This is a genomic window from Devosia sp. Micro-HW1 (assembly GCF_056341075.1).
This window is the reverse complement of the sequence record NZ_CP094375.1, coordinates 1198719-1312085: the sequence shown is the minus strand read 5'-3', so window position 1 is coordinate 1312085 and position 113367 is coordinate 1198719. Positions and strand designations below refer to the sequence as shown.

The 113367-nt window shown below is 62.7% G+C and carries 108 protein-coding genes and 2 other RNA genes (2 of these 110 running past the window's edge); 84 read left to right on the top strand and 26 right to left on the bottom strand.

The window, feature by feature from the left end; genetic code table 11:
* Positions 1 to 327, top strand: partial view of a methyl-accepting chemotaxis protein gene (locus tag MQW79_RS06090; RefSeq protein ID WP_476587439.1) — the end only. It extends 768 nt beyond the left edge of the window; the window shows 327 of its 1095 coding nt (coding positions 769-1095); the start codon falls outside the window, past its left edge; its stop codon occupies positions 325 to 327.
* Positions 328 to 390: 63 nt separating this feature from the next.
* Here MQW79_RS06090 and MQW79_RS06085 read toward each other — a convergent pair whose 3' ends face one another.
* The 3 genes from MQW79_RS06085 to MQW79_RS06075 all read right to left on the bottom strand — a co-directional run bounded on the left by MQW79_RS06085 (position 391) and on the right by MQW79_RS06075 (position 4089).
* Positions 391 to 1284, bottom strand: coding sequence for a TolB family protein (locus MQW79_RS06085; RefSeq protein WP_476587438.1), 894 nt, complete (start codon positions 1282 to 1284; stop codon positions 391 to 393).
* An 85-nt stretch (positions 1285 to 1369) separates the two neighbouring features.
* Entirely contained in the window at positions 1370 to 2713 is a 1344-nt protein-coding gene (locus tag MQW79_RS06080) for a M16 family metallopeptidase (protein ID WP_476587437.1), read from the bottom strand.
* Positions 2710 to 4089: a M16 family metallopeptidase gene (locus tag MQW79_RS06075; protein WP_476587436.1), complete on the bottom strand. Its 1380-nt coding sequence runs from the start codon at positions 4087 to 4089 to the stop codon at positions 2710 to 2712. Before MQW79_RS06075 ends, MQW79_RS06080 begins: the two co-directional genes overlap by 4 nt.
* 145 nt (positions 4090 to 4234) lie before the next feature.
* Here MQW79_RS06075 and ettA point away from each other — a divergent pair, with 145 nt between their 5' ends.
* From ettA to MQW79_RS06040, 7 genes are all read left to right on the top strand, one after another.
* Entirely contained in the window at positions 4235 to 5890 is a 1656-nt protein-coding gene (gene ettA, locus MQW79_RS06070) for an energy-dependent translational throttle protein EttA (RefSeq protein ID WP_476587435.1), read from the top strand.
* Positions 5891 to 6125: 235 nt separating this feature from the next.
* Positions 6126 to 7031 (top strand): sulfurtransferase, encoded by a 906-nt coding sequence (locus MQW79_RS06065; RefSeq protein ID WP_476587434.1) that lies wholly within the window; start codon positions 6126 to 6128, stop codon positions 7029 to 7031.
* A gap of 178 nt (positions 7032 to 7209) precedes the next feature.
* A complete protein-coding gene (locus MQW79_RS06060) occupies positions 7210 to 8424 on the top strand; it encodes a YeeE/YedE family protein (RefSeq protein ID WP_476587433.1) in 1215 nt (404 codons plus the stop codon).
* Positions 8425 to 8994: 570 nt separating this feature from the next.
* A complete protein-coding gene (locus tag MQW79_RS06055) occupies positions 8995 to 10440 on the top strand; it encodes a sensor histidine kinase (protein ID WP_476587432.1) in 1446 nt (481 codons plus the stop codon).
* Positions 10430 to 10798, top strand: coding sequence for a response regulator (locus MQW79_RS06050; RefSeq protein ID WP_476587431.1), 369 nt, complete (start codon positions 10430 to 10432; stop codon positions 10796 to 10798). The genes MQW79_RS06055 and MQW79_RS06050 overlap by 11 nt, the downstream gene beginning before the upstream one ends.
* Positions 10799 to 10923: 125 nt before the next feature.
* Complete coding sequence (locus MQW79_RS06045; protein WP_476587430.1) at positions 10924 to 11262, top strand: hypothetical protein; 339 nt, start codon at positions 10924 to 10926, stop codon at positions 11260 to 11262.
* Positions 11263 to 11267: 5 nt separating this feature from the next.
* Positions 11268 to 12122, top strand: a complete 855-nt coding sequence (locus MQW79_RS06040) for an alpha/beta fold hydrolase (protein WP_476587429.1) — start codon at positions 11268 to 11270, stop codon at positions 12120 to 12122.
* A 160-nt stretch (positions 12123 to 12282) separates the two neighbouring features.
* Here MQW79_RS06040 and MQW79_RS06035 read toward each other — a convergent pair whose 3' ends face one another.
* On the bottom strand, positions 12283 to 12732 hold the full coding sequence (locus MQW79_RS06035) for a host attachment protein (RefSeq protein ID WP_476587428.1): 450 nt from the start codon (positions 12730 to 12732) through the stop codon (positions 12283 to 12285).
* A 308-nt stretch (positions 12733 to 13040) separates the two neighbouring features.
* Between MQW79_RS06035 and rarD the strand changes: the two genes are divergently transcribed.
* A complete protein-coding gene (gene rarD, locus MQW79_RS06030; RefSeq protein ID WP_476587427.1) occupies positions 13041 to 13901 on the top strand; it encodes an EamA family transporter RarD in 861 nt (286 codons plus the stop codon).
* On the opposite strand, the gene MQW79_RS06025 is transcribed toward rarD, so the two are convergent.
* The gene (locus tag MQW79_RS06025) at positions 13898 to 14839 is read right to left on the bottom strand and encodes a hydrogen peroxide-inducible genes activator (protein ID WP_476587426.1); all 942 of its coding nucleotides are present in this window, start codon (positions 14837 to 14839) and stop codon (positions 13898 to 13900) included. The genes rarD and MQW79_RS06025 overlap by 4 nt on opposite strands.
* Positions 14840 to 14936: 97 nt before the next feature.
* Here MQW79_RS06025 and katG point away from each other — a divergent pair, with 97 nt between their 5' ends.
* Positions 14937 to 17114 (top strand): catalase/peroxidase HPI, encoded by a 2178-nt coding sequence (katG, locus tag MQW79_RS06020; protein ID WP_476587425.1) that lies wholly within the window; start codon positions 14937 to 14939, stop codon positions 17112 to 17114.
* A gap of 215 nt (positions 17115 to 17329) precedes the next feature.
* Positions 17330 to 18454: a DUF2336 domain-containing protein gene (locus MQW79_RS06015; RefSeq protein WP_476587424.1), complete on the top strand. Its 1125-nt coding sequence runs from the start codon at positions 17330 to 17332 to the stop codon at positions 18452 to 18454.
* Here the strand turns inward: MQW79_RS06015 and MQW79_RS06010 are convergent.
* The gene (locus tag MQW79_RS06010) at positions 18451 to 18642 is read right to left on the bottom strand and encodes a hypothetical protein (protein WP_476587422.1); all 192 of its coding nucleotides are present in this window, start codon (positions 18640 to 18642) and stop codon (positions 18451 to 18453) included. The genes MQW79_RS06015 and MQW79_RS06010 overlap by 4 nt on opposite strands.
* Positions 18643 to 18980: 338 nt before the next feature.
* Between MQW79_RS06010 and MQW79_RS06005 the strand changes: the two genes are divergently transcribed.
* From MQW79_RS06005 to MQW79_RS05930, 16 genes are all read left to right on the top strand, one after another.
* Positions 18981 to 20096 (top strand): hypothetical protein, encoded by a 1116-nt coding sequence (locus MQW79_RS06005; protein WP_476587421.1) that lies wholly within the window; start codon positions 18981 to 18983, stop codon positions 20094 to 20096.
* A gap of 9 nt (positions 20097 to 20105) precedes the next feature.
* Entirely contained in the window at positions 20106 to 20885 is a 780-nt protein-coding gene (locus MQW79_RS06000; RefSeq protein WP_476587419.1) for a CPBP family intramembrane glutamic endopeptidase, read from the top strand.
* A gap of 22 nt (positions 20886 to 20907) precedes the next feature.
* Complete coding sequence (locus MQW79_RS05995) at positions 20908 to 21627, top strand: hypothetical protein (RefSeq protein WP_476587417.1); 720 nt, start codon at positions 20908 to 20910, stop codon at positions 21625 to 21627.
* 105 nt (positions 21628 to 21732) lie between these two features.
* A complete protein-coding gene (locus tag MQW79_RS05990; protein ID WP_476587415.1) occupies positions 21733 to 22767 on the top strand; it encodes an ABC transporter ATP-binding protein in 1035 nt (344 codons plus the stop codon).
* A gap of 138 nt (positions 22768 to 22905) precedes the next feature.
* Complete coding sequence (locus MQW79_RS05985) at positions 22906 to 23940, top strand: extracellular solute-binding protein (protein ID WP_476587414.1); 1035 nt, start codon at positions 22906 to 22908, stop codon at positions 23938 to 23940.
* Positions 23941 to 24006: 66 nt separating this feature from the next.
* Positions 24007 to 25647, top strand: coding sequence for an ABC transporter permease (locus tag MQW79_RS05980; RefSeq protein ID WP_476587413.1), 1641 nt, complete (start codon positions 24007 to 24009; stop codon positions 25645 to 25647).
* A 73-nt stretch (positions 25648 to 25720) separates the two neighbouring features.
* Positions 25721 to 26680, top strand: coding sequence for an ArsR/SmtB family transcription factor (locus tag MQW79_RS05975; RefSeq protein ID WP_476587412.1), 960 nt, complete (start codon positions 25721 to 25723; stop codon positions 26678 to 26680).
* A 4-nt stretch (positions 26681 to 26684) separates the two neighbouring features.
* Complete coding sequence (gene metF / locus MQW79_RS05970; protein WP_476587410.1) at positions 26685 to 27578, top strand: methylenetetrahydrofolate reductase [NAD(P)H]; 894 nt, start codon at positions 26685 to 26687, stop codon at positions 27576 to 27578.
* A 129-nt stretch (positions 27579 to 27707) separates the two neighbouring features.
* Positions 27708 to 28511, top strand: coding sequence for a hypothetical protein (locus tag MQW79_RS05965; RefSeq protein ID WP_476587409.1), 804 nt, complete (start codon positions 27708 to 27710; stop codon positions 28509 to 28511).
* 89 nt (positions 28512 to 28600) lie between these two features.
* Positions 28601 to 29347, top strand: a complete 747-nt coding sequence (locus tag MQW79_RS05960) for a TerB family tellurite resistance protein (protein WP_476587408.1) — start codon at positions 28601 to 28603, stop codon at positions 29345 to 29347.
* A gap of 58 nt (positions 29348 to 29405) precedes the next feature.
* An RNA gene (rnpB, locus tag MQW79_RS05955) (RNase P RNA component class A) lies at positions 29406 to 29789 on the top strand.
* A gap of 129 nt (positions 29790 to 29918) precedes the next feature.
* Entirely contained in the window at positions 29919 to 31019 is a 1101-nt protein-coding gene (locus MQW79_RS05950) for a carboxynorspermidine decarboxylase (protein WP_476587407.1), read from the top strand.
* Positions 31020 to 31064: 45 nt separating this feature from the next.
* Complete coding sequence (locus MQW79_RS05945) at positions 31065 to 32354, top strand: saccharopine dehydrogenase family protein (RefSeq protein ID WP_476587405.1); 1290 nt, start codon at positions 31065 to 31067, stop codon at positions 32352 to 32354.
* Between the two features lie 220 nt (positions 32355 to 32574).
* The gene (locus tag MQW79_RS05940) at positions 32575 to 33003 is read left to right on the top strand and encodes a hypothetical protein (RefSeq protein ID WP_476587404.1); all 429 of its coding nucleotides are present in this window, start codon (positions 32575 to 32577) and stop codon (positions 33001 to 33003) included.
* A 5-nt stretch (positions 33004 to 33008) separates the two neighbouring features.
* A complete protein-coding gene (locus MQW79_RS05935; protein WP_476587402.1) occupies positions 33009 to 33245 on the top strand; it encodes a helix-turn-helix transcriptional regulator in 237 nt (78 codons plus the stop codon).
* 84 nt (positions 33246 to 33329) lie between these two features.
* A complete protein-coding gene (locus tag MQW79_RS05930) occupies positions 33330 to 34352 on the top strand; it encodes an NAD(P)-dependent alcohol dehydrogenase (protein WP_476587401.1) in 1023 nt (340 codons plus the stop codon).
* A 2-nt stretch (positions 34353 to 34354) separates the two neighbouring features.
* Here the strand turns inward: MQW79_RS05930 and MQW79_RS05925 are convergent, their stop codons facing one another.
* Genes MQW79_RS05925 through MQW79_RS05915 form a run of 3 tightly spaced genes read right to left on the bottom strand, consistent with a single transcriptional unit; the run spans position 34355 to position 37329 of the window.
* Positions 34355 to 35386, bottom strand: a complete 1032-nt coding sequence (locus MQW79_RS05925; RefSeq protein ID WP_476587399.1) for a sensor histidine kinase — start codon at positions 35384 to 35386, stop codon at positions 34355 to 34357.
* A 6-nt stretch (positions 35387 to 35392) separates the two neighbouring features.
* Complete coding sequence (locus MQW79_RS05920; protein ID WP_476587398.1) at positions 35393 to 35836, bottom strand: response regulator; 444 nt, start codon at positions 35834 to 35836, stop codon at positions 35393 to 35395.
* On the bottom strand, positions 35833 to 37329 hold the full coding sequence (locus tag MQW79_RS05915) for a sensor histidine kinase (RefSeq protein WP_476587397.1): 1497 nt from the start codon (positions 37327 to 37329) through the stop codon (positions 35833 to 35835). The genes MQW79_RS05920 and MQW79_RS05915 overlap by 4 nt, the downstream gene beginning before the upstream one ends.
* Positions 37330 to 37535: 206 nt before the next feature.
* Here MQW79_RS05915 and rsmH point away from each other — a divergent pair, with 206 nt between their 5' ends.
* From rsmH to ftsA, 13 genes are all read left to right on the top strand, one after another.
* The gene (gene rsmH, locus MQW79_RS05910) at positions 37536 to 38537 is read left to right on the top strand and encodes a 16S rRNA (cytosine(1402)-N(4))-methyltransferase RsmH (protein WP_476587395.1); all 1002 of its coding nucleotides are present in this window, start codon (positions 37536 to 37538) and stop codon (positions 38535 to 38537) included.
* Positions 38534 to 38917 carry a cell division protein FtsL gene (gene ftsL / locus MQW79_RS05905; protein ID WP_476587393.1) on the top strand — a complete coding sequence of 128 codons (384 nt, stop codon included), beginning with the start codon at positions 38534 to 38536 and terminating at the stop codon, positions 38915 to 38917. Before rsmH ends, ftsL begins: the two co-directional genes overlap by 4 nt.
* Positions 38917 to 40653 carry a peptidoglycan D,D-transpeptidase FtsI family protein gene (locus tag MQW79_RS05900; protein WP_476587392.1) on the top strand — a complete coding sequence of 579 codons (1737 nt, stop codon included), beginning with the start codon at positions 38917 to 38919 and terminating at the stop codon, positions 40651 to 40653. The genes ftsL and MQW79_RS05900 overlap by 1 nt, the downstream gene beginning before the upstream one ends.
* Entirely contained in the window at positions 40653 to 42098 is a 1446-nt protein-coding gene (locus MQW79_RS05895) for a UDP-N-acetylmuramoyl-L-alanyl-D-glutamate--2,6-diaminopimelate ligase (RefSeq protein ID WP_476587390.1), read from the top strand. The genes MQW79_RS05900 and MQW79_RS05895 overlap by 1 nt, the downstream gene beginning before the upstream one ends.
* 189 nt (positions 42099 to 42287) lie before the next feature.
* The gene (locus MQW79_RS05890; protein WP_476587389.1) at positions 42288 to 43679 is read left to right on the top strand and encodes a UDP-N-acetylmuramoyl-tripeptide--D-alanyl-D-alanine ligase; all 1392 of its coding nucleotides are present in this window, start codon (positions 42288 to 42290) and stop codon (positions 43677 to 43679) included.
* 25 nt (positions 43680 to 43704) lie between these two features.
* Positions 43705 to 44790 carry a phospho-N-acetylmuramoyl-pentapeptide-transferase gene (gene mraY, locus MQW79_RS05885; protein ID WP_476587387.1) on the top strand — a complete coding sequence of 362 codons (1086 nt, stop codon included), beginning with the start codon at positions 43705 to 43707 and terminating at the stop codon, positions 44788 to 44790.
* Between the two features lie 145 nt (positions 44791 to 44935).
* The gene (locus MQW79_RS05880; RefSeq protein ID WP_476587385.1) at positions 44936 to 45724 is read left to right on the top strand and encodes a DUF4394 domain-containing protein; all 789 of its coding nucleotides are present in this window, start codon (positions 44936 to 44938) and stop codon (positions 45722 to 45724) included.
* A gap of 198 nt (positions 45725 to 45922) precedes the next feature.
* Complete coding sequence (locus tag MQW79_RS05875) at positions 45923 to 47083, top strand: FtsW/RodA/SpoVE family cell cycle protein (protein ID WP_476588190.1); 1161 nt, start codon at positions 45923 to 45925, stop codon at positions 47081 to 47083.
* Positions 47080 to 48198 (top strand): undecaprenyldiphospho-muramoylpentapeptide beta-N-acetylglucosaminyltransferase, encoded by a 1119-nt coding sequence (murG, locus tag MQW79_RS05870; protein ID WP_476587383.1) that lies wholly within the window; start codon positions 47080 to 47082, stop codon positions 48196 to 48198. The genes MQW79_RS05875 and murG overlap by 4 nt, the downstream gene beginning before the upstream one ends.
* Positions 48195 to 49613 (top strand): UDP-N-acetylmuramate--L-alanine ligase, encoded by a 1419-nt coding sequence (gene murC, locus MQW79_RS05865; protein ID WP_476587382.1) that lies wholly within the window; start codon positions 48195 to 48197, stop codon positions 49611 to 49613. Before murG ends, murC begins: the two co-directional genes overlap by 4 nt.
* Positions 49610 to 50530 carry a D-alanine--D-alanine ligase gene (locus MQW79_RS05860; protein WP_476587381.1) on the top strand — a complete coding sequence of 307 codons (921 nt, stop codon included), beginning with the start codon at positions 49610 to 49612 and terminating at the stop codon, positions 50528 to 50530. Before murC ends, MQW79_RS05860 begins: the two co-directional genes overlap by 4 nt.
* Positions 50518 to 51393, top strand: a complete 876-nt coding sequence (locus MQW79_RS05855; protein WP_476587380.1) for a cell division protein FtsQ/DivIB — start codon at positions 50518 to 50520, stop codon at positions 51391 to 51393. The genes MQW79_RS05860 and MQW79_RS05855 overlap by 13 nt, the downstream gene beginning before the upstream one ends.
* Before the next feature lie 5 nt (positions 51394 to 51398).
* Positions 51399 to 52712, top strand: a complete 1314-nt coding sequence (gene ftsA, locus MQW79_RS05850; protein ID WP_476587379.1) for a cell division protein FtsA — start codon at positions 51399 to 51401, stop codon at positions 52710 to 52712.
* A 128-nt stretch (positions 52713 to 52840) separates the two neighbouring features.
* On the opposite strand, the gene MQW79_RS05845 is transcribed toward ftsA, so the two are convergent.
* The gene (locus MQW79_RS05845) at positions 52841 to 53302 is read right to left on the bottom strand and encodes a VOC family protein (RefSeq protein ID WP_476587378.1); all 462 of its coding nucleotides are present in this window, start codon (positions 53300 to 53302) and stop codon (positions 52841 to 52843) included.
* Positions 53303 to 53537: 235 nt separating this feature from the next.
* Here MQW79_RS05845 and ftsZ point away from each other — a divergent pair, with 235 nt between their 5' ends.
* The 8 genes from ftsZ to MQW79_RS05805 all read left to right on the top strand — a co-directional run bounded on the left by ftsZ (position 53538) and on the right by MQW79_RS05805 (position 64233).
* On the top strand, positions 53538 to 55205 hold the full coding sequence (gene ftsZ, locus MQW79_RS05840) for a cell division protein FtsZ (RefSeq protein ID WP_476587377.1): 1668 nt from the start codon (positions 53538 to 53540) through the stop codon (positions 55203 to 55205).
* 108 nt (positions 55206 to 55313) lie between these two features.
* The gene (gene lpxC, locus MQW79_RS05835; RefSeq protein ID WP_476587376.1) at positions 55314 to 56270 is read left to right on the top strand and encodes a UDP-3-O-acyl-N-acetylglucosamine deacetylase; all 957 of its coding nucleotides are present in this window, start codon (positions 55314 to 55316) and stop codon (positions 56268 to 56270) included.
* 90 nt (positions 56271 to 56360) lie between these two features.
* Positions 56361 to 57197, top strand: a complete 837-nt coding sequence (locus tag MQW79_RS05830) for an outer membrane protein assembly factor BamD (RefSeq protein ID WP_476587375.1) — start codon at positions 56361 to 56363, stop codon at positions 57195 to 57197.
* Between the two features lie 169 nt (positions 57198 to 57366).
* Positions 57367 to 59037, top strand: coding sequence for a DNA repair protein RecN (gene recN, locus MQW79_RS05825; protein ID WP_476587374.1), 1671 nt, complete (start codon positions 57367 to 57369; stop codon positions 59035 to 59037).
* 185 nt (positions 59038 to 59222) lie between these two features.
* Complete coding sequence (gene ligA / locus MQW79_RS05820; protein ID WP_476587372.1) at positions 59223 to 61436, top strand: NAD-dependent DNA ligase LigA; 2214 nt, start codon at positions 59223 to 59225, stop codon at positions 61434 to 61436.
* 19 nt (positions 61437 to 61455) lie between these two features.
* Complete coding sequence (locus tag MQW79_RS05815) at positions 61456 to 62742, top strand: hypothetical protein (protein ID WP_476587371.1); 1287 nt, start codon at positions 61456 to 61458, stop codon at positions 62740 to 62742.
* Positions 62742 to 63260 (top strand): hypothetical protein, encoded by a 519-nt coding sequence (locus MQW79_RS05810; protein WP_476587370.1) that lies wholly within the window; start codon positions 62742 to 62744, stop codon positions 63258 to 63260. Before MQW79_RS05815 ends, MQW79_RS05810 begins: the two co-directional genes overlap by 1 nt.
* Before the next feature lie 100 nt (positions 63261 to 63360).
* A complete protein-coding gene (locus MQW79_RS05805) occupies positions 63361 to 64233 on the top strand; it encodes a hypothetical protein (RefSeq protein ID WP_476587369.1) in 873 nt (290 codons plus the stop codon).
* Here MQW79_RS05805 and MQW79_RS05800 read toward each other — a convergent pair.
* Positions 64230 to 66047, bottom strand: coding sequence for an aminopeptidase P family protein (locus MQW79_RS05800; RefSeq protein ID WP_476587368.1), 1818 nt, complete (start codon positions 66045 to 66047; stop codon positions 64230 to 64232). The two genes, MQW79_RS05805 and MQW79_RS05800, sit on opposite strands and share 4 nt — an antisense overlap.
* A gap of 121 nt (positions 66048 to 66168) precedes the next feature.
* Here MQW79_RS05800 and MQW79_RS05795 point away from each other — a divergent pair, with 121 nt between their 5' ends.
* The gene (locus MQW79_RS05795; RefSeq protein WP_476587366.1) at positions 66169 to 66300 is read left to right on the top strand and encodes a hypothetical protein; all 132 of its coding nucleotides are present in this window, start codon (positions 66169 to 66171) and stop codon (positions 66298 to 66300) included.
* A gap of 118 nt (positions 66301 to 66418) precedes the next feature.
* On the top strand, positions 66419 to 66550 hold the full coding sequence (locus MQW79_RS05790; RefSeq protein ID WP_268905699.1) for a hypothetical protein: 132 nt from the start codon (positions 66419 to 66421) through the stop codon (positions 66548 to 66550).
* 207 nt (positions 66551 to 66757) lie between these two features.
* Here the strand turns inward: MQW79_RS05790 and MQW79_RS05785 are convergent, their stop codons facing one another.
* Together MQW79_RS05785 and MQW79_RS05780 are read right to left on the bottom strand one after the other, a co-directional pair.
* Positions 66758 to 67627, bottom strand: coding sequence for a 50S ribosomal protein L11 methyltransferase (locus tag MQW79_RS05785; protein ID WP_476587365.1), 870 nt, complete (start codon positions 67625 to 67627; stop codon positions 66758 to 66760).
* A 276-nt stretch (positions 67628 to 67903) separates the two neighbouring features.
* Positions 67904 to 70249: an ATP-dependent helicase gene (locus MQW79_RS05780; protein ID WP_476587364.1), complete on the bottom strand. Its 2346-nt coding sequence runs from the start codon at positions 70247 to 70249 to the stop codon at positions 67904 to 67906.
* 206 nt (positions 70250 to 70455) lie between these two features.
* On the opposite strand from MQW79_RS05780, the gene MQW79_RS05775 reads away from it, so the two are divergent.
* Positions 70456 to 72636, top strand: a complete 2181-nt coding sequence (locus tag MQW79_RS05775) for an esterase-like activity of phytase family protein (RefSeq protein WP_476587363.1) — start codon at positions 70456 to 70458, stop codon at positions 72634 to 72636.
* A 229-nt stretch (positions 72637 to 72865) separates the two neighbouring features.
* Entirely contained in the window at positions 72866 to 76495 is a 3630-nt protein-coding gene (locus MQW79_RS05770; RefSeq protein WP_476587362.1) for an AsmA family protein, read from the top strand.
* Positions 76496 to 76748: 253 nt separating this feature from the next.
* Here MQW79_RS05770 and MQW79_RS05765 read toward each other — a convergent pair whose 3' ends face one another.
* The 3 genes from MQW79_RS05765 to ssrA all read right to left on the bottom strand — a co-directional run bounded on the left by MQW79_RS05765 (position 76749) and on the right by ssrA (position 77928).
* A complete protein-coding gene (locus tag MQW79_RS05765) occupies positions 76749 to 76955 on the bottom strand; it encodes a ribbon-helix-helix domain-containing protein (protein ID WP_476587361.1) in 207 nt (68 codons plus the stop codon).
* A gap of 13 nt (positions 76956 to 76968) precedes the next feature.
* A complete protein-coding gene (locus tag MQW79_RS05760; protein WP_476587360.1) occupies positions 76969 to 77454 on the bottom strand; it encodes an SspB family protein in 486 nt (161 codons plus the stop codon).
* 115 nt (positions 77455 to 77569) lie between these two features.
* Positions 77570 to 77928, bottom strand: a transfer-messenger RNA (tmRNA) gene (gene ssrA / locus MQW79_RS05755).
* A 62-nt stretch (positions 77929 to 77990) separates the two neighbouring features.
* Between ssrA and MQW79_RS05750 the strand changes: the two genes are divergently transcribed.
* Entirely contained in the window at positions 77991 to 78536 is a 546-nt protein-coding gene (locus MQW79_RS05750; protein WP_476587358.1) for a thermonuclease family protein, read from the top strand.
* 95 nt (positions 78537 to 78631) lie between these two features.
* Here the strand turns inward: MQW79_RS05750 and MQW79_RS05745 are convergent, their stop codons facing one another.
* Positions 78632 to 79873, bottom strand: coding sequence for an alpha/beta hydrolase family protein (locus tag MQW79_RS05745; protein WP_476587357.1), 1242 nt, complete (start codon positions 79871 to 79873; stop codon positions 78632 to 78634).
* 158 nt (positions 79874 to 80031) lie between these two features.
* On the opposite strand from MQW79_RS05745, the gene MQW79_RS05740 reads away from it, so the two are divergent.
* Positions 80032 to 80583, top strand: coding sequence for a hypothetical protein (locus MQW79_RS05740; RefSeq protein WP_476587355.1), 552 nt, complete (start codon positions 80032 to 80034; stop codon positions 80581 to 80583).
* Here MQW79_RS05740 and MQW79_RS05735 read toward each other — a convergent pair.
* Together MQW79_RS05735 and MQW79_RS05730 are read right to left on the bottom strand one after the other, a co-directional pair.
* Positions 80580 to 80819 (bottom strand): YdeI/OmpD-associated family protein, encoded by a 240-nt coding sequence (locus MQW79_RS05735; protein WP_476587354.1) that lies wholly within the window; start codon positions 80817 to 80819, stop codon positions 80580 to 80582. The two genes, MQW79_RS05740 and MQW79_RS05735, sit on opposite strands and share 4 nt — an antisense overlap.
* On the bottom strand, positions 80816 to 81214 hold the full coding sequence (locus tag MQW79_RS05730; RefSeq protein WP_476587353.1) for a RidA family protein: 399 nt from the start codon (positions 81212 to 81214) through the stop codon (positions 80816 to 80818). Before MQW79_RS05730 ends, MQW79_RS05735 begins: the two co-directional genes overlap by 4 nt.
* A 168-nt stretch (positions 81215 to 81382) precedes the next feature.
* On the opposite strand from MQW79_RS05730, the gene MQW79_RS05725 reads away from it, so the two are divergent.
* The 8 genes from MQW79_RS05725 to hflC all read left to right on the top strand — a co-directional run bounded on the left by MQW79_RS05725 (position 81383) and on the right by hflC (position 87785).
* A complete protein-coding gene (locus MQW79_RS05725) occupies positions 81383 to 82177 on the top strand; it encodes a thymidylate synthase (RefSeq protein ID WP_476587351.1) in 795 nt (264 codons plus the stop codon).
* Positions 82174 to 82500, top strand: a complete 327-nt coding sequence (locus tag MQW79_RS05720; protein ID WP_476587350.1) for a phosphoribosyl-ATP pyrophosphohydrolase — start codon at positions 82174 to 82176, stop codon at positions 82498 to 82500. Before MQW79_RS05725 ends, MQW79_RS05720 begins: the two co-directional genes overlap by 4 nt.
* A 77-nt stretch (positions 82501 to 82577) precedes the next feature.
* Positions 82578 to 83585, top strand: a complete 1008-nt coding sequence (locus tag MQW79_RS05715; RefSeq protein ID WP_476587349.1) for a DUF4424 domain-containing protein — start codon at positions 82578 to 82580, stop codon at positions 83583 to 83585.
* A gap of 151 nt (positions 83586 to 83736) precedes the next feature.
* Positions 83737 to 84228 (top strand): N-acetyltransferase family protein, encoded by a 492-nt coding sequence (locus MQW79_RS05710; RefSeq protein ID WP_476587347.1) that lies wholly within the window; start codon positions 83737 to 83739, stop codon positions 84226 to 84228.
* 193 nt (positions 84229 to 84421) lie between these two features.
* The gene (gene arr, locus MQW79_RS05705; protein ID WP_476587346.1) at positions 84422 to 84841 is read left to right on the top strand and encodes an NAD(+)--rifampin ADP-ribosyltransferase; all 420 of its coding nucleotides are present in this window, start codon (positions 84422 to 84424) and stop codon (positions 84839 to 84841) included.
* A 145-nt stretch (positions 84842 to 84986) separates the two neighbouring features.
* Entirely contained in the window at positions 84987 to 85508 is a 522-nt protein-coding gene (locus MQW79_RS05700) for a dihydrofolate reductase (protein WP_476587345.1), read from the top strand.
* 63 nt (positions 85509 to 85571) lie between these two features.
* Positions 85572 to 86675 carry an FtsH protease activity modulator HflK gene (hflK, locus tag MQW79_RS05695; protein ID WP_476587344.1) on the top strand — a complete coding sequence of 368 codons (1104 nt, stop codon included), beginning with the start codon at positions 85572 to 85574 and terminating at the stop codon, positions 86673 to 86675.
* 3 nt (positions 86676 to 86678) lie between these two features.
* Positions 86679 to 87785 carry a protease modulator HflC gene (gene hflC / locus MQW79_RS05690; protein ID WP_476587343.1) on the top strand — a complete coding sequence of 369 codons (1107 nt, stop codon included), beginning with the start codon at positions 86679 to 86681 and terminating at the stop codon, positions 87783 to 87785.
* A gap of 122 nt (positions 87786 to 87907) precedes the next feature.
* Here the strand turns inward: hflC and serB are convergent, their stop codons facing one another.
* Positions 87908 to 88780, bottom strand: coding sequence for a phosphoserine phosphatase SerB (gene serB / locus MQW79_RS05685; RefSeq protein WP_476587342.1), 873 nt, complete (start codon positions 88778 to 88780; stop codon positions 87908 to 87910).
* Positions 88781 to 88807: 27 nt separating this feature from the next.
* On the opposite strand from serB, the gene miaA reads away from it, so the two are divergent.
* A complete protein-coding gene (gene miaA, locus MQW79_RS05680; protein WP_476587341.1) occupies positions 88808 to 89701 on the top strand; it encodes a tRNA (adenosine(37)-N6)-dimethylallyltransferase MiaA in 894 nt (297 codons plus the stop codon).
* On the opposite strand, the gene MQW79_RS05675 is transcribed toward miaA, so the two are convergent.
* On the bottom strand, positions 89698 to 91110 hold the full coding sequence (locus MQW79_RS05675; protein ID WP_476587340.1) for an MATE family efflux transporter: 1413 nt from the start codon (positions 91108 to 91110) through the stop codon (positions 89698 to 89700). The genes miaA and MQW79_RS05675 overlap by 4 nt on opposite strands.
* An 83-nt stretch (positions 91111 to 91193) precedes the next feature.
* Here MQW79_RS05675 and MQW79_RS05670 point away from each other — a divergent pair, with 83 nt between their 5' ends.
* From MQW79_RS05670 to MQW79_RS05655, 4 genes are all read left to right on the top strand, one after another.
* Positions 91194 to 91550, top strand: a complete 357-nt coding sequence (locus MQW79_RS05670) for a DUF423 domain-containing protein (protein WP_476587339.1) — start codon at positions 91194 to 91196, stop codon at positions 91548 to 91550.
* Between the two features lie 77 nt (positions 91551 to 91627).
* On the top strand, positions 91628 to 91900 hold the full coding sequence (locus MQW79_RS05665) for a hypothetical protein (protein ID WP_476587338.1): 273 nt from the start codon (positions 91628 to 91630) through the stop codon (positions 91898 to 91900).
* A gap of 308 nt (positions 91901 to 92208) precedes the next feature.
* A complete protein-coding gene (locus MQW79_RS05660) occupies positions 92209 to 92424 on the top strand; it encodes a cold-shock protein (protein WP_035087182.1) in 216 nt (71 codons plus the stop codon).
* A 105-nt stretch (positions 92425 to 92529) separates the two neighbouring features.
* Entirely contained in the window at positions 92530 to 92988 is a 459-nt protein-coding gene (locus MQW79_RS05655; RefSeq protein ID WP_476587336.1) for an NUDIX hydrolase, read from the top strand.
* A 25-nt stretch (positions 92989 to 93013) separates the two neighbouring features.
* Here MQW79_RS05655 and MQW79_RS05650 read toward each other — a convergent pair whose 3' ends face one another.
* On the bottom strand, positions 93014 to 94513 hold the full coding sequence (locus MQW79_RS05650) for an inorganic phosphate transporter (protein WP_476587334.1): 1500 nt from the start codon (positions 94511 to 94513) through the stop codon (positions 93014 to 93016).
* A gap of 386 nt (positions 94514 to 94899) precedes the next feature.
* Between MQW79_RS05650 and MQW79_RS05645 the strand changes: the two genes are divergently transcribed.
* From MQW79_RS05645 to MQW79_RS05625, 5 genes are all read left to right on the top strand, one after another.
* Entirely contained in the window at positions 94900 to 96669 is a 1770-nt protein-coding gene (locus tag MQW79_RS05645) for an acetolactate synthase 3 large subunit (RefSeq protein WP_476587333.1), read from the top strand.
* A gap of 23 nt (positions 96670 to 96692) precedes the next feature.
* On the top strand, positions 96693 to 97247 hold the full coding sequence (ilvN, locus tag MQW79_RS05640) for an acetolactate synthase small subunit (RefSeq protein ID WP_476587332.1): 555 nt from the start codon (positions 96693 to 96695) through the stop codon (positions 97245 to 97247).
* Between the two features lie 102 nt (positions 97248 to 97349).
* Complete coding sequence (locus tag MQW79_RS05635; protein WP_476587331.1) at positions 97350 to 98090, top strand: pyridoxine 5'-phosphate synthase; 741 nt, start codon at positions 97350 to 97352, stop codon at positions 98088 to 98090.
* A gap of 233 nt (positions 98091 to 98323) precedes the next feature.
* Complete coding sequence (locus MQW79_RS05630) at positions 98324 to 98941, top strand: NADPH-dependent FMN reductase (RefSeq protein WP_476587330.1); 618 nt, start codon at positions 98324 to 98326, stop codon at positions 98939 to 98941.
* 159 nt (positions 98942 to 99100) lie between these two features.
* On the top strand, positions 99101 to 101026 hold the full coding sequence (locus MQW79_RS05625; protein WP_476587329.1) for a potassium transporter Kup: 1926 nt from the start codon (positions 99101 to 99103) through the stop codon (positions 101024 to 101026).
* A 35-nt stretch (positions 101027 to 101061) separates the two neighbouring features.
* On the opposite strand, the gene MQW79_RS05620 is transcribed toward MQW79_RS05625, so the two are convergent.
* Both MQW79_RS05620 and MQW79_RS05615 read right to left on the bottom strand, forming a co-directional pair.
* Positions 101062 to 101496 carry a hypothetical protein gene (locus MQW79_RS05620; protein ID WP_476587328.1) on the bottom strand — a complete coding sequence of 145 codons (435 nt, stop codon included), beginning with the start codon at positions 101494 to 101496 and terminating at the stop codon, positions 101062 to 101064.
* Positions 101497 to 101604: 108 nt separating this feature from the next.
* Positions 101605 to 102726 (bottom strand): NADH:flavin oxidoreductase/NADH oxidase, encoded by a 1122-nt coding sequence (locus MQW79_RS05615; RefSeq protein ID WP_476587327.1) that lies wholly within the window; start codon positions 102724 to 102726, stop codon positions 101605 to 101607.
* 174 nt (positions 102727 to 102900) lie between these two features.
* On the opposite strand from MQW79_RS05615, the gene MQW79_RS05610 reads away from it, so the two are divergent.
* The gene (locus tag MQW79_RS05610; RefSeq protein WP_476587326.1) at positions 102901 to 103803 is read left to right on the top strand and encodes a hypothetical protein; all 903 of its coding nucleotides are present in this window, start codon (positions 102901 to 102903) and stop codon (positions 103801 to 103803) included.
* A gap of 1 nt (position 103804) precedes the next feature.
* Positions 103805 to 104689, top strand: coding sequence for an alpha/beta hydrolase family protein (locus tag MQW79_RS05605; protein WP_476587325.1), 885 nt, complete (start codon positions 103805 to 103807; stop codon positions 104687 to 104689).
* 51 nt (positions 104690 to 104740) lie between these two features.
* Here MQW79_RS05605 and MQW79_RS05600 read toward each other — a convergent pair whose 3' ends face one another.
* Positions 104741 to 104929, bottom strand: coding sequence for a hypothetical protein (locus MQW79_RS05600; protein WP_476587324.1), 189 nt, complete (start codon positions 104927 to 104929; stop codon positions 104741 to 104743).
* An 87-nt stretch (positions 104930 to 105016) separates the two neighbouring features.
* Here MQW79_RS05600 and MQW79_RS05595 point away from each other — a divergent pair, with 87 nt between their 5' ends.
* The 3 genes from MQW79_RS05595 to MQW79_RS05585 are packed head-to-tail and all read left to right on the top strand — an operon-like array spanning position 105017 to position 106758.
* The gene (locus MQW79_RS05595; RefSeq protein ID WP_476587323.1) at positions 105017 to 105580 is read left to right on the top strand and encodes a dihydrofolate reductase family protein; all 564 of its coding nucleotides are present in this window, start codon (positions 105017 to 105019) and stop codon (positions 105578 to 105580) included.
* A 32-nt stretch (positions 105581 to 105612) separates the two neighbouring features.
* Positions 105613 to 106404: an exodeoxyribonuclease III gene (gene xth / locus MQW79_RS05590; protein ID WP_476587321.1), complete on the top strand. Its 792-nt coding sequence runs from the start codon at positions 105613 to 105615 to the stop codon at positions 106402 to 106404.
* 48 nt (positions 106405 to 106452) lie between these two features.
* Positions 106453 to 106758: a TM2 domain-containing protein gene (locus tag MQW79_RS05585; protein ID WP_476587320.1), complete on the top strand. Its 306-nt coding sequence runs from the start codon at positions 106453 to 106455 to the stop codon at positions 106756 to 106758.
* Positions 106759 to 106957: 199 nt separating this feature from the next.
* Here the strand turns inward: MQW79_RS05585 and pepT are convergent, their stop codons facing one another.
* A complete protein-coding gene (gene pepT / locus MQW79_RS05580) occupies positions 106958 to 108187 on the bottom strand; it encodes a peptidase T (RefSeq protein ID WP_476587318.1) in 1230 nt (409 codons plus the stop codon).
* Positions 108188 to 108411: 224 nt separating this feature from the next.
* On the opposite strand from pepT, the gene MQW79_RS05575 reads away from it, so the two are divergent.
* The 7 genes from MQW79_RS05575 to MQW79_RS05545 all read left to right on the top strand — a co-directional run.
* Positions 108412 to 109059, top strand: a complete 648-nt coding sequence (locus MQW79_RS05575; protein ID WP_476587317.1) for a TetR/AcrR family transcriptional regulator — start codon at positions 108412 to 108414, stop codon at positions 109057 to 109059.
* 30 nt (positions 109060 to 109089) lie between these two features.
* On the top strand, positions 109090 to 110109 hold the full coding sequence (gene ilvC, locus MQW79_RS05570; protein WP_476587316.1) for a ketol-acid reductoisomerase: 1020 nt from the start codon (positions 109090 to 109092) through the stop codon (positions 110107 to 110109).
* A gap of 177 nt (positions 110110 to 110286) precedes the next feature.
* Positions 110287 to 111006, top strand: a complete 720-nt coding sequence (locus MQW79_RS05565) for a hypothetical protein (RefSeq protein ID WP_476587315.1) — start codon at positions 110287 to 110289, stop codon at positions 111004 to 111006.
* 246 nt (positions 111007 to 111252) lie between these two features.
* Positions 111253 to 111717 (top strand): GFA family protein, encoded by a 465-nt coding sequence (locus MQW79_RS05560; RefSeq protein ID WP_476587314.1) that lies wholly within the window; start codon positions 111253 to 111255, stop codon positions 111715 to 111717.
* Between the two features lie 3 nt (positions 111718 to 111720).
* Positions 111721 to 112218, top strand: coding sequence for a heme-degrading domain-containing protein (locus MQW79_RS05555; RefSeq protein ID WP_476587313.1), 498 nt, complete (start codon positions 111721 to 111723; stop codon positions 112216 to 112218).
* Complete coding sequence (locus tag MQW79_RS05550; protein WP_476587312.1) at positions 112215 to 113096, top strand: PhzF family phenazine biosynthesis protein; 882 nt, start codon at positions 112215 to 112217, stop codon at positions 113094 to 113096. The genes MQW79_RS05555 and MQW79_RS05550 overlap by 4 nt, the downstream gene beginning before the upstream one ends.
* A gap of 234 nt (positions 113097 to 113330) precedes the next feature.
* Positions 113331 to 113367, top strand: the beginning of a protein-coding gene (locus MQW79_RS05545; protein WP_476587311.1) for a hypothetical protein. Its footprint extends 392 nt past the window's final position; the window shows 37 of its 429 coding nt (coding positions 1-37); the start codon lies at positions 113331 to 113333; the stop codon falls past the right edge of the window.

Here is a 113367-nt window from a genome sequence, read left to right as displayed (position 1 = left end):
TATTTCGACTGGCAGGCGCAGGGCCGCTCCATTGTCGAGACCGAGGCGGCCCTGTCGCCGCAGGTGGCTGAGCGCACCGAGGTGATGCTGCTCGATGCCAAGGGGCGGGTCATCGCCACGACCAATCCGGACCGGCGTTTTTCCCAGTTTGTCACTACCCAGGACGGGGCCGATCGCGGGAGCTATCTCGACACTGCCGGCAATATCGTCGCCTTCGCAAGGACGCTGGGCTACCAGGAATATGATGGCCTGGGCTGGTGGGGCGTGGTCGTGCAGCGCGCGGAATCCGAAGAGAGCATCCGCGCGTCGCTGGGCTTGGGCGGCTGATCCGGTTCATTTTTTGTCGCGCTCCCGAACCGCAAAACCGTTGCCACTTTTGCTGGAAGCGCTCTAGTCGCGGGGATAGGCCACATAGGCGAGGCGGCGACTGTCCGGGGCCCATGAATTGACGTTGATGGTGCCCTGACCGCCAAAGAAGCTCGCGAGCACGCGCTGGTTTTCGCCCGTCGGCGTCATGAGGCGCAGCAGCACATCCTTGTCGGCGGGGTGGCCGAGCGTGCCGGGCGGGTAGCTGAGGAAAACAACCTGCTGCCCGTCGGGCGAAAGGTGCGGGAACCAGTTCACATAGTCATCTGACGTCAGTTGCTGGATGCCGGAGCCGTCGGCTGCATTCATGCGGAAGATCTGCGCATGACCCGGCTGCGTGGCAGCCAGTTCGGAGTTGAAATAGATCCACTGCCCGTCTGGGGAATATTCCGGCCCGTCATTGGGCACGGTGAGATCGGTGAGGCGGGTATCGGGGCCACCGGCCGCGGGAATGGAAAAGACGTTCACTTGCCTTGCGCCATTGCGCTGCTCGATGGCGACATAGGTGAGCGTCGCGCCATCGGGTGAAATGCCGTGGAGGTAGTAGTGGAAGGGTGTGTCGTGGGTGTTCGACACACGGCGCGGCCTGCCGCCCGCAAAGGGCACGGCATAAAGGTGGCCATCGTCGGAGCTGACATAGATCGTGCTTCCATCGGGCGAGAGCACGTGGTCGTTGTTGAGGTCAGCGAGGTGGCCGGTGTCGACGGCTTCGACCGTGCCGCCAGCGGCAGGGATGCGAAAAAGCCGGCCGCCGGCATTGAATACCAGCGTGTGGCCATCCGGCGACCAATTGGGCGCCTCGATGACCTCGTCGGCGGTGAAGACCACGTCGCTGTTGCCGTCGAGGTCAATAATGGTCAGTTCGGAACGCTGCCCGGCGGCGAGGGTGCGGCCACGGCGGGGAAAGGTGATGGACACTTCTGGGATACACCGCAAAGGAAAGGATGGTCCGAACCTAGGGTGATTTCAGCCGGGCTGGCAACGGGGCGGGGCCCCGCGCTCTTCATTCAGCGGTGTCGGCCTCGCCTGCGCCGGGGCCGAGAAGCAACAGGCTCGGTTCATCGGCAAAGATGCGTCCGGCGACGGCCCTGACGTCGTCAGGCGTCACGGCTTCGATCCGGCGGGCACGCTCGTCGACATAGTCGATGGGCAGGTCGCGCATCTGCTGGCCGACCATGGCGCCGGCGATGGCGACCGACGAGCGCAGCTGGTTGAGGGGATAGGCGCCGATCAGAAAACGCTTGGTGCGTTCAAGGGCTTCCGGATCGGGACCGTCGGCGGCCATGCGCGCAATGGTGGCCCTGATGACCTCGATGGCCTCGGCGGCCTGGTCCGGACGGGTGGCGGTGCCGATGGTCAGGGCATCGGCATGATCGAGATTGACCAGGCTGCCGGAGACGCCATAGCTGAGGCCGCGCTTTTCGCGGACTTCCACATTCAGCTCGGACAGAAGGCTTCCGCCGGCCAGCATTTCGGTCATCAGATAGGCGGCGAAGAAGTCATCGTCGGTCTCGGCAATGCCGGGCCAGGCGAGATTGATCACGGTCTGGGGCAGGGGATAATCCACTGCCATTGACTGACCGAAAGTCAGTTCGGCATCGGGAATGCCCGTGAGCTCAGCCTCCTGCGGCAGACTTCCGAAGACCTGATCGATCAAGGCGCCGGCCGCTGCTTCGTCGAGTGCGCCGACAATGCCGATTGTGAGGTTGCCGCGGGCGAAAATGGCGCCGTGCAGGGCGCGGAGGTCGTCGGCAGTGATCGCTTCGAGCGTTTCCACGGTGCCTTCTACCGGGCGGCCATAGGGGTGGTCGCCAAAAAGTGCCTCGTTCCACATCCGTCCGGCGGCGTAGCCGGGGTCCTGTGAGCGGGCCACGAGGCTGGCGACGAGCTGGGACCGCATACGGTCGATGGCATTCTGGTCGAAACGCGGTTCGGTGACTGCGAGGGTGAGGAGGTCCGTTGCGCCTTCGCGTTCATCTGCCAGCATGCGCGCAAAGCCACTGAAGGAATCCTGGCTGGCCGAAAAGCCCATTTCCAGCCCGACCACGTCCTGTTGCGTCTGGAAGGCGTCGCTGCCAAGCGTACCTGCGCCTTCGTCGAACAGCGTGGTCATGAGGGTTGCGCGGCCCAGAAGCGCATCGGGGTCCTGGGCGGCGCCGCCATCAAAGGAGAAGGCCATGGTGATGATTGGGACGGTGTAGTCCTCGACCATCCAGGCTGTAATCCCGCCCGGTGAGGTGAATTCGCGGAAAGCTACTTCGGCCCGGGCCGGGGCCGCCGCCACGAGCAGCAGGAGGGGTGTCGCGAGGGCCATCAAGGCGCGGCGCAAGGGAGTGAGACGGATCATGGCTGGCTCTCCTCGGCCTGGTTCCGTTCTGGCGGGAGATCGCTGGTTTTGGGCAGCAGGTATCCGGTCACTGCGTTTTCTGGTCGCAGGTATTTCTGGGCAACGGCCTGGACCTGTTCGATGCTGACCGCGCGAATGCGGTCGGGCCAGGCGGCGACATCGTCGATGGTGCGCCCGGTGGTGAGCCAGACGCCGTAGGTCTGGGCCATGTTGCCTTGGTCGTCGCGCGCGAAAATGGTGCTGCGGATGTAGCGGGTCTTTACCCGGTCGAGTTCCGCTTCGGTGATGCCGTCGGCGATGATGGCGTCGATTTCGGCATAGATGGCCTGTTCGAGCGCATCAAGCGTGGTGCCGGGGCGCGGCGTGCCGTAGAGGGCGAATGTGCCGTAGTCATAGGACGAACCGGCATAGCTGGCACCGGCGCTGGCGGCCATGCCCGTTTGCACCACCAGTTTCTGATAGAGCCGGCTGCGCATGCCGTCGCTGAGCACGGCCGAGAGCACGTCGAGCGCCTCAGCCTCACCATCGGCGGCGAGGCGATAGCTCGGCACAACCCAATTGCGTGAAAAACTTGGCAGGGTGACCCGCGCATCGGCATAGGTCACGGTGCGGCTGGTATCCTGCGGCGGTTCCTGGGGGCGCTGGCGCTGGGGCAGGTCCGGTCCGCGTGGCACCCGCCCATAGGTCTCTTCGGCCAGCGCCAGCACGGCCGCGGGCTCTACATCGCCGGTGACGACGACCAGGGCGTTGTTGGGGGCGTAGTAGCGATCATAGAAGGTGAGCGCGTCCTCGCGGCTCAGATCGGCGATCTCGTGTTCCCAGCCAATGACGGGGATGCGGTAGGGATGGTTCTGGAAGAGGGTGGCGTTGATCTCTTCGGCAAGGATCGACTGTGGCTGCGCTTCGACGCGTTGCCGGCGCTCGTCGAGAACAACCGATCGTTCCGACGCGATCACATCGGGCAGAAGAACCAGATTGCGCATCCGGTCGGCCTCGATGTCCATCATCTCGTCAAGCGCGTCGGGCGGAACGGTCTGGAAATAGGCAGTCACGTCGGCATTGGTAAAGGCGTTGGTGCCGCCGCCCAGTTCAGTGACTATCCGATCCAGGGTGCCAGAAGGGTATTTTTTGGTGCCCTTGAACATCAGATGCTCAAGGAAGTGGGCGACCCCGGACTGGCCGGCGGGATCATCCGCGCCGCCAACGCGATACCAGATCATGTGGGTGACGATCGGCGCACGCCGGTCGGGAATCACTACCAGTTCGAGACCGTTCTCGAGCGTAAAATGCGTTGCAGGGGAGGCGAGCTGATCCTGCCCCGCGGAGGGGGCCGCCAGGATGACAGCGGCGGAAACGGCCAGAAAGAAGCGGTGCATGGTCGCGGACCTCCCTGTTTGGCTCACGAGGGAGCGCGGCTATGGGTATTGGGGACAAATCCTGCGATCAACCCCGGCGGTTGCCTCGCACGGGGCTATCCCCTAAATACGGCACAAATTCCTTTACCTTTGAGGATCGCGCCGAATGGCCCGCCAGTTCATCTATCACATGCACGGAATGTCCAAGGCCTATGCCGGTGGCAAAAAGGTGCTGGATAATATCCACCTCAGCTTCTACCCCGATGCCAAGATCGGTATTCTCGGTCCCAATGGCTCGGGTAAGTCGACCCTCCTGAAGATCATGGCGGGTATCGACACCGAATTTACCGGTGAAGCCTGGGCTGCCGATGGCGCCAAGATCGGTTATCTCGCCCAGGAGCCGCAGCTCGATCCGGCGTTGAACGTGCTCGGCAACGTGATGACCGGCGTCAAGGAAAAGAAGGACATTGTCGACCGGTACAACCAGTTGATGATGGAATATTCCGACGAGACCGCCGACGAGGCTGCCAAGCTTCAGGACATCATCGACAGCCAGAACCTGTGGGATCTCGAATCGCAGGTGGAAGTGGCCATGGAAGCGCTCGGCTGCCCGCCCGGCGATGCCGACGTGACCAATCTCTCGGGTGGTGAAAAGCGCCGCGTGGCCCTCTGCGCGTTGCTGCTCTCCAAGCCCGACCTGCTGCTGCTCGACGAACCGACCAACCATCTCGACGCCGAGACCACGGCCTGGCTCGAACGGCACCTGCGCGAATTCGAAGGCGCGGTGCTGATCATCACCCACGACCGCTACTTCCTCGACAATGTCACGGGCTGGATTCTCGAGCTCGATCGCGGCCGTGGCGTGCCCTATGAAGGCAACTATTCCGCCTATCTCGACGCCAAGGCCAAGCGCTTTGCGCAGGAAAAGAGCGAAGACGCGGCCCGCGCCAAGGTGCTGGAACGCGAAAAGGAATGGATGGGCCAGAGCCCGCAGGCCCGGCAGGCCAAGTCCAAGGCGCGTATCCGCGCCTATGACGAGCTGGTCAAGGTCAACGAGGCGCGCACCCAGTCGCATACCGCGCAGATCATCATTCCGCCCGGCGAACGCCTCGGGCAGAACGTCATCAATGTCGAGAACCTGTCCAAGTCGTTCGGCGACCGTCTCCTGATCGACAACCTCACCTTCAAACTGCCGCCGGGCGGCATTGTAGGGATTATCGGCCCGAATGGCGCGGGCAAGACCACGCTGTTCAAGATGCTGACCGGCCAGGAAAAGCCCGATAGCGGCACTGTCACCGTGGCTGAGAACGTACACCTCGGCTATGTCGACCAGAGCCGCGATGCGCTCAACCCGAACAAGACCGTCTGGGAAGAAATTTCCGATGGCGACGACGTGCTGATGCTGGGCAAGCGCGAGATGAATTCGCGCGCCTATACCTCGGCCTTCAACTTCAAGGGTGGCGACCAGCAGCAGAAGGTCGGCAATCTCTCGGGCGGGCAGCGTAACCGCGTGCACCTGGCCAAGATGCTGAAGAGCGGGGCGAACGTCCTGCTGCTCGACGAACCGACCAACGACCTCGACACCGAAACCCTCGCCGCGCTCGAAGAGGCGCTGGAGGAATTCGCCGGTTGCGCGGTGATCATCAGCCACGACCGCATGTTCCTCGATCGCCTCGCCACCCACATGCTGGCCTTCGAAGGCGACAGCCATGTCGAATGGTTCGAAGGCAATTTCCAGGACTACGAGGCCGACAAGGTCCGCCGCCTGGGGGCCGACGCGGTCAACCCGAAGCGGGCAACGTACAAGCCGCTGACGCGGTAAGGTCTAGAGGGCGCGGCGAGAGCTGCGCCCTTTCTTTGTCAAACAGGCCCCGGACTTTTCGCTGCGGTTGTGATCCGCGGATCGCGCCCTTGCGTGGAGGAGGCAATCATTTTCCGGATTGACCACAGCGCGCGCAATTTTGCTCTCACGACGGGGCATTTTGGACCCCCAGACCACGATTTCCCGACCAGATCGCTATAGATTTCGCGGCAGACTAACATGTTGGAGCTTCGCCATGCGTCTCGCATCGCTCGTCACTGCCGCCGCCTTTTTCGTTGCGGCTCCCGTTATTGCCATTGCCCAGGATGTCACCCCGCTGGTGACGGCCGAGTGGCTCAAGGCCCATGCTGCCGACGAAAACATTGCCATCATCGATATCCGTGACAAGATCGATGAGACCGACCTGGGCGATCTGCCTTATATCGCCAATGCCGTCGTCGCGCCCTATGGCAGCTATGGCTGGCGCACCGAAGTCGAAGGCGTGCCGGGCCAGATTCCTGCGGATGCCGACATTGCCGCGCTGATCGCCGGACTTGGCGTTGATGCCGACGACCATGTGGTCATCGTGCCCTGGGGTACGGACTCCTCCGAATTCGGCGGCGCGACCCGCGTCTACTGGACCTTCAAGTATCTCGGCCACGACAATGTCTCGATCCTCGACGGCGGCTGGCGTCAGTATGATGCCCAGGGTGGCGAGCGCGTTGCTGAGGCCGTGACCCCGGAAGCTGGCGATTTCGTCGCCAATGTGCGCCCCGAACTGCGCGCCACCACCGCCGATGTGGAAGCGGCACTCGCTGCGGGTGTGAAACTGGTCGACGGTCGTCCGGAAGAGCAGTTCCTGGGTCAGTCCAAGAGCCCGGTCGTGCGTATCGAAGGCACCATTCCCGGCGCCGTGAACATTCCACATTCCAACTTCTACAGCGCTGAATATGCCAGCTTCGCTCTGCCCGAAACCATCGCGGCCCTGGCTGCTGGTGTGGGTCTTGCCGAAGACGAAGAGAACATCGTGTTTTGCAACACCGGCCACTGGGCTTCGATTGCCTGGTTCGCGCTCAATGCCGTGGGTGGCAATGAAAACACCGCGATGTATGACGGCTCGATGGCCGAATGGGCTGCCGATCCGGCCCGTCCGATCCAGTAATCACGAAAGTTCGTGAGATCGTCACCACCCGGCTTGTCCGGGTGGTCCATGGTCGCGCAAGATGGATTGCCGGGACAAGCCCGGCAATGACGGTCGCTGTGGCACGAGCCCCTATGGATGTTGCGCCTCGCGGCCGCAGCATCCAAAGCTTTTTCAAGACATGTGATTTTCGAGACTCATGACCGACATTTCAGCATCAGTGCCAAAATTCCTGCCGCCGGCGGTGGCAGATCGTGGCCCACTCCTGGTTGCCGCCGCCATGCTGCTGGCCGGCTTTGCCTTCATCACCTGGCAGGTTGATCTCAGGCAGGGGGCGCTGTTCCTGATCGGGGGCGGACTTGGCGTCGCGCTCTACCACGGCTCCTTCGGGTTTACCGGCGGCTGGAAGCGGATGGTGGTCGAAAAACGCGGCCGTGGCATGCGGGCGCAGATGCTGACCATCGGCGTGGCGGCGCTGGCGATGATGCCGCTGGTGGCCGCCGGCAATATCGGCGGGCAGGCGATAGTCGGGGCGATGGCGCCCGTCGGCGTCTCGGTGTTGCTGGGCGCGGCGATTTTCGGCCTCGGCATGCAGCTGGGCGGCGGATGCGGCTCGGGTACCCTGTTCACCGTTGGCGGCGGCTCGGCGCGCATGCTGGTGACGCTGGTCTTCTTCATCATTGGCGCCGTCGTCGGCACGGCGCATCTCCCCTTCTGGCTCGAACAGCCGGCGCTCCCGGCCATCAGCCTGGGCGCTGAGCTGGGCGTCGGTCTTGCCCTGGCTGTCACCATTGCCGGCCTTGCGCTGGTGGCGCTGGTCACCGCGCTGATCGAGCGCAAGGTGCATGGCAATATCGAGGCCGAGCCCGCACCGGCGCGTCAGGGCTGGAGCTGGATCCTCTATGGCCCCTGGCCGCTGGTCGGCGCGGGTCTGGTGCTGGCACTGCTCAATATCGCGACGCTGCTGCTGGCCGGCCATCCCTGGTCGATCACTTACGGTTTTGGCCTCTGGGGCGCAAAGATAGCTTCGGCAATTGGTATTCCTGTCGCCAGCTGGGAATTCTGGACCTGGCCGGCCCAGGCTCAGGCGCTCAATTCCTCGGTGCTGGCCGATACCGTTTCGGTCATGGACTTTGGCCTCGTGCTGGGCGCGGCCCTGGCCGCCGCCATCGCCGGCAAGTTTGCCCCCAAGGCCAAGCTGCCGCTTGGTTCGCTGCTGGCGGCCATCATCGGTGGCCTGCTCATGGGCTACGGCGCGCGCCTCTCCTTCGGCTGCAATATTGGAGCGCTGTTCTCTGGCATAGCCACCGGAAGCCTGCATGGCTGGTTGTGGTTTGCCGCCGCCTTTGTCGGCTCATTTGTCGGCGTCTGGGCACGCCCCTTCTTCGGTCTTGATGGGTTTGCAAAGAAATGAGCGCGCGCAACACACTGCTCTTTGGTGCTGCCTTGGCAGTCACTACCGCCGCCATCGCCTATGACCACGTGACCAATCCGGTCCCGCCACGCCCGTCTGCGACCACGGCCACGGCCTCGGCGGGAGCGGCTCCCTGTGCCGCCGGCGCCGCGCCTTGCGCCGCGGGCGCCCCGTGCGCGGCAGGAGCCCCGGCCAAGGCAGCGCCCCCACCAGCGCCGGCAGGCGCTCCCTGTGCCGCAGGCGCGCCTGCAAAGGCGGCGCCACCGCCGCCGCCCGCTACGCCCCCCGCAGCCACCCAAAAGCTGGCACCGCCGCCTCCACCTGCGGCCCCTCCGGCGGCCGCGGCAGCACCTGCCACCGAGAAGGCAGCCCCTCCGCCGCCGCCAAAAGCCAAGCCGGAAGGCGAAGAAGCGCCAGATCTCGCCATCGAGGGCGTCTGACACTCCATGCGCACCGGGCGAACATCATTCGCCCGGTCTTCGTACATTTTCCTGGAACCATATTCCCCCATACGCGTTAGGCGCGGGTCAGGGGGCTGTTTGCCTGCTGAGATTATTGGGGGCAGGGCATATGGGCGAGGTTGACTACGGGCGCATTTTTGACGCGCTGCCCAGTCCCTTCATGCTCCTCGATTGCGGTCTTCGCTACGTTGCCGTGAACCGCGCTTATCTCAGGACGACAAACCGAACGCGCGACGAGCTGATTGGCCAGCATGTCATGGACATGTTTCCCAATCCCGGCGAGAGCGGCACGCGACTGCGCGAGTCCTTCGAACGGGTGCTGGCCACCGGTGAAGTGGATACGCTGGCCTACTTGCCCTATCCCATTCCGCGCAGTGACGGCGGATTCGAGAACCGCTACTGGACATGTACCCATGTGCCCATCCTCGATGGGGCCGGGCGGGTTACCCATGTCATGCAGAATACGGTCGACGTAACGGAATTTGCCCGAATACGCGAAATGGCGACCTTGCCTTTCTCCTCCCTCTCGGCGGCGACTCGCCTGATTGAGCGGACACGAGAAGCCGAGGCGGCCAGTGCAGATTTCCGACGGCTCTTCCAGCAGGCCCCTGCCTTTTTCGCAGTGCTGTCGGGGCCGACCCATATTTTCACTTTCACCTCCGACTCCTATGTGCGGCTGATCGGCGGACGCAACGTGATTGGCAGGCCGATCAGCGAGGCGCTCCCGGAAGTGGTGGAGCAGGGTTTTGTCGACCTGCTCGACCAGGTCTATTTCGACGGCGACGTGCACCAGGCCGAGGGCGCGCGGGTGATCCTCGAGAACCGGCCGGGCCGACCGGCGCAGGAATTCTTCCTGGATTTTTCCTACAATCCGATCCGCGACAGCGCCGGCAATATTACCGGCATTTTCGTGCAGGGCATGGACCGTACCGAAAACTTCCGGGCGACGCAGCGGCAGCGACTAATGATCGACGAGCTCAATCATCGGGTGAAGAACACGCTGGCCACGGTACAGTCCATCGCCAACCAGACGCTACGCGCCACCAATGACGTGACGGCGGCACGGCAGGCCTTTGAATCGCGGATTAGCGCCCTGTCGCGCGCGCACACGCTGCTGAGCGATCGCCAGTGGCACAATACCGAAATCGGGCATCTGGTCAGCAAGGAGCTGGACGCCTTCGAAGGCGAACAAGTGCGCTTCGGCGGACCGGTCCTGGTGGTCAACGCCAAGGCGACAGTGGCGCTGGCTCTCGTGATACATGAACTGGCGACCAATGCGGTCAAGCATGGGGCCCTGTCTGTCCCGGAGGGCATTCTTGAGGTCTCCTGGCGTGAAGACGAGGACGAAAATCTCATAATTGACTGGACTGAGGATGGTGGACCTCCGGCGACGGAGCCGACGCGGCGTGGCTTTGGTTCGCGGCTGCTCCGGATGGTGATCACGGGAGAGATGGGCGGATCGATGGATTTGCGCTATGCTGAGACCGGGTTGAAGGCGCATCTGGTCGTTCCCAGGTTGGCCTATCAGGTGCAGGAGGCGCTCTTTGTCTCGTGATGGACGCCGCATTTTCGTAGTCGAAGACGAAACACTCGTACTCATCAATCTCGAAGACATGCTGGACGAGCTGGGCTGGACGGTGTCGGCGCAGGCCATGTGGCTGCCCGATGCCGAGCGGCTGGCGGCCAGCGTCGAAGCGCCCGATGCGGCCATACTCGACGTCAATATCGGGGGCGTGTCCGTGTTTCCGGCGGCCCGTATCCTGGCCGAACGCGGGGTGCCGATCCTGTTTGCGACCGGCTATGGACGCGATGGGCTGCCACCTGAATGGCAGGACCGTCCGGTGATCATGAAGCCCTATACGCAGCGTGACGTGGCACAGGCTCTGGCAAACCTGGTCGGTACCGCCGCCTGAAGGCGATTTCCCCCTTTACCAAACCTCCACTGATCTGTGAAAAGCATTGGGTTTGCAGGCCTTTTTGCAATAGGCTGCACATGACGGGCCAAGTCCCGTTGCTGATCGGTTCTTTGGGGGACTGTATGAAGAAGTTGATGACGGGGGCGGCGCTCGCTTTTGGCCTTGCCCTCGCCGTTCCGGCTGCTGGGGCGCCGGGACAGTGTTCGATGACCGGCCATGGCGATTTCGCCTGCGACGTGGATGTCGATGGCGGTGGCATTGCCTTTGTGCTGCCCAGCGGGGAAACCTTCGTGTTTGCGCACGAAGCGGATGGCGAAGGCCTGGGCTATCTGATCGCTGCCGAGCCGCAGCCGGGACGCCAGCCCGAGGAACTCGGCCGCTTCGCCCCCGTTGAAGGCGAAGAGGGCTGCTGGTACGGCGCCGAGGATGACATCACCTTCTGCGCCGCCCTGGAGCAGTAAGCGACATGAATGCAGAGCCGTTTTCCGTCGATATCGGCGGCGCCACGCTGACTGGCATTGAACAGGGCGACGGACTGCCCGTTGTTTTCCTGCATGCAGGTGTCTGCGACAAGCGCATGTGGCTCGACCAGATGCAAGCCGTCGACGAAGCGGGCTGGCATGCCGTGGCCTATGATCGGCGCGGCTATGGTGAGGCGATCAGCCCCGACGAAGACTTCAACCATCTCGATGATCTCGAAGCCGTGCTCGACGCGCTCGACATCCATGCAGCCGTGCTGGTGGGATGTTCGATGGGCGGCGGGCTGGCGGTGGATTTCGCGCTGGCCCATCCCGGCCGGGTGATCGGACTGGTGCTGGTCGGAACCTCGATTACAGGCGCGCCCTGGAGTGCCACCGCCGAAGAACGGGCTATCGAAATGGCCGAGGAAGATGCCTGGGAGCGGGGTGATCTCGACCTGCTCAACAAGGTGCAGGCCCATGAGTGGCTCGATGGGCCGCGCAGCCAGAGCGGCCGCGTCGGCGGCGGCGCGCGCAACCTGTTCCTGGACATGAATGCCAAGGCCCTCGGCAAGCCGCAGTTGACGAAGGAAGAGGCGAGGCCAGACGCCTGGGGACGGATCGAGGACATCAATACGCCAGCCCTTCTGGTCGTGGGCGATGAGGATTTTACCGCCCTGATCGACCGTCACGACACGCTGTCGGAGACCATGCCGAACGCCTTTGCGGTCGTTCTCGAGGGGGTTGCTCACATTCCGAGCATCGAAAAGCCTGAACTCGTCAATTCGCTGCTGCTGCAGTTCCTCGACGCCCTGTCGGGCGACGATGACGATGACGAATTCGATGAGGATTTAGAGGACTAGCTGCGGAAGGCAAATCTTCGCGCTGATTTCTCGCGTCGCGATTCAGCTTTGTCAGAAGCCGATTCAGGTCGTTGAACGAGTGATTCAACGGCCTGAACCTTTTTATTATCAAACTGGCGCAAACTGCTGATCCAGAATCAGTTTTGGCTTTTCGCTTTCGTCAGATGGCGATGATGCCGTCGAGGTGCCGGTCCAGTTGAGGCGTGGGCACGTTCGTGAGGTCCTTGTCGAGCTCGGCGACGACAGTTTTCTTGACATGGTCGGAGAGAACCTTGCGCAGATTACCCAGGGCCAGCGGCGCGGCCGCAATGACGAGGCGATCATAGGCACCGGCCTTGGCCTTGTCGTCCATGACCCCGGCGACGGAGCGGACGAACTCCGCTTCCCTATGCTGAGCAGGGTCGGTCCGCGGCTCCATGGCGCTGCGGCCCGGACCCACGGATGAGTGGCTACGTCCCGGCCGGTCGGCATTGATGTCCTGGCTCTGGAGCGGGGGGATGGACCAGTCGAGGCCCTTGACCATGATCAGCCCCTTGCCGGGACCGGTATGTTCGAGAACACGGGCCTGAGTGCCATCGGCGATCAGGATCCAGGTCACGGTCTTTTTCATCTGCTGCTCCTCGGAATAGATGGTCCAGAGCGTCCCGATTGCGGCGACGCCCCTCGATTGCAAACGTGCGACCGGCGAAAAGGTTGGCAGCTGCCATCACCTTTGCGGTGGGCGCGCATCACAAACTCTGATTGGCCGCACTTTGCGGCGGCTGCTAGACGGGCGGACATGCCTGAGCGGATGCCGTGTCCAGCGGAAACGCGTCAGACGGCGCGGAGTTCTCCATGAGCCTATCCGAACAGCGGCCTGCTTCCCCGAGTCCCGCATCTTCCCCACCTGTCGCGGATGCCACGCAGACGCGAAACGGGGTGGCCGCAGCCCTTTCGGCCTATCTGCTCTGGGGCTTCCTGCCGCTGCTGTTCCATTGGCTCGAACCGGCCGGGGCGGTTCTGGTGGTGGCAGAGCGGACACTGTGGTCGTTGCTGCTTCTGGCTGCCATCATCGCGTTTACGGGGCGCCTGGGCGAGGTGCGCGCCATTCTTCTCGACCGCCAGCGCATGAGGGTGATCCTGATCTCGGCGGCGCTGCTGGTGGGCAACTGGCTGCTTTATGTGTGGGCGGTGGAAACCGGGCAGGTGCTGGAGTCAAGTTTCGGCTATTTCATCAACCCGCTCGTCAACATCGCCATCGGCATGATTTTCCTGGGCGAGCGGCAGAACCGCGTGCAGACAGGCGCCATTGCGCTGGCTGTCGTGGCTATCGGCATCCAGGCGGTGGCACTGGGCAATATTCCCTTCGTTGCCCTCGGCCTGGCCCTGACATTCGGCTTCTACGGTTTCATTCGCAAGACAGCGCAGACCGGGCCCGCAACGGGACTGTTCGTCGAGACACTGCTGGCCGCCCCCTTGGCGTTGATCGTGGTTGCGGTCTATACGGCGACCAATGGCGCCGGCGTGCATGCCGATCCCGGCCTGATGCTGTTGTTGATCTTTACCGGGCCCGCCACGGCCATCCCGCTCCTGCTGTTCGCCTATGGGGTCAAGCGGTTGCGGATGACCACGATCGGCATGTTCCAGTATGTGGCGCCCTCGATCCAGTTCCTGCTCGCGGTCGGCCCACTGGGCGAGAGTCTCGACGGCGTCCGGCTGCTGAGCTTTGCCCTGATCTGGGTGTCACTCGGCATCTTTACCTGGGACAGCTTCAGGCAGCGCCGCCGCGCTGCAGCCTAGGGCGACCTGTTGCTGGCGGCGGCCCCTGCTGGCGGCATGACCGGGTGCTGGTCTCCTGCCTCCCGGACAATTTCGGCTACGCGCTCGAAGATTTCGTCGTAGGGCGTGGCCTCGCGCCAGACCAGCCGCAATTGCCGGCCCGCGGACGGATCGTCGAGCGGGTGGATGGCGATGCGCGGATCGCTGGCTTCCTTGCGCAGCGCAATGCGGGGCAGGAGGGTCACGCCCTGGCCGTTGGCGACGAATTCGACGATGGTCGCCAGCGAAGTGGCTGCAAAGGCATTCGTGGCGCGGTCGCCGTCGAGGCGGCAGGCGGAAATCGCCTGATCGCGAAAGCAGTGCCCTTCATCAAGAAGCAGTATGCGTTCGGGCGGAAGAGCGGCCAAAGTCAGCGGCTCTGCCGCCGTTTCGTCGCGCGGCGTCGCGAGGACAAAGGGATCGTCAAAAAGTGGGCGGGAGACGAGGCGTGGTCCGCCCGCGGGTGGATCGGTGGCAATCAGCGCGAGATCGAGGCGACCGTCCTGCACGGCGCCGAGCATGGCCTCGGTGCGGCTTTCGCTGATCGAGAACGTGATCTCGGGCAGGCTGCGCGTCAGGGCCGGATAGATGCGCGGCAACAGGTAGGGCGCGACGGTAGGGATGAGGCCAAAACGCAGGGGCCGGTCGAGCCGCCCGGCGCGGCCCAGGGCGAAATCGTCCAGTGCTTCGGCGGCCTTCACCGTCTCCTTGGCCAGCACGATGAAGTCGCGTCCGAACGGGGTCAGTCGCACACCGGATTTGAGCCGGTCGAACAGGGGCGTGCCGCAAAGAGCCTCGAGTGTTAGTATCTGTTGCGACAGGGCGGGCTGCGATACGGCGCAGAGATCTGCGGCGCGGCCGAAGTGCCCTGCGCTGGCAACGGCGATCGCGTAACGCATCTGTCTGAGAGTGATCGCCACGATAACTTTGTCCTATTGTCATAGGAAGAATAATCGATTGGCCTAATCGATGCCAGACTCCTATAACGCGGCCATATGTATCCAGGAGGCCCCCGCCATGACCGATCCAAACCCCACAGCAGAAGCCAAATGCCCGTTCCCGCATGGCGGTAAATCGGCTCCGAAGAATCGCGATTGGTGGCCCGAGCAGCTCGACGTGCAGGTGCTGCACACCAATTCGAACCTCTCTGACCCGCTGGGCGGGTTCGACTATGCCGAGGCGTTCAGCAAGCTCGATCTTGACGCGGTCAAGGCCGATCTCCGCGCCGTCATGACCGACAGCCAGGACTGGTGGCCGGCCGATTTCGGACACTATGGTGGCCTGTTCATCCGCATGGCCTGGCACAGCGCCGGAACCTATCGCATCACCGACGGTCGCGGCGGCGCCGGCATGGGCCAGCAGCGTTTTGCGCCGCTCAATTCGTGGCCTGACAATGCCAATCTGGACAAGGCACGCCGCCTGATCTGGCCGATCAAGCAGAAGTATGGCCAGGCCATTTCGTGGGCCGACCTGATGATCCTGACGGGCAATGTTGCCCTCGAATCCATGGGCTTCAAGACTTTTGGCTTTGCCGGTGGCCGCGCCGATGTGTGGGAACCGGAAGAGCTGTATTGGGGCCCGGAAGGCACCTGGCTCGGGGACTCGCGCTATTCGGGCGAGCGTCAGCTGGAAGAGCCGCTGGCTGCCGTGCAGATGGGCCTCATCTATGTCAATCCGGAAGGCCCGAACGGCAATCCTGACCCGGTGCTGGCGGCGCGCGACATTCGCGACACGTTTGCGCGCATGGCCATGAATGACGAGGAAACCGTGGCGCTGATCGCCGGCGGCCACACCTTCGGCAAGACTCATGGCGCGGGGGATCCGTCCTTTGTCGGCGTCGATCCGGAAGGCGCTGCGCTGGAAGACCAGGGGCTGGGCTGGAAGAGCAAGTTCGAAAGCGGCTTTGGTGCGCATTCGATCACCTCCGGCCTTGAAGTCACCTGGACGCAAACGCCTGTCCAGTGGAGCAATTTCTTCTTCGAGAACCTCTTTGGCTTCGAATGGGAGCTGACGACGAGCCCCGCCGGCGCCAAGCAGTGGGTCGCCAAGACCGATGATGCTGTCATTCCCGATGCCTTCGTGCCGGGCAAGAAACATCGCCCGACCATGCTGACCACCGACCTGTCGCTGCGCTTCGACCCGATCTACGAAAAGATCTCGCGCCGCTTCCTCGAGAACCCGGATCAGTTCGCCGACGCATTTGCCCGCGCCTGGTTCAAGCTGACCCACCGCGACATGGGGCCCAAGGTCCGCTACCTGGGCAAGGAAGTGCCTGCCGAAGACCTGATCTGGCAGGACGTCATCCCGGTCGTGGATCACCCGCTGATCGACGACGCCGACGTGGCCGCGCTCAAGGCCAGGGTGCTGGAATCGGGCCTTTCGGTTTCCGAGCTGGTGTCCACTGCCTGGGCCTCTGCATCGACCTTCCGCAAGTCGGACAAGCGCGGCGGCGCCAATGGCGCGCGCATCCGCTTCGCGCCGCAGAAGGACTGGGAGGTGAATAAGCCGGCCCAGCTCGCCCATGTTCTTTCGGCGCTTGAAGCTATCCAGGCCGAATTCAATGCTTCGGCGACTGGGGGCAAGAAGGTGTCGCTGGCTGATCTCATCGTGCTGGCTGGGGCGGCCGCTATCGAAAAGGCTGCCCATGCGGGTGGCCAGGCGATCACCGTTCCCTTCACTCCGGGTCGGATGGATGCGTCGCTCGAGCAGACGGACGTGGCTTCGTTTGCCGCGCTCGAACCGCGCACCGATGCCTTCCGCAACTACCTGGGCAATCGGCGCTTCATGCAGCCCGAAGAAGCCATGGTGGACCGCGCGCAGCTGCTTGGTCTCACCGGACCGGAACTGACCGTGCTGCTCGGTGGGTTGCGCGTGCTCAAGGCCGGCGTCAACGAGCATGGCGTGTTCACCACGCGTCCGGAAGTGCTGAGCAACGACTTCTTCCTCAACCTGCTGACCATGGATACCGCATGGGCGCCCAAGGCTGATGAAGACGGCATCTATGAAGGTCGTGACCGCAAGACCGGCGCCATCAAGTGGACCGGCACCCGCGTCGACTTGATCTTCGGCTCGCACTCGCAGCTGCGCGCCTTTGCCGAGGTCTATGCGCAGTCCGACTCGGCGGCCAGGTTCACAAGGGACTTCGTCGCGGCCTGGAACAAGGTGATGAATGCCGATCGCTTCGATCTGAAGTAGTCGCGCGGTTCATCTTCAGTGCCTTTGGCCCCGGGTTTCGACCCGGGGCTTTTTTGTTTCCACAGGCTGTGTTGCAGCCCTGAGAGGGCCGGTTGGGCTGGGCCTGGCCGATTAGTTGGCATTTTATTCAAATCCGGTGCTTTGCCTTCAGGGCACACAAGCATGTCGCGTTCAGTCTGTACCCACAGTAACGGCAGAAGCCGGGAGATCGACTCATGTCCGAATTTGAAGAGAGCCACCGGGCCTTCGCGAATTTTCGCGTTCTCAATGGCGAGGACAACCAGTTTGAGCGCGAGCAATTGTTCCGGACCACGGCGCAGCTGTTCAGCTATGTCTCCGACCGTTGTGACGACGACCAGGTTGCCCAGTATGACGAAGTGCTCTGCCAGCTGGCCGAACTGGTCGAGGTGGAAGCCCGTGTCCACGTGGCCAAGCTTCTTGCTCCGCTCGAGCGGGCGCCGGGCACCGTGCTGGTCAAGCTCGCCAATGACATTATCGAAGTCGCGCGTCCGCTGCTGGAATTCTCCAATGTGCTGAGCGATGACGACCTTATCGACATCATCACCAAGCAGACCGAAGACCATCGCATCGCCATTGCCGGCCGCGCCAGTCTGACGGAGCGGGTCGGAGAAGCGCTGGTCGAACACGGCAAGACCGCGTCGGTCGTCCGCCTCGTGCGCAATCCGAAGGCCGAATTCGACCGCGCCACGCTCGAGAAGCTGGTGCACCGCGCCACCCAGGATGCTGAAATTGCCGCAGACCTGCGCGGCCGCCACGACATCGACTGGAAATCGCTGCGCGGCGAAATCGACTCCGTCGCCGGCAAGGTGCTCCAGACCATGGGCGACATGGAACGCCAGGTCGATCCGATTGCCGCCGGCAAGATCAATACCGTGGTCTATAACCGTATCCGCAACCGCGCCGGCTTCAATGCGCAGGAGTGGAAGGTCGCCTATAACCAGGTCAAGGGCCTGGCCGATCGCAAGCAGCTCAACGACCGCGCGCTGGCCCGGTTCGCCCGCTTCGGCTATGGCCACCACGCTGCCGCTGCCATGGCTGTCATGCTGCGCGTGACGCCGGAAATCGTCGTGAAATGGCTCGCTGGCCAGGACTATGTTGCCGTCATCGTGGCGCTCCGGGCTGCCAATATGGCCCCCGACCTGTTCGAGGCCATCGTGGCGACACTGCCCTGGCGCGACCTGCCCAGCGAAGCCGACAAGAAAATGGTTCTGTCGCGCTTTGAGGCGCTGGACAGCGAGGATGCCCGTCAGATCTTCGAACTCTGGCGTGCCCACTCCTTCCGCAAGCGGGCGCTGACCGAAGATCGCCAGATGGCCTAGGCGCCGGAAGCGCGGCGCCAGGAAGCCTCTCCGTCGGCCGCCGCCTGTCCAATCGCCTGCATGTCATTCCCGACGGGGTTCAGGAATACCTGCAGACCAAATTCCCCGAGCACCGCATAGGTGAAGGCGTAAAGCTCGATCGGCAAGCCGTCGGAACCGGGCTGGAGCTGGCGGACGATCAGCGTCATACCCTTACGAATGCAGGTAGGCCTCCGCACAGGCGCGGAAGGTGCCGATATTGGCAGAGCGCCGCCGGTTAGCGTTGACTTTGGCCTTCTCGCCCAGCTTGCCATTTCATTTGTCGATCTCGGCGCGCTTTTTCTGTTTGAGCCTGCCGAGCTCCTCGCCGCTCAGAAATCGAATGCTGAGCAGCAGCACAGAGTGTTGCGTGACATCCATCTTTGTTGGTTTCTGCAGAATAACAGTAGTTTAGCGGGCGGAAACTCGATTAGCATTGCGTGGCGGCCATCTCGTCACGGCTTGATCGGCAGACTACAGAAATCGAGAACCAGACAGGGGTGGCTCTATGACGTTTGACGGTGTGTCGCCTCGGGGCTCGGGTGATGGCTGGGAGCGGGCACGCATTCGGATTGGGGCGATCGTCTGGTTCCTGGCGGCGATCGGCGTGCTGCTGGCGCTGCCGGTGCTGTTTGATATCGGATGGTGGGCCGTTCTGGTTGTTGCCGGTGCGGCGCTGATCCTGGCCCTTCCGTTGGCCTGGCTGTTCCGGGTCATCGTGGGGTCGATGCGGCAGCACGGTTTTGGCCATTCCTTCATCAAGGTGGCTGTCGGCACCTTTGCGGTGCTGGCCATCGTCATCGCCACGCCCATCTATGTGCTCGCCATCATGACCGCCGTGCGACCGATGACCGTGCCGCTCGCCACCCTCTCGAACGGCAGCAAGACCGTGATGTTCCAGGGGATGATGCATATCGGATCCGAAGGGTTCTACAAGAGCGTCGTCTATGACCTGGAGAAGGCGCTGACCGAGGACTATGTGCTGTTTTACGAAGGCGTGCAGTCCGATCCCGAGGGCGATGCATGGTTTTCTGAGACATTGGCCGGCGGCGGGGATCTGTCGACCAATTACAGCCAGTTTGGCGACATCTGCGGCCTGCAGTTCCAGCTCGACTATTTCGGCCTGCTGGCCGCCGACATGACGGCCCATCCCGAACGCCATGTGACAGCCGACGTGACCACCGGGGACATGAAGCGAGAGTATGAGCGGCTCGTTGCCGCGGATCCCGGCTATGCCGACAAGGTCGCCGCCGAGCATGAACCCGCACCCTCCGATGGCGAGGTGCGGACAAACTCGATCGGCTCGTTGTTCGACATGGTCCAGAGTGCCACGCCGGGTCAGCGCTCACTGATTGGCACGGCCTGCCGCGGCTGGATGACCTGGATGCTCTCGCAGGCGACGGCACCGTCGGCCCTGGATCCGATCATCCTGGACTTCCGGAACAAGCGCCTGGCGGAAGCCATCAACAATGGACCGGACAAGATCTACATCACCTATGGGGCAGGCCATTTGCCGGGTCTTCTGCAGGATCTCAAGGCCAATGATCCGGCCTGGGAACTGGGTTCGATCAAATGGTCGCGGGTGATCGATACGCCGGAAAATCTCGAAGGCGAACTTAACTAGGGGGTGACGATGACGACAGTGACTGCAGATCTGCCCGTAGAGGGCAAACGTGACTTTCCCTACTATGCCGGTGTGCCGGTTGCGATCAGCGGCCCTGGCTGGCTGATCGTCCTTGTCGCCGTGGGCCTGGCCCTCTGGCTGCTGATTTCACTGCCCTTCTACGAGCCGCCACTCAATTTCCTCCCGGCGATCATCTACACGTCGCTGCCGCTGCTGGCTCTGGCCGCGGTCTCCAGCGGCCATCACACGGCGCTGTTCGGCCGGTTCGGATACAAGGAATTGGGGCTAGCGGCCGGCTTCGGTTTTCTCACCGTAGCAATCTCGGTTATCGTCGGACTGGTGCTGATGAGCATCACGCCGATGACGTCCAATCCCAGCGCGAACATGGTGGCTGCCGCCACCGGGCCGCTGGACATCGTGCTGTTTCTGGGCCGCACCTTCATCCAGTTGATCGGCGAAGAGCTGATGACCATCCTGCCGCTGCTGGCCGTATTGTGGTTCTGTGTGGCAAAGCTGAACCTCTCGCGCACTGCGCGCATAGTGACCGGCGTGGTGGTGTCGACTGTGTGGTTCGCCGCGGTGCATCTGCCAACCTACAACTGGAATTTCATCCAGTGCTTTGGTGGCATTGGTGCCGCGCGGCTGGTGCTGACGGCGGCCTATCTGCTCACGCGCAATCTGTGGGTGTCTGCTGGTGCTCACATTGTCAACGATTGGACAGAATTCCTTGGTCCAGTGCTGCTCTTCGAGCTTGCTGGCGGCCATACGCCCATCGAGCCCGGCGCGTGATTGCAATTGGGGGAGAGACGCGATGCGACCGATGTTTCTGGTGATGTTTGCCGCCCTTCTGATGGGAGGGGCGTCTCCCGCCTTCGCGCAGACCTCCGAGACTGTTGCTGTTACGAGCGGCACGACGGATACGGTCCGGGGATCTATTTCGGGTGAGGAATTTGCAGACTATGTGGTGACAGCCACGGCCGGTCAGGTGCTTTCGGTCACACTCCAGTCGGTGGATTCCTCGGTCACCTTCAACATCCTGCCGCCGGGCAGCGTTGAGGCTCTGTTCAACGGCTCCATCTACGGCACGGACTTTGCCGGGCGGGCGCCAGGGGATGGGAACTACACAATCCGCGTCTATCAGATGGGGGCGGCCGCCTCGGACGGATTGGACAACGACTTCACCATCGTCATCGGCCTGGATGTCGCCGCACTGTCCGAATTGGACGATGCCGTGATCGAAGGAACGGATTTCAACGCAACGGGCGCGTTGCCCTGCACATTTGAAGCCAACCCTGACGCGTCGGAATGCGACTTCGGCGTCAGACGCGAAGGCGGCGGCGGGGCCAGCGTGTTCATCACCACGCCCAACGGTTTTGTCCGGCAGCTCGATTTTGCCGCTGATGGTACCGCCACGGCGCCAGGGTCCGATGCTCAGGTCGATGTGGTGGTGGAGGCCGAAGACACGGTGGTGACTCTCAACCAGGGGGAAGAAGGCTACCGCGTGAAGGACGTCATCATTCTTGGCGATTGATCGGCCGGATTGGGAAAGTCCATTGCTCCTCCGGTTGCACACGGTAGCCGACTTGACAAGAGTGCCGCCTGAACGCCTGTTGCGCGTATGAATACGACGCAATCCATGCTTGTCCTTTCCGATGTCAGTCGCAGTTTTGGCGACGTGGCGGCCCTCAGCGATGTGTCGCTCGAACTGGGTTCCGGGCAGGTCCTGTGCCTTGTGGGGCAATCAGGGTGTGGGAAGTCGACGCTCCTGCGGGCTATTGCGGGCATCGAGACGCTGGATGGCGGCAGTATCAGCGTGGATGGAACGCTGGTGTCCGGTCCGGGTGCCTTTGTCGAACCGGAGCACCGCCGCATCGGCTTCATGTTCCAGGACTATGCCTTGTTCCCGCATCTGACGGTGCGGGAGAATATCGAATTCGGACTGGCGCGACTGGGCCGAGCCGAGCGCCGGGACCGCGTGGATGACATCGTGGAGCGTATTGGCATTCCTGCCCTGATCGAGCGCTATCCACACATGCTTTCGGGTGGTGAACAGCAGCGTGTGGCGCTGGCGCGTGCCCTGGCGCCGCGGCCGCGCCTGCTGCTCATGGATGAACCCTTTTCCAACCTGGATCGGGGCCTGCGCGACAAGGTACGCAGCGAGACGCTCTCCATCGTGCGTGATCTGGGCATGACGGCCGTCGTGGTCACGCACGACCCGGAAGAAGCCCTCGCCATAGGCGACCTCGTCGCCCTGATGCAAAAAGGCCGGCTGGTAGAGGCGGGGACAGGAGACCGGATCTACGATGCGCCCTGGACGGCCTACGCCGCGTCGTTCTTTTCGCGGGTGAATATTGTACCCGCCGTGTCCGGCGCAGAAGGGGTGGACACACCACTCGGGCGCTTCGCGGCTCCTCCGAACATGGATAGCGCGCCCCTGGTGATCGTGCGTCCGCAGTCGATCCGTCTGGCTGATGCCGGAATTGCCGGGCGCATTGTCGAGCGATCAATTCTGGGGGAAATCGAGGAACTGCTTGTTGCCGTCGATGGCCTCACCGACCCGCTGATCGTCCGGGGCACGTCGCGACACGATGTTCGCCGGGGCGACGCTGTCTTTCTGAGCGTCGAAAGCCGCGGCGTCATGATATTCCCGCAAGACAGTCAGTTGAATTGATTATCATTCATAATCAATACCTTAGAGTCATTCTAAAGTTCGTCGTTTAAACTTGACTTGATTTCACCCCTATGGCTGTTGCGGCTCGACGAGGGCGCGAACCAGGCCTCCAGTTCCCTCGCAGACAGCCACAAGGGAATGAACATGCGAAACATCTTCCAGACCATCAGTGTGACCAGTCTGCTGGCGCTCGGTGCGGCCGTGCCCGCACTCGCTCAGGAGGTCAATATCTACACCACCCGTGAACCGGGCCTCATCCAGCCGATCCTCGACGCGTTCACCGCCGAGACCGGCATTGCCGTCAACACGGTGTTCCTCGAGAACGGCCTGATCGAGCGTGTTCAGGCGGAGGGGGAGAGCTCCCCCGCCGACCTGCTGATGACCGTCGATTTCGGTGCCCTCATTGACCTCGTCAATGCCGGCGTGACCCAGCCGGTGGATTCCGACGTGCTCGAGGCCAATATTCCCGAGACCCTCCGCGACGCCGATGGCAACTGGTTTGCGCTATCGGGCCGTGCCCGCGTCGTTTACGCCGCGAAGGATCTCGACCTCGACGCCATCACCTATGAGCAGCTGGCAGACGAGCAGTTCCGCGGCAAGCTCTGCATCCGCTCGGGCCAGCACCCCTACAATACGGCCCTGATCGCCGCCTATATCGCCAAGCATGGCGAAGAAGCCGCCAAGACCTGGCTTGAGGGTGTGAAGGCCAACCAGGCCCGTGCTGCTGCCGGCGGTGACCGCGACGGTGCACGTGATATCGCAGCCGGGATCTGCGACTTGGCCGTGGCCAATTCCTACTACTTCGGCCTGATGTCGACCGGCGCCGGCGGTGATGAGCAGAAGGCCTGGTCCGAAGCGGTCAAGGTTATCCTGCCCACATTTGAAGGCGGCGGCACTCTGGTCAATGTCAGCGGTGCTGCTGTTGCTGCCCACTCTCCGAACCGGGACCAGGCCGTCCAGCTGCTTGAATATCTGTCCTCGGATGCGGCTCAGAAGCTCTATGCGGAAGCCAACTTCGAGCATCCGGTCAATGCCAATGCCGAAGTGCACCCGGTGATCGCCGCCTTCGGCACGCTGGTGCCCGACAGCCAGTCGCTGACCGATGTGCTGCCGTTCCGCGCTCGCGCCAGCGAACTGGTCGACGAAGTCAACTTCGACACGTTCAGCAACTAAGTCGAGACGCGGCGGAACCCGCTTCCGCCGCGCTTCCTCATGGCAGACCTGACAGGACAGCGGCCGATGCGTCGCCGGACCCTTACCATCAGCCCGTGGGCCGCCGTGGCAATTGTCGCGGCGGCTCTTGCGCTCGTGCCGATTGCTGCGCTCGCGGTGACCGCCGTGGCCGATACCGGGGGGCTGTGGGGGCACATCATGCAATTCGTGCTGCCCCAGTCGACCTGGAATACGGTCGTGTTGCTGGCGGGGGCAGGGGCGATCGCGACCATCGTGGGCACCGGCTCAGCCTGGCTGGTCAGCGCCTACGATTTTCGGGGCAGGGGCGTGCTTGAATGGGCCTTGCTGCTGCCGCTGGCGGTGCCCACCTACATCATGGCCTATGCCTATCTCGACATTCTCAACCCTCTGGGGCCGGTGCAGGGCCTCCTGAGGTGGATGCTGGGCTATTCCAGCCCGCGGGAGTTCCGCCTGCCCGATATCCGGTCCATGTGGGGAGCGATCCTCGTTTTCGGCTTCGTGCTCTACCCCTATGTGTACCTGACGGCGCGGGCCATGTTTCTCACCCAGGCCGCTAATGTCGTCGAAGTGGCGCGCACCCTGGGCGTGCCGCGCTCCGGTGTGTTCTGGCGCGTCGCGCTGCCGCTGGCCCGGCCGGCCATCGCCGTGGGTGTGTCGCTGGCGCTGATGGAAGTGCTCAACGATGTTGGCGCCTCGCAGTTTTTGGGGGTGCGGACCCTGACGGCCACTGTCTATACGACCTGGATCGTGCGGACCGACCTGGCCGGCGCAGCGCAGATTGCCATAGCCATGCTGGTTCTCGTCCTGGCCGTGCTGATGCTGGAGCGTTGGGCGCGACGCCGGCAGCGCTTTGCGTCTACTGCGCAAAATTCACGGCAGATGCAGCGGACATCGCTCCGGGGCGTCCGCGGCGTTGCGGCTTTCGGGCTCGGAGCCATGCCCATCCTGATCGGCTTTGCCGGTCCTGCCCTGTACCTTCTGGTTGCAGCCGTGCGCCGCCTTGAATTTGCGGGCTTCTCGGGTTCCTTGCTTAGGGCGACCGTCAATACGGTGGGCGTCTCGGCAATCGCGACATTGGTCATCGTCGCGATCGGCTTCGCCATCGCCTATGCGGCGCGACTGCATGCGACAGCCTGGTCGAGCGGGGCCATGAGGGTGGCGTCGCTGGGCTATGCGGTGCCCGGCACGGTGCTCGCGATCGGCATTCTCGTGCCAGTTGCGGCGCTGGATCGGACGCTGGCGGCATGGTGGGTGGGCTGGACGGGACTGCCGGGCGGGCTATTGTTCCTCGGTTCCGGGGCTGCGCTGATCTATGCCTATGCGGTGCGCTTCCTGGCCATCTCGGTGGGCGGCATCGAGGCGGGGTTGAGCCGCATTCCTCCTGCTTACGACCATGCCTCTCGCACGCTTGGGCAGAATGCGACAGGCACGCTGATGCGCGTGCATCTGCCCCTCTCCCGCCCCGCGCTGACAGCGGCGGGGTTGCTGGTTTTTGTCGACTGCATGAAAGAATTGCCCGCGACATTGCTGTTGCGTCCGCTCAACTTCGAGAGCCTGGCGACACTCCTCTATGGCGAGGCGGCGCGTGGCACCTATGAAGATGCTGCCCTGGCGGCACTGATCATCGTTGCCATCGGAATTCTGCCGGTCGTCCTCCTGGCGCGGACCTCGCGTCAGGTGCGCTGACGGCGGCGTTCAATTTCAGACTGGACCCCGCGCTCGATCTGGATATAAAGATATCTTTATATCCGAGGTGACAATGGTCGGTCTGGAAAAGCTGGTGGGAGTGCTTAAGGCGGCGGGTGAGGACACTCGCCTGCGCCTGCTTGCGCTTCTGGCTGATGGCGATCACTCGGTCAAGGACCTCACTGAAATCCTCGATCAGAGCCAGCCGCGCGTCTCCCGACACCTGAAACTGCTTGCCGATGCGGGGCTGGTGCAGCGTCATGCCGAAGGGGCCTGGGCCTATTACCGGCTGGCGCCGGAGGGGCAGGGGGCGGATCTGGCGCGCTGGCTGACGGCCCGTGTCGATCCCAACGATCCGGACCGCAAGCGTGACCGGGCCCGGCAGGCGGAGGCGCGGGCTGAACAACAGGCGCTTGCCGCCGACTATTTCGCCAAGGTGGCGGAGAGCTGGGACCTGCTCAAGACCCTGCATGTGCCTGAAGCGGCAGTGGAAGCAGCAGTGCTGGCCGAGCTGGGTGGCCGCAGCGTCGACCTGCTGATTGATCTGGGCACCGGCACCGGGCGCATGCTCGAAGTGCTGGCTCCGGCCTACAAGCGAGGCGTTGGTATCGATTCCAGCCGCGAAATGCTGGCCGTTGCGCGTGCGCGCCTGGCGGCGTCGGGCATTGCACATGCGCAGGTGCGGCTGGGCGATATCGGTGCACTCGACCCGGCTATCGGTCCGGCCGATGTCATCACCGTCCATCAGGTGCTGCACTATTTCGATGATCCGGGCCGAATGCTGACGCAGGCTCGGCGCCTGCTCAAACCCGGCGGGGAAATCCTGATCGTGGATTTCGCCCCGCACGACCTCGAATTCCTGCGCAGCGAACATGCCCATCGGCGCCTGGGGCTGTCGCGGGAGCAGATGAACGACTGGGCCGCCATTGCCGGGCTTGAAGTGCTCTCGGTGCGTGATTTTCCCAGCGATAGCAAGGATCGCGGCCTGACGGTCTGCCTCTGGCACCTCGGCGACCGCAAGAGAGTGGAATAGACCTATGATTGACGACAATCTGCGCGCCAGCCGGAAAACCGCCGACCAGCGCCCGGCGCTGCAAATCTCCTTCGAGTTTTTCCCACCCAAGACCGATGCGATGGAAGAACGCTTCTGGGACAGCATCCAGAAGCTGGCTCCGCTGAGCCCCCGTTTCGTATCAGTGACCTATGGTGCAGGCGGTTCGACCCGCGAACGCACGCTGCGCATGGTGAGCCGCATCACGAGCGATACCGGCGTACCAGCCGCGGCGCACCTGACCTGTGTAGGGGCCACGCGTGACGAGGTGGACGAGGTTGTGCGCGGCTACAAGGCTGCGGGGGTAAACAGCATCGTGGCCCTGCGCGGCGATCCGCCGGAGGGCGTCGGACAGCCGTTCACGCCGCATCCCGAAGGCTACCAGAACGCTGCCGATCTCGTGGCCGGCATCCGCAGGATCGGTGATTTCGATATTTCCGTCGCCGCCTACCCGGAAAAGCATCCGCAAAGTGTCGACTGGCAGGCCGATATCGACAATCTCAAGCGCAAGATTGACGCCGGCGCCGATCGGGCGATTACCCAGATGTTCTTTTCGAACGCGGATTACCTGCGATACCTCGAGCGGGCCCGCAAGGCCGGGATCACCGCGCCCATCGTGCCGGGCATCCAGCCCATCCACTCGTTCAAGCAGATTTCCGGCTTTGCGGCGCGCTGCGGCGCGTCCATTCCCGGCTGGCTTGCCGAGCGCTTTGAAGGGCTCGACGACGATCCGGAAACGCACGCTTTGGTGGCCGCTGCCGTAGCGGCCGAGCAGGTGACCGAACTGCTCGACGAGGGTGTTACGGAATTCCACTTCTATACGCTCAACCGCTCCAACCTGGTTCTGGCGCTGGCACGGCTCCTGGGGCGTCGGCCCTAACCCCCGGGGACCGTTCAGCCTGCGTTCAGGTGATCTCGATCACAGATAAGGCAGAATGGCCTTCATATTGTGGCCATGATGAAGGACGATGTCCCCGCGCTCGGGCGGAGCATGTTGGAAGTTCGTTTTATGCCGATTGATCGTCGTATTACCAATGGACTGGCCTGGGCTGGCGCGCTGCTTGTTGTCGCTGTTCCCGTCGCCGACTTTGTGATCAGCCAGTTTGACGCACCTGCGCAGCAGATCGCCGTCATCGAACCCGAAGTCGCCAAGCCGACTGAGGATGAAGAGGATAGTGTCGAGGCGAGCCTGCCGACGCCAGTTTCCGAGCGTCCTGCTGCGGTGGCGGAGGTGCCTGCCGCGCCCGTTGTGCCCGCTACACCCAAACCTGCAGCCCAACCTGACCCGGTGACGACGGCGGCGACCGGCTCCCGGCCATCGGGCAATGCAGTGGACGATTTCATCAATACCGGGCGCCCGCTGCCGAGCTACATCAGTGGTGCCGGTAGTGCTGCGCCGACGCAATCGGCCAATGTCGAAAAGCCTGCTCCCGCCGCGACCGCACCCGCCAAACCGGACGCGACAGCGACGGCGCCAGAAGCCAAGCCGGCAACCGGGCAGGTCGCTGTTGTCCCCAGCAAGACTGTTGGCTTCCCGACGCCCGTGGCGCTGCGCCCGGCCGTGGTGCCGCGCAGCCCGGCGACGATCCAGCCGCCGCTGGTTATCGGTAATGATCCCACATGGGTGACGGCCGAGGATCTGGAGGATTGGGAAAGTGGTCCGCTATCCGAGTTCCTCGCCGGCCGCCAGGGGCAGAGCCAGCAGGCGCCATCCAACTATGATGCCGATGGCTTCTTCCTGGATCAGGGGCCCAATTCCGGTGTCCCGACACGGCGTTTCCCCAACGCCTACGAATTCTACCCGTTTGACTAGGGGGCAGGGCGGCCATGCCAGAGGGGACATGGACCCGGAGCGGCAAAGCAGTTAGTTCTGTTGGCCCAGCGGCAAAGGGAAGTCCCCAAATGCTCCATTGCGTCCGCAAGGCCGAAGATAATCGTGATGTCTGGCAGAAACTGGCCCAGTTCCTGGGCTCGTTCTCCCAGCGCACAGGTGTGGCTGGCCATGTTGCCAATATACTCGACCCCGATACCTGGCTGCCGGGCGGGCGCGACGCCGCCTTCACGCTGGCGCTGATCGCCCTGTCGGCCAAGATGGCCGTCGCCGATGGCGCCGTTACAGCGTCGGAAGTGCGCGCCTTCAATGCCACGGTGGAAATCGCCAAGGGCAGCGAGCCGCAGGTGGAAAAGCTGTTCAATCTCGCCAAGCAGGATGTGGCCGGCTACGACGCCTATGCCCGCAAGGTTGCGCGGTTCTTCGCCGATACGCCTGACACGCTCGAACATGTGCTCGACAGCCTTTTCTTCATCGCCACAGCCGATGGCCTGGTGCACGAGGCCGAGCTCGACTATCTGCGCGACGTCAGCGACATTTTCGGCTTCGACGATGCGCGCTTCGAGCAGATCGCCAGCCAGCATGTGATGCTTGGTAGCGATGTGGACCCCTATACGGTTCTGGGCCTCAGCCATGACGCACCGCCCGAAGAGGTGCGCCGCGTCTATCGCCTCCTGGTGGCCGAGCATCACCCCGACCGGCTGATTGCCAAGGGCGTGCCGGAAGACCTGATCGATGTGGCCACGGCGCGGATGGCGGCGATCAACCTTGCCTATCAGGCGATTACCAAGCCCAAGCCGCAGCCGCTGCTGGCCTGACAGCGCAGCCCCCGCAGATGGCTTGACGCCACACGCTTCCTCACGCACATAGGCCACGCCAGTTGACCGGGTGACCGCTGGCATGCGGGTAACCGCATGCTGGAGGAAAGTCCGGGCTCCATCGAAACACGGTGACGGCTAGCAGCCGCCGGGGGCGACCCCAGGGAAAGTGCCACAGAAAGCAAACCGCCCCGGCATGCCGGGGTAAGGATGAAAGGGTGCGGTAAGAGCGCACCGGGCGACTGGCAACAGAAGCCGCACGGTAAACCCCACCGGGAGCAAGACCAAATAGGGATGACGCGGGTTTCGGCCCAGCCTGTTTCGAGGCCATGTCGTCCGGGTTGGTTGCACGAGCGCGCTGGCAACAGCGGCCTCAGATGAATGGTCACCACGCCGCGGCAACGCGGCCCTACAGAACCCGGCTTACAGGTCAACTGGCTACTTGACCACGGCGGCTACAGAAAGACGCACCGCTCCAAACTTGCACATGACATCCATCGTCGTTACACGATGGCGCTTTCCTCCGCCGTCTTCCGGCGGGCACACGCCTATGGAAGGTCGAATAGACGCGATGCCCCTGGCTACCCCCCACTATCTCATCGACGAAAGCGCGCTGGCGCAGAACCTGGCCATCGTGGACAGGCTGCGCTCGGCCTCGGGCGCGAAGTGCCTGCTGGCGCTCAAGTGCTTTGCGACATGGTCGACGTTTTCGCAGATCGCGCCGCATATGGACGGCACGACCTCGTCTTCACTCTATGAACTCAGGCTCGGCCGCGAGAAGTTTGGCGGCGAGACCCATGCCTATTCGGTGGCCTGGTCGGATGGCGAGATCGACGAGGCCATTGCCAATGCCGACAAGGTTATCTTCAATTCGGTCAGCCAGCTGGAGCGCTTCGGCGCCAGGGCTGCGCATCTTCCGGTGGGACTGCGCGTCAATCCGGGTGTCAGCCATTCGCATTTCGACCTCGCAGATCCGGCGCGCCCCTTCAGCCGGCTGGGCGAAAGCGACCGCACAAAAGTCGAAGCCGTCATGGACCGCATCTCGGGCTTCATGCTGCACTGCAATTGCGAGAATGACTCGGTCGCGTCCTTTTCAGGTCTGCTCGACACGATCGAAAGCCGGATTGGCGACCTGTTGGCGCGGCTCGAATGGGTAAGCCTGGGTGGTGGCATTCACTTCACCAAGCCGGGCTATGACATTGACGGGCTTGCGGCCCGACTCAAGTCCTTTGCCGAAAAGTTCGGTGTGCAGGTCTATCTGGAGCCCGGTGACACCGTCGTCACCGATACGACGACACTGGAAGTCTCGGTGCTCGACATCGTGGACAATGGCATGCCTGTGGCGATTGTCGACAGCGCTGTCGAAGCCCATATGCTGGACCTGCTGGTCTATCGTCAAAGCGCGTCAGTTGCCCCGGACGAGGGCCCGTACCGCTACCAGATCGCCGGCAAATCCTGCCTTGCCGGCGATGTCTTTGGGGAGTTTTCCTTTCCCCAGCCGCTCGCCATTGGCGATCGCATCTCGCTGCTCAACGCGGGCGGGTACACCATGGTGAAGAAAAACTGGTTCAACGGGGTGGCAATGCCCGCTATAGCCATCCGCAGGAAGAACGGATCAATCGAGCTTGTGAAATCGTTCGATTATTCCGACTATGTCGCCAGTCTGTCCTGATGGACCGGCTGAATTACCGCACTTGAAAAAGGTGTTTCGTGCCAATTGAAGAAGAACGTTCTGATCATCGGCGCCGGAGGTGTCGCGCAGGTCGCTGCCTATAAGGCAGCCATGCACAATGATGTGCTGGGCGATATCAATATTGCCTCCCGCACGATTGCCAAATGCGAGGCGCTTGTTGCCGGCATTCTGGACAAAAAAGCGCTGAAGCGCCCCGGCGTCTTGGCCGCGCACCAGCTCGACGCCATGGACATCGAGGCCACCAAGGCCCTCATTCGCCGCACCAAGAGCCAGATCGTGCTCAATGCCGGTTCGGCTTTCCTCAACATGAGCGTATTGCGCGCCTGTCTTGATACCGGCGCGGCCTATATCGACACGGCCATCCACGAAGATCCGTCCAAGGTGTGCGAGCAGCCGCCCTGGTATGGCAATTACGAGTGGAAGCATCGCGACGAATGCGAGCGCAAGGGCGTCACCGCCATCCTGGGCGCAGGCTTCGATCCGGGCGTGGTCAACGCCTATGCGGCGCTGGCCGCGACTGCCTATTTTGACCAGATCGACAGCATCGACATCATCGACGTCAATGCCGGCAGTCACGGCCGCTACTTTGCGACCAATTTTGATCCCGAGATCAATTTCCGGGAGTTTACCGGCACGGTCTGGAGCTGGCAGCAGGGCCAGTGGACGGCGAACAAGATGTTCGAGGTCAAACGCACCGACGACCTGCCGGTCGTGGGCACGCATACGACCTACCTTACGGGCCACGACGAAGTGCATTCGCTCTCGGCCAATCTCGGCGTGCCCGATATCCGGTTCTGGATGGGCTTTGGCGAGCACTACATCAATGTCTTCACCGTGCTCAACAATCTGGGCCTGCTGTCCGAACAGCCGGTGACCACGGCCGAAGGCGTCGAGGTCGTGCCCCTCAAGCTGGTCAAGGCCGTATTGCCCGACCCGGTGTCGCTGGCCCCTGACTATGCGGGCAAAACCTTTATTGGCGACCTTATCAAGGGCATGCGCAACGGTGTCGAGACCGAACTGCTGGTCTACAATATTGCCGACCATGAAGAGGCCTTTGCCGAAACCAATAGCCAGGCCATCTCCTATACGGCTGGGGTACCAGCCATTGCCGCGGCCCTGCTGATCGCCAAAGGCGAGTGGGATTGCCACCGCATGGCCAATGTCGAGGAACTGCCTCCAGTGCCGTTCATCGACCTCTTGGGCCGGATCGGGCTTACGACACGCATTCGCGACGAAAAGGGTGACCGGGCGTTCGACCCGGCCGAGTTCCGGGAGCGCGAAAAGCGCAAGGAAAGCCGTCTGCGCGGCGCCTGAAATGTCAAAAGGCCGGGGGATAGCCCGGCCTTTTTTGTCTGACCTCTTGGAGAACACCCCTCGGGTCGCGCCCACAGGAGATGCGGCTCTGCCACCCTTGTGAGAGTCTGCCTATCCGCCGTGATGTGACAGATTTTTACGACTTCATGTATGAAAAACTTGACATGACGTCCGGTTTTGCATACTTCTGCTGCAGAGATTGCGGCGGAAGGATTCTGCGATGACATTCAAGGAAATGATGGCCGGCGTGCAGGTGGTCGGCGTGATCGTGGTGGGGTCATGGCTGACCTGGGATGCCCTCAATGGCGGCGCCGACGGAACCAGCGTCGAGATTGCCATCAAGCTGCTGTGGGCTGTAGGGGCGATGATCGTCTTCAACATCGTCGGCACGATCCTGGCGACCATTGCCATCTCGATCATCCAGCGTGCCGAGCTGCGTGACGAGCCGTCCGACGAGCGCGATGATGCCGTTTCGGCCAGGAGCCAGCGCAACAGCGCCATCGTCACGTCGATCGTAGCCGCCGTGGCACTGATCCCGCTGGCCATGGGCGCGGATGCCAACCTGGCCATCTATGTGCTGTTCGCCGCGCCCGTGGCGGGCGGCACGGTCAATGCGCTGTCCGAGCTCTACTATTACCGGACCATGTGAGTGCTATGGGGAAGGGACAGCCCAATGTCAGCAATTCCATCCGCACCCTGCGGTTTCACGCCCAGGAAATGACGCAGGCGGCACTGGCAGAGAAGGTCGGGGTGACCCGGCAGACAATCGTCGCGATCGAACAGGGGCGCTACTCGCCCTCGCTGGAAGTGGCATTCCGCATTGCCCACGCATTCGGCGTTGGCATTGAGGAAGTGTTCCAGTGGCGCCCGCCTGAGGTCGAAGGGACCTGACCGCAGGAAGGTAAATCAAGAGAACGCGTGTGTATCGGGCATTTCGGCCCGCCGATCCACGTCCGCGAAAGGGAGGAAAAGCAGATGAAAGTTGCAGCCCAGAGCCGCTATGGCGGCCCTGAAGTCATCAGCATTGTCGAGCGCCCGACGCCCATGTCGGGCGCGGGGGAAATGCTGGTCGAAGTACATGCCAGTACAGTCACCCTTGCCGACTGTGCCTTTCGCAAGGCCGAGCCATTCATCGTACGCCTTTTCGCCGGCCTGTTCCGGCCAAAGATCGATGTGCTCGGCGACGACATTGCCGGGGTGGTCGTGGCTGTCGGGCCGGGGGTCTCGCGCTTTGCGGTGGGTGATCGCGTCTATGGTTCGGCCGGCGCCAAGCTGGGGGGCATGGCCGAATATGTCTGCGTCCCCCAGACCAGCGCTCTGGTCAAGGCGCCTGAAGGGCAGGAACTCGTGTCGCTGGGCGGGCTCAGCTACGCCTATCTCACAGCCATGCCCTTCATGCGCGACGAGGCTGATGTTAGGCCGGGCCAGAAAGTCCTGATCAACGGGGCGGCCAGCAGCGTCGGCGCCGTGGCCATCCAGTTGGCCCTGCATTTCGGTGCAGAGGTGACGGCAGTGGCCTCTGGCCGCCACGAGGCACTGGTGCGTCGGCTGGGCGCTCAGCATTTCATCGACCGGCAGAGAGAGGATTTCACCACCCGCACGGGCAGCTATGACGTGGTCTTCGACGCCGTCGGCAAATCGAGTTTCGGCAAGGCCGCGCCTGCCTTGAACCCGGGTGGCATCTATCTCACCACGGTACCCAGTTGGGGCATTTTCTGGCTGATGGTGACGGGCGGCAAGCGTCGCGGTCGGAGGGGCAGGCTGGCGACGACCGGCCTGCGTCCCGAGACCGGCAAGCTCAACGACCTGCATGTGCTCAACACGCTCCTGGCTGACGGCGTGGTGCAGCCGGTCACCGACAAGGTTTTCCGCCTCGACGAGATCGTCGAGGCCCACCGTTACGTTGAGCGGGAGGTGAAGGCCGGAAACGTGGTCGTGGTCATGCCGGTCACCGACGGCGCAGCGCCAGCGTCGGCCGAGGAGACGTCCACTGCCTGAACTCAGCTTTCGAAGGTGACCATGACTTTCGTGCCGGGACCGTCGCCATAGGCGACGTTGGCGTTGAGGCTCATCGCCATGGCGCGCACGATGCGGCTACCGAGGCCCGTGCCCTTGGGCTTGCCAGTGCCGGTCCAGCCGATGCCGTCGTCTTCCACCACCAGACGGACCTTATCGTCCTCGCGCCGCATATGGACACGAACTTCGCCGGGCTCACGATCGGCATAGGCATATTTGAGGGCGTTGGTGACCAGTTCGGTGATGATGACGCCCAGCGAGGCCACCTTTTCCGTCGAAAGCGGGAAACCCTCGACATCGACCTTGATGCTGGCCGTCAGACCTTCGGCCTGAAGGGTGTTTTCCAGTTCGCCGACAAGACTGTTGAGATAGTCTCCCATCTGTACGGTGCGCACGTCGTCGGAGGTGTAGAGGTGGCGATGCACGCCCGCGATGGCCTGAATACGCACCTGCGTTTCGGCGAGGGCGCGACGGGCCTCGGCGTCTTCCACCGCATTCGACTGCAACCCCACAAGGGCCGCAACCATGGCCAGCGAATTGCCGACGCGGTGGTTGACTTCGCCCAGCAGCATTTCGGCGCGTTCCCGCGCTTCCTGCGTTTCCCGTTCGGCCTTGGCCTTGGCGCGGCTCAGCCGGACATGGTCGATGGCATGCTCGATGGCTGCAAGCAGCAAGGGCATGAATTCTTCGGAGCCGGTCTTGGGCACGAAGTCGGTCGCGCCGGACTTGAGTGCTGAGACAGCAACCGACATTTCTGCCGAAGCGGTGACGTAGACCACGGCAGGGTGGTCTTCCATACCCTCCATGCCGGCGAGGACATCAAGTCCGGTACCGGTGGGCAGGTTGTGATCGAGGGCGACCACATCAATGCCGCCCTTGCGGATGATGGCCAGGCCTTCTTCGCCGGTTTCGGCGTGATCGAAGATGTAGCCGCTGCGCTGCATGGCTTTTTCGATCAGGCGCCTCAGGCCTGGATCGTCATCGATATAGAGAACATGCGGCGTACGGGTTGGCATCGAGATTTATTCGGCCTCGGGAATCTGCATGACTGAGAAAAACAGGCCTAACTGTTTGATCGCGTTGGCAAATCCATCATAATCGACCGGCTTGGTGATATAGACATTGGCGCCCAGATCATAGCAGCGTTGGATTTCGCGCTGGTCGTCGGTGGTTGTCAGGACCACAACGGGCGAGCGGCGCGTATGCTCATTGCCCTTGACCTTTTCGAGGATGTCGATGCCGGTCATGTCGGGCAGGTTGAGATCGAGAAGCACCAGCAGCTGACGCCCCTTGTTGATCAGCCCGGTACCATCCGGACCCAGGAGGTAGGCCAGGGCATCGGTGCCATTGGTGAAGGGCACGATCTCATTGGCCACGCCAGCGCGGCGGATGTTCTTCTCGATGAGGCGAGCATGCCCCTCGTCGTCCTCGACCATGACGATGGTCACGGGCCGTGCATTGTTCATGCGCCGATACTCCCAAGATAGTTGCGCGCGTCGCGCGGCAGATTGATTGTGAACGTTGTGCCTTCACCCAGCGTGGATGTCAGTGTGACATCACCGCCCAGGCTGCGCACCATGGTACGGACATGCGCCAGGCCAATGCCTTCGCCCGGACTGTTCTGCGCACCGGAGCGGCGGAACAGTTCGAAGACCCGCTCGTGGTCGGTGTGAGCAATGCCACGGCCATTGTCCTCGACTTCGATCACGACACGGTTTCCGGGCACATGTCTGGCCCGGATATTGACCCGCAAGGGACGCTCGGCATTCTGATACTTGATGGCGTTGTCGAGCATGTTGCCGAGAACCTGCTCGATGGAGAGTTTGTCGGTAATGAGCTTGCCGACGCGAATATCGGTGGCAATCTCGCCGTCGTTCTCACTGATCTGATGGTGCACGGCAGCAGCCGTGGCGTCGACGATTTCGGACAGTTCCACCGGCTCGGGCTTGAGCTGACGACGACCCTCGCGCGAAATCTTGAGGATGGCGTTGATCAGCCCGTCCATCTTGCGCGTGGCGGCGCGAATGAAGCTGATTGCTTCGGGCAGGTCCTGGGTGGCGGCGACGCGTGCCTCTTGCGCCAGCGGATCTGCAGTGTTCTCGGGCTGGGCCTCCATATAGGCCTTCACCTCGCCGACGCTGGTTTCCAGTTCGGCCGTGAAACCCATGATGTTGACCAGCGGTGCACGCAGGTCATGCGTCACGATATAGGCGAAGCGCTGGATTTCCTCATTGGCCTTGCGCAGGTCGACCGTTCGCTCGCGCACGCGCTCCTCAAGGCCCGAATTGGCCTCTTCCACGGCGCGACGGGCCCCGGCCAGCTCCTGCGTGTAGCTCAGCACGGCCCATATGGCACCGCCCACGACCGCGAAAATGACAAGGGCGCCAAAGATTGAGACGTTACGCAGCAAGTTTACCGTGCTGCGCTGATCGACGACGCCCTGATCGAGGCGCTGGTCTGCAGCGGCGATCAGGCCATCGAAGAAGACGCGGGCGCGGTCCATGGCCTCCTTGCCAAGGTCGGTGCGGACGATGTCGGCAGCGGCGGAACGGTCGCCAGCCTGAACCAGCGCAATCGTCTGGGCCAGTTCCCCAAGCTTGTAGTCGATGTCTGCATGCAGCTGTTCGAGCGGCTCTGCTGCCTGCGGATATGGCGCCAGCACCCTGTCAAGACGGGCCACAGCGGCTTCAATCAGGGGCAGGGCCTGCTGGTATGGATCGAGATATTGTTCGTCAGCGGTGATGATGAAGCCACGCTGGCTGGTCTCGGCGTCCTTGAGCAGGTTGCGCACTTCCACCGCCGCGGCGCGGGCCTCGCGGGCCTCGACTACTTCGTCAAAATAGACCTGCGATCTGTCGACCAACCACAGGGTGGTGCCGACAATGCCCATCAGCGCCAGAAGGCCGACGAGCAGCAGCAGCGCGGTGGACCGCACGAATGTCTTGCTGGTTATTGGCATGCGTTCCCCAAGTAGATGCGTCCTTCATGGACGGTTCCTGCCACCGGGGCAATATGCATAGATTAAACCGTGATCGCTTTCCCCGCCTCCTGCAGCACTTTTGGTGGCATCGACATGGGAAACAGAATCTTAAGCGTCCCTATGCAAGATCGCGGACCAGTTTATGTAACCGGCCAAATCTGGGCCGGAGTGGAGTTGTGGCGGATATGGGCAAGCCTTCCCTGCCCGAAACCGATGGTCCAGGCGGTCCGCATGTGCCCGTACTTCTGGAGGAAGTGCTAACGGCTCTTTCGCCGGTTGCTGGCTGTCGCATTGTCGACGGCACCTTTGGTGCCGGAGGCTATTCGCGCGCGCTGCTGGCGGCGGGCGCGCAGGTCATCGGCATTGATCGCGATCCTTCCGTCATGCCGCATGTCGATGCGCTCAAGGCCGCATATCCAGAGACATTCACCTTTGTGCCCGGCACCTTTTCCGAGCTCGATAGCCTGGCTGCCGAATACGGACCCATCGATGCCGTCGTGCTCGACATCGGCGTATCCTCCATGCAGCTCGATCAGGCTGATCGCGGTTTCTCCTTCATGCGCGAGGGTCCTCTGGATATGCGCATGAGCCGCTCGGGCACGAGCGCAGCCGATCTGGTGAACACGCTTGATGCCGAAGATCTCGCCAACCTGCTCTATGCCTATGGCGAGGAGCGCAAGTCCCGCCGCATTGCGCAGTTCATCGTGTCGGCGCGCGAGACTGCGCCGATCACCACGACGCTGGAGCTGGCCCGCATCATCGAAAAGGCGATTGGCCGCAAGCCCGGCGACGCCCATCCGGCGACGCGGTCGTTCCAGGCGCTGCGGATTGCCGTCAATGGCGAGTTCGACCAACTGGTCGAGGGTCTGTTCGCGGCAGAGCGGCTGCTGCGCGAGGATGGCAAGCTTGCGGTTGTCAGTTTTCATTCGCTGGAAGACCGCATCGTCAAGCGCTTCTTTGATCCGGACAAAGGTGGTCCGGCTGCCTCGCGACACCTGCCACAGGTCGTCAGCGAGCCGCTGCGCTGGCGGCGGGCGGGCAAGGCCATAAAGTCCGGTGCGGCGGAACTGGCGCGCAATCCGCGGGCACGATCGGCGGTTCTGCGCAGCGGCATTCGCACCGGGGACGTCGCGCGCCCGGTGGACTATTCGGGCCTCGGCGTGCCCCAGATCAGGGGCGCTGCATGATCCGCAACATCAATATCTTCCTTCTCTGCACCTCGGTAGCCATGCTGGCCGGCGTCTACGGCCTCAAATTCTCCATTGAGGGCACGGCCGCCGAGCGCACGGCAATAGCGGCTCATATTTCCGAGCAGGAGGGCGAATTGTCTCTGCTCAAGGCCGATTGGGCCGTGCTCAATCAGCCGGGCCATATCGACCCCATCGTCACGCGCCATGCCGAAGTCCTGGCGATCGGCCCGGTCAAGCAGGAGCAGTTCGGTTCGTTCGCGACCCTGCCGATGCGGCCCGCCGCCCCGGACACGGCTGCCATGGACGCGCTCTTCGCCGCCATTGCCGACGGCATTGATCCGATCGACGCCATTCTCCAGGCGGAGGGTATTGAATAATGGCCGTGATGAGCGACGACTTTGCACCGACCATCGCACTCGACGGCGCCCGCAAGCAGCGGGGCAACCTCACGCAGGCCCGCATCCGCTGGATGATCCTGGCCGTGGTCCTCGGCCTGGCTTTGGTGAGCGGCCGTCTCGTGCAGCTGGGCATGATCGAGACCGACACCACCATCGAGGGGCAGGCCCGCGATGCCATTCAGGCGTCGCGGCCGCCGATCCTCGATCGCAACGGTCTCGAAATGGCGGTCGACATCCGTGTGCCGTCGCTGTTTGCCGAACCGCGCCGCATCATCGATGTCGAAGAGGCCGTCGCCGCCCTGCGTACGGTACTGCCCGACATCGATGAAACCTGGCTGCGCAACCGCCTCACCGGCGATCAGGGATTCGTCTGGGTCAAACGCGAGCTGACCCCGGCCATTCAGGACGCCGTCATGCGCCTGGGTATCCCGGGAATCGACTTCATCACTGAATCCAAGCGCTTCTATCCGGGCATGAACGAGGCCGCGCATATCCTGGGCTCCACCAATGTGGACAATCAGGGCATTGCCGGAATCGAGCGCCACATGGACAGCGAGTCCATCGCGCTGCTGCAGGACCTTGGCCTGGCGCGCGGCAATGCGTTGACCCCGGTCGAGCTCAGCGTCGACATGCGCGTGCAGCATGTCATGCATCAGGAAGTGCTCGACGCCATGACGCGCTACCAGGCCATCGCGGCCGCAGGCGTGATGATGGATATTCATACCGGCGAGATCATTGCGCTGGCGTCGGTGCCGGATTTCAATCCGAACGAGCCGGCCTCGGCGCTGGTCAAGGACACGTTCAACCGGATCACCTCGGGCATTTTCGAGCCGGGCTCGATCTTCAAGACAGTGACGCTGGCCGGTTCGCTCGATGCTGGCGCTGTGCGGATCACGGACGAGTTCGACGCCCGCTACGGCGTGCGCTTCGGCCGCTACACGATCGGCGACTTCCACGGCAAGAACCGTATCCTCACCCTGCCGGAGGTCTACAAGTATTCCTCCAATATCGGTACGATCCGCATCATGCAGGCCATGGGTAAGGAGAATTTCCGCGAATTCCTCTCCCGCATGAAGTTTGACAAGCGGGTCGAGTTCGAGCTGCCGGAGATGCGCGTGCCGACGGTGCCCAATACGCTTTCCGAAGTGGGGGCGGCCACGGCGTCGTTCGGCCACGGCCTTTCAGTTTCGCCGTTGCATATGCTGACCGCCTATGGGGCCTTCGTGAATGGCGGCAATTACATTTCGCCCACGCTCTACAAGCGCAGCATTGCCGAGGCAGAGCCGCTCTACGAGCGCGTAATCTCTGAAGAGACCAGCGCCCAGATGCGCTACCTGATGCGCCTCAATGCCATTTCCACCGGTGGTTCGGGCTCGCAGATGAACCGCGCGGCGCAGGGCTATCGCGTGGGCGGCAAGACCGGTACGGCCGAGAAGGTGGTGGACGGCCGCTATTCGTCCAGCAAGGTCACGAACTTTTTTGCCTCTGCCTTCCCGCTCGACAATCCGCGCTATGCCATGGTCATCATGGTGGACGAGCCCAAGGCGGAGAACCCGCAGTCGGGTACGACGGCCGGCTGGAATGCCGGCACGATGTCCGGCCGCATCATTCAGCGTGTCGCGCCCATGCTTGGCGTGGCGCCGGACTTCACCGAAATGCTCGATCAGCAGATCGTTCCGCCCGAGGTCAGGCGGATCTTTCCAGAAGGATATTGATGGTGTCCATCAGCGTTACCCAACTGCTTGAAGGCTCTGGAGCCCGCCCCAAGAAGGGGCTCGGCGCCGTCTTCGGGCTCAATTCTGACAGTCGCCGGATCGAACCTGGCGACATCTTCTTTGCGCTGCCGGGCGCCAAGGTGCATGGCAACCAGTTTGTCAGCGATGCTGTGGACCGTGGTGCCCTCGCTGTCGTCACCGACATCGCGCCGCCCGGTGATCCGGGGGTGCCGGTCATCATCGTCAAGGATGTGCGCGCTGCCTATGCCCGCGCCGCCAGCCGCGTGTTCGAGCCGCAGCCGGAAATCCTGGTCGCCGTCACCGGCACCAATGGCAAGACCTCGGTTGCCTCTTTCGTGCGCCAGATATGGGACCATGCCGGCGTCCCCGGCGCCAGCGTCGGCACCCTGGGCATAGAGACCTCCAAGCGGACGATCGAAGGCGCGCTGACCACGCCGGATTCGCGCACTTTGCATCAGGCGATGCGTGCCCTCAAGGCACAGGGCATCGATCACGTGGCGCTCGAAGCCTCCAGCCATGGCCTCGACCAGCATCGCCTCGATGGCGTGCATTTCGAGGCTGTCGCCTTCACCAATCTCAGCCGTGACCATCTCGACTATCACAAGGACATGGATGAGTACCGCAATGCCAAGTTGCGGCTGTTCACCGACCTGCTCGTCGATGGCGGCGCGGCCATCGTCAATGTCGACGACCCCGAGCACGAGCAGTTCATGTTCGCCGCGCTCTCGGCCAGCGCCACGCTGCTGACCGTGGGCCGCGAGGGTGCCTATATCGAAATCCTCTCCATCGAGCCGGAAGGCTACGGTCAGCGCGTCGAAGTGCGGCATATCGGCGAGAAGGTCAGTTTCCACCTGAAGATCCCAGGTGAATTCCAGGTTTCCAACGCGCTGATCGCGGCGGCCCTGGCCATGTCGGCGGGCGTCGACAAGACCGACGCCTTTGCCGCACTTCCCGAACTGGTGGGTGCGCGGGGGCGGCTCGAACTGGTGGCCGAGCACAATGGCGCGGCGATCTTCGTGGACTATTCGCACAAGCCCGAAGCCCTGCGCGTGGCGCTGCAGACGCTGCGCCCCTACGCCACGAACAAACTGCATGTCGTCTTTGGCTGCGGTGGCGATCGCGATAAGGGCAAGCGCCCTCAAATGGGCGAAATTGCCAGCGAACTTGCCGACGTGGTTATCGTCACCGACGACAACCCGCGCACCGAGGACGCGGCTGCCATTCGCGCCGAAGTTCTCGCCGGGGCCAAGGGGGCCAGCGAGATTGCAGATCGCAAGAAGGCTATCGAAACTGCCGTCAAGGCGCTCAAGCCGGGTGACGTGCTTCTCGTCGCCGGCAAGGGCCATGAAACTTACCAGATCATCGGCACAACCAAGACCCATTTTTCCGACCATGAAGTGGTCGAGGCAGCGGTCAAGGGCTGAACTGGCCGTACCCACACCCAACCTCCCCCTGCAGAAGGGGGAGGGGCCGATCCAGTATTTGACTGGATCTTACCAAACACGCGGAACGAACTCCTCCCCCTTCTGCAGGGGGAGGTCGGGTTGGGGTTGCCGCCTAACCACGCGTCAGCGTATTCCCGACCGGTATTTCAGTTGGCGCGGCGACCAAACATGACCCCACCTCTCTTCACTCTCGACGCCCTCCTGGCTGCCACAAGTGGCCATGCGTCCGGCGTCTCTGCGACCGAGATCAATTCGATCTCCATCGACTCGCGAGAGCTGGGTCCGGATGCCCTCTTCGTTGCCATCAAGGGAGACCGGTTCGACGGACATGATTTTGTCGACACGGCGCTGGCCAATGGCGCGGTCGCGGCTTTGGTCAGTCGCGGCGAGGGCGAGGGACGCATTCACGTCGAGGACGCACTGGGCGGCCTGCGTGACCTGGCGGTCGCGGCCCGCGAGCGCAGTCGCGCCTTTGTGGTCGGCGTCACCGGAAGCGTGGGCAAGACCACGACGAAGGAAGCGCTGCGGGTGGTCTTTGAGGCCGCCGGCGAAACCCACGCCTCGATCAAGAGCTTCAACAATCACTGGGGCGTGCCACTGATGCTCGCCCGCATGCCCGAAACGGCGCAGTTCGGCGTCTTCGAAATGGGCATGAATGCCCCTGATGAAATCCGCCCGTTGAGCCAGATGGTGCGCCCCCATGTGGCAGTCATCACCAATGTCGCGCCGGCCCATCTCGAACGCCTCGGCAGCCTGGAAAACATCGCGCGGGCCAAGGCGGAAATATTCGAAGGCGTCGAGCCCGGTGGCACGGTCGTGCTCAATGCCGATCACCCGCAGATCAACATTCTGCTCGAAGTGGCAGCGGCCGCCGGTATCACCAATGTGGTGACCTATGGGTTTGCCCGCGGTGTCGACTGGCAAATCACTGCTGCCGAAACCGCGGCCGACCGGAGCTTTGCAACCGTAATCCATGGCGACGAACACCACGCACTGGCGCTGGGTGTTCCCGGCCGTCACATGCTGACCAATGCCACGGCCGCGCTGGTGGTCGCGCATCTGGCGGGCATTGAACCCGCAGTTGCGCTTCGGGCTCTTGCCGGATTTGGCGCACAGCCAGGCCGGGGGCAGCACCTGCAACTGGGTCCAGCAGATCGCCCCCTGCTGCTGATCGACGAGAGCTACAATGCCAATACCGCCTCCATGGGAGCAGCGCTGTCGGTATTCGCAGACATCGAGGCCCCGGGCGGTCGCAAGGTCGTCGTTCTTGGTGACATGCTCGAGCTGGGCGAGGCGGCCGACGGCCTGCATGCCAGCCTGGCCGATGCCGTCTTGGCCAGCGGCGCGGAACGCGTGCATCTGGTTGGTACGCATATGGCGGCACTCGCCTCGGCCCTGCCATCCAGCCTTGTGGCGAGCCATTCGCCCTCCATGTCGGAAGGCTTGGACAGGATCATGGCTGATCTTGCCTATGGCGACGCAATTATGGTCAAAGGGTCCAACGGTGTCGGGCTTTCGCGCCTCGTAACCGAAATCAAGTCGCGTTTTTCGCAGAGCTGACACAGCACAAGAGTAGCCACCCAGAATGCTCTATTTCCTCGGCCAGCTCGGCGAGCAACTCGCCGCCTTCAACGTCTTCCGCTACATCACCTTCCGCACTGCCGGCGCAGTGGTGACCGCGCTGTTCTTCGTGTTCCTGTTCGGGCCGGGCATGATCGCCATGCTGCGCGTCAAACAGGGTCGCGGCCAGCCGATCCGCGAGGATGGTCCCGCAGGACACCTGCTGACCAAGAAGGGCACGCCCACTATGGGTGGGTTGATGATCCTTTCGGGTGCAGTCATCTCGACGCTACTCTGGTCCAACCTGACAAATGGCTATGTGTGGGTCGTGCTGTTCGTCACCGTGGGCTTTGGCGCCATCGGCTTTTACGACGACTATCTCAAGGTCAAGCGCATGAGCCATGCGGGCTTCGGCTCCAAGCAGCGCCTCATCCTTGAAACCCTGATCGGATGCATTGCCGCCTTCTTCATTTCGCAGCTTGCGGCCGGCTCCTATGGCACGTCGCTGCAATTTCCCTTCGTCAAGGACCTGGCGATCAACCTGGGCTATTTCTACATTCTCTTTGGTGGCTTCGTCGTGGTGGCCGCCGGCAATTCGGTGAACCTTACCGATGGTCTCGATGGCCTTGCCATTGTGCCGGTCATGGTGGCGGCGGCCTGCTTCGGTCTCATCGCCTATCTGGTCGGTTCGCAGAATTATGCCGACTATCTGCTGCTCAATTCGGTCCCCGGCACGGCCGAGCTCGCCGTGGTCTGCGGCGCCCTGATCGGCGCTGGCCTTGGTTTTCTCTGGTTCAACGCCCCGCCGGCCCAGATCTTCATGGGCGACACCGGCTCGCTGGCCCTTGGCGGCGCTCTGGGCACCATCGCCGTGGCCACCAAGCACGAGATCGTGCTGGCCATTATCGGCGGGCTCTTCGTGCTCGAAACCGTGTCGGTCATCGTGCAGGTGACGTCGTTCCGCCTGACCGGCAAGCGAGTGTTCCGCATGGCGCCCATCCACCACCATTTCGAACATCTGGGCTGGACAGAGAGCCAGGTCGTGATCCGCTTCTGGATCATTTCCTTCGTGCTGGCGCTGATCGGCCTTTCGAGCCTCAAGCTGCGCTGACCTGCCGGTCCGGTCACGAAGGCGTGTCCGGACCGTAGCCCCTCGCCGAAACTTCTCCTCATCCCCGGTCGTAGCTCCCTGTGACGATAGCCTTCGTCTGCAGCTCAACCGGCCGTCTCAAGGCGGCATTCCGAGGAGACTTGCCGTGAATACTAGCGCCCGCTTTTCCCTGACCCTTGCCGCCGCCCTCTTGTGCAGCGCTTCCGCCATCGCTTCGGCACAAGCTGCGTCGGCCGTCGGCCTTGTCGACGGCACCACCCTGGTGATGTTCGATACCGAGACGCGCGCCGTTTCGGGCACCATGGAAGTGTCCGGCGTTGACGGGCTGGCCGGCATCGACGTGCGCCCGGCCGACAAGATGCTCTATGGCGTCACCCTGGCTGGCGAAGTCGTCACCATCGACACCGCGACAGGCGCCGCAACCGTCAAGTCGACGCTTTCGGAAAAGCTCGGCAGCTATGAAGGGGCGATTGTTGATTTCAACCCGATGGCCGACCGTCTGCGTCTCATGGGTACGGATGGCACCAATCACCGGGTCAATGTCGACGACGGCATGGTGACCGTCGATGGATCGCTGGCCTATGAGGCGGGTGACATGCATGAGGGGGAGACCCCTGCCATCGTCGCTGCCGCATATATCAACTCCATCGGCAAGCCCGAGGCGACGGCCATGTATGACATCGACGCCACCATTGCCGGGCTGATCCAGCAGGTGTCGCCCAATGACGGCACGCTCAAGGCCATCGGCAAGCTGGGCGTGGAAGGCACGAGCTATGCCTTCGACATCGCCGCGACTGAGGACCTGACCAATACTGCCTATCTGGCGATCGACAACGTGCTGCATACTGTCGATCTCGAGACCGGAGCCGTCCAGGAACTGGGTGCGATCGACGGGGTCGCCGGTACGATCATCGACATTGCAATCCTGCCCTAGGCACGGCTCCGGAAACTTTCGGGCCGACGACGCGTTGCTGCATCACCTGTGACGCAGGAGAGGGGTTCTGGCTCAAGCCGGAGCCCCTTCATTTTTCCAGGCAGGATTCGCAAAACGCAATGCCCTTGGCAAATCGGTAACCAAAGCGGCGCTAGTATCGCGACCTGTCTGTATCTGCGTACCCGGTCCGCCTCCATGATGTTTTCCCGCGCCGAAAAAACCCCGCTGGCCGAGTGGTGGTGGTCGATTGACCGCGAATTGCTGGGGGCGCTGATCATGCTCCTGGCCTGCGGCATGGTGCTCAGCTTTGGCGCCAGCCCTGCCGTGGCGGAGCGTATTGGCCTCGACGAGTGGTACTTCGTGCTGCGTCACGCCATGTTCTGCCTTTTGGCTGTTCCGGTGATGCTGGTGACATCGCTGCTGAGCCACCGTCAGGTGCGCTTCGCGGCGCTTGCGGCACTGGCGGTCATGATGGTCCTCCTCTGGGCGACCCTGCATTTCGGCACCGAGGTCAAGGGCGCGCGGCGCTGGATTTCCATCGCCGGCTGGTCGGTGCAGCCGACCGAATTCGTCAAGCCGGCCTTCGCCGTCATCGGCGCCTGGCTGTTTTCCGAATACATGATCCATCGCAATGTGCCGGGTCGGTCGCTGGCGACCATGCTCATGCTGGGCATAGTAGGTGCGCTGCTGCTGCAGCCCGACCTTGGGCAGACGGCTCTCGTGATGGCGACCTGGGCGGCACTCCTGTTCTTTTCCGGCATTTCGTGGTGGGTCATCATTGGCCTTGGCGGCGCAGCCGGCGGCCTCCTGGTGGGCGCCTATGCAATGTTCCCGCACTTTGCCAGCCGCATCGATTCCTTCATCAATCCCGAAGACGGCAATTCCTATCAGGTGGATCGCGCGCTTCAGTCCCTGATGGAAGGCGGCTGGTTCGGGCGTGGTCCCGGTGAGTCGGTGGCCAACAAGCTGATCCCCGACGCCCATGCCGACTTTGTGTTCTCCGCGGCTGCCGGTGAATTCGGCATTCTTTTCTGCATTGGCCTGGTGTGCCTGATCGGCTTTATCGCGATCCGTGCCTTGTTGGCCGCACAGCGCCAGTCGAGCCTTTTCGCACGCCTTGCGGCGTCGACGCTGGCCGTACAATTTGCAATGCAGTCCGGCATTAACCTGGCGGTGAACCTCAATCTCATGCCCGCCAAGGGTATGACGCTTCCCTTCGTGTCCTATGGCGGCACGTCCATGATTGCCGTGGCTTTCGGCATGGGCCTGATGCTGGCCCTGACCCGCACCAAGCCTGAGGAGCGCATGGTCACCGGCCTTCCCACGTACCGCAGCGCCGTGGTAGCCCCCGCCGAATGAAAACCTTTGTCCTTATCGCGGGTGGTACCGGTGGCCACCTGTTCCCGGCCATGGCGCTGGCCCAGGAACTGATCCGTCGCGGCCACGCCGTCGAGTTGATGACTGACCACCGGGTGGAAAGCTACGGCGCCGAATTCCCCGCCCGTCAGATCCACATCGTACCGGCAGCGACGCCGTCCGGTGCCAATCCGCTCAAGCTTTTCGGCGCGGGCGTCACTATCCTGCGCGGGATACACACGGCCTGGAGCAAGCTGCGCAAGGTGCGCCCTGATGCGGTCATCGGGTTTGGTGGCTATCCCACCTTTCCGCCCTTCATCGCCGCCAACCTCCTGGGCATTCCCGGTATCCTGCATGAGCAGAATGCGGTCATGGGCCGCGCCAACCGGGCGCTGGCCCGCTTTGCCGACATCCTGGCAATGAGCTTTCCGGCGACCCGTTTTGCCGATCAGCAGCATCTCGAAAAAATCCTTACCGGCAATCCCGTGCGCGACAGGGTGCGTCCGCTGGCGGGTAAGCCATATCCAGCGCTCGACCCCAAAGGCCCGATCCGCCTCGTCGTCACCGGCGGCAGTCAGGGTGCACGCGCCCTCAGCGACATTGTGCCGGCGGCGATTGCCCTATTGCCTGACGGGTTGCGCAGCCGGTTGCAGATCGTGCAGCAGGCGCGGCGCGAGGACATCGATCGTGTAGCGGAAAGCTACCGTCAGTCGCGCACCAGCGTCGAACTGTCGGCCTTCATTCCCGACCTGCCCGAGCGCATTGCCGATGCGCATCTGGTGATCGGCCGGGCAGGGGCCTCCACCGTTACCGAGCTCTGCGTCATTGGCCGGCCGGCCATTCTCGTGCCGCTACCGGGCGCGCTGGATTCCGACCAGAAGTATAATGGCCTGTTCATGCAAGAGGGCGGCGGCGGCTGGGTGGAAGAGCAGGCCACGCTTTCACCGCAATCGCTTGCCACTCGACTTCACGAACTTCTTACCGACCCTGAGCGCCTCACCGCCGCCGCTGCTGCTGCAGTGAAACTGGGGCAGCCGCGCGCCGTCGAAAAACTGGCGGACCTGGCCGAGATGCTGAGCGGCAAACATACCCAGATCGAAGGGAGACCCACACCATGAAGATGCCCCGCAATATCGGGCCGGTTCATTTCATCGGCATTGGCGGCATCGGCATGAGCGGCATTGCCGAGATTCTGCACAACCAGGGCTATGTGGTGCAGGGCTCCGACGCCTCGCTCAATCCCAATGTCCAGCGCCTTCGCGACATGGGGATCAAAGTCGAAATCGGCCAGAGCGGCGACAATCTGGGCAAGGCCGAAGTGGTGGTCGTCTCTTCGGCCATCAAGAAGGACAATCCTGAACTGATGGCCGCACGCGCCCGGGCCTTGCCGGTGGTCCGCCGCGCCGAGATGCTGGCCGAAATCATGCGCTTCAAGACCGCCATTGCCATTGGCGGTACGCATGGCAAGACCACGACCACCACGCTGGTCGCGACCCTGCTCGATGCTGGCAACCTCGATCCGACCGTCATAAATGGCGGCATCATCAACGCTTATGGCACCAATGCGCGCCTGGGTGGCGGCGAATGGATGGTCGTCGAGGCCGACGAGAGCGACGGTACGTTCGTCAAGCTTCCGGCCGACGTCGCCGTCGTCACCAATATCGATCCCGAGCATCTCGACCACTACGGCGACTTCGAAGGGGTGAAGAAGGCTTTCCACCAGTTCGTGGAAAACGTGCCCTTCTACGGCTTTGCCGTCATGTGCCTCGATCATCCGGAAGTGCAGGCGCTGGTCGGCGAAATCCGCGACCGTCGCGTCATCACCTATGGCCGCAATCCTCAGGCGGATGTCCGTCTGGTGGAGCTCGAAAATCGTGACGGCGTGCAGCATTTTTCGGTTGAGATCCGCGACCGTATCCGCCAGACCCAGTTGCGGATCGACGGGCTCGAACTGCCCATGCCGGGCATCCACAATGCGCTTAATGCGCTCGCTGCCATTGCGGTGGCCGACCAGCTGCATGTGCCGGCCGAAGCAATCCGGAGTGGCCTCAAGGGCTTTACCGGGGTCAAGCGCCGCTTCACCAAGACCGGCGAAGTGGCCGGTGTGACCGTGATCGACGACTATGGTCACCACCCCGTCGAGATCGCGGCCGTGCTCAAGGCCGCGCGGCAGTCGGCCAAGCGCGATGTCGTCGCCGTGGTACAGCCGCACCGCTATAGCCGCGTGCATGACCTGTTCGACGATTTCGCCGCCTGCTTCAACGATGCCGATACGGTCATCGTGGCGCCCATCTATGCCGCCGGTGAACAGCCGCTGCCGGGCGTCACCCACGAGGAACTGGTGAACCGCATCCGTGCGCGTGGTCATCGCGATGCGCGGGTCATCGACCGGCCCGAAGCCCTGGGCCCGCTCCTCGCCTCGCGCGTCGATAAGGGCGATTATGTCGTATGCCTGGGCGCCGGCAACATCACCCAATGGGCTGCGGCCCTGCCGGGTGAACTTGAAGCCCTGATTGGCGAGACCGGCAAATGAGCAAGCATGTCGCCGTCCTCATGGGAGGGCTCTCCAACGAGCGGCCCGTTTCCCTCAGCACGGGCAAGGGCTGCGCCGAAGCGCTGCGACGAGCCGGCTATCGCGTGACCGAGATCGATGTCGGCTACGACATTGCCGAGCGACTGCGCGAAGTGGCGCCGGATGTGGCCTTCAATGCGCTGCATGGCCGCTATGGCGAGGACGGTACCATCCAGGGCGTGCTCGAATTCCTGCGCATTCCCTACACCCATTCGGGCGTGCTGGCCTCGGGCCTCGCCATGGACAAGCACCAGGCCAAGATCATGCTCAAGGCTGCCGGTGTTCCGGTGACCGATCATGTCATTGCCAGCCGCGCCGATGTGGGCCGCGCGCATGTGATAGCGCCGCCCTATGTGGTCAAGCCCATCGCCGATGGGTCGAGCTTCGGTGTCATCATCGTCAAGGCCGACCAGTCGCACCCGCCCCAGGAAATCCTGGGCGAAGACTGGACCGGCGGCGAAGAATTGATGGTGGAGCGCTATATTCCCGGCCGCGAGTTGACCTGCGCCGTCATGGGCGATGTCGCTTTGCCGGTTACCGAGATCGTCACCGATCTCGGCTTCTACAATTATGAAGCCAAATATGCGGCGGGCGGATCACGTCACATCCTGCCCGCGAACATTAAACCTAAAATTTACGACAAAGTGCAAAAGCTTAGCCTGGCTGCCCATGCGGCTCTCGGCTGTCGTGGCATTACGCGGACGGACTTCCGCTACAATGACGCGGTGGGCGAGGATGGCGAACTGGTCTGTCTGGAAATCAATACCCAGCCGGGCATGACGCCGACCTCGCTGGCCCCCGAGCAGGCCGCCCTTGTGGGCCACAGTTTTGAAGATCTGGTCTCCTGGATGGTGGAGGACGCGAGTTGCAACAGGTAAAAAGCGAGACCTTTCTCGCCGGGGCGCGGTTGGTGAACCCCCGCGCGCTGCCTGTTCCGACCCGCACGCCGCGTCAGAAACTCACCAATCGATTTAATCGCGCGCTCGTGCTGCATGGCTCGGCCATTCGTCGCGGCGTCATGGTCGCGGCGCTTCTGGCCGGTTGCGTCGCCATCTATCAGGTGCGCGAGCCCATCGGCATGCTGTTCAATACGCTGGGTGGCCTGGCCCAAGGGCAGTTTGCGCAGGCGGGCCTCGCCATCGGCGAGATTGTCATCTCCGGCCAGACGCTGACCAGCGAACAACAGGTTTTCGATGCGCTGGGCATCCAGCCGCACACCTCGACGCTGGGCTTTGACGTGGAAGCGGCGCGCCAGCGCATTGCCGAGCTGCCGGCCGTGGAGGCCGTCACCGTCCGTAAGACCTATCCGGGCGATGTCGAAGTTATCATTACCGAGAAGGAGCCCGTGGCGCGCTGGGCCGTGGACGGGATCACCTTCCTCATCGACGGCAAAGGCGAACAGATCGGGGAGGCGCAGGGCGTCTATACTGAACTACCGCTGGTCATTGGCGATGGTGCCGCTGACGACGCCTTGGTGATGATCCGGGCGCTCAACGGCTTTCCGAGGTTGCAAGAGGGGTTGATTGCCCTTTCGCGCATTGCCGACCGCCGGTGGGATCTCATCTACGACACCGGCCTGCGCGTGCAGATGCCCGAGCAGGGCGTGGCCCAGGCCATGACCCGTCTCGTCACCTATCAGAACGACTACCAGCTCCTCGATCGTGATGTGTCCGTAATCGATCTCAGGATCGATAACATCGTCGCCGTCCGCCCCAATACGCCCGCCGAAACCGAAGACTAAGAACCATGATGACCGATGCGATGACCTCCCGGCTGCGGCCGGTCCAGCCGGGCAAGACGACGCTGGTGGCGGTGCTCGACATCGGCTCCACCAAGATTTGCTGCGTCATCGCGCGGTTGACGCCGCGGCCGGAGGGCAGGGCCCTCAAGGGTCGCACGCATCAGGCCGAGGTGATCGGCTTCGGCTATGGCCCGGCCTCCGGGGTCAAGAGCGGCGTCGTCACCGATATCGAGAAGGCCGAGCAGGCCATCCGCAATGTCGTGGGCATGGCCGAGCGCGCCGCCGGGCTGACGCTCGAAACCGTGCTCGTCAATGTCACCGCCGGCCGACTTGGCTCGGAAACCTTCTCCGCCGCTGTTTCCCTCGACGGGCAGGAAGTGGAAAAGGCCGACATCTTCCGTGTGCTGAAAGCCGTCAACGCCCGTTCGGTTCGCCCCGAGCGTTCCATCATTCATGCGTTGCCGATCGGTTACGCCCTGGATGGTCAGAAGGGCATTCGCGACCCCAAGGGAATGGTGGGCGAGAAGCTCGGTGTCGACGTCGCCGTTGTCTCGGCCGAGACCCTTGCCATGCGCAACCTGGAACTGGTGCTGCACCGCTGCCACCTGCAGATCGAAGCATTGGTGGCTACGCCCTACGCTTCGGGCCTGGCGACCCTGGTCGATGATGAAGCCCAGCTCGGCGTCGCCTGCATCGACTTTGGTGGCGCGACCACGACCGTCTCGGTGTTCAACGATGGGCACATGGTCTATGCCGATGCCATCGCCATTGGTGGCCATCACCTGACCCTCGACATTGCCCGCCAGCTCTCCGTGAGCGTGGCCGATGCCGAACGCCTAAAGACGCTGCATGGCTCGGTCTTGCCGGGCCAGGCGGATGAGCGCGAGATGATTGCCATCCAGCCGGTTGGCGCCTCGCATGATGAGGCGCCGGGACAGATCCCGCGTGCCGTGCTGACGCGCATCATGCGCCCGCGCATCGAGGAAATCCTCACGGCTATCCGTGACCGCATGCAGGCCACCGGCATGATGGATGTCTGCGGCCGCCGCTTCGTGCTGACGGGTGGCGCCAGCGAGATGACTGGATTGCCGGAAGTGGCCCGCCGCACTTTGGCGCGCAACGTCCGCAATGGTCGCCCGATGGGTATTTCCGGTCTGCCCGAGATCGCCAAGGGTGCAGCTTTCGCCACCATGGCCGGCATGCTGGTCTATCCGCAGGTCTGCGCCCAGGAATATGCCGAACCGCGCGGCAGCCGGAAGCTCACCGGCACCGACGGCTATATCGCCCGCGTCGGCAACTGGCTGCGGAGCAGCTTCTGAGCTGGGCCCCGGCCGTTACTCAACCGTAGCGCCGCCCTCGGACCTCATCCGAGGGCCAATCTCAACCAATGCGGATGTTCCCGCTGGTCCTCGGGTCAAGCCCGAGGACGGCATTGCGGTCAGGGAAACTAGGCTCCCACATAAGCCTTCTGCAAGTCGGCCACGATGATCTTCTTCATCTGCAGCATGGCCTGCATGGCGCGGCCGGCCCCGGCCTTGTCGGCGCCGTTGATGGTTTCAAAAAGCTGCTTGGGTACGACCTGCCAGGAGAGGCCGAAGCGGTCCTTGCACCAGCCGCACATGCTTTCCTCGCCGCCATTGTCTACGAAGCGGTTCCAGAAATAGTCGACCTCCTCCTGGCCATCGCAATCAATGACGAAGCTGACGGCCTCGGTGAAGGGAAAGCGCGGGCCGCCATTAAGCAGCATGAACTTCTGACCCGCCAGTTCGATGACGGCGGTGAAGGCGGGGGCGTCCGGGGCCTGGCGCTGGATTTCGTGCACCTTCGCCCCCTCGAAGGTCTCGTTATAAAACCTGATGGCATCGTCAATCCGGTCGTCGAACCACAGGCAGGGCATGATGCTGGTCATGGGTCTCTCCATCACATTTGCATAACTTAGTAGATATATGACGTTATGGTTATAATAGGTTTCTGCCGGAGTCAATGCCGGTATTCCGGGGCTCCGCGTGGTTAACGGGCCGTGAAAGCGTAACGCGGGCGTGTCGCATTTTGCGGAGAAGTTAACCCGATCGATGCACTTGTTAGGCTGGGGTTAACGAATTGGCGGGTAAATCTTAACCAACGACGCCACTATGGGGCCACCTATGACCATCAACCTTACCATCCCGGACATTCAGGAACTCAAGCCCCGCATCACCGTATTCGGTTGCGGTGGTGCCGGCGGCAACGCCGTCAATAATATGATCGAGTCCGGACTCGACGGCGTCGACTTTGTCGTCGCGAATACTGACGCTCAGGCGCTGGCGCTCAGCAAGGCGCAGCGGATCATCCAGCTCGGTGTTGGCGTCACCGAAGGTCTGGGCGCTGGTTCGCATCCGGAAGTGGGTCGCGCCGCTGCCGAAGAAAGCTGGGACGAAATCAACGATCACCTTTCCGGCTCGCACATGGTGTTCATCACCGCCGGCATGGGCGGCGGTACCGGCACTGGTGCTGCCCCGGTGGTTGCCCGCGCTGCGCGCGAGCAGGGCATCCTGACCGTGGGTGTCGTCACCAAGCCATTCAATTTCGAAGGCAACCGTCGTGCTCGCCTGGCAGAAGATGGTATCGATGAGCTGCATCGCCATGTCGATACGCTGATCGTCATTCCGAACCAGAACCTGTTCCGCGTCGCGAACGAGAAGACAACCTTTGCAGACGCCTTCGCCATGGCCGACCAGGTGCTGTTCTCGGGCGTGGCCTGCATCACCGACCTCATGGTCAAGGAAGGTCTGATCAACCTCGACTTCGCCGACGTGCGCGCCGTGATGCGCGGCATGGGCAAGGCGATGATGGGTACCGGCGAAGCGTCGGGCGAAGATCGTGCCCGCCACGCTGCCGAGGCGGCTATTGCCAATCCGCTGCTCGACGATGTGTCGATGCACGGTGCGCGCGGCCTGCTGATTTCCATCACCGGCGGCCCTGACCTGACCCTTTATGAAGTCGATGAAGCTGCTTCGCGTATTCGCGAGGAAGTCGATGTCGACGCCAATATCATCCTGGGTGCGACCTACGATCCGAACCTCAACGGCACGATCCGCGTGTCCGTCGTGGCCACCGGCACCGACGCCACCATGGTTCAGGCTCTGGAGCCTGCAAAGCCACACGCATCGCGCACGCCGCTTGAGGTGCGCCGCCACGTGCCGGCTGAGCGGTCCATCGTTCCGCAGGCACCTGCTGCGCCAGTTGCCCAGGTGTTTGAGGCCGAAGAGATCGGTCATCAGGTCGAAGCGGCGGTTGCCGAAGCTTTCGCGTCGCACCAGCCGGCTCCGTCCTATGCTCAGGAAGACGATGGCATCCTGGTCGAGCCCTATGTTCCGGCCGCTGAATCGCTGGCCGAGCCAGAGGAAGCTCCTGTTCTCCAGGAACAGCCGATTCCCAGCGTCTATGTGCCCTCACACGCTGCTCGTCCCGAAGGTCAGCGCCGCATGCCGCGTACCGAGGAACTCCCGGTTGTTGCACGCAGGTCACAGGAGGCACAGGAACGTCATGGCGCAGAGCCGCGCAACGCGCGTGCCCTGTTCAAGCGACTGGCTTCCAATGTCGGCCTGAACCTTGGTCAGCAGCAGGCCGATGGTCGTGCCGAGCCGCGGACTGAAATCGCTGATGATGCTGCTGCGCGCAGCGCTATTGAGGCCGGTGGCGCAAGGACTTCCCGGGTTGCCCAGCCCGCCGAAGGCGCTCGAGGTCAGCTCGACAATCAGGGGCGCGCCCCGGCTGCTCCGGCCCAGAAGGAGCATCTGGAAATCCCGGCCTTCCTGCGCAAGCACGGTTGATCGTGCGGTGCACATCCCCCAAAAGCTCTCTCGGTGCGGCTTCCGCACCGAGTTTTTTTTGGCTAACAGTTCGGTGAGTGTGAACGCACCGTTGGAGCAATTCCAGGCATGATCAAACTATCCACGCGCCAGCGAACTCTTGCCGGCGAGGTCAGTTTTGCGGGCTATGGCGTCCATGGGGCGCAGCCTGTCACGCTGACCATGGGACCTGCTGCTCCGGATTCGGGCTACCTGATCCGTCGCGACCTGGGCGATGGTCAGTTCACCAGGCCGGTACAGGTGCATCATTCCCGCGTGGCTCGGACCACCCTTTGCACGACCCTTGATCTGGGCGACAGCGTCAGCGTCGCCACGGTCGAACATGTCGTGTCGGCCCTTTCAGGCATGGGCGTGGACAATGTCCTCATTACGCTTGATGGTCCGGAATGCCCGATCATGGATGGGTCGGCCCATCCATTCGCCACTGCTATCCTGCGCGTGGGGCTCGAAATTCAGCCCGCACAGAAGAAATTCCTCAAGATCGTCCGCGCCGTTACCGTTCGCAACAACGATTCGTTCGCCGCGCTTGAGCCCTATAATGGCCGCGCGCTGGACCTCGAGATCGATTTCGACTCCAAGGTCATTGGCCGTCAGCGCATGATCTTTGACTGGACTCCGCGCCGCTATTTCGAAGACGTGTCGCAGGCGCGCACCTTCGGATTTGCGCGCGACGCGAAGATCCTGCGTCAGGCCGGCTACGCGCTCGGCTCCAGCCTCGACAATTCCATCACGTTGCATGAAGACCGGGTGCTCAATCCGGGCGGGCTGCGCTACGAAGACGAGTTCGTCCGCCACAAGCTGCTCGACGCCATCGGCGACCTGTCGCTTGGCGGCCTGCCGATCTGGGGCAGGTTCCGCTCTTACAAGGGTGGGCACGCCCTCAATGCGCATGTCCTGGCCTCGCTCTTTTCCAGCGACGCTAATTATGAAATAGTCGGCGCCGAAGACCTGCCGCTGGAATTCGAGAGCTTCGAAGATCAGCCAGACGGTCTTGAAGTCCACCATTACTTGCGGTCCGTTCGCTGACGGGGCCTGGTCCCCTCAGCCGCCACAGTTTTGATCCATTTGCCAAATAGGCCCGCAAAGCTATTGCGGTATGATTGCATGGGGCAGTTCGTGAAGCTTGACGTTGTAAGCCAGTTTTCCAGCCGGGCTGCCCGGATCGTTGCCATAGGGCTTGTAGCGGTCGCTCTTGCAGGCTGCAGCATGTTTGGTCCGCCCAAGATCAAGGAAGAGCCGATTGTGCCGGCCGCTTCCCTCTATCAGGGCGCGCTGGATGACATGGATCGCCAGTACTACCAGACCGCCATCACCAAGCTGGAAAAGCTTGAGCGTCAGCATCCACGCGATCCGCTGTCCGAGAAGGGCAAGCTGATGCAGGTCTATGCCAATTATCGCATCGGCAAGTTTGAAGAGGCGATCCTCGCTTCCGACCGCTTCATGGCGCTCTATCCGCAGAGCCCCGAAATGGCCTATGTGCTCTGGCTCAAGGGCACGTCCTATTACGCGCAGATCAAGGACATCACCCGCGACCAGCAGCTTTCGCGCGATGCCATCGACACCTATACGCTGCTCATCAATAACTATCCCAAGTCCGAGCACGCTGCCGACGCCAAGGACAAGCTGCTGACCGCCTATGACCAGCTTGCCGGCAAGGAAATGTCCGTCGGCCGCTACTATCAGGGCAATGGCCAGTATGCCGCGGCCATCAATCGCTTCCGCGAAGTGGTGGAGCGCTGGCAGACCTCGACTCACATCGAGGAAGCGCTCTATCGCCTCACCGAAACTTACCTGCTGCTCGGCTTGACCAATGAGGCCATGTCGGCTGCGGCCGTGCTGGGGCATAACTACCCGGCCAGCGACTGGTACAAGCGCGCCTTCGATACCCTGGGCAAGCAGGGCCTTGCCCCGCAGCTCAATTCGGGCAGCTGGCTGGCCGCGGTCAGGAACTGACCTGGGCCTGAATTATCGATGTTGCTATTTTGTTCCGGGGCGCTATCATGCGTCCCGGTTTCGTTTGTGGGGGCCTAAGTTGTGGATGGGGGCGGCGTGACCGGCTCATCCGCGGCAGGCGATGCTACAAGCGGAGCTGAACAGTGGTCTTGCCACGGGAACCCCGCGCATGCTCAACGCGCTCTCAGTCCGCAACATAGTTCTTATCGATCAACTTGACCTGGCGCTTGGCACCGGCATGACTGTCCTGACGGGCGAGACCGGCGCCGGCAAGTCCATCCTGCTCGATGCCCTGACCCTGGCGCTCGGCGGCCGGGGCGATGCATCCCTGGTCCGTCAGGGACAGGAGAGCGGGCAGGTCGTGGCTGTTCTCGAACTGGCCACCGACCATCCGGCCCGGGCGCTGCTGCGTGACAATGCCATTCCCGACGATGAAGATGTGATCCTGCGTCGCGTGCAGTTCGCCGATGGCCGCACACGCGCCTTTATCAATGATCAGCCGGTATCGGCCTCGCTGCTGCAGAAGGTTGGCGGGCAGATCGTCGAAATCCATGGCCAGCATGATGATCGTGCGCTTGTCGACGTGGCGACCCACCGGGCGGCTCTTGACGCTTTTGGCGAGTTGGCGGCCGAGGCCAAAGCGGTTCGCGACTGCTGGGCCCATCTGGCGGAGGCGCAGCAGGCCGTCGCCGAGCAGCGTCAGCTGGTCGCAGAGGCCCTGGCCGCCGAGGACTATGCCCGCCATACCGTTGAGGAGCTGGGCAAGCTCAAGCCGGTCGTGGGCGAGGAAAGTGAACTGGCAGAGCGCAGGCAGCAATTGCAGCAGGCCGAAAAGGCCGCCTCCGATGTCATCGAGATCGACGAAATCCTCAGCGGACCGAATGCACCATCGCCGGCGCTTGCTTCTCTGTTGCGCCGGCTGATGCGCAAGATCGATGGTGGGGCGAACCTGTTCCAGCCTATTGTCGATACTCTCGACGCCTCGCTGGCAGCACTCGATCGCACCACCGATGCCCTCGAAGAGTTGAAGCGCGAGATGGCCTTCGATCCGGGCGAGCTCGAGGCCGTGGAAGAACGTCTCTTTGCCCTGCGCGGCGCAGCCAGGAAGCATCAGTGCACGCCCGATGAGCTGGTTGCGGTACTCGAAAAGTACCAGGGCGACCTCGATACCCTGCAAAGTGGTGAAAGCCGCCTCAAGGCGCTGGAGGCCGAGGAAGTAACGGCTCGCGCCCGCTATCGCGAAGTCGCCGATATTCTGAGCGCTGGTCGCAAGACGGCTGCCAAGGCGCTGAGCGCGGCTGTGGAGGCGGAACTGCCCGATCTCAAGCTCGGTTCGGCAAGGTTCATTGTCGACCACCAGGTCGATACGGATCGTGTCGCCGCTACCGGTTTCGACCAGATCGCCTTCCATGTGCAGACCAATCCCGGCACGGCTGCGGGTCCCTTGCTCAAGGTGGCCTCGGGCGGTGAATTGAGCCGTTTCCTGCTCGCGCTCAAGGTCGTGCTGGCTGATCGCGGTTCGGCCCCGGTGCTGATCTTCGACGAAATCGACACGGGTGTCGGTGGCGCCGTTGCCGACGCCATCGGGCGTCGCCTCGCGCGTCTGGCCTCGACTGTCCAGGTCCTCACCGTCACCCATGCCCCCCAGGTCGCGGCCCGCGCCGACCGGCATCTGCTCATCGAAAAGCAGATGGTGGAGGAGGGTGCCTTCATGCGCACCCATGTGCGCCCGCTCGACAAGCCGGCGCGCCAGGAAGAAGTCGCCCGCATGCTGGCCGGCGCCGAAATCACCAACGAAGCGCGCGCTGCTGCCAAGAAATTGCTTGGGGCGGTGGGATAGGCTTTTCGCCGCACTAGTGGTGTGGCAGCATTCCTTCTCCCCTTGAGGGAGAAGGTGCCCGAAGGGCGGATGAGGGGTTTGCCAAGGCACACTGCGAGTTCGCGGAGAAGCTCCCTCACCCGCCTCACGCTGCGCGCGATCCACCTTCTCCCTCATGGGGAGAGGGGTAGAAGATAGAGTATCCCATGTCCGACCTGCCCACGAAAGACGTTTCCGACCTCTCCGAAGACGAGGCCCGTGCCGAGCTGGAGCGGCTGGCGACGGCCATTGCCGCTGCCGATGTCGCCTACCACGGCAAGGATGCGCCCGAGATCACCGACGCCGAATATGATGCGCTGCGCCTGCGCAATGCCGAGATCGAGGGCGCCTTTCCCGAACTGGTGCGTAGCGATACGCCCACCGGAAGGGTCGGCGCGGCGCCGGCAGATGGTTTTTCCAAGGTGCGCCATGCCGTGCCGATGCTCAGCCTCGCCAAGGCCTATACCGATGAGGATGTGGCCGATTTCATCGAACGCGGGCGGCGTTTTTTCCAGAAGGACGAGGCCCTCGAAATCGCCTTCACCGCCGAGCCCAAGATCGATGGCCTCTCTGCCTCGCTGCGCTACGAGAATGGCGTCTTCGTGCAGGGCGCCACCCGCGGCGACGGCTCGGTGGGCGAGGACATCACCGCCAATCTCAAGACCATTGCCGATATCCCACACAAGCTCAAAGGCTCGGGCTGGCCCGAAACCATTGAAATCCGCGGCGAAGTCTACATGACCTATGCCGAATTCCAGGCGCTCAAGGAGCGCTCCGCCGCCGTGGGTGGGCAGGATTATGTCAATCCGCGTAACACCGCCGCCGGCTCGCTGCGCCAGAAGGATCCGTCGGTCACCGCCAGCCGGAACCTCAAATTCTTTGCCTATGCCTGGGGTTTTACCACCGCCGATCCGGCGCCGACCCAGTATGAAGCGGTGCAGAAATTCAAGGATTGGGGCTTCCAGATCAGTCCGCTGATGGAACGCGCCAAGTCGGTCGAGGACCTGCTCGCCCATTACCACCGCATCGAGGAGCAGCGCTCCTCGCTCGGCTACGACATCGATGGCGTGGTCTACAAGGTCGACCAGCTCGAATTGCAGCGCCGCTGGGGCTTTGTCACCGGTGAACCGCGCTGGGCCGTGGCCCACAAATTCCCGGCCGAGCAGGCGACGACGCGGGTGCGCGACATTGAAATCCAGGTCGGCCGGACCGGCACGCTGGCGCCGGTGGCGCGGCTCGATCCGGTCAGCGTCGGCGGCGTCACCGTGGTCAATGTGACGCTCCACAACGAGGATTACATTGCCGGCCGCGACAGCAATGGAATGCCCATCCGCGACGGTAAGGATATTTGCATCGGCGACACAGTCACCATCCAGCGCGCGGGCGACGTCATCCCGCAGATCGTCGATGTGTTGCTCGACAAGCGCCCGGCCGATGCCGTGCCCTATGAAATGCCGCATACCTGCCCGGTCTGCGGCTCGCCCGCCGTGCGCGAGCTCAACGAGAAGACCGGCAAGGAAGATTCGCGCCGCCGCTGCACCGGCGAGCTGGTCTGCCCGGCCCAGGCGGTGGAAAGCCTCAAGCATTTCGTGTCGCGCGGCGCGCTCGACATCGAGGGCCTGGGCGCCGAGAATATCGAGCTCTTCTTTACCAAGGGCCTGGTGAAGTCCCACGCCGACATTTTCCGCCTCAGGGATCGGCGTGCCGAGGTGCAGCAGGCCCTGGCCGAGCGGCGCGAGGAGCAGGCGAGAGCCCGCGAGGCGGCCTCGGGCAAGACGCGCAAGAATGTGCGCGCCGTGGAGGACCGGAACTATGAAGGTCTCGACAAGCTTTTTGCCGCCATAGACGCAAGGCGCGAGCCTGAACTGGACCGCTTCATCTTCGCCCTTGGCATCCGCCATATCGGCGAGACCACGGCCGCCGTGCTGGCGCGCACCTTCTCCACCATTGGCGAATTGCGCGCCAAGGGTATAGAGGCTGCCGCTGCGGGCGGCGGGCTGCACGACGTTTTTCCCTCGGTCAATGGCCTCGGTGATACGGTCTGGGAGGCATTGCGCGACTTCTTCGACAATGAGCGCAATGTCGAGGCCTTCGATCAATTGCTGACCGAAGTGACCCCGAAGGACTATGTCATCACCATTTCCGCCGACAGCAAGGTGGCCGGCAAGACGGTCGTGTTCACCGGCACGCTCGAAAAAATGTCACGATCCGAAGCCAAGGCTATGGCCGAGCGACTGGGTGCGAAAGTTGCTGGCTCCGTCTCGGCGAAAACTGATATCCTGGTGGCCGGGCCCGGCGCCGGCTCCAAGCTGAAGACAGCGCAGGAGCACGGCGTGGAAGTCATCACCGAAGACGAATGGTTCGAGCGCGTCGGCAAATAGTTCACCCGGGGAGGGGCGAATGAAGGTCTGGATGGCTGCTGCGGCCGTGATGCTCATGTCTGGCGCCGTCGAGGCCGGTGAGACCGGCGATCAACTGGCGCAGGCGCTCTATGACGGCACCCTGAGCACGCTGGCCGGGACATCGCTCGTTCCGTGCACGGCCGGCGAGGGCGATGCCTGTTTCGTGCTCGGCATTGACGGCATCGTTACTGCCTATGAAACACTGGCGCAGGGTTTCTATCGTCATGGCGCGGTGACGCCCAATACGCCTGCTGCAGCCATGTTGTTCGGCATGGGTATGGCCACGCCCGCCGGCCCAGCCAATCCGGATCCGGAACCACTGAACTACGACCAGTTCGTTGTACTTCTCGACGCTTTCGTGGCCACGCTCGACGTTGCCGCCGGTCACATGCGTCAGGCCGGCGAGGGCAGCGCCTTCGTCATTCCCATCGATCCGCTGAAAGTGCGGATCGATCTTGATGGCGATGGCGAGCGCAGCGAGGCGGAAACGCTGGCGCTTCTGCTGCAGGGCCTGGGCGAGTTTTCCGAGATTCCGACCCCCGATGCGGTCCCGCAGTCGAGCAAGAGCAAGTCGAAGGGCGTGGAGCCCGCTTTGCCCGATGCCACCATTGGCTTCGACAATGCTGACGCCATCTGGTTTGCGGGTTACGCCAATATCACCGCCGCACCTGTCGACCTGCTGCTGGCCCACGATTTTTCGCAGTTTTTTGACGCCTATATGCACCGCATTTTTCCCGAGGCCGGCTTGCCAATGCAGGACTATTCGCGCGGTGGCACCGTCATGATGGATCCCGATAGCGATGCCCTCATTGCCGACCTGATTGCTGCCATCCACACGGCAGAATTTCCGGTCACCGATAGGGCGCGGCTGGCCGGTGTGCTGGAGCGCCTTGAATCGATCACCGCGCTGTCGCGACAGAACTGGGACATGATCCTGGCCGAAACCGACGACAACAGGGAACTGGTGCCATCGCCCAGCCAGACCTCGCTCGTGCCCGAGCAGCAAGTCACCGAGGAGGTTGTCGATGCGTGGATGGCAACGCTTGACCAGGTCGACCTGATCCTCGCCGGTGACCTGCTGCTGCCCCATTGGCGCTTCTCCGAAGGCTTCAATCTCAAGACCTGGTTCGAGACCGCAACGAAAACCGATCTGGTCATGCTCTTCACCGGTCACGATGCCTTGCCCTATCTTGAGGAGGGGCCGGTCGCCGATGCTGAGGATTTTGCCGAGCTCAACCGTGTCATGGGCGACGACTGGCCATTTTTTGCACTCTGGTTCAACTGATGCGCAAACTGCTGCCCCTGCTGCTGCTCCCGTTTCTCGCCACGCCCGTCCTAGCTGACCCGATCCCGACATTCGACAGTCCCGAAGCGCTGCTCGACGCCGTCTATGGGCAGATAGAGGCGTCGCTCGACTGGGAGACTTATGATTGGGAAAAGTCCTTTCCTGAGCAGGATGCTTTTTCCGCTCGCCTCTCGGCCCTGCTCGAAGAGGCCAATGAGAAATTCTACGCCAGGGGCGATGAGATCGGTGCGCTCGATTTTTCGGTCTTCAGCTACTCGCAGGATCCGGGCGGCATGGAATTCACCTTCCGCGACGCCAAGACCAAGGGCGGTCGGTCCGTCATCACGGTCGATATTGCCCTCGAAGGCGAGGCGTGGCGGAGCCTGACCTTCATCCTGGTCGATGATGACGCGGCCGGCTGGAAGGTCGACGATGTGCTGCTGCCACTTGAGGACGTTTCGGAAGGCACCTGGAGCCTGGCCGAATATCTCGCTGATCCGGCACTGCCCTCCAACTAGGCCTGCGGCCAGAGCCTTTGCCCTCCGCGCATAGCCCGGGGAGCAAGACCCCGCGCGCCGCGGCGGTTATCACCGCCCCGTCCATTTTGTGGAGGGGTCGATGCGGGTTTGGGGTGTTGCGCCGGTTTTGATTTTTGCACTGTCGGGGAGCCCGCAGGCACAGACCGACCATTTTGCCGGCAATGATCGCGTCAGCCTGCGCGTCCAGATCACCCTCGATGGCAGCGATCGCAAGGATTTGCCCAATGGCGTCGAATGGTTCGCCGTCACGGCGCATCGCGAACTGGACCTTACCTATTCACTGGTCGATGTCGGCATGGATGGCGTGCCCATCGTCGGTGGGGTTCGCGAGGGGGCCGTGCCGTCAGAAATGCTCGATCTCGAGGCCAAGCTGGCCGAATGCGGAGAAAACCAGGTCTGTCTGGCTGGTGTCATGATGCAGTTTGCCCAGAACGGGCAGGGTGGTGCAGTCAATCCGTTCGAAGCCATGACGGGCATGCAGCCGGGCCGCTATCGCAATTTCGCCGGGGATCGCGCCGGCACTTGCGCCGAGGGCAAGGTCACGGTTTCCGACGTGCTCGAAGGGGTGGTCATTCCGCCGCCAAATCCGGCTGTCGCCTACAATTTCACCCGCCGCGGCCAGCTCAATCTGCCGCAATCGGGAGCTGCCATGGCCGACGCCATCTGCGGTGCGGAGGCCACGCTCGATACGGCAACGGGAGCGGTCAGTCTGCGCCTGCCGCTTGGCGCCATCACCGTGCCGGTCACCATGGGGCCGGGGGCGTTTACCCATGAAAACGGCGTCGCCTTCGCTGAAGGCAACGCTACGCTCGAACTGCTCGATCAGGCCAGCACGGGCGGTGTCACCCATGTCGGCTCAACCGACATCAATCTCGGCTCCGCCTCCCACAATTCGGGCCAGGTGGCTGCCGGCCTTTCGGGCCGGCTGCACTGGAGCCTTTCTGTCGACTAGATCGCCACCGTCGCCTGCTTGAGCCAATCCTTGACGTCGCCTGTCAGACGCGGCCCGATTTCGGCCCACACTTTGGCATGGAAGGCATTGAGCCAGTCGGTTTCGGCCTGGGTGAGCAGGCTCTTGTCGATCAGGCGGGTCTCGATGGGGGCGAGGGTGATCGTCTCGAAGTCGAGATAGCCGGGAAAACCCTCGGCATCCTTGACCACGATCAGGTTCTCGATGCGGATGCCGTATTCGCCGGTCTTGTAGTAGCCCGGCTCGTTGGACAGAACATTGCCTGCCTCAAGCGGCGTTTGGTAGCGCGAGGAAATGCCCACCGGCCCTTCGTGTACGCCCAGGAAGTGACCGACGCCATGGCCGGTACCGTGATTGTAGGTCACGCCATCCTGCCAAAGATATTGCCGCGCCAGCACATCGATCTGCGCGCCGGACGTGCCTTTGGGAAAGCGCGCCATGGATATGGCGATCATGCCCTTGAGCACGCGCGTATAGCGATCCTTCTGCTCTGCCGTGGCTGCACCCGTATAGAGCGTGCGGGTGATGTCGGTGGTGCCCGAGAGATATTGCGCGCCGCTGTCGACCAGCATGATCTCGCCAGCCCTGAGCGTCCGGTCGGTCTTGGTGGTTACCCGATAATGCACGATGGCGCCGTTTGGCCCGGCGCCCGAAATGGTGTCGAAACTGGCATCGACGCAGGTCTCGTCCTCGCGCCGGAAGCTTTCAAGTGCGGTGACAATGCCGATTTCGGTCAGTTCGCCCTTCGGCGCTTCCGCATCAAACCAGTGCAGGAACTTGGCCAGGGCGACGCCATCAAGCCGGTGCGCCTCGCGCATGCCGGCCAGTTCCACTTCGTTCTTGATAGATTTCGGGCCCAGGATCGGGTCGCGTTTTTCGATCAGTTTTGCGCCTGCTGCCGTCAGCGTGTCGGCCACCGCTACGGGTGCCGTCTGAGGGTCGACAATCACCGTCTTCCCGCCAAGGCTCGATAATGCGCTGTCCAGCGTGCTAGCTCCGGTCACATTGGCAATGCCGTCCAGCGCCCGGATCAGCTCTGGCGTAATCTTGGCCTTGTCGAGATAGAGCGTCGGCAGTCCCGTCGCGGGGACAATGGCAAAGCCCAGCACGAAGGGCGTGTTGGGCACGTCACGGCCGCGCATGTTGAGCAGCCAGCAGATGCTTTCGGGCAGGGTCAGAACGACGGCGTCGGCGCTGTCGGCGGTCAGGCTCTTCTGCAGATCGGCGATCTTGTCCGCAGCCGATTTGCCGGCGCGGTTGTGGCCAAGGAATTCGATCGGGGTTACCGGGGCGCCGGGGCGATCTGCCCATATCGCGTCCACCAGGTTGGCATGCGGCACCACTTCGGCATGGCCCGCGAGCTTCTGCGTCACGTCGCGCACTTCGCCCGGCGTATGCAGCCACGGATCATAGGCGAGTTTGCCGCCCTTTTTAACATAGAGGCGGATATCATCGCTGACGCCGCCCTGGCCGGTCTCGTGCACGGTCACCAGCGTCGTATCGGTCTGGGCCGGCGCCTGCAAAGTGTAGCGGCTATCGACAAACAGCCCCGCACCGTCTTCGCCGACCACGGCCAGACCCGCCGATCCGGTGAAGCCGGTCACATAGGCCAAGCGCGCCTCGCCCGGCGGCACCGACTCGCCGCGATGCGCGTCGGCGCGGGGGATCAGCACGGCGTTGATGCCCGATTTTTGCATGGCTGCCCTCAGCGCAGCGAGACGAGGCGCCACGTTGGATGGGTCGGATTTCTCGGAAAATGTTTGAAATACAGCGGGTTCGAAGGTCTTTTTGGTCATTTGAAGTCCTCGCCGGTGCAGGGAGTGCGATGCAATTCCGGCATGGCTGTTCTGATGTCTTGTGTCTGGTTCTGCTGCGGGCAGAGCCTATCTTAAGGGCAACAAACAGGAGCGACATGAAATGAGCAAGCAGAACAATCTCTTCCAGCGCGCCGTCAACGCGATCATCGAAGGCCGCACCCGCCAGGCCGAACGCTATGTCGCCCGCTTCGAGCGCGATCACGATTTCGCCCGCAAGGTAAACGACCGTTAAGTCTGACCTGCGGGAACGGCATGGCTGGTCTGCCGGGGAGGGGCTAACAGGCCCCACGCGAACAGCCTAGATAGACACAGCCGGATGGCAATAGAGCGTCCGGCGCATGGAGTAGAAGATGACTGAGAGCAAGAATGGTTTCCGCAGCGCACTGGGTGGTCTGATCGACGCTCGTGGCCGTGAAGCCTCCCGCCAGGTCAGCTACCGCATGCAGCACCAGTTGATCGGCGCGGTCACCAAGCGCCCGTAAGGTTGCTGCAGCACATCGCTGACGATCAATACCGATCCCCGAAGCCCGCTTCGGGGATTTTGTTTTTTCGGTGTTGGCAATGACCCCCACCCCACCTCCCCCTGAAGGAGGGGGAGGGGCGCATCGAGTGTGCTTCGAGTCGTCAGACCACCACCGGCCGGTCCCTCCCCCTCCTTCAGGGGGAGGTAAGGTGGGGGTGGGCCTCGGTTACTGCTTCTCCAGCACCAGCGTCGTCCACTCCTTGCGCTTGAGATGGTCCTTCAGCGCAAAGCCTGCCGCTTCATAGGCTGCGATGACGCCATCGGCCTGGCTGTTGAGAATGCCCGATAGAATGGCCGTGCCGCCCTGTTGGGTGATGCCGCCGACGCCTGGCGCCAGTTCGGTCAGGGGCCCGGCGAGAATGTTTGCCACGACCAGGTCATAGGGCGCGCGCGCGAGGATTTCCGCGTGGTCGAGGCCGGTTGCCTCGATGGCGTCGATCCGGTCGCCCACACCATTGTCGACGGCGTTTTCCACTGTCGTGGTCACGGCGATCGGATCGATGTCGGTGGCGAGGATGACAGCGTCCAGCCGCTTGGCGAGCGCGATGGCCAGAACGCCCGTGCCGGTGCCGATATCGATCATGCTTGTGGGCGTGCGGGTCGCCAGCAGGGCTTCAATGGCCTCGAGGCATCCGGTCGTGGTCTCATGGTGGCCGGTGCCGAATGCCTGGGCGGCATCGATCTTCATCGGTGTCAGTCCCTCGGGGATCGGGCCGGTCTCGTGACTTCCGTAGACGTAGAAACCCCCAGCAATGACCGGTGCGAGACCCTCAAGGGATTTGGCCACCCAGTTGATGTCAGGGTCGATGGCTTCCACCGCGAACGTCACGTCTCCGCCCAGAACCTGGCGGGCGATGGCGTTGAACGCCTCAAGATCCGGTGGGCTGTCGCAGGTGGCTTCGAAAATCCACTCGCCGGTTTCCTCATTTTCGTGCGCCGAGGCGGTCAGCGCCAGGTCATCGCGCTCGGCAACGGCGTCGACCAGGGCATAGGCCTGATCCTTGGTGAGCGAAACGGAAAGCTGGTCGACGGACATGGCGGCCTCGGAGTTTGGGGTGGCTTTCCCTTGGGATAGGCGAGGGGGCAAGTCAAGGACGGGGCGCTGGGACACCCAATCACCCCACCCTCATTCCTTCTCGCATCAGATCGCTCCACTGGAGCGATCTGCCCTTCGGGACGGCTCGAAGCCCATCAAGGGGAGGGAGGCGCAGGCATCAGTCGCCGGTGTTTATCGTCTTCCTCCCCCTTGTGGGGAGGGTAGCGCAGCTGGCTGCAGGCCATAGCGAAGCTAGGGTGGGGGTGCAACAGACCCTCACCCCTTCCGAATAAAGCTCTCCAGCACCTTCTTGGTCCCGGCCTTTTCGAAATCGATGGTCAGCTTGTTGCCTTCGATCTGGATGACTTCGCCATAGCCGAATTTCAGGTGGAACACGCGTTCCCCGAGGGCGTAGCCGCTCGACTGGCCGCCGAGGTCGACTGAACGGGCGACGAGTTCCCCCTCGATGGTCAGCGGGCCGCCGCCCTTGCGGTTTTCCTGGTTCGCCCGGGCGCGCTTCCAGCCGGGCGTTTCATAGACGCTTTCGAACGGGTCGGCCTTGTTGAAGCGGCTGGCGGCGCCCCCGCCATAGGAGTAGCCGCCATAGGCCGAGCCCTTGTCGATGACCTCCACAGCGTCGGGCGGCAGTTCATCGATGAAGCGGCTCGGAATGGCCGATTGCCAGAGGCCGTGGATACGCCGGTTCTGCGCCGCCGAGATGCGCACGCGCTGTCGGCCGCGGGTAATGCCCACATAGGCAAGGCGTCGTTCCTCTTCGAGGCCGGCGCGGCCGCTCTCGTCCATCGAACGCTGGCTGGGGAAAGTGCCGTCTTCCCAACCGGGCAGGAATACGGTGTTGAATTCCAGCCCCTTGGCTGAATGCAGCGTCATGATCGTGACGGCGTCGGATGCGTCGGCGCTGTCGCGGTCCATGACCAGCGCGATGTGTTCGAGAAAGCCACCGAGCGAGTCGAACTCTTCCATGGCGCGGCTCAATTCCTTGAGGTTTTCCTTGCGCCCCTGGCTCTCCACCGACTTGTCGGCGTTGAGCATGTCCATGTAACCGCTTTCTTCAAGAATGTTTTCGACGAGCTGGTAGGGCTGCATATTCTGGCTGTGCCAGGCCCAATCATCGAACTGCGCCACCAAGGAATTCAAGGTGCTGCGCTGTTTGGGTTTCAACTCCTCGGTTTCGAGCAAGGCACGGGTGGCCGCGAGCAGCGGCATGTTCATGCCGCGCGCCGCTTCCATCAGCATTTTTACCGTCGAGTCCCCGATTCCGCGCTTGGGCACATTGATGATGCGCTCGAAAGCGAGGTCGTCGGCCGGCTGTGCGACCAGCCTGAGATAGGCCAGCGCGTCGCGAATTTCCTTGCGCTCATAAAAGCGCGGGCCCCCGACCACCCGGTAATTGACCCCCAGCGTTATGAACCGTTCTTCGAACTCGCGCATCTGGAACGAGGCGCGAACCAGAATGGCCATCGAGTTAAGGGCTTCGCCCTGACGCTGGTATTGCTCAATCTCGTCGGCGACCGTGCGGGCTTCTTCTTCCGAGTCATAGACCTGGGTGAAGGACACCAGCTCCCCGCCTTCGGCCACGTCGGTGAACAGCGTTTTGCCCAATCGCCCTTCGTTGAAGGCGATGACGGTGGAGGCAGCTTTCAGGATATTGGCGGTGGAACGGTAGTTGCGCTCCAGCTTGATGACCTTGGCGCCCGGAAAATCGCTCTCGAAGCGCAGGATGTTGTCCACTTCGGCGCCGCGCCAGCCATAGATCGACTGGTCGTCGTCGCCGACCACGCAGATATTAGCCTCGCTGGCCGGTTTGCCCTGGGCGAGCAGCCGCAGCCACAGATATTGGGCGGTATTGCTGTCCTGATATTCGTCCACCAGCATATATTTGAACTTGCGGTGATATTCGGCCAGTACGTCCGGGTTCTCGCGGAACAGGCGGATACACTCGAGCAGCAGGTCGCCGAAATCGGCGGCGTTGAGCGTCTTCAGCCGCGCCTGGTAGTCGTAATAGAGCTTGCCGCCCTTGCCGTTGGCGAAATAGTCGCTGTCATGCGAGGGCACATCCTTGGGCTGCAGCCCCCGGTTCTTCCACGCGTCAAGCATTCCGGCAAACTGTCGCGCCGGCCAGCGCTTTTCATCGATATTCTCGGCCGCCAGAAGCTGCTTGATGAGGCGGATCTGATCGTCGGTATCGAGAATGGTGAAGCTGGATTTGAGATCCACCAGTTCCGCGTGCTTGCGCAGGATGCGGGCCGAGATCGAGTGGAAGGTGCCAAGCCATGGCATTCCCTCGATCGAAGCGCCGACCAGGCTGGCAATGCGATCCTTCATTTCGCGGGCGGCCTTGTTGGTGAAGGTCACCGACAGGATTTCGGAAGGCCAGGCGCGCTTGGTGGTGAGGATATGCGCAATCCTGGTGGTCAGCACTCTCGTCTTGCCCGTGCCGGCCCCGGCCAGCACCAGCAGTGGTCCCTCGGACGAGAGCACGGCGTCGCGCTGCTCCGGGTTGAGCCCAGCCAGATAGTCAGGCTCGCGTTGCTGCTGCCGGCCCAACTGGCTGGTAATCGGTCCGGCCTGCGGACGGGGAAGGGGAGTGTTGTCGGCCATGCTGCTCTGGTGTTCCAAGGGTTCGCGCCAAAGGGGCAGGGCGCGGTCAGACCTTGACGAATCTCATTTTGTTCTCGTGCGCAATATAGGGATCAAGGGCGCCGCTGTATAGAAGTCCGGGCTGTCACGGCTTTGTCACGCAAGCGTCATCCAGCTGTTTTGCCGCCCGCCTAATCGGTGCCCCGCATCATTTCGGGGGAACCACCATGATTGCCCAAAAGCGTCTTGCTGTGCTCAGCGCAGCCCTGCTCCTTTCCACGGCCGGCGTTCAGGCCGCACCCTATTTCAACCGCATTGCCAGCTTCGCCGTCGCGCTCAACACGCCCGAGCTTGAAGTCGGCGCCCAAGAAAACTCCGCCGAAATCATCACCGCCACCGAAGACGGCAATACGCTGGTCTATTCCAACGCGCTTGTCGGCGGCGTCGGCCTCATCGACATCACCGATGCCAAGGCCCCCAAGGCCGGCGGCTTCATCAATCTCGAAGGTTCGCCGACCTCGGTGGCCGTGATCGGCAACAAGATTCTGGTGACCGTCGACACCACTGAGGACTTTACCGCCCCCACTGGCTACATGTCGGTCATCGACATCGCCACCAAGGAAATCGAAGCCACCTGCGACCTGGGCGGTCAGCCCGACGCGATCGCCAAGAACCATGATGGTTCACTGATTGCCATTTCGATGGAAAATCAGCGCGATGAGGACTTTGGTGACGGCGGTCTGCCGCAGCTGCCCAGCGGCAACATCACCTTCTTCGACGTGGCTGAAGGCGGCGCGGTTGACTGCGCCACCATGCGCGTCACCGATCTGGCCGGTATTGCCGACGTGGCCGGTGAAGACGCGGAGCCCGAATATACCGATTTCAACGGCGCCAACGAACTGGCCGTTACCCTCCAGGAAAACAACCACATCGTCATCATCAATGGCGAGACCGGCGAAATCACGTCCGACTTCTCGGCCGGCTCCGTGACCCTCGAAAACATTGACGCCACCGAAGACGGCCGTCTGAGCTTTTCCGAAACCCAGACCGACCGCCTGCGTGAGCCCGATGCCGTGCAGTGGATCGACAACGATCGCATCGTCATCGCCAATGAAGGCGACTGGAATGGCGGGTCGCGCGGCTTCACGATTTTTCACAAGGATGGCACCGAGCTCTTCGAGTCCGGCCCGTCGATGGAATATATCGCCGCCCAGCTCGGCCACTATCCCGAAGGCCGTTCCGACGCCAAGGGCGTCGAGCCCGAAGGCATGGAAGTGGGCACTTTTGGCGAAGATAGGCTGATCTTCGTCAACCAGGAACGCTCCTCGCTGGTCGCTGTCTACAAGGATACCGGCGCTGAGCCTGAATATACCCAGTCGCTGCCCTCGGGTGTCGGTCCGGAAGGTGCACTGGCCATTCCCGCCCGTAATCTCTACGTCACCGCCAACGAGACAGACCTTTCTGTCGATGGTCTGGCAGGCGCCCATGTCATGATCTTCGAGCGGCAGGACGTCGACGCACCGGCCTATCCGCAGATCATGTCCGACATGGACGAAGCCGGCCTGCCGTTGGGCTGGGCTGCGCTTTCGGGCGCCGTTGCCACTGAACCGGGCAAGCTGTTCGCCGTCAGTGACTCTGCCTTCATTGAAGCCGCGATCTACGAGATCGACGCCACCGCCGCTCCGGCGCGCATCGTCAGAAAGACCGTCGTCACTCGTGACGGTGCTCCGGCCGAAGCCCTCGACCTCGAAGGCATCACTTCCGACGGCAAGGGCGGCTTCTGGCTCGCTTCCGAAGGCGACACCGAAGAAGACATTCCGCATGGCCTCGTTCATGTCGATGCCGACGGCGCCATCATCGAGGAAGTCGCGTTCCCTGAAGCCCTGCTTGCCAACGAAATCCGTTCGGCCAGCGAAGGTGTCGCTGCCATCGGCGAGGGCGACGACATGGTGCTCTGGATCGCCATCCAGCGCGAATGGAAGGATGACGAAAAGGGCTTCGTGAAGCTGGTTTCCTACAAGCCCTCCACCAAGGAATGGGGCGCCGTCCGCTACAAGCTGGAATCTCCGACCGCCGGCTGGGTTGGCCTCAGCGAAATCACCGTGCATGGTGACTATGCCTACATCATCGAACGCGACAACCAGATCGCCGAGCGCGCTGCGCTCAAGGCCATCTACCGCGTACCAGTCAGTGAACTGGTCCCGGCCGCACTGGGCGGCGACCTGCCCACCGTTTCCAAGGAACTGGTGCGCGACCTGATCCCGGATCTCGCATCCAATAATGGTTATGTCGTCGACAAGGTCGAAAGTCTCGCCATCGACGCCGATGGCAAGGCCTATGTCATTACCGACAATGACGGCGTGGACGACAGCTCGGGCGAAACCTTCTTCTGGACCTTCAATCTCTGAGGTCGAACGCTTCAGGTCACTTCCCTTGACCTTGACGGCGGCCGGGCATCTGCCCGGCCGTTTCGCTTTTTAAATGGAAGGGCACCTCTCCGCTTTTGCGGGGGGGAGGGGTGGGGGATTGTCACGGTGGTCGGCAACTCCACGACTTCCCCCCTCAAAACCCCCGGAGGCGGCTTGCGCGCCACCGCCAAGTCCCTACACTCACCCCGGTTTCAGCCGGGAAGGCACAGTGCTCAATCGCATCTATATCGTGGTCGGCATCTTCGCCATCGTGGTGCTGGCCGGCGCTTTCATCGCGCCGCGCTTCATCCAGTGGGGCGACTATCGCGACCGCATGGAGGTGCTGGCAACGCAGGTGCTCGGTGCCGATGTCTCGATTCGCGGTGACATCTCCTTTTCGCTGCTGCCCAGCCCGCGCCTGGCCTTTTCCGATGTGGTCGTCGGGGATGCGGAATCTCCGGCCGCCACAGTAGGCGCGGTGGAAGCCGAATTCGTGCTGATGGACTTCCTGCGCGACATCTACAATGTCACCGCGCTCGGCCTGCAGTCGCCGGTTGTGCATCTGACGCTCGACGAAAATGGTCTTCTGAGCAGCGGTGTCGATCTGTCCGGAGCGGGCAATGGCGTTGCTCTTGGCCAGGCCCGTATCGCCAATGGCAGTGTACGGCTTGAAGATTTACGCTCGGCAGAAACCTTCGTCCTGAGCCGCATCGATGGTGAACTGCGACTTTCGAGTTTTGCCGGTCCCTTCCAGTTTCAGGGGGGCGCGGACTATGAGGGTACGCGCTATGACCTGCGGCTCAATTCGGGCGCCGCGGATGCGGAGGGCAATGCACGGATCTCCACCTTCGTTCGCGAAGCGCTGGGCGCATATTCGCTGACTGTCGATGGCATGCTGACAGCGGGCACCGCACCGCGCTTTGCGGGCAACATGGTCTACCGGCAGGCGCCGCCAGAGGCTGAGAATGCCGACGAGATCCGGGGTGACCTGGTCCTTGAAAGCGAGGTCACGGTCAATACGGACCGCATCGTGCTCAGCGGCTATACGCTGCATCCGGACGAGAACCGGGCTGGGATGCGTCTTACCGGCGCCGCCAGCATCAGGCTGGGCGAACGCCGCAGTTTCGACGCTGTGGTCTCGGGCGGCGTGTTCTCGCTGCCGCCAAGGGACGCCAATGAGGTGGCGAGCGAGCTGCCCTATGAATTCGTGCGTCTGTTATCCGAAATTCCAGCACCGCCCATGCCGCCCATGCCGGGACGCCTCGGGATCGACCTGGCCGAAGTTGGCCTGCGGGGCTTTGCCCTGCGTGACGTGCGGGTAGATGCCACGACCGATAGCAGGACCTGGACCCTCGAGCAGGCCGTGGCGCGCCTGCCGGGGGAAAGCGAACTTCGCCTTGCCGGCACGGTGACCAATGACGCGGGCAGGGTGGGGTTCCTCGGCGATCTGGACATCACCGCGCGACGGCTCGAAGCGCTCTCGCAGTTGTGGAAGCGTCCGGTCGAGAACAATCCGCTCTTCAACATGCCTGGCGCGCTGCATGGCAGGGTCATGCTGGCAGGCGATGCCTTCGGCTTCAGCAATGGCCGGCTGGTGATGGATGAGCAGGAGCATGGGCTCGACCTGCGTATCGGGTTCGGCGCCGAGCCCCGCCTCGATACCGTTCTCACATTCGGCCGCCTCAATGAGCGCCGTACCGCCGCCTTGCGCGCCCTTGTCCCCGATGTGGCAACCGATCCCACCTTCGCCATCAGCTTTCCCGATGGCAGCTTTTCGATCACGGCCGGTCTTGTCGACGTGCTGGGTCTGCCCGCGACGGATCTCGTCGCTGAAGCGCAGTGGTCGCCATCCGCCATTCGCTTCTCGCGCCTTTCAGCCGAGGACTGGGGCGGGATTTCCATCAGTTCCACCGCAAGGCTGTCAGGCACGCTGGTCGAGCCACGCGTGACCGGCTCGGGCCAGGTTGCCATTGCGTCGGCCGATGCGCCCGGGCTTGCCGTACTCTACGAGATGACCGGCATGCCTGCTGGCTGGCAGGGGGCCGCACAGGGTGCGTTCCCTGTCGACCTTCAGTTCATCCTCTCAGATGCCGATAGTGGTCCGGGCCAGGTGCTTACCCTGGGTGGTGATGTGGGCGCTGCGGCGCTGGATGTCCGGCTTGAGGCCGCCTCCGGCATGGCAACCCTGGCCAGCGACGACCTGCGGCTGGTCGTTTCCCTGGAGGCCGCGGACGGGGAAGCCGCGCTGTCGCAATTCGGCTGGCAGGGCGCGCCGCTATTTGTTGGCGACGAGGCCATGGTGGCGAGCCTCTTTGTCGAGGGACAGATGGAGGCAGGCTTCGATGGTCGCATGGCCATCAGCCAAGGCGGTCAATCGATCAGCTATTTTGGCGGGCTCACCCTGAGCGAGACTGGTACCATCAGCGGCGCCGGAACGGTCGACGTGCTGCTCGACGAGGCCTCTGGCCTGTCCGCACTTGCCGGCGCGGGCGGCGCCAGCCTGCCGGGCTTTGAGGCCAGCGCCGGCATCCGGTTCGAGGGGGTTGAAAGCCTCACGCTCGACAATATCTCCGGCATTGCCGGGGACACGGGTTTTGGCGGCGACATAGCAATGCAGCGCGCCGGGCAATTGCCCAGCTTTACCGGCCAGCTCACGCTCGACAGTGTGGACGCTGCAGGCATTGCGGCGGCATTGTTCGGCAGTGAGGCGCTGATCGGCACCGCCGACAGCGTGTGGCCGGTGGGCCCGCTTGCCGTCAACTCGATCCAGCGTGGGTCTCGCGGCGACCTCGAGATTTCAGCCGATGCCGTGACCGCTGACGCCGCGCCGGTTCTGGGCAAGACCAGGTTTGACTATGTGTGGAACCCGGACATGGTCGCGATCCGGAATTTTGCCGGTGACGTCGGGGGCGGCACGATCAACTTCGCTGTGGAGCTGTGCTGCGCCGGTCCACTGACCGAGCGGACTTTGACTGGTCAGGCGAGCCTTGCGGGTGTCGACCTCGACGCGATTGCGCCTGCAGCGGTTGCCGAAAGTCTGTCCGGCAGACTTGAGGGTGGTGTGCGGTTCGAGGGTACCGGAGCCAGCATCGCCGAAGTCATGGCGCATATGACCGGCGAGGGCAATTTTGCCATTGCGGACTTCGCGGCTACCGGCCTCACGGCCGATGTCTATTCGGCCATTTCCGAATTCGAAGACGTGCTCAACACCGACGCCGATGCCCTGGAAACGCTTGTCAGTCTGGCCCTGTCGCAAGGCGAATTCACCGCCAGCGAGGCTCAGGGCGCTTTCACAATCGCCGGTGGCACGGCACGCCTCGCCAATTTCTTCATCGATGGCGACGGCGCGCGGCTCGCGGGCAATCTCAACTTGATGCTCGAAACCCTGGGGCTGGACGGGCGCTTCGTGATGACGCCGCGCAATTTTGTCGATCCCAATGGCCTGGTGCAAAACGACACGGCGCGCATCATTTCCAACATTTCCGGGACATTGCTCGTGCCCGTGGTGACGGTGGATCTCACCGAAGTGGTCGCCGCCATCCAGGTGCGCGCCAACGAACTCGAAGTGGACCGGCTTGAAACCCTGCGCCTTGAGGACGAGGCCCGGCAGCGCGCCGCCGCCGAGGAACGCAATCGCCTGATCGATGAACGTCGCCGCCGCGAAGAAGCAGTGCGGCAGGAGGAGCTGCGCCGGCTCGAAGAGGAAATGGACCGCATCGACCTGCCGCCGGAGCTTTCGGCGCCGACACCTCCGCCGCCCGAACCCACCCCACCGCTCAATCTCGGCTTCCAGCCCGGCGTCAATCAGCCCATCGGCAATGCGGTCAACGAACCGATCCAGCTGTTCCCGAGCCAGTGAGGTTGCCAGTCAACTCACCTCACCCACAGTGCCGTCCTCGGGCTTGACCCGAGGACCACTCAACGCGGTTGCGACGCGGGGGCAGGCCCTCGGATCAAGTCCGAGGGCGGCGTGGTTCTAGAGCTGAGCATTTGCCTATCTCCATCGTCATTGTCGGGCTTGTTCCGGCAATCCACGCGATGTGAGATGGACCACCGGGACAAGCCCGGTGGTGACAAAGGGACACAAAAGGTCGACGCGCGGCTAAAGCCGCTCAGCCCCCATCCCGATACCAGGCCAGCACCGCCAGCCGAACCGCCGATGACAGGTTGGTCACCGTCCGCGTCTCGTCGATTTCGCGGATCAGCCCCGCAAGGCTCAGTTGCCGGTCAGCGGCCATGGCCTCGAGGCCGGACCAGAACTCTGGTTCCAGCGCAATCGAGGTGCGATGTCCGGCAATGGAGAAGGAGCGCTTGTCCATCTCCGGGGATCGATCAGGGCTTCTTGCGGAAGGCGTCGAGGCTCACGACCTTTTCGCCGCTGCCTTCGGCCGGGGCATCGCCCTCGGCGGCTTCCGCCCTGGCATCGGCCGCGGCCTCTTCGTCCTCCCGGTCATCGGGCGCGGTGGCCGGATCGAACTGCAGGCCGAACTGTACGGAGGGGTCGAAGAAACCCTTGATGGCCGAGAAGGGAATGTGGAGCATTTCCGGCTGGCCGTTGAAGCTCAGGCCCACTTCGAATGCAGATTCCGTGACCTTGAGGTCCCAGTACTGGTTCTGCAGCACGATGGTCATTTCCTTGTCGTATTGCTTGAGCAATTCTTCGGAAATGCGCACGCCGGGGGCGCGCGTGGCAAAGGAAATGAAGAAGTGGTGCTCGCCGGGCAGGCCAGTGCGCGACACTTCGGCCAGAACTTTGCGCACGACGCCGCGCAGGGCTTCCTGGGCGAGAATGTCGTAACGCATGTGATCTTCGGCCATTTTGCCCCTCGTAGACTGGTCCTGTCGGGTCGAATCCCGAACGGCCCATATCAGCCTTACGTTCCCGGATAATTCAAGGACAAAGGCCGAGGGAACATGAGGCATGTGAGAATTGAGTGCAGGCTTCTGTTGCCAGGTGCCTGCGAACCCCGCCTGTCGCCCGGCTAGGAGCGGAGGACTTTAATTCCCAGTGCTAGCACCGCTTACGCGGCGAGAGCGACCGGAGCCTTATGGTTGTCATTGGCAACTATAAGTTTTAGCCCGATAACGGCGGTACAATGCCGAGCGAAAGCACACTCTTTACGCCCTCGTCGATCCTGTTTCGTCCCCAGTGGCTCCCCCTTTGAGGGGAGGAGATGGTGGAGACGCCGGGTACTGCCCCCGGGTCCGATGGGTTTATTACAATGACAGTTTATCGCTATAGCCCTTGCGGGCACTCCCTATATAGGGGACCCGTCGGCACGATGCAAATGCGTCGCGGTCAATTCAATCTCGATTAACAGCTCTCGCCCATTCTGCCCTCTTCAGAGGGACGGATGAACACGACAAATCGAGCCTATTGGCTGCGCCAGCAGCGGCGCAAAAGCCTGCAAAAATGGCTGGCCCGTGCCTCCATTGTTCCCACCGCGATGCTTGCGATGATGACAGGTGCACTGGGCGTTCTCGCGCTGCAGCAGACGGATCTGGGCGCCTGGCTAGCCTCACCTTCCGTTCCAGCCGTCAGCGCCTCGCCGGCAATTTCGGCCCGTTTCACTGCCTGCGGCACCAGCCGCATAACCTGCGTCGTCGACGGTGATACATTCTGGCTCGACGGCGTCAAATATCGCATCGCCGACATCAACACGCCCGAAGTTTCGTCGCCCCAATGCGCCAGCGAAGCGGAACGCGGCCGCCAGGCCACTGTCCGGCTGACCCAGCTACTCAACGAGGGCCCGTTCACTCTCGCCCGCGCCGACCGCGACGAGGACCGCTATGGTCGAAAACTCCGGGTGGTCCAGCGCGATGGGCGGTCCATCGGCAGACAATTGGTCGCAGAAGGCCTGGCGCATGAGTGGCAGGGCAGCAGGCGAGGGTGGTGCTAGGACGCCCATCGGCTTTCACCTCGCGCCACCGTGTGTCATCCCATCACAAGCCGTCACCCTCGGGCTTGACCCGAGGGCTCTTCACTTGAAGATGCTCACTCGGCCGCCTTGTGCTCCCACACCAGACCCCGTGTCGTCCGCTCCCCAAACCCCGTCCATTCCCGGTCGCCCGCCGGTTCGCGCCAGTCGCCGCCATCGACCCTCAGATACGGCGCCATCGTCTCGTCCCCCTTGAGGTGCAGGCCGAGGAACGCGGTCACGAAATGCTGGGCGACATTGTTCATGCGCGCATTGTCCCAGACAAAATCGGCATAGTGCTCGAACGGGCTGCCCGATCCGCCCTCCGTGGCTTCCACCGGTGGTGGCATGGGCGCGCCGGCATTGTGGCCGGCGCCCTGGAAGGTGAGGAGGTAGCGGTCTGAATTTGTCGCGCCTTCGAAGATGCGGCGGATGCCGCTTTCGTAGTTTGAGACTTCATCTAGAGAGCCGCCCATGACCAAGAGCGGTATCTCGATGCCGGCGAGCCCAGCATCGTCCCAGAGCCCCACCTGGCCGCCCCAGGGGCCGATGGCGACGACGGCTTTGACGCGCGGGTCGAGGAGCTCGGCATAGGCGTCCGAACCTGCCATCAGCCCCGCCAGCGCTTCTTCCGAGGCCATGCCCATCTGGCCGGCTGCCGGAGCGAGGCCCGCGCCGGCGCTGATCAGGGCGCCGTAGCCGCCCATGGAATAGCCGAGGATGGCGCTGTTTTCCGCGTCGACCATGCCGGCCAGAAAATCCTCGCCCTTGGCGATCTCATCGAGCACAAAGAGCTGGTCCGGCGAGCGGTTGGCCAGCGTGCTGGCAAAGCCGAGCTGGTTTTCATAGGTGCTTTCGAAGTGGTCGATACTGGCGACCATAAAACCCTTGCTGGCGAGGTTCTCGCCGAAATGGCTGATGAGGAAGCGATTGCCGGGAAAGCCGTGCGACAGGATCACCAACGGGTAGGGGCCATCCGTGGCCAGCGGCGCCGCGTCGCGCACCGCCTGACCATGAAGCGTGATTTTCTGGTCGCTATTGGCCATTTGCACATCGATATATTCACCGCCCGGCGCGCCGCCCGCGAGATCGGCCGGATACCAGACTTCCACCGTCAGCGGCCGGTCATAGGTGCCGCCTGCGAGCACGTTTGGCACGCTGCCATGCACCAGCTCCAGCGTCCGCACGCCGATCTCATATTGCCCTGGCGCCGCAAGCTCGGGCGCGTCGGGCCGCTGGATGTCGATCCTGCTGTTGTCGTCGGCCAAAGCCATGCCTCCCATCCCCATGAGAAGCGTCATTGCCAGCATGAACCGCATGTCTTCCTCCCAGTTTTCCCGGCAGACTAACGCGGTAAAACGAAAGCACAATGACTGCTTTTTGCTTTCGTATGGTTTCGTTTTGCCGCACTGGACAGGCGGGGCCCGTTCCGGTTCACTCGGGCGCGAGACGAGAGGCGGCCTCTGGCCGATATGTTGTGTCGCTGGATGTTATCGAGGGCCGCCATTGCGGCTCATGCACTGCCTGCTGTTCCTTCGCGCCCATCCGCACGCCGGAATTGCAGAAGCCTGCCAATTCGCTCTGCCGCCATTGTGCGAAAGGGCAGGGCTGCACCGTCTATGACATGCGCCCGCAGGTCTGCCGCGGCTTTTACTGCGGTTACTTTTTCCTGCCCGAGCTGGGGCCGAACTGGCATCCGGAGCAGAGTGGCGTCGTCATCCGCTCGGAGAGCTTCAACAACGACACGATCACCATCCTGATCCTGCGCCTCAGCGAATTCCTTATCTCTGAGGAGTTTGCGGGCATGGTCGGCGCCTGGGTGCGGGCGGGCATTCCGGTGGAATTCGAACGCGTCGGGCCCGAAGGCCATTTGCCGGCGAAGATGGAAATCAACGAGTTTATCGGAGAAGCCGTGGCCGCCGGGGACCTGAGGGAGATGCAGAAAGTCTTTGCCTGGTCGCTGGCCTATATCGACCAGAACCACACCTGGGAACGCGATGAAACCGCGTTCCGCAGCACGCTGAGCTAGCCCTTCCACTCCATGCCCATATAGACGCCCCCGGATTCCAGCTCGTCCAGCATCTGCGCCAGATGCTTCTGCTTGGTCTCGTCGCGCTTTACCTTGTTGATCCACAATAGGTAATCGTTGCGCTGATAGGGCGGGCGCGCGTCATACTTGTCGCGCAGCCCGCGCGCCTCCAGCGCCTCGCGCACGAAGTCGGGCATATCCTCGCGCTTCCTGAGGGGCCGCAGCTGCGGGCTCATGGCAGCACGACCTGGGCTTCGATCTCGATCAGGAAATCGGGATTGGCGAGGCCCGCGACCATCATTGACGTCACCAGTGGGGGATTGGGCCGCTGGCCCCAGACGTTCATCCATTCGGCAAGCCCGGGTCTGACGTCGATGCCATGCTGGATGATCAGCGTCACCTTGATCAGATTGTCGAGCGAACCGCCCGCCGCCTCGATGACCTTGAGCATATTGGCCAGGGCCTGCGCTGTCTGCTCGCCGATGTCGCCCTTGCCCACGATCTCGCCGTCCGGGTTGACCGCATTCTGTCCGCCGATCAGCAGCATGCGCGCATCTGCGGGGATGACGACGCCCTGCGAAAAGACGGGATTATGGTGCATGTCCTGGGGGTTGATATATTCGATCGCCATCGCGGGTCTCCTCTGGTGCAAATGCATCGTTGCTGCGTCTGTTGCTAATGCGCGGCACGGACATCCACTGTCAGCATAGGCGGCGGTATTAGGATACCGCTGATCTGCGATGTTGAACACTGCCATGCCCTTGCGGCCCTGTGGCTGCGAATCGCGTAAACAGGAACCATGCAGCCCTATCTGAAACTTCTCTCCGACATTCTCGAAACCGGCGCCGACAAGTCGGACCGGACCGGTACCGGCACGCGCTCGCTGTTCGGCTACCAGATGCGCTTCGATCTTTCGAAGGGCTTTCCGCTGCTGACCACCAAGAAGCTGCATATCAAATCCATCGTCTATGAACTGCTCTGGTTCATCCGTGGCGAGACCAATGTGCGCTGGCTGCAGGAGCATGGCGTCAAGATCTGGGACGAGTGGGCCGACGAAAATGGCGATCTTGGCCCCGTCTATGGCTCGCAGTGGCGCTCTTGGCCGGCCCCCGATGGCCGCCATATCGACCAGTTGCAGAATGTCGTGGACTCGATCCGCACCAAGCCCGACAGCCGCCGCCACATCGTTTCGGCGTGGAATCCGGCCGAGGTGGACGAGATGGCTTTGCCGCCCTGCCATTGCCTCTTCCAGTTCTATGTCGCCAACGGCAAGCTGAGCTGCCAGCTCTACCAGCGTTCTGCTGACACTTTCCTCGGCGTTCCCTTCAACATCGCCTCCTACGCGCTACTGACCCACATGATGGCGCAGGTCACGGGCCTTGAAGTGGGCGACTTCGTCCATTCCCTCGGCGACGTGCACCTCTATTCCAACCATTTCGAGCAGGCCCGGCTGCAGCTTACCCGCGAGCCGCGTCCGCTGCCAAAACTGGTGATGAACCCAGATCGCAAGCGGCTGGAAGATTTCGTCTTCGAGGACTTTGCCTTCGAGGGCTATGACCCCCATCCGCATATCAAGGGCGCAGTGGCGGTGTGAGCCGGAGCCTGGCAGTCCTCACCGAACTGGTGGCGGAAGTGTCCGACACCTATGCGGCGCGCAATGACATTGCCCGCGACGATGACTGGTATCTGCTCAAGGTTCAGGAAGAGCTTGGCGAGCTCACCGCGGAATACCTCAAGATGACCGGGCGCGGTCGTCTCAAGGGCGCCGATTCCGCCACAATCCGGGAAGCGCTGGAAGACGAGGCGGCTGACGTGCTGGCCATGCTCCTGCTCTTTGCGCGTAACAACCGGATCGATCTCGATGCCGCCCTTGAGCGCAAGTGGTTTCAATATCTGGGGCGCTCGCCCACGGTCTGATCGTCGTCGCAAAATCCCTCGCTTCCTCTCCTGGAAACCGGCTAGAACTACGCCCGATCCATAGGGAGTTGGGGTCTATGCGTCTTTCTGCGTTTGTCTGCGGCTTTGTTGCCGTCGCGCCAGTTGCCGTGGCCAATGACACGGCCGCCGTGCTCACCACCGGTGGGCTCGAATTCGTCAACAATGCGCAGATTGCCATGGAGCGTGAGGAGCTCTTTATCTCCACGGACGAGATCCGTGTCGTCTACACATTCCGCAACGATGGCGACACCGACCAGAACCTGCTCGTCGCCTTCCCCATGCCAGACATCGTGCCCAATCATTGGTCGCCCGTCGCCTTTCCCATGGGGCCGGATAACAATCTCTTCGAGTTCGAAACCACGTTCAACGGCGAACGGGTTGAGGCCGAGCTGCACGAATACGCCTATGCGGCCGGGGTCGATCGTACAAAACTCCTGAACAAGCTGGGTATTCCCATCGTCCCGATCAGCCAGGCCGCCATCGACGCCGTCGACGGGCTCGACGAGGCGACCACCGAACAACTGCTGCATCTTGGTCTCGCCGTGCCCGATGAATTCGATGCCGGCGAAGGCTGGGAAAAGCACCACTGGCCCATGTGGACCTACAAGGCCACCTATACCTGGGAAGGCACGTTCCCGGCCGGCGAGACGGTGGAAGTCGTGCATCGCTACAAGCCCAGCGTCGGTGGCACGGTCGGCGTCGCCTTCCTTTCCGAGCCCTATGAGGATTACGACCCGGCCGCCGAATATCTGGCAAAATACTGCACCGACGACGCGTTCATCGCCGCCGTGAAGAAGACCATGGCCAATCCCGATGAACCCTGGACCGCGCCGTTCACCGAAAGCTGGATTTCCTACATCCTGACCACCGGCGGCAACTGGGCCGGCGGCGCCATCGAGAATTTCCGCCTCGTCATCGACAAGGGAGACGAGGCCAATCTCGTCTCCTTCTGCGGCGAGGACGTGAAGAAGATTGGCCCCACGACCTTCGAAATGGTCAAGACCGACTTCTGGCCCCAGGAAGAGCTCAACGTTCTCATCCTGGAGCGGCAGGAGGAGATGTAGACTCCCGTCGCGGAGAGTAGTCCGGCACCCCAGCCTCTTTCCCTCCCCATCAAGGGGAGGGAGGCGCAAGACGGCAGCGCCAATGTTCATCGTCTCCCTCCCCCTCGTGGGGAGGGACCAAGGGTGGGGCTCCCACCCCGTGCGAGTATCAATGTCCCACCCCCTCACCATTCGCCCCGCAACGCCAGCCGATGCGCCCCTCATCGTCGATTTCATCCGCCAACTGGCCGAATACGAAAAGCTTGCGCACGAAGCCAAGGCCACCGAGGCCGATATTGCGCGCGATCTCTTCGGCGCAGATCCAAAAGTCTTCTGCGAGATCGCCGAATGGGAAGGCATGCCGGTCGGCTTTGCGCTCTGGTTCTATACCTATTCCACCTTCCAGGGCCGGCACGGCATCTGGCTCGAGGACCTCTATGTCGATCCCGCCCTGCGCGGCAAAGGCATCGGCAAGGCGCTGCTGGTCCACCTGGCCCAACGCTGCGTCGCCGAGGGCCTGGGACGCTTCGAATGGTGGGTGCTCGACTGGAACGAGCCCAGCATCAATTTCTACAAGAGCCAGGGTGGCGTCTTGCAGGACGAGTGGACCAAAGTGCGGGTGGATGGCGACGCGCTGCTGAAACTTGGGTCAGGCGAAAACTAGGTTTCGGCTGACCGGTCGCGCCATCCATCGTCATTGCCGGGCTTGTCCCGGCAATCCATGTTGCTGCGCATCGTGTGGACCACCCGGACAAGCCGGATGGTGACGACGGTGGGGCTTCCTTCTCCTCCCGCTTCTTCAGGGGGAGGCCGGGTGGGGTACACTTGATGCGACATCACATGGGGAGGACAACCGCATGACCGAAACTCTCGACGCTGGCCCATTTTTCCACGGTACGATTGCCGACTTGCGCGTAGGCGATCTGCTCACCGCCGGCTACCGCTCCAACTACCGTCCCGAAGTGGTGATGAACCACATCTACTTCACCGCCCTTGTCGACGGCGCAGGCCTCGCGGCCGAAGTCGCGGTGGAACTGGCAGGAGGTGGCACGCCGCGCGTCTATCAAGTCGAGCCCACCGGGCCCTACGAGAACGACCCCAACGTCACCGACAAGAAATTTCCCGGCAATCCCACGCGCTCCTACCGCAGCGGCGCGCCGCTCAGGGTTGTCCGCGAAATCACCGAGTGGACACGGCTGACGCCCGACGCGCTGCAGATGTGGCGCGAGCGACTGGCCAAACTGAAGGCGGATAGTTCGGCGCAGATCATCAATTGAGGCGACCCAGGGGTTCCCGCTTTCGCGGGAATGACACTGTGGTAGGAAGTTGTGTCGCCGAATTCCTGTCCTGCACCGGGTCATCCTCGCAAAAGTTGAAACCGCTGCTTCCGTCCGACCTTCGTCTGCCGAGGATTATAGTGCCATGACCCAAATCTCCCTCATTGCCGCCGTAGCCCGCAACAATGTCATCGGGGCCGACCAGTCGATCCCCTGGCGCATCCCGTCCGACTTTGCCTGGTTCAAGCAGACGACCATGGGCAAGCCCATGGTGATGGGCCGAAAGCAGTTCGAGACGTTTCCAAAGCCGCTGGCGGGCCGGCCGCATATCGTTGTCTCGCGCAAGCAGGACTATGCACCCGAGGGCGTCATTGTGCGCCACGACCTTGATGAGGCGCTGGGCGTGGCGCGCGGGTTGGCCGAGAGTGCAGGTGTGGACGAGGTCATGGTCATCGGCGGCGGCGACATATACGCGCAGGCCATTGCCGTGGCCGACCGGCTTTATATCAGCCATGTCGACCTTGCGCCCGAAGGCGATGTTCGTTTTCCGCCAATAGACTCCGCCCTATGGCGCGTCGTGGCCGAGCCGGACGTGCCGCGTTCGGAAAAGGACCAGGCGACATATTCCATAAAGGTCTACGAGCGCGTTCACGGGTCCGCGCATTGATTGGCTTGGCGCCTTGCCTATATATGGCATCACAGATTTTTCTCAGACACCGAAAGGAATACGATGCCTTGGGAGAATAATGGTGGTGGAGGCGGCCGCAATAATGGCGGCCCCTGGGGCCAGGCGCCGGGTGGGGGCGGCGGCGGACCTCGCCGTCCGGGTAACAATACTCCCAATCTCGAAGACATTCTGAACCGTGGCCGCGATCAGTTTCGCGGCGGTCTGCCGGGTGGCCGCTGGCTGCTGATCGGCGGCGTGCTTGTTGTAGGCGCCTTCTGGCTGCTCAACTCGGTCTACACGGTCGAAGAAGCCGAAGTTGGCGTCGAATTCCGCTTGGGTGCGCCCAAGCAGGAGCTCTCCACTGCGGGTCTTCACTTCCATCTCTGGCCGATTGAAACAGTCGAGAAGGTCAGCACCGCCGTCAAGCAGACCAATATCGGCACGGCGACCGGCTCCGGCTCGCGCGCAAGCGCCGATGACGGGCTGATGCTGTCCGGCGATCAGAACATTGTGGATGCGCGCTTTGCCGTTGTCTGGTCGGTGATCAATCCGGTCGAATACATCATCAATGTCCGCGATCCCGAGGCGATGGTCCGCAACGCGGCCGAAAGCGCCATGCGTGAAGTCGTGGGCCGCCGACCGGCTCAGGACGTGTTCCGCGATGACCGCGCCGGCATTGCCATCGAGGTGCAGGAGATCACCCAGTCGATCCTCGACAGCTATGGCATGGGTGTTTCGGTCAACCAGATCTCCATCGAGCAGGCCGCCCCGCCGGCCGAAGTGGCCGATGCCTTCAACGAAGTGCAGCGCGCCGAGCAGGACGAAGATCGTTTGCAGGAAGAAGCCCGCTCCTATGCCAACACCCTTCTGGGTGACTCGCGTGGTCAGGCCGCGGCCCTCCGCGAAGAGGCCGCCGCTTACGCCAATCGCGTGGTGCAGGAAGCAACCGGTGAGGCCGAGCGTTTCAATGCGGTCTATGCCGAATATGTCAACGCGCCCGAAGTGACCCGCAAGCGTCTGTTCCTTGAAACCATGGAACAGGTCCTCGGTTCGTCCGAGAAGGTGCTGGTCGAGAACGGAGCCGGAGGCTCAGGGGTCATTCCCTACCTGCCGCTGCCCGAGCTCGGCTCGTCGACCTCCCGCGCAACCACCAGCACGGGGCAGTAAGTCATGAGCAATCGTCTTTTCATCATCGGCGCCGTCATCCTGGCGGCCCTCTATGTGCTGTTCTCGTCGATCTATGTGGTCAACGAGCGCGAGCAGGCCATCGTCATGCGCTTTGGCCAGATCACCGACGTCCGCGACGAACCGGGCCTTTATTTCAAGATCCCGACCGACATCGTGGACAGCGTGCAGATCATCGAAGATCGCCTGCTGCGTCAGGACATTGCCGACATGACCGTGCAGGTCTCGGGTGGTGCCTTCTACGAAGTGGACGCCTTCCTCACCTACCGCATCACCGATCCGGTGCTGTTCCGACAGCGCGCCCAGGGCTCGCTGACGGTCGCCGAAGGCCTGATTGCCACCCGCTTCGACGCGGCCCTGCGCCAGGTCTATGGTCTGCGCGAATTCAACGCCGCTCTCTCCGAGCAGCGTCCGCAGATGATGCGCGAAGCCCGTGACCTGATCCGTCCGGAATTGACCAATCTCGGCATCGAAGTGGTGGACGTGCGTATCCTGCGCACCGATCTCGCCAGCGAAGTGTCCGAGCGGACCTATGAGCGTATGCGTGCCGAACGTCTGGCCGAAGCTGCCCTGCTGCGTGCTCGCGGTCAGGAACAGGCCCAGAGCCTGCGCGCCATTGCCGAACGTCAGGCCGTGGAAATCGTGGCAGCAGCCACCCGCGACGCGGAAATCATCCGTGGTACGGGCGACGCCGAACGCAACCGCATCTTCGCGGCCGCCTATGGCCAGGACGAGGAATTCTTCGAGTTCTACCGCTCGATGGAGTCCTATCGTACGGCGCTGGGCAATACCGGCACGACCATGGTCCTCTCGCCCGACAGCGCCTTCTTCCGCTACTTCGGTTCGGATGGTGAACTGCCGGCTGCAAGCCCGACCTTTGCTCCGCCGATCCAGCCGCAGACCACTCCGGAAGTGCTCGGCACCGACGAAGAGGCGCTTGATGGCCTCGGCATCGAGGAAGGCGCCACGCCGACGATGACGCTGGAAGATGGCACGCAGCTTGAGCCGACCCAGGGCACCGAGACCCCGGCCCCGGCCGAAGAAACGGCTCCGGCTCCGGCCGCGGAGCCCGCTCCAGCGCCCGCTCAGTAACGGCGGTCGAAGCCAACAGGAGAGGCCGGCGCAGTCATCTGCGCCGGCCTCTCTTTTTTTTCGCGCACGATGTTTATGCGGTTAGCAGTCTGCTAGCAAATTGACCCGGGCTGGCCGTCGCCTCAACGGACGAAGTCGTCCTCGGGGTAACCCTGCAGATAGAGCAGGGCGGTGAGGTCGCCATGATCGATGCGGATGCCGGCGGCCGCCGCAACGACCGGCTTGGCATGGATGGCGACGCCAAAACCGGCGGCACCGATCATGTCGAGATCATTGGCGCCATCGCCCACTGCCATGGTCTGGGCAATGTCCAGCCCGCGTTCAGACGTCAGCTGCAAGAGCCTGTTTTTCTTGGTGTTCTTGTCGACAATCGGCTTGCTGACGGTGCCGGTCAGGCGATCGCCATCGAATTCGAGCACATTGGCAATGGCCTCATCGAAACCGATCCGCTTGGCAAAATAGTCGGCGAAAAAGGTAAAGCCGCCAGAGACCAGCGACGCGTAGGCGCCATAGGCCTTCATGGTCTGCACCAGGGCCCGTCCACCCGGCATGAGGGTGATTGCCTCGCGGCGGATTTCTTCGATTTTTGAACGTTCTAGCCCCTTCAGCAGGGCAACGCGCGTATCCAGCGCCTGCTCGAAATCCAGCTCACCGCGCATGGCTCTTTCAGTAATTTCGGCCACCTGCGGCTTGAGCCCGAGAGCGTCGGCCAACTCGTCAATGCATTCCTGTTCGATCATGGTGGAATCCATGTCGGCCACCAGCAATTGCTTGCGGCGTCCAGCGGAAGGCAGCAGGTTGGCGTCCACGGCCTTGTCGCCGATAATATCGCGTGCCAATTCAAGCGCTTGCGGCGCAGTTGGTTCGAGAATATCGCAAGCGATGCCGTGGCTCAGCCAGTTGAGTTCGCCCCCGGTCTGGGCCAGAACGGCCTGGGCCAGCCTGGCATCCAGGTCGGGATCGGCAGGATTGGCGATGAGAGAGAGAACCGGCATGGTGGCAGCAACTTTCGGGAGCGTTCGGTGACAGGCCAGAGGCGCGCAGTGCTGATAGCGGGTCCGACTGCCAGCGGCAAGTCGGCGCTGGCGCTCGCCCGCACCAAGGCGAGCGGCGGGGTCATCATCAATGCCGACTCCATGCAGGTCTACGACACGCTGCGGGTGGTCACGGCGCGTCCGGGTGTCGAGGAAGAGGCGCAGGCCGAGCATCGTCTCTATGGCACGGTGCCGGCCGGCGAGCGGTTCTCCACCGGCCAGTGGGTCCGTGCGGTGGAGGCCGTGCTCGCCGAGATGGACCCATCCCGGGAAGCCGTTTTCGTTGGTGGCACGGGACTTTATTTCGATGCCCTGACCCGGGGATTCGCCGATGTGCCGGAAATTTCCGCGGCGCTGACGCTTGAAGTTCAACAAGAGATTCAAGCGCTGGACGAGGCGGAGCGGATGAGCCTGCTGCAGTCGGAAGATCCGGAGACGGCGCGTCGCCTTCGGGTTGCGGACCCGCAACGGGTCACCCGTGCCCTTGCCGTCAAGCGCGCCACGGGACGCCCTTTATCGAGTTTCCAGGATGATCAGCAGCCGGGGTTGCTGAGGGAGTGGGCAATCGAGCGCATGGTGCTTTCGCCCGACCGCGATGTGCTGCGGGACCGCATCGCGCATCGTTTTGCCGCCATGTTCGAAAATGGCGCTGTCGGGGAGGTGGAGGCGCTGCGCGCACAAAAGCTCGATCCCTCGCTTCCGGCGATGAAGGCCATTGGCGTGCGGGAAATTTCGGACTGGATCGATGGTCTGCAGAGCCGCGAGGAGGCGATCACGCTCGCAACCGTCGCGACCCATCAATATGCCAAGCGCCAGCGAACCTGGTTCCGCAACCGCATGGGTGACTGGCCCCGCCTGGGTCTTGGCGGGGCGCCGCTTTAGTCTATGGCCTTGAGCAGGCCCAGGCGCTCGCGCATCGCAAATCGCCCGACGAGAAGTGCGGCCACGAAGGCGAGCCCGGCGGCCAGCCCGAGCCAGATGCCTATGCCCCTCAATTCGAGGGTGAAGCCCATCAGCCAGGCCACCGGCAAGCCGACGAACCAATAGCCGAATATGGCCATGACCATGGGCACCTTGGTGTCGCTGAGCCCGCGCAACGCGTGCGCCGCCACAACCTGCGCGCCATCAGCGAGCTGGAAGAGGCCGGCAATGGCCAGGAAGGAGGCGGCCAGCAGGAGGGCATTCTGGTTTTCCGGGACTTTGGGATCGAGGAAGAAGCTCACGATCGCCGGCCCGAAGAGAAGGAAGCACAGCGCGGATACGGCCATGAACACGGTGCCCAGCCCAAAGCTGGTCCAGCCGGAGAGGCCGATGCCGACCTTATCCCTGCGGCCATAGGCAACACCCACGCGCACGGTGGCTGCCATCCCCAGGCCGAGCGGAACCATGAAAGCGAGTGAGGCACACTGCAAGGCAATTGCATGAGCGGCAACTTCGTCGGTGCCAAGGCGACCCATCAGCATGGTTGCGGCGGTAAAGAGCCCCACTTCCGCCAGAACGGTAAGCCCGATTGGCGTGCCGATGCGGAAAATCTCGCGGAAGCGCGGCCAATCCGGCTTCCAGAAGCGGATGTGGATGTTGAACCGCCTGAACCGCTTGTGGCGCACGACGAAGGTCAGCATCGCCGCCAGCATGAAGACATTGGTAAACACCGTTGCCAGGGCGGCGCCGCGCAGCTCGAGCCGCGGTAGTCCGAAATGTCCGAACATGAGCAGGTAATTGCTGATAGCGTTGATGATGACGCCGCCCACGGTGATGACGAGGATGACCCGCGTGCTGTCATAGGCCGAGAGAAAGCCCCGCAGCACCATGACCCCCATGGCCGGCGCGAGCATGAAGATGGCGATCTGGATATATTCCTCGGAGCGCGCCGCAAGGGCAGGGTCCTGTCCCAGCCAGCCGAAGATAGTCCGCAGTTGCAGCAGGATCGGCGCAATGACGAGAGCCAGGGCAATGGCAGCCCAAAAGCCCTGACGCACGATGCGCCGAACGGCCTTGATGTCCCGGCGACCACGGGCCTGCGCGACAAGCGGTGCTACAGACCCGACGATGCCGACCCCGAGCAGGAAAAAGGGCATCATGAAACTCGAGGCCAAGGTGCCCGCGGCCAGTGCCTCTGGTCCCAGCCATCCCATCATGATGACGTCGGTGGCCTGCAGGGCATTCTGGGCAACCTGCGCAATGACCAGCGGCCAGGCCAGTGCAAATGTGTCGCGGAATTCGGTGCCCCAGCCCCTTGCGGACGGTTGCGCCACCGGCGCCGGGGATACCGGCGCGACGTTCTCACTCATTGTCGTATCTCTCACTCGCGGGCCATGCTGTAGTCCAATCCGTCGCGCTGGAAAAGGCGGACAAGCGCTACGAAAGGTCACTCATGGCTGTGTTGCCGCGCCTTCTACTGATCCTGGCCGGGTTGATCGGAGCGGCGGGCGTGGCTGCCGCGGCCGGAGCATCGCATGCCGATAGCCGCAATCTGGCGGCCATAGCCACCATCTTTCTGGCGCATGCGCCGGTACTCGTTGTCTTAGCCCTGGCTGGACGCAGCAGATTGCTTTTGGGCACTGGAGCGGTGCTGGCAGCTGGTACGCTTGTCTTCGGTGCCGATCTGGCCATGCGGGAATGGGTGGAGCAGTCCCTTTTTCCCGGCGCCGCGCCCATAGGGGGCGGGGCGATGATCCTCGGTTGGCTCGGCATGGCGCTTGCAGGTCTATTCGCCAAGCGTGGCAATTGACTTAATAGAATCTAAAACCGAGCTGGAACCCTTTCGAGCAAAGCGCGTTTGTTTGCGAGTACTCGTTGGAGGAATTCATGCACAAGATCCTGATTATTGCTGCAACTGCACTGTCGCTCGCTGCCTGCACCGCGACTGAGCGAGGCGCCACAGTAGGCGCCATTGGCGGTGGCCTCGTTGGCGGTGCCTTGTCTGGCAATGCCGTGGGTGCCGCTGTGGGCGCCGGTATCGGTGCTGTCACCGGCGCTGCCGCTGGTGAATTGCTTGGCTATTATGGCTCGAGCCGCACCGAGTGCGTCTATCGCCGCACTGACGGAACTCAGTTTATCGCTGCCTGCCCGAGCAGGTAGTCGTGCTCCATACCGCAGCGCCCCCTGCGGTCAAGCGCCCCCAGGCGCCAGACACCCGGTTGGCCCCCCGACCGGGTGTACTTTGCGGCAGAGTAGGTATTCTTGGGTTCACTGAGTGCGGCCTTGAAAAAGCAGCCTAGAACAGGTAATTAGTCGTAACGTGCCACTTGTCTTGCGCTATCTGAACGACCGGCCCAGCCGGAAACTTGGCTACCTCCTGATCTCGTGAACCGTAAGTCCGGAACCGCACAGCCCGGACAAACCCTTCCGCCGCGAGAGCGGCACAACAGACCAAGAGGACCAAATCGATGGCCGCTATCACCGGTACCGTGAAATTCTTCAACACCACCAAGGGCTACGGCTTCATTTCTCCCGACAATGGTGAGAAGGACGCATTCGTCCACATTTCCGCTGTCCAGCGTTCCGGCCTGCAGGGCCTGTACGAGGGCGACAAGGTGAGCTTCGAGCTGCAGACCGGCCGCGACGGCAAGGTCTCGGCCACCGAGCTGACCCTTCTGAGCTAATCCCCAGAATTGATCGGGCCCTTCGGGGCCCGTTCTTTTTGTCGCGTGGACTTTCGTTGTCCGGTTGTGTCAAACAGCCGGACAAATGTTTTCTGCGGAAACCAAATGCGCGAATTCCTCAAGCACTGGAGCCCCCGTGTCGAAACGCAGTCCGAACTGCGTCAGGCCGGTGCCTTGCCCTATGCGATCGTCGAAGGTCGCGTGGCTTTTCTGCTGATCACGTCGCGCCGCAGCGGCAAATGGATATTCCCCAAGGGCGCCATCGAGCCTGAACTGTCCCCCTGGGAGAGCGCGGCCATGGAAGCTCTGGAAGAGGCCGGTGTGTCCGGGACAATCGAGCAGGAGCCCATCGGTAGCTACCGCGCCAGTGTCGGGTCAGACAATGTGTCCCTCGTCGATGTCGACCTGTTTCCATTGCTGGTCACCGAACAGCTCGATGCCTGGCGCGAGCAGGACCAGCGCTTGCGTCACTGGGCGACCCTTTCCGAGGCCCGCCGTTTGCTGACTGACCCAGCGCTCGGCCGACTGGCCCAGCGCCTGCACACCAGGTTGATCCCGAACTGAGCCGATCGCCCCCGGCAATCACCCCTCAGCGGATGATAAGGCTCAAGGCGAAGTAGAGCACACCCGACAGCACCGCCGAGGCCGGCACGGTCACGATCCAGGCGGCGGCGATGCTGAACACATGGTGACGACGCACCAGCAAGCGCGACTCCACCTTGCGGGCCTTGGCGAGAGCTTCTTCGGGGGTGGCGTTGAGCTGACTGGCATCGACCATGCGCGCATTGACCGGCACGGCAGTGCCCTCCATGTCGCGCCGCGAAATGTATTCACGCAGGAAGCCGACGCCGAACACGGCCCCAACAGCGATATGTGTCGAAGATACCGGCATGCCGAGAGCCGAAGCGACCAGAACCGTCACCGCGGCCGAAAGCGCCGCACAGAAGGCGCGGATCTCGTTGAGCTTGGTGATCTGCTCGCCCACTGTGCGGATCAGCCGGGGCCCGAACAGGGCAAGGCCAAGCGAAATGCCAATGGCACCTATAGCGAGTACCCAGAAGGGCAGGCTGATGCCGGCTACTTCGCCGTGGCCGGTCTGGATCGTGGTGACAATCGCGGCGAATGGGCCAATGGCATTGGCCACGTCGTTGGCGCCATGGGCAAAGGACAGCAGTGCTGCCGACACGATCAATGGCAGCCTGAAAAGGCTGGCGACGTGCTTCTTGCGGTTTTCCATATGGCGCGACTGATGGCGCACCCACGGCATGGCGGCGATCCAGCCCAGCGCACCAAAGAGGATGCCGAGGAAAAGGGTCATGGCCATGCCCGGCTTCCAGATGCGGCTCAGGCCCTTGGTCGCCAGATACATGGCAAAGATGCCGGTCATGGCGGCCACGAATATCGGCACCCAGACCCGTGCAGCGGTGATCTTGTCGAGCCGCGTCGTGATGGTCATGCGGATGATGATCAGGAACAGGGCCGCAATGATGCCACCCATTACCGGGGAAATGACCCAGCTCGCGGCAATGGCACCAATGATGGGCCAGTTGACGACCGCAAAGCCGGCCGAGACGACGCCCGAACCGACGACGCCACCCACTACGGCATGTGTCGTGGACACCGGTGCGCCGATATAGGTGGCAAGGTTGACCCAAAGCGCCGAAGCGAGCAGGGCAGCCATCATCACCATGATGAACGTGCGGGCCTCCAGTTCCGGGGAAATCAGGAGGTCGCGAGCGACGGTATTGACCACGTCGCCCCCCGCCAGCAGGGCGCCCGCTGCCTCGAATACAGCAGCAATGACCAATGCGCCCGCCATCGTGATAGCGCGCGCGCCAACGGCTGGACCCATATTATTGGCGACGTCATTGGCGCCGACATTGAGCGCCATGTAGCCGGCGATCAGGGCGCCGATAACAACGACATAGGTTCCGGGGCCCTGACCGACAGCGAAAGCAGCACAGACCCCTGCGAGCAGAAGGAAGACGAGCGCGATGCCAGGGGCAGCCAGTGATCGTCCAAGGGCGTTGGTTGCCGATTCATAGCCCGAAACCTGCTGCAGGTCCTTGTCGAGCGCGCTTTTGCTCATGTCACTGAACTGTCATAATTGGTGTTGGTCCCGCCCTTAGCATCTCATTGGAGGTCTGCCAGCAACTAATTGGCGGGTTGACGTGACTGTGCACCAAAAATCCTCGGCTCCGCGACAGATCAGAAGGACATGGCCGCTTGACTTGCATGTGACACTGCACGTAACAATGCGCCGTCTAGAAATTTTGGAGAGGTCCCGTGCGGGCACTCATTCTCGTAGTAGATAGGCGCATCGGCAACGTGGGGTAAAACCCCGCGCGATAGCTGGTGCGCCGAAAACAGGTCCCGAACGGGGCCTTTTTTATTGCCTTTTTTCCGGCAAAGCGGTTTTAAGGCAGCAAAGACGTAACGCCCGGTACGGCGGGCCCGAGGAGTAGGAAAGCGCAAATGGCCGAGAAAATGACCGGCGCGGAAATGGTGATCCAGGCGCTGACGGATCAGGGTGTTCAGCATATTTTCGGTTATCCAGGTGGTGCAGCCCTGCCGATCTATGACGCCATGTTCCAGCAGGATGTCGTCCAGCACATCCTGGTGCGGCACGAACAGGGCGCAACGCACATGGCGGAAGGCTATGCCCGCTCGACCGGCAAGCCCGGCGTCGTGCTGGTCACCTCGGGGCCCGGCGCGACCAATGCCGTTACCGGTCTCACCGATGCGCTGCTCGACTCTATTCCTCTCATCTGCATCACCGCGCAGGTCCCGACCAACCTGATCGGCTCTGACGCTTTCCAGGAATGCGATACGGTCGGTATCACCCGCTCCTGCACCAAGTACAATTACCTGGTGAAGCGTGTGGAAGATCTGCCGCGCATCATGCACGAGGCTTTCCACATCGCGACGACCGGGCGCCCAGGCCCTGTTGTCATCGACATTCCCAAGGATGTGCAGTTCGCCGTCGGCGAATACTACAAGCCTGATCAGGCGACCTTGCGCCACCGGAGCTACCGTCCGCAGATGGATGGCGATGCTGCGGCCATCGAGGCTGCTGTCGATATGATGCTCAAGGCCGAACGTCCGATCTTCTATACTGGCGGCGGTGTCATCAATGCCGGTCCCCAGGCCTCCGAGCATCTGCGCGAACTGGCTGAACTCACCGGCTTCCCTGTCACCTCGACGCTGATGGGCCTCGGCGCCTTCCCGGCCTCCAATCCGCAATGGATGGGCATGCTGGGCATGCACGGTACTTACGAAGCAAACCTGGCCATGCATGACTGTGACGTCATGATCAACATTGGCGCCCGCTTTGACGACCGCATCACCGGCCGCATCGACGCCTTCTCGCCCCATAGCCGCAAGATCCATGTCGATATCGACCCAAGCTCGATCAACAAGGTCGTGCGTGTCGACGTCCCGATCATCGGCGATTGCGAACGCGTGCTGGCCGAAATGGTGCGCGTCTGGCGCTCCAAGACCAATCAACCGAGGACCGAGGCCATTGCCCCGTGGTGGAAGCAGATCCAGAAGTGGCGCGATGTTGGTTCGCTGAACTTCAAGAATTCGGACACGACCATCAAGCCGCAATGGGCGATCCAGCGTCTCTATGAGGCGACGAAGAAGCAGGGCAAAGAGGTGTTCATCACCACCGAAGTCGGCCAGCACCAGATGTGGGCCGCCCAGCACTTCCACTTCGACAAGCCCAACCACTGGATGACCTCGGGCGGCCTCGGCACCATGGGCTATGGCCTGCCGGCCGCAGTCGGCGTGCAGGTGGCTCATCCCGATGCGCTGGTGATCGACATTGCCGGCGAAGCCTCGGTGCAGATGACCATGCAGGAGATTTCGACGGCGGTGCAATATCGCCTGCCGATCAAGATCTTCATCCTCAACAACGAGCGCATGGGCATGGTCCGCCAGTGGCAGGACCTTCTTCATGGTTCGCGCTATGCGCATTCGTATTCGGAATCGCTGCCTGATTTCGTCAAGCTGGCAGAGGCTTACGGCGGCAAGGGTATTCGTTGCGAGAACCCGGCCGAGCTCGACGCGGCCATTGCCGAGATGATCGACTATGATGGTCCGGTGCTGTTCGACGTCATCGTCGAGAAGGACGAGAACTGCCTGCCCATGATCCCCTCGGGCAAGCCGCACAACGAAATCATCCTGCCCGATACCGCCAATATCGGCGACATCATCGACGAGAAGGGACGCCAGCTGGTCTGACGGCCAGCTGCGGAGGATTTGCCATGAACGCACATTTGCAGCCGACCGGTTCGGCCTATTTCCTGACCCAGGAAACCCAGCAGGCGGAGCGCCACACGCTCTCGGTTCTCGTCGATAACGAACCGGGCATCCTCGCCCGCGTCGTGGGCCTCTTCTCGGCCCGCGGCTACAATATCGAGAGCCTGACCGTCAGCGAGACCGAACACGACAAGCGACTTAGTCGCATCACTGTTGTCGTCATCGCCACACCAAAGGTGCTGGTCCAGATCAAGACCCAGCTCGAGCGCCTGGTGCCGGTGCACAAGGTTCACGACCTGACCGCCGAGGGCGCCTATATCGAGCGCGAACTGGCCCTGATCAAGGTCCGCGGCGGTGGCGACCATCGCGCAGAGACGTTGCGCCTGGCCGATGCCTTCCGCGCCCAGATCGTCGATGCGACCGTCGAGAGCTTCGTCTTCGAAGTCACCGGCAAGCCGTCCAAGGTCGACAGCTTTATTGCCTTGATGCAGCCGCTGGGCCTGGTGGAAGTCGTGCGCACTGGTCTCGCTGCCATCTCGCGCGGCGCAGAGGGCATGTAGGCCCTTTGACCCCGGTCCGGTTGATCGGGGTCATCACAAGGTTCGATTGGGCGTGTAGCCCGGTCTGGTGTAAGGCAGGGGCAGTTCTAGCGAGTCCCTGCCATGACGCTTCTCTCCGTCAACCTCAATGCCGTCGCGCAACTGCGCAATCGCCGCAACCTGCCGTGGCCCAGCGTCACCGGCATTGCCCGCGTCGTGCTCGACGCCGGGGCCAGCGGCATCACCATTCATCCGCGCCCCGACGAACGTCATATCCGCAGGACCGATGTGTTCGAGCTATCGGCACTGCTGCGCGCCGACTATCCGAACGCCGAATTCAACATCGAGGGATATCCCAGCGATGACTTCCTCGATCTCATCGAGGAAGTGAACCCGGAGCAGGTGACGCTGGTGCCGGATGATCCCCAGCAGGCCACTTCGGACCATGGCTGGGATTTTGTGGGCAAGGGTAATTTCTTGACCTCCGTCGTGCAGCGCCTCAAGCGCGATGACCGACGTATTTCGTTGTTCTGCGATCCCGATGCCGGGGAGGCCGGCATTGCCGCTGCCAAGGCAACCGGCGCGGATCGTGTCGAGCTGTTCACCGGCCCCTATGGGGCCTGCTTCGCGGATGCAGTGGAGGCGGAACGGCAATTGGCGGACCTGGCGGTGACCTGCGGCGCGGCCCTCGAGGCAGGCCTCGGCGTCAATGCCGGACATGACCTGACACTCATCAACCTGCCCGCCTTCCAGGCCTCGGTGCCGGGCGTGGCCGAAGTTTCAATCGGCCATGGAATCACAGCCGATGCACTGCTGGTTGGTTTTGCCGAAGCGGTGAGGGCCTATCGGGCCGTGCTCGCTTGAAGGCATTGTTCGTCAGCTGAGAACAGTTCGTATGTCGGGCTGGGCCATTTTGGGTCTTTTCGGGCAGTGTTTCTGCCATAACGCCCGGAAACACTGAGAATTCTGATACTTACACCAATGTGACCGAGTCACCCCAGTGTCTCCGGCAGACAGAATGGTGCCCTCTTGAGCAAAATCGCGACAGGCACATATATCGCCTCAGTTACGATTTGTTACCAAGGAGGGCACCGCAAATGTCCAAGCTCAAGATCGGCGTCATCATCTCTTCCACCCGCCCCACTCGCTTCGGCGAAGTCCCGGCCAAGTGGATCCTCGAGAAGGCCAATGAACGCCCGGAAATCGACGCCGAAATCGTCGACCTGCGCGATTTCGACCTGCCGTTCTTCGACGAAATGGCCTCCAATGCCTGGATGCCTTCGCAGAACCCCAATGCTGTGAAGTGGCAGAACAAGATCTCCGAATTTGACGGCTTCATCTTCGTCGTCGCGGAATACAACCGCGCCATCACCGGCGCGCTGAAGAATGCCCTCGACCAGGCCTATGTGAACTGGAACAAGAAGGCATTCGGCGCCGTGGGTTACGGCACCGTTGGTGGCGCCCGCGCCATCGAAAACCTGCGCACAATCGGCATTGAGCTGCAGATGGTCTCGACTCGCTCGGCCGTCCACATTGCCGGCGCCGATTTCATGTCGGTCCATCCGGGCTTTGGCGGCACCAAGACCCTTGCCGAGATCGAAGGCTCGATCGGAAACTCGGCCAAGGACATGCTCGACCAGCTCGTCTGGTGGGGTACTGCGGCCAAGGCCGCCCGTGACGAAGAAGCTGCGGAAGTCGCTGAAGCAGCTGAATAATATACGAAGACCTCCAAGTCCTCGTTTGCCTGGCAGGGGGCGTCCGGAAACGGACGTCCCCTGACTGCATATGAACTATTCGGTTCACCGGGTGTTGTCTGTGACGGGTGACGGGTGTATAGCCGCCCCCGCCCTGAAACAGCGAGAGCCCACAAGCTCATGACGCAAGCGGAAACTACCGGTCCCTCGACCGGTGATGGCGTGACCGACCATGCCAGCCATGGAACAAGCAGCCTTCCTCTTCTGACTTTGGGGGCCATCGGCGTAGTCTATGGCGACATCGGCACCAGCCCCATCTACGCCTTCCGGCAGGCGATGGCGGTGCGGCCCGGGGTCACCGCGACCGAGACCGAAGTTCTCGGTCTGCTGTCCCTGATTGTCTGGGCCCTGACGCTGACGGTGGCGCTGAAATACGTTTTCTTCGTGACCCGCGCCGACAACAACGGCGAAGGCGGCACGCTCTCGCTGATGGCGCTTGCCCGCAAGACGTTTGAAAAGCCGCCGGTGTGGATTACGGCCCTCGGCGTGGCCGGCGCGGCCATGTTTTATGGCGACGCCATGATTACCCCGGCGATCTCTGTGCTCTCTGCCGTGGAGGGCCTGGAACTGGTCGCGCCGAACATGACGCGATGGGTGGTGCCGATCACATTGATAATCATTCTGGGCGTGTTTTTCGTCCAGCGCTTCGGCACCGGCAAGGTTGGCGTCGTCTTCGGGCCGATCACGGCAGTCTGGTTTCTCGTGCTGGGCTGGATCGGGCTCTACCACATCATCCAGAACCCCTTCGTGCTCTGGGCGCTCAACCCCTGGCATGCAATCGAATTTCTCATCACTCATGCCGGCATAGCCTTTGTGGTCATGGGCGCGGTGTTCCTCGCCGTGACGGGCGCCGAGGCGCTCTATGTCGATCTCGGTCATTTCGGCCGCAAGCCGATCGTGATTGCCTGGTTTGGCCTGGTCTTTCCATGTCTGTTGCTGAACTATTTCGGGCAGGGCGCATTCGTGCTCAGCGTCGGGCCGGAGAACGTAGTCAGCCCGTTCTTTGAAATGCATCCTGATTGGGCGCTGGGTCCATTCGTGGCACTAGCGACTATGGCAACGATCATTGCCAGCCAGGCGGTGATTTCGGGCGCGTTCAGTCTGACGCAGCAAGCCATCGCGCTCAATCTGCTGCCACGCATGATTGTTCAGCACACTTCGCAGTCACAGCGCGGCCAGATCTACATGCCGCAGATCAACACGATGATCATGATCATGGTGCTTCTGCTGGTGGTCAGCTTCGGCAGTTCAGCAAATCTTTCAAATGCTTACGGCATCGCGGTGTCCGGCATCATGGTTGTGACGCTGACACTGCTGCTGGTGGTCATGCGCCGCAACTGGAAATGGCCGCTGGGCTGGCTGATCGCTTTTGGAGCGCTTTATCTGGTCATCGATGGCGGGTTCTTCCTGGTGAACTTTGCCAAGATATTCCAGGGTGGCTGGGTGCCTGTGGCCGTGGCTATTCTGGTTTCGCTGATCATGGTCAGCTGGATGGCAGGCCGCCGACGGCTGGCCGAAAAGACCCGCCGCGATGAGGTGCCTCTGGAATTCCTGGTCGAGAACCTTTCCAAGAAGAAGCCCAATACCGTTCCCGGCACGGCTATTTTCCTCACGTCCGATGTGGAGGGAGCCCCTACGGCGCTGCTGCATTCTCTCAAGCATTACAAGGTGTTGCACGAGCAGAACGTGATCCTGACGGTGCGGACCTCGACCTCGCCGCGCGTTCCGGACGACGAAAAGGTGACGATCGACGCCTATAACGAGCTGTTCTTCCGCGTCATTGTGACCTTCGGTTTCATGGAAGAACCCAATATTCCCAAGGCCTTGGCGCTTGCCCGCAAGCTCGGGTGGAAGTTCGACATCATGTCGACCTCGTTCTTCCTGTCACGGCGCTCGCTGAAGCTCGGGCAGAAGTCGGGCGGGCCGCTAAGGTTCTGGCAGGACAGGATTTTTATCCGCCTGGCGCGCAATGCCAGCGATGCGACCGAGTATTTTCACATTCCCACCGGGCGCGTGGTGGAGATCGGAACCCAGGTCGTCATCTGAGGCAATTTGCTAGCAGACTGTTAGCACCAAGGCTCTCATCTGGGCATGTCGGGGCACACGAAGGGGACTTCTGCCGGCACAAAGCGCTGTTCTTCGTCGCCACCAACCAGTTTCAGGTTGAGCACGAGTTCGTCCGACGTCAGCGAAGCGATGTCGGCGCTGATGGTCATGCCGTCCTCGTCCCACGAAATCTGGGTGTCAGAAACCTGCTGCCAGCTTGAAAGCCGGTAGGGCTCCCAGCAGCTGTCGGAAACGAGAGTGCCATCGGAGAGGAAGATGTGGACGACGCCGGGCAGGGCCGCTGGGTCGGATGCCTGCCGGATCCAGACCCGGTTCAGCAAAGGATTGTCCACCAGTGCTTCGCCCTCTTCTGCGGAGGGATCGGTTTCCTGCGCCATGGAAGGCGCTGCGGTGCAAGTGCCGACGCCCCAGACAGTCATGAGGGCGACAATGGCGGCTTTGGTATCCATGGCGTAACTCCCGTGCGCCTGCCTCACTTGGTGGTTGGCGAAGCAGGTCGCAAGAGGATCGCTGGAACAGGGCGAAATTTGGATCGCCCTGCTACTTGTCCGCTGAATTCAGCCCCGCAGGCCAAGAACCTGATCTCGCCCTGCTACCCGGCGGGCCTGGACCGGCCAGAGGTCGTAGGTACCGTCAAGAATACGGGCGGCATGCACGGCCCAGTTGGGGTCATCGAGGGCTCCGCGGGCCAAGGCGATAAAGTCGGCTTCGCCACGTTCGAGAATGGCTTCGGCGGCCTCGACATTGCCGAGCAGCCCGACAGCCATTGTGGGGATGCCGGCGCCGTCGCGCACAGTCTTGGCGAAGGGCACCTGATAGGCTTCGGCCGACGTGATGCGGCCCTGGGCCATGCCACCACTGGAACAGTCGATTGCGTCAACGCCCAGTGCCTTGAGGGCGCGGGCCAGCACCACACTATCCTGAGGCGTCCAGCCCCCCGGTGCGTTGTCGCTGACCGAGAGGCGGACCAGCAGCGGCTTGTCCTGCGGCCAGGCCGCGCGGACCGCCTCCGTCACTTCGAGCACCAGACGCATGCGGTTCTCAAGGCTGCCGCCATAGTCGTCGGTGCGGTGGTTGGAGAGGGGGCTCAGGAACTGGTTGAGGAGGTAACCGTGCGCGGCGTGGATTTCGGCGGTGTCGAACCCTGCCTTGTCGGCGCGGATGGCGGCCGCCACGAAACCATCGACCACGCGGCGGATGCCGTCGGCATCGAGGGCCGTTGGTACCTGAAAATCGGGATTAGAGGGATCGTGCGACTCGGCGCTCGGGGCGACGGGCGTCCAGTGCTCGTAGCCGGCCTCGCGACGCTGCTCCTCGGTCTGGAGGTCTTCGGCATTGCGCCAGGAGACTGGGGTGGAGGCCTTGCGACCGGCATGGGCAAGCTGAATACCGGCGGCGCTGCCATGGGCGTGCAGGAAATCGACGATGCGTGCCAGAGGCGCGATCTGCTCGTCCTTCCAGAGGCCCAGGTCGCCGTAAGAAATACGACCCTCCGGCACGACGCCGGTCGCCTCAAGCAGAACCAGTCCAAAGCCGCCGAGGGCGAAACGACCCAGATGCACGAAGTGCCAGTCGTTGGCGAAGCCATCGATGGCTGAATACTGACACATGGGGGCGACTACCGCGCGATTACGCAGATCGAAGCCGCGCAGGGCGATGGGGGAGAAGAGTTTGGACATGGAATTTCCTTGGCCGTACCGGCTGGGTGGTTCGTGCGTTACATGCTCTCTTTGTTTTCCATCGGCAAGTGCCGATGATTGAACGCTGCGTTGCTTCCACTGCAACCCGGCGGGACAGTGGGCAGAATCGTCGCCTTGCTCTAGCCTTGCGACAGTCGCCTGGGGAGGAAGGCAATGAAGGTTACGCTCGATCTCGACGCTCTCCTGGAAGCGGGCAAGATCACGCCTGATGAGGCGGAGCGCCTGAAAGGCTTCGCGGCCGCCGATACCGGAGCGCTGGGCGCCAACATTCTCTATGCACTGGGCGCGACTGCTGTCGCCTGCGGGGTGGCAGCGCTGCTGCCCACTCTTGAGACCCTGGTCGCGCTGGGCGCGCTGATGTTCGGCGCGGGCCTCTTCATCCGCATGCAGGCGCTCCCGCGGCTGCAGATCTTTGCGCAGATCATGCTGGTCATCGGCGCATTGGCGCTGTGCGGCGGGCTGGGCGGACTCTACGGCGAGAACCTGCTGGTTCGCGTGGGGCTGACGCTCGGCCTCGCCATTGCCTCTGTCCTGGCCCGCTCGGGCCTTCTGGCGGCTCTGGCCGTCTTTGCCTTCGCTATGACGATTACCTTCGACCCCGATCTCTGGCCGCCGAACCATTTCCTCGTGGTGGTCATCGTATCCCTGGCCGCGCTGGTGCTGGTGCTCTACCTGGTCTCACTGCGGCTGGCCTCGGACTATGAGCGACTGGCCATTATCGCGATGCGTGTTGCCATCGTGCTGGTGAATGTCGCGTTTTTCGCGGGGTCTCTGTTTGGCGACGAAAATCTCGGCGTCAGCGGATTTGCCTTCTCGATTGCCTGGGCGCTTGCCCTTCTGAGCTTTGGCGCCTGGGCGGTGTTCGCCAACCGGCGCTGGGTGGTCAACAGCGTGGCAGTCTTCGGGGCCATCCACTTCTTCACCCAATGGTTCATTGTGCTTGGCGCACAGCCGGTCTCCATCGTGGGCGGCGGCGTGCTGCTGATCGTTTTCGGCCTGGCGCTGGCGCGCTTCAACAACTGGGTCGGGCAACGACCTGCAACAGCAAGAGGCTGAAATGGCGATCTCGTCCGCACGCTTTCGCGAACTGCTTGGCTTCGAGGACCGTGGCGTCGCGCTCATCTCGAAAGAGATCGAGGACATGGGCGGCTACACCGTCGAGCACCTGCGCCTGCGCATCGGGGACGCGGAGGTGCGCGGCATCCTGACCCGCCCGTCCGCTGCGGCAGGGCGACTGCCGGCCATTCTCTACGGTCACTCCCATGGTGGCGGCTATGCCATCGGCGCGCGCGAGCTGCTGGATGGGCGGGAATATCTGGTTGGTCCGCTTGGTCCGGTCTTTGCGCGGGCGGGCTATGTCACGCTCTCTATCGACATGCCGGTTTTCGGTGAGCGGGCGTCGGAGACCGAGAGCTCTGTCGCCAAGGCGCTGCTCTGGTATGGGGAATCGCTTTTCGGGCAGATGTTGTCTGACCACGGCGCGGCGCTGACTTATCTGGCAGGACGCGATGATGTGGATGCGTCGCGGGTCGGCGCCTTCGGGCTCTCCATGGGCTGTGTGCTGAGCTATTGGCTGGCCGCCATCGACAAGCGGATCGGTGCTGTCGCGCATCTGTGCTGTTTTGCCGATTTCCGCACCATGATCGAACTGGGAGCCCATGACGGCCACGGTATCTATCTCACCGTCCCGGGACTGCTGCGTGAGGCCGATGGCGGCACCATTGCGGCCCTGATTGCCCCAAGGCCGCAATTGATCTGCGTGGGTGAAGCCGATCACCTGAGCCCGCCCGCTGCCGTGGAACGAGCGATGCAGGACCTGCGGCCTGCCTATGCCGCCGCGCCCGACATGCTCGAGTTCATCAGCGAGCCGGGCGTCGGCCACCAGGAGACTGAGAGCATGCGGGCGGCGGTGCTGGACTTTTTTGCGCGGCGACTAGGCTAGCGCGACGCCCACACCCTGGTTCCGCCACGGCGCTCCTCTGGGTGGCGAGATCTAGCGCAGGCCGGCCATTTCCAGTGCCTCGTTCAGCAAGGCGGGATTGGTCCAGACCATGTAGGCCCCAAAGGCCAAAGCCGCGATGATGGCGATGCCGAAGAGCCGCTTCATCAGCGAGAAGATCAGCCACAACAGAATGGCCGCGCCGATGCCGAGGGCCATGAGTGTGGATGCGTCAGCAGGCATGAGGGTTCACTCGTGAATCGGGTGACTATCTCTAATGTCGACGCGCGCCCGGAATGTGGCAAACTGCCGATAGCAGGGGAGGCGGACATGGGCAGACTGGTTTTTGGCATGATGGCGTCGCTCGATGGGTACATCAACGATGTCAGGGGCGGGTTTGACTGGGGGCAGGTGAGCGAGCAGGTGCACCGCTTCGCGGAGTCAGAGGAGGCGGCGGTCGGGGTCAATATCTATGGCCGGCGCATGTTCGAGACGATGCGGATCTGGGACACGGTGCATGAGGATCAGAGCGTTTCCCAGTTCGAGCGCGACTATTCCCTCGTCTGGCGCGAGACCGAAAAGATCGTGGTTTCCAGCACGCTGACCGAGGTGACGACCAGCAGGACGCGGCTGGTGCGGGAATTGTCGGGCGAGGATGTCGCAAAGCTGAAGGCTCAGACTGAAAAGGACATTTCGGTATCCGGGCCGACGCTGGGTTCGGCACTGCTGCGGCAGGGGCTCGTGGATGAAGTGTCGATATACACCATCCCCGTCGCGGTCGGGGCAGGCACGCCGATGTTCCAGGTAGAGGGCCTCACCCGTTTCGAGCGCCGGCAGGTGGAGGTGTTCGGCAATGGTGTCGTCTTCATGCGCTTCGGGGTGGTGAAGGGCTGAACCTATCGGCCCGGCCCCGTGTTTAGGCTGGCATGAGGGTCGCGACATTCAACATCAACGGCATCAACGGCAGGCTGGGCCTGCTGCTCGACTGGCTGGAAGAGACCCGCCCGGATGTGGTGTGCCTGCAGGAGCTGAAGGCGAGTGACGATCGCTTTCCGGCCGGGCCCATCGAAAAGGCGGGCTATGGCGCCATCTGGCATGGGCAGAAGAGCTGGAACGGCGTCGCCATCCTGGCCCGTGATGGAAAGCCGGTGGAGACGCGGCGAGGCCTGCCGGGCGACAAGCGCGACGATCATGCGCGCTATATCGAGGCGGCAGTGCAGGGTGTGCTGGTGGGCTGCCTCTATCTGCCCAATGGCAATCCCGCGCCGGGACCGAAATTCGACTACAAGCTGGCCTGGTTTGCGTGCCTCGCTGCGCATGCCAAGGAACTGATGGCCAGCGAGCTGCCGGCGGCGCTGGTGGGCGATTTCAACGTCATGCCGACAGAACTCGACGTCTACAAGCCCGAGCGCTGGCTCGACGATGCGCTGTTCCGGCCGGAGGTGCGGAAGGCCTATGCCGACCTTTTGGCCCAGGAATGGACAGATGCGGTACGGCACCTGCATCCGGACGAGCGCATCTATACATTCTGGAAATACTGGCGGCAGTCCTTTGAGCGCGATGCCGGCCTGCGCATCGACCATTTCCTGCTCAGCCCGGCGCTGGCGTCGCGCCTCAAATCCTGCGGAGTCGACCGGCAGGTGCGGGCGCGCGAAGGCACAAGCGATCACGCGCCGGTTTGGATCGAGCTCAAGGCTTTGAAAGGGCGCGCATCTTGAACTGGCCCCTCTGCATTCCCAACTGATGCGCGACACGAAGGAGACCCCATGTCCAGCGACCGCAGTTATGCCCAGTATGACATCGAGAAGAAGTCACTTCTCGTCGCCTACCTGCTCTGGTTCTTCCTGGGCTATGTCGGCGCGCACCGCTTCTATCTCGGACGGCCGCTCAGCGGGCTGGTAATGCTGGCCCTCAGCGGCGTCATCCTGCTGCTGACCGTGATCAGCTTTGGCTTCCTCAGCTTCCTCTGGGCCATTGTGGGTCTCTGGTGGCTGATCGACGCGCTTCTCATTCCCGGCATTGCGGCCGGCCGCAACAGCGACATTGCCGACCGGCTGCTCGGCCGACGGTAACGCAATTCTGGAGGCGGCACCGGTTAATCGCGTCGCTGCCAGGCAGGCAGGGTCCGGCTCCAGGCATGCCGCTCGATCCTGCGTTCCTCGCATTGCCGGGATGGCCCCGGTAATCCACTCTTATTGGCAGAAAGCATGGGCCACCCGGATAAACCGGGTGGTGACGATGGGCGGCAGGTAAAGCTCATCCGGCCGGATTTCAGGCGCGCTCTTCCCAAACCTTTGCAAGCTCGACGATGGTCTTCACGGCCTTGTCCATATCCTGATGACTGACCCATTCGAGCGGCGAGTGGAAGGCGTGTCCGCCCGCAAAGATATTGGGGCAGGGCAGGCCCATGAAGGAGAGGCGCGAGCCGTCCGTGCCGCCGCGAATGGAGCCGCGATTGGGCGTCAGTCCGGCGCGACGGATGGCCTCTTCGGCATTGGCGACGATTTCGGGGTGCTGGTCGAGCACCTGTTTCATGTTTCGATACTGTTCCTTGCGCGTCGCCCTGAAAGAGGAGCCCGGGAAATCCACGAGCACCGACCGCGCGATCTCCTCGACCATGGCGTGCTTCTGCACGAGGCCCTCATTGGTGAAATCGCGGACGATGAAGCTGATGCTGGCGCCTTCCATCGAACCGGAAATCCCCACCGGGTGCACGAAACCGTCGCGCCCATCGGTGCCTTCAGGGGAAACGTCGCGCGGCAGGCGGGCGACGATGGCGCTGGCGACCTTGATGGCGTTCTCCATGCGGTCCTTGGCGAAGCCGGGATGCATGGCCACGCCCGTGATGTCGATGGTGAGCGCGTCGGCTGAGAAGGTCTCGTCCTCAAGCGTGCCGACCGTTTCGCCGTCGAGCGTGTAGGCGAAGCGGGCGCCGAGTTTTTCGAGATCGACCTTGTCGACGCCGCGACCGATTTCCTCGTCGGTGGTGAAGAGCAGCTTTATGGTGCCGTGGCGGATGGAGGGATCCTTGAGCAGGATTTCGGCGGCCGTGACGATTTCGGCGAGTCCGGCCTTGTCATCGGCGCCGAGCAGGGTCGTGCCATCGGTGGTGATGACGTCGTTGCCGATCTGGTTGGCGAGCTCGGGATGTTCGGCGACGCGGATGGTGCGGCCGGAATTGCCCAGCACGATGTCGCCGCCCTGATAGTTCCTGACGAGACGCGGCTGCACATTGGCGCCGCTGAAATCAGGCGCCGTATCCATATGCGCGCAGAAGCAGATGACCGGCACATCCTTGTCGGTATTGGCCGGCACGGTTGCATAGACATAGCCGTGCTCATCCAGATGCGCGTCGGTGAGACCGATCGCCTGCAGCTCGGCTTCGAGCACGCGGCCGAGATTCTTCTGCTTTTCGGTGGAGGGCTGGGTGTCGGACGCCGGATCGGATTGCGTATCGATGGCCACGTAGCGCAGGAAGCGGTCGAGAACGGTGTCGGTCATTCTGGGATTTCCGTGAAAATGTCTGGCAAGGGCATAGCTGCCCTGAGAAAAATTGCAAATGCCCGGTGGAGACAAGGGCCCAGCGGGCGAGGCGACCCGGTCGTTACGCAACAGCCAATCTCCACAGCGCGAAATTTCGCTTGCCTAGAACCGTACCGTACGGTACGCCAGCGAACGGAAAGGCGTCGAGGCGTTCGGCTGCCGATCAGAACGGGAGAGTTCCCTTGGCCCTGGCCATCAAGGTCGACGAAGAGACATTCACCCCCCGCCAGCAGGCTGTGCTGACGGCGGCGCTGGATTTGCTCGTCGAAAACGGCGACGGGCTGACCATGACCGCGGTGGCGCGGCGCGCCTCATGCTCCAAGGAAACGCTCTACAAGTGGTTCGGCGACCGGGACGGGCTGCTGACGGCTACCGTGCAGTGGCAGGCGGCCAAGGTCCGCATGCCCTATGTCGATCGCAGCCACATGAACATTAAGGCGCTGCGCGGCAGTCTCGAACAGTTCGCGCGCGACCTCCTCACCACAATTGTCGGGGAAGTCTCGATCACCCTCAATCGCACCGCCATTACCCATGCGGCGCAGGAAAAGGATGACCTGGGCAACATCGTCCTGGAAAACGGCCCCATGGCCATCCGCCGCCGGTTGAAGCCCATTCTGGAGGCGGCGCGCGATGCGCGTCTCCTGCGCTTCAATTCGAGCGAAGAAGCCTATCGCACCTTTTTCGGCCTTGTCGTGCGCGACGTGCAGATTCGTCTGCTGCTCGGCGACAAGGGCCTGACCCAATCCAATGTCGAGGCCAACATCGAAGCCGATGTGAAGACCGCGGCGGACCAGTTCCTGGCCCTCTACGGGGCCAAGGCAAGCACTTAAGCAAACGCAGAAATTCCAGGGAGAACCCCAATGCGCGTCTATTACGATCGTGATGCCGACCTCAACATCATCAAGTCCAAGAAGGTGGCCATTGTCGGCTACGGTTCGCAGGGCCACGCCCACACGCTGAACCTGCGCGACTCCGGCGTCACCGATGTCGTGGTGGCCCTGCGTCCGGGTTCCCCGTCGGCCAAGAAGGCCGAGGGCGAAGGCCTCAAGGTCATGTCGGTCGCCGATGCCGCCAAGTGGGCCGACGTCATCATGATGCTGACCCCGGACGAGCTGCAGGCCGATATCTACAAGAAGGACATCGAGCCCAATATCCGTGACGGCGCCGCGCTGGCCTTCGCGCACGGCCTCAACGTGCACTTCAACCTGATCGAGCCCAAGTCGACCGTCGACGTGATCATGATCGCGCCGAAGGGCCCGGGTCACACCGTGCGTGGCGAATACCAGAAGGGTGGCGGCGTGCCGTGCCTGATCGCCGTGCACCACGACGCCTCGGGCAATGCCCATGACATCGCCCTGGCCTATGCATCGGGCGTTGGCGGCGGCCGTTCGGGCGTCATCGAAACCAACTTCCGCGAAGAATGCGAAACCGACCTGTTCGGCGAGCAGGCCGTGCTGTGCGGCGGCCTCGTCGAGCTGATCCGCGCCGGCTTCGAAACGCTGGTGGAAGCCGGCTACGCTCCGGAAATGGCCTATTTCGAGTGTCTGCACGAAGTGAAGCTGATCGTCGACCTGATCTACCAGGGCGGCATCGCCAACATGAACTACTCGATCTCGAACACGGCCGAGTGGGGCGAATACGTCACCGGCCCGCGCATCATCACCTCGGAAACCAAGGCCGAGATGAAGCGCGTTCTGCACGACATCCAGTCGGGCAAGTTCACCTCGGAATGGATGCAGGAAATCAAGGCTGGCGGTTCGCGCTTCAAGGCCACCCGTCGCCTGCACGACGAGCACCAGATCGAGGAAGTCGGACACAAGCTGCGCGACATGATGCCCTGGATCAAGGCCGGCGCGCTGGTCGACAAGGCCAAGAACTAAGAAACTCTACTCGGGTGGTCAACTGACGCGATTTTCTGCGCTTCCGGTGCTCACGTACTCACTGTACGCTGCGCTCCGGTTCTCGAAAACCACGCCATTTGACTCACCCGAGCGAGTTTCAACTCCACGATGAACGGGGGCTTCGGCCCCCGTTTTGTTTGGCCGACCGGAGATCGCATGAGCATCGACATCATTCCCATCACCGCGACGGATTTCCGGCTTGTGCCGGGCGCCTGGCCGATGCCGGCGGATATTCGCGCGCAGGTGCCCGGTATCTGGAAGCAGATGGTGGCGAAGAACCCACATGTGTGGGACGGGCGTATCCTCGGCTTCACGCCGCCGGTGCTGGGTGCCGATGGCGTCTACCGGGCGGAAGCGCGCGAGGACAGTTATTCGGCCTTCCTCGCCTGGCGTGAACTGGGATTCCCCGACATTGGCGCCATCCATATTTTCGGCGCGACGCTGATCGAGAGCGCCGACGGGGCGCTGATCTTCGGCGTCATGGGTGGCAAGACGATCAATGCTGGACGGGTCTACCCACCGGGCGGGGCGCTGGAGCCGCGCGACGTCAGGGCCGATGGCGTGGTCGATACCGACGTCTGCATCGCCACGGAGCTGCAAGAGGAAACCGGCCTCAGCATGGACGACGGCGAGACAGGGCAGCTTCTCGCCGTTGTCGACGGGCCACGCATCGCTATTGTGAGGCGGCTGCATCTTCCACTCGACGCCGACGCTCTAGTGGCGCGCATTCGCGCCAATCTGGCGGCTCAGGATGAGCCGGAACTTGACGATGTCGTGGCCTGCCGCAACGCGGCGGACGGGCAGGCGGCCGGTCAACTCATCCCCTATGCCGCGGTGGTCCTCGACGCTTTCGCGAGCGGGCGGCTGTGGGGATAGTCTTCCTGCTTGCTCCGGTATTGTTTTCTCGTCCGTAGCGTATGCACATTGTTCCACCCTCGGGCGTGACCTGAGGCCCTTTGCCCGCCTCACAATGTCGTCGGCGTGCGTGGAAACTGGCCCTCGGGTCAGGCCCGAGGGCGGCGCGGTGGGTGATGAAAGATATGGACCAGGGATAGTTCGGCTGGACTTCAAGTGTTGCCTCAACTGTCCTAGAAGTTTTCCCGCAGATGAGGGAGGCGAATCTTGGCATTGCCGGCATTTCCAGTTGAGGGTGGGTGTTCTTGTGGCTCGGCGCGGTATCGCCTCAAGGCTGCGCCGCTCAGCGTCTATAATTGCCACTGCAAGGACTGCCAGCGCTATTCAGGCGCGGGATGGTCCATGTCGGTGCTGGTCAAGGCCGATGACCTGGAGCTCGTGGCGGGCTCGGTCGTCCAGCATCTGCGACAGGCAGACAGCGGCAATGTCATCACCATGAATTTTTGCGCCAGGTGCTACACCTGGCTCTGGAACGACCCCGCCTCGGGCCCCTTCAGGGTGCTGCGCGCCGGATCGCTCGACGATATCGACTGGGCCGCGCCAGTGGGCAATATCTGGACCGACAGCAAGGCGGCCTGGGCTCATATCGATCCGGCCCAGGTCAACTTCGCCAAGGGTGCGGTGGACCGCACGCCGCTTATCGACGCCTTCTCCCGCATGCATCAGGACTGAGACATGACCACCCAAGACGAAATCGACCTCGTAAAGCGCCAGGAACTCGAGCTGGTTCTCCCCGCCTTTGACGAGGCGGTCGCCTTTGCCATTGGCTCCTCCATCCGCGAGCGTGCGCTTGGCGAGGGCCTGTCGCTGGTCGTCGACCTCAGGACCTGGGACCGGCAGCTGTTCTTCTCGGCCACGCCGGGCACCAGCGCCGACAATGCCGAATGGGTGCGTCGCAAGATCAACTCGGTGCGTCGCTTCCAGCGCGCCACATATCGGCTGGTGCTGGAGCGTGGCGAAGTGCCGTTTTCCGAGCAGTCGGGTGTCGATTCTGCCGACTATGTCATTGCCGGTGGCGGTTTCCCCATCCGCGTGCCGGGGGCTGGCATCATCGGCACGCTGACCATTTCCGGCCTGCCGGGCCGCAAGGATCATGGCGTGGCGGTCGATGCGCTGTGCGATCACCTCGGCAAGTCGCGCGCCGATTATGCGCTGCCCGAGGTGACCAATTGAAGCTGCCCTATCTCATCCTCGACGTCTTTACCAGCACGCCGCTGAAGGGTAATGGCCTGGCCGTCATTCCCAAGGCGGACGGCCTGATGGACAATGAGATGCAGGCCATTGCCCGCGAGTTCAACCTCAGCGAAACGGTATTCATCTGCAAGCCGCAGAACGAGCGCAACTCGGCGTCGCTCCGCATTTTTACGCCCTATCAGGAACTGCCCTTTGCCGGGCATCCGACGGTGGGCGCGGCGGTGACGCTGGGGCTCAATAGTCGCGCCTCGGCCATCCGCATGGAGGAAAAGGTGGGGCTGGTGACGGCCCTGTTCGAGCGGATCGACCGGCGCACGGGCGACGCGCGCTTCGCCCTGCCGAGGCTGCCCGAGCGCATCGCCGACCTGCCGAACCGGCTGGGCATTGCCCAGGCGCTGGGCATCGAGGTCGATGACATCGGCTGCGACGTGTTCAAGCCGGCAGTGTTCTCTGCAGGCGTTACCTTCCACCTCATCCCGGTGCGGGACGCCAAGGTGCTGAAGAAGATCGAGGTCAACCGCACGGCCTGGAATGACGTGTTCCACCACGACCATCACTCGGCCTATGTCTTCACCCTCACGCCCGAGGAAAAGGACAATGACCTTGCCGCCCGCATGTTCGGCATGGGACTGGGCGAAGATCCGGGAACCGGTTCTGCCGCCGCGGCGCTGATCGGCATGCTGGCCGAACAGGAAATGGGATCGGGACAGACCGACTATGTACTGCGGCAGGGCCTCGAAATGGGCCGCCCCTGCCGCATCACCCTGCAATCGCGCAAGGACAGTGACAGGCTCATCCATGGCGCCATCGGCGGGCAGGCGGTGGTGGTCGCGGAAGGTGTGCTGGATCTCGACTGAGGGGCCACTCCCTCAAGAACCCCCACCCTTGATCCCTCCCCACAAGGGGGAGGGAGACGATGAACTCGGGCAGCGTTGGTTAGTTCGCGCGAAGAGTGGCCCTCGGGTCAAGCCCGAGGGCGGGCCGGTGGGTAATGAAGCACTGTTGCCAACTCGCCCACATGTTTCGCACTTCCTTGCCGCCCGCCACAGCGCTAGTCTCCCCCTCGGGGACTAGCAGCAGGGGGAAGGGCGATGGATGTCGTCATCAATCTACTTATTTTCGTGCATA

What these genes read in the sequence shown, in the direction of transcription:
- MQW79_RS05585 (WP_476587320.1), top strand. Translation starts at nt 106,453, where the DNA reads ATGTCCAGCGACCGCAGTTATGCCCAGTATGACATCGAGAAGAAGTCA.
- rsmH (WP_476587395.1), top strand. Translation starts at nt 37,536, where the DNA reads ATGGGCAAGCCTTCCCTGCCCGAAACCGATGGTCCAGGCGGTCCGCAT.
- MQW79_RS05565 (WP_476587315.1), top strand. Translation starts at nt 110,287, where the DNA reads ATGAGCATCGACATCATTCCCATCACCGCGACGGATTTCCGGCTTGTG.
- MQW79_RS05710 (WP_476587347.1), top strand. Translation starts at nt 83,737, where the DNA reads ATGTCCCACCCCCTCACCATTCGCCCCGCAACGCCAGCCGATGCGCCC.
- pepT (WP_476587318.1), bottom strand. Translation starts at nt 108,187, where the DNA reads ATGACCGACACCGTTCTCGACCGCTTCCTGCGCTACGTGGCCATCGAT.
- MQW79_RS05800 (WP_476587368.1), bottom strand. Translation starts at nt 66,047, where the DNA reads ATGACCAAAAAGACCTTCGAACCCGCTGTATTTCAAACATTTTCCGAG.
- MQW79_RS05920 (WP_476587398.1), bottom strand. Translation starts at nt 35,836, where the DNA reads ATGAACAATGCACGGCCCGTGACCATCGTCATGGTCGAGGACGACGAG.
- MQW79_RS05600 (WP_476587324.1), bottom strand. Translation starts at nt 104,929, where the DNA reads ATGCCTGCTGACGCATCCACACTCATGGCCCTCGGCATCGGCGCGGCC.
- ligA (WP_476587372.1), top strand. Translation starts at nt 59,223, where the DNA reads ATGTCCGACCTGCCCACGAAAGACGTTTCCGACCTCTCCGAAGACGAG.
- MQW79_RS05895 (WP_476587390.1), top strand. Translation starts at nt 40,653, where the DNA reads ATGGTGTCCATCAGCGTTACCCAACTGCTTGAAGGCTCTGGAGCCCGC.
- MQW79_RS05815 (WP_476587371.1), top strand. Translation starts at nt 61,456, where the DNA reads ATGAAGGTCTGGATGGCTGCTGCGGCCGTGATGCTCATGTCTGGCGCC.
- MQW79_RS05715 (WP_476587349.1), top strand. Translation starts at nt 82,578, where the DNA reads ATGCGTCTTTCTGCGTTTGTCTGCGGCTTTGTTGCCGTCGCGCCAGTT.
- MQW79_RS06065 (WP_476587434.1), top strand. Translation starts at nt 6,126, where the DNA reads ATGCGTCTCGCATCGCTCGTCACTGCCGCCGCCTTTTTCGTTGCGGCT.
- MQW79_RS05645 (WP_476587333.1), top strand. Translation starts at nt 94,900, where the DNA reads ATGGCCGAGAAAATGACCGGCGCGGAAATGGTGATCCAGGCGCTGACG.
- MQW79_RS05915 (WP_476587397.1), bottom strand. Translation starts at nt 37,329, where the DNA reads ATGCCAATAACCAGCAAGACATTCGTGCGGTCCACCGCGCTGCTGCTG.
- MQW79_RS05765 (WP_476587361.1), bottom strand. Translation starts at nt 76,955, where the DNA reads ATGGACAAGCGCTCCTTCTCCATTGCCGGACATCGCACCTCGATTGCG.
- MQW79_RS05775 (WP_476587363.1), top strand. Translation starts at nt 70,456, where the DNA reads ATGATTGCCCAAAAGCGTCTTGCTGTGCTCAGCGCAGCCCTGCTCCTT.
- MQW79_RS05605 (WP_476587325.1), top strand. Translation starts at nt 103,805, where the DNA reads ATGGCGATCTCGTCCGCACGCTTTCGCGAACTGCTTGGCTTCGAGGAC.
- ftsZ (WP_476587377.1), top strand. Translation starts at nt 53,538, where the DNA reads ATGACCATCAACCTTACCATCCCGGACATTCAGGAACTCAAGCCCCGC.
- ftsA (WP_476587379.1), top strand. Translation starts at nt 51,399, where the DNA reads ATGATGACCGATGCGATGACCTCCCGGCTGCGGCCGGTCCAGCCGGGC.
- ftsL (WP_476587393.1), top strand. Translation starts at nt 38,534, where the DNA reads ATGATCCGCAACATCAATATCTTCCTTCTCTGCACCTCGGTAGCCATG.
- MQW79_RS05890 (WP_476587389.1), top strand. Translation starts at nt 42,288, where the DNA reads ATGACCCCACCTCTCTTCACTCTCGACGCCCTCCTGGCTGCCACAAGT.
- murC (WP_476587382.1), top strand. Translation starts at nt 48,195, where the DNA reads ATGAAGATGCCCCGCAATATCGGGCCGGTTCATTTCATCGGCATTGGC.
- MQW79_RS05805 (WP_476587369.1), top strand. Translation starts at nt 63,361, where the DNA reads ATGCGGGTTTGGGGTGTTGCGCCGGTTTTGATTTTTGCACTGTCGGGG.
- MQW79_RS05745 (WP_476587357.1), bottom strand. Translation starts at nt 79,873, where the DNA reads ATGCGGTTCATGCTGGCAATGACGCTTCTCATGGGGATGGGAGGCATG.
- MQW79_RS05665 (WP_476587338.1), top strand. Translation starts at nt 91,628, where the DNA reads ATGCACAAGATCCTGATTATTGCTGCAACTGCACTGTCGCTCGCTGCC.
- MQW79_RS05995 (WP_476587417.1), top strand. Translation starts at nt 20,908, where the DNA reads ATGCGACCGATGTTTCTGGTGATGTTTGCCGCCCTTCTGATGGGAGGG.
- MQW79_RS05925 (WP_476587399.1), bottom strand. Translation starts at nt 35,386, where the DNA reads ATGCCAACCCGTACGCCGCATGTTCTCTATATCGATGACGATCCAGGC.
- MQW79_RS06035 (WP_476587428.1), bottom strand. Translation starts at nt 12,732, where the DNA reads ATGAAAAAGACCGTGACCTGGATCCTGATCGCCGATGGCACTCAGGCC.
- MQW79_RS05725 (WP_476587351.1), top strand. Translation starts at nt 81,383, where the DNA reads ATGCAGCCCTATCTGAAACTTCTCTCCGACATTCTCGAAACCGGCGCC.
- MQW79_RS05930 (WP_476587401.1), top strand. Translation starts at nt 33,330, where the DNA reads ATGAAAGTTGCAGCCCAGAGCCGCTATGGCGGCCCTGAAGTCATCAGC.
- MQW79_RS06005 (WP_476587421.1), top strand. Translation starts at nt 18,981, where the DNA reads ATGACGTTTGACGGTGTGTCGCCTCGGGGCTCGGGTGATGGCTGGGAG.
- MQW79_RS05875 (WP_476588190.1), top strand. Translation starts at nt 45,923, where the DNA reads ATGTTTTCCCGCGCCGAAAAAACCCCGCTGGCCGAGTGGTGGTGGTCG.
- serB (WP_476587342.1), bottom strand. Translation starts at nt 88,780, where the DNA reads ATGCCGGTTCTCTCTCTCATCGCCAATCCTGCCGATCCCGACCTGGAT.
- metF (WP_476587410.1), top strand. Translation starts at nt 26,685, where the DNA reads ATGATTGACGACAATCTGCGCGCCAGCCGGAAAACCGCCGACCAGCGC.
- ilvN (WP_476587332.1), top strand. Translation starts at nt 96,693, where the DNA reads ATGAACGCACATTTGCAGCCGACCGGTTCGGCCTATTTCCTGACCCAG.
- MQW79_RS05620 (WP_476587328.1), bottom strand. Translation starts at nt 101,496, where the DNA reads ATGGATACCAAAGCCGCCATTGTCGCCCTCATGACTGTCTGGGGCGTC.
- MQW79_RS05810 (WP_476587370.1), top strand. Translation starts at nt 62,742, where the DNA reads ATGCGCAAACTGCTGCCCCTGCTGCTGCTCCCGTTTCTCGCCACGCCC.
- MQW79_RS05670 (WP_476587339.1), top strand. Translation starts at nt 91,194, where the DNA reads ATGGCTGTGTTGCCGCGCCTTCTACTGATCCTGGCCGGGTTGATCGGA.
- MQW79_RS05750 (WP_476587358.1), top strand. Translation starts at nt 77,991, where the DNA reads ATGAACACGACAAATCGAGCCTATTGGCTGCGCCAGCAGCGGCGCAAA.
- MQW79_RS05675 (WP_476587340.1), bottom strand. Translation starts at nt 91,110, where the DNA reads ATGAGTGAGAACGTCGCGCCGGTATCCCCGGCGCCGGTGGCGCAACCG.
- MQW79_RS05780 (WP_476587364.1), bottom strand. Translation starts at nt 70,249, where the DNA reads ATGGCCGACAACACTCCCCTTCCCCGTCCGCAGGCCGGACCGATTACC.
- MQW79_RS05660 (WP_035087182.1), top strand. Translation starts at nt 92,209, where the DNA reads ATGGCCGCTATCACCGGTACCGTGAAATTCTTCAACACCACCAAGGGC.
- MQW79_RS05795 (WP_476587366.1), top strand. Translation starts at nt 66,169, where the DNA reads ATGAGCAAGCAGAACAATCTCTTCCAGCGCGCCGTCAACGCGATCATC.
- MQW79_RS05610 (WP_476587326.1), top strand. Translation starts at nt 102,901, where the DNA reads ATGAAGGTTACGCTCGATCTCGACGCTCTCCTGGAAGCGGGCAAGATC.
- MQW79_RS06055 (WP_476587432.1), top strand. Translation starts at nt 8,995, where the DNA reads ATGGGCGAGGTTGACTACGGGCGCATTTTTGACGCGCTGCCCAGTCCC.
- MQW79_RS05965 (WP_476587409.1), top strand. Translation starts at nt 27,708, where the DNA reads ATGCCGATTGATCGTCGTATTACCAATGGACTGGCCTGGGCTGGCGCG.
- murG (WP_476587383.1), top strand. Translation starts at nt 47,080, where the DNA reads ATGAAAACCTTTGTCCTTATCGCGGGTGGTACCGGTGGCCACCTGTTC.
- MQW79_RS05630 (WP_476587330.1), top strand. Translation starts at nt 98,324, where the DNA reads ATGTCCAAGCTCAAGATCGGCGTCATCATCTCTTCCACCCGCCCCACT.
- MQW79_RS05785 (WP_476587365.1), bottom strand. Translation starts at nt 67,627, where the DNA reads ATGTCCGTCGACCAGCTTTCCGTTTCGCTCACCAAGGATCAGGCCTAT.
- MQW79_RS05635 (WP_476587331.1), top strand. Translation starts at nt 97,350, where the DNA reads ATGACGCTTCTCTCCGTCAACCTCAATGCCGTCGCGCAACTGCGCAAT.
- MQW79_RS05760 (WP_476587360.1), bottom strand. Translation starts at nt 77,454, where the DNA reads ATGGCCGAAGATCACATGCGTTACGACATTCTCGCCCAGGAAGCCCTG.
- MQW79_RS06015 (WP_476587424.1), top strand. Translation starts at nt 17,330, where the DNA reads ATGTCCGAATTTGAAGAGAGCCACCGGGCCTTCGCGAATTTTCGCGTT.
- lpxC (WP_476587376.1), top strand. Translation starts at nt 55,314, where the DNA reads ATGATCAAACTATCCACGCGCCAGCGAACTCTTGCCGGCGAGGTCAGT.
- MQW79_RS06010 (WP_476587422.1), bottom strand. Translation starts at nt 18,642, where the DNA reads ATGACGCTGATCGTCCGCCAGCTCCAGCCCGGTTCCGACGGCTTGCCG.
- MQW79_RS05730 (WP_476587353.1), bottom strand. Translation starts at nt 81,214, where the DNA reads ATGGCGATCGAATATATCAACCCCCAGGACATGCACCATAATCCCGTC.
- MQW79_RS06075 (WP_476587436.1), bottom strand. Translation starts at nt 4,089, where the DNA reads ATGCACCGCTTCTTTCTGGCCGTTTCCGCCGCTGTCATCCTGGCGGCC.
- MQW79_RS05950 (WP_476587407.1), top strand. Translation starts at nt 29,919, where the DNA reads ATGCCCCTGGCTACCCCCCACTATCTCATCGACGAAAGCGCGCTGGCG.
- MQW79_RS05790 (WP_268905699.1), top strand. Translation starts at nt 66,419, where the DNA reads ATGACTGAGAGCAAGAATGGTTTCCGCAGCGCACTGGGTGGTCTGATC.
- MQW79_RS05985 (WP_476587414.1), top strand. Translation starts at nt 22,906, where the DNA reads ATGAACATGCGAAACATCTTCCAGACCATCAGTGTGACCAGTCTGCTG.
- MQW79_RS05655 (WP_476587336.1), top strand. Translation starts at nt 92,530, where the DNA reads ATGCGCGAATTCCTCAAGCACTGGAGCCCCCGTGTCGAAACGCAGTCC.
- ettA (WP_476587435.1), top strand. Translation starts at nt 4,235, where the DNA reads ATGGCCCGCCAGTTCATCTATCACATGCACGGAATGTCCAAGGCCTAT.
- MQW79_RS05650 (WP_476587334.1), bottom strand. Translation starts at nt 94,513, where the DNA reads ATGAGCAAAAGCGCGCTCGACAAGGACCTGCAGCAGGTTTCGGGCTAT.
- MQW79_RS05625 (WP_476587329.1), top strand. Translation starts at nt 99,101, where the DNA reads ATGACGCAAGCGGAAACTACCGGTCCCTCGACCGGTGATGGCGTGACC.
- MQW79_RS05595 (WP_476587323.1), top strand. Translation starts at nt 105,017, where the DNA reads ATGGGCAGACTGGTTTTTGGCATGATGGCGTCGCTCGATGGGTACATC.
- xth (WP_476587321.1), top strand. Translation starts at nt 105,613, where the DNA reads ATGAGGGTCGCGACATTCAACATCAACGGCATCAACGGCAGGCTGGGC.
- MQW79_RS06000 (WP_476587419.1), top strand. Translation starts at nt 20,106, where the DNA reads ATGACGACAGTGACTGCAGATCTGCCCGTAGAGGGCAAACGTGACTTT.
- MQW79_RS05615 (WP_476587327.1), bottom strand. Translation starts at nt 102,726, where the DNA reads ATGTCCAAACTCTTCTCCCCCATCGCCCTGCGCGGCTTCGATCTGCGT.
- MQW79_RS05940 (WP_476587404.1), top strand. Translation starts at nt 32,575, where the DNA reads ATGACATTCAAGGAAATGATGGCCGGCGTGCAGGTGGTCGGCGTGATC.
- MQW79_RS06060 (WP_476587433.1), top strand. Translation starts at nt 7,210, where the DNA reads ATGACCGACATTTCAGCATCAGTGCCAAAATTCCTGCCGCCGGCGGTG.
- MQW79_RS05860 (WP_476587381.1), top strand. Translation starts at nt 49,610, where the DNA reads ATGAGCAAGCATGTCGCCGTCCTCATGGGAGGGCTCTCCAACGAGCGG.
- MQW79_RS05975 (WP_476587412.1), top strand. Translation starts at nt 25,721, where the DNA reads ATGGTCGGTCTGGAAAAGCTGGTGGGAGTGCTTAAGGCGGCGGGTGAG.
- ilvC (WP_476587316.1), top strand. Translation starts at nt 109,090, where the DNA reads ATGCGCGTCTATTACGATCGTGATGCCGACCTCAACATCATCAAGTCC.
- MQW79_RS05960 (WP_476587408.1), top strand. Translation starts at nt 28,601, where the DNA reads ATGCTCCATTGCGTCCGCAAGGCCGAAGATAATCGTGATGTCTGGCAG.
- MQW79_RS06080 (WP_476587437.1), bottom strand. Translation starts at nt 2,713, where the DNA reads ATGATCCGTCTCACTCCCTTGCGCCGCGCCTTGATGGCCCTCGCGACA.
- mraY (WP_476587387.1), top strand. Translation starts at nt 43,705, where the DNA reads ATGCTCTATTTCCTCGGCCAGCTCGGCGAGCAACTCGCCGCCTTCAAC.
- MQW79_RS05700 (WP_476587345.1), top strand. Translation starts at nt 84,987, where the DNA reads ATGACCCAAATCTCCCTCATTGCCGCCGTAGCCCGCAACAATGTCATC.
- MQW79_RS05555 (WP_476587313.1), top strand. Translation starts at nt 111,721, where the DNA reads ATGACCACCCAAGACGAAATCGACCTCGTAAAGCGCCAGGAACTCGAG.
- recN (WP_476587374.1), top strand. Translation starts at nt 57,367, where the DNA reads ATGCTCAACGCGCTCTCAGTCCGCAACATAGTTCTTATCGATCAACTT.
- katG (WP_476587425.1), top strand. Translation starts at nt 14,937, where the DNA reads ATGACCGATCCAAACCCCACAGCAGAAGCCAAATGCCCGTTCCCGCAT.
- MQW79_RS06040 (WP_476587429.1), top strand. Translation starts at nt 11,268, where the DNA reads ATGAATGCAGAGCCGTTTTCCGTCGATATCGGCGGCGCCACGCTGACT.
- MQW79_RS05900 (WP_476587392.1), top strand. Translation starts at nt 38,917, where the DNA reads ATGGCCGTGATGAGCGACGACTTTGCACCGACCATCGCACTCGACGGC.
- MQW79_RS05735 (WP_476587354.1), bottom strand. Translation starts at nt 80,819, where the DNA reads ATGAGCCCGCAGCTGCGGCCCCTCAGGAAGCGCGAGGATATGCCCGAC.
- arr (WP_476587346.1), top strand. Translation starts at nt 84,422, where the DNA reads ATGACCGAAACTCTCGACGCTGGCCCATTTTTCCACGGTACGATTGCC.
- MQW79_RS05980 (WP_476587413.1), top strand. Translation starts at nt 24,007, where the DNA reads ATGCGTCGCCGGACCCTTACCATCAGCCCGTGGGCCGCCGTGGCAATT.
- MQW79_RS06045 (WP_476587430.1), top strand. Translation starts at nt 10,924, where the DNA reads ATGAAGAAGTTGATGACGGGGGCGGCGCTCGCTTTTGGCCTTGCCCTC.
- hflK (WP_476587344.1), top strand. Translation starts at nt 85,572, where the DNA reads ATGCCTTGGGAGAATAATGGTGGTGGAGGCGGCCGCAATAATGGCGGC.
- MQW79_RS05990 (WP_476587415.1), top strand. Translation starts at nt 21,733, where the DNA reads ATGCTTGTCCTTTCCGATGTCAGTCGCAGTTTTGGCGACGTGGCGGCC.
- MQW79_RS05935 (WP_476587402.1), top strand. Translation starts at nt 33,009, where the DNA reads ATGGGGAAGGGACAGCCCAATGTCAGCAATTCCATCCGCACCCTGCGG.
- MQW79_RS05845 (WP_476587378.1), bottom strand. Translation starts at nt 53,302, where the DNA reads ATGACCAGCATCATGCCCTGCCTGTGGTTCGACGACCGGATTGACGAT.
- hflC (WP_476587343.1), top strand. Translation starts at nt 86,679, where the DNA reads ATGAGCAATCGTCTTTTCATCATCGGCGCCGTCATCCTGGCGGCCCTC.